This window comes from Lichenicola sp. GTC18331 (assembly GCF_055386855.1).
Genome location: NZ_AP045015.1, coordinates 167644 through 281508, shown reverse-complemented (window position 1 = coordinate 281508; position 113865 = coordinate 167644). Strand labels below are relative to the sequence as shown.

Genomic DNA, 113865 nt, shown 5'->3' with positions numbered 1-113865 from the left:
TCCCTCTGGAACGCGAAGGCGGCGCCAAGGCTCTACGCGACCTGCTGCGCGATACCGCCGCGGCCGTGACGGACCGGCGCCAGATCGTGATCTTCCCGGAGGGTACGAGGGTGCGGGCTGGGGAACAGGTGCCGTTGCAGCCCGGAATTGCTGCCCTTGCGACCCATTCCGGCCTGTCCGTCCTGCCGGTGGCGACGGATTCCGGCCGCTGCTGGTCGCGCAACGCCTTCATCAAACGCAGCGGCGTGCTGCACATCGATATCGGTCCACCGATCCCGCCCGGCCTGAAGCGGCAGGCTCTGCTCGCGGCGATCCGCGAGGGCTGGGAGACGCTGGAACGACAACGACTTGCGTGAACACCCCCCAACAGACCTGTGGATAAGTTTGTGGGCTTTGTTCTCGAACGGATGGAAAAGCGCGTAGACAGTCTGTGCCGATCGGGGAGGCCTGGATGCCGCTACGAGGCTCCCTGTCAAGCCCACAGGACACATGGCAAGCGTGTTAACAAGACGTTGAAGGTATAATCAGGATTATTTCGAACTACCCACGATGGTTCCCTTGTCGTGGAAAGCTGACCGATCGAACAGAAAGCCGAGGAAGTTTGGGTTCTAACCGCTCCGTCGTGCCTGTGGATAAGATTTCGGAGGGTTGGGTGTCGCCGCTGCATCAACGACTTCGCCACCCCGCCGCCAGTGATCTATGAAGGGAGCGATGCAACATCTCCCCCTACCGCGCCGACCCTGGTTGCGCAGGCTTCTGTCGGTGGTCCTGGTTCTGGCAAGCGTCGCGGCGGTGGCGGACACCGTTGTCTGGTTCAGGCTCGAACACCTGCTCGACGAACGGCTGGGTCGGTTCACGGCCAGTGCAGAACGGGCGGGATGGAGCCTACAGGCTCATCGCGGCCGGCGTGGCGGCTGGCCGTTCGCCGCCACGCTACGGATCACCGGCCTGCGCCTGGCCGCCAACCGGGGGGCCATGCCCGGCCGCCTGGAGTGGTCCGGCGATACGGTCATACTGAGCCTGTCGCCGTTCCATCCCAGCCTGCTGCATGTGGCTCTGCCAGGAACGCAGAAGCTGCAACTCGGCACCTTGTCGCTGCGGGGCTGGGGTTCGGAACTCGCGTTCGACAGCGACGGTAGCCGTATCCGGGTGAGTGCCGAGGCGCTGCATCTGGTTCGGGCCGGCGCCGGACCGGATGATGTCTTGCAGAGCGCGGCGATGGAGGCCGAATTGCACTGGCGGCCGGACCGTGGCGACGGCACCGACCTTTCCGTGACGCTGCATCAGGTCGCGATGCCGCTCTTGGGCGCCAGCGAAGGGCGCATCGCCCAGCGCGCGCGTCTGGTGGCCAGGCTCGATGCTCCGCTGCGTGACGCCCTTCCCGGCGACGGCAAGACGGCACCCAGCTTCGCCGACATGCTGCGCCGTTGGGGGACGGCCGGCGGTGCGATCCGTCTGGATGAGGCCAGCCTGGACTGGCCGGATGCCGGCCTGTTCCTGCGGGGCAGATTGGTGCCGATGAGCGAGGGACTGTTTGACGGCACGCTGTCGCTTGATCTGCTGCATCCCGAAAAACCGCTTTCGGTCCTGCGCCACGCCGGGTTGATCGGCGCAGGAGAGGAAACGTCGATTGCGGCGGTGATCGGCTTGATCGGCGACGGCAGTGGCAAGGTGAACGATCGGATCAGCCTGCCGCTGACGCTGCGCGCCAATATCTTGTCTCTGGGAACCATTCCGCTGGCAACTCTACCGCCATTGTGAACGCTACCGCGGGGCGCATAGCCGGAGCCCACGTTGACAAACCTTACATCCGGTTTATCTGAACTTTCAGGAATTCCTGAAAGTTTGGAACGGTGAATCTTCCTCCCTTGATCCAGGATTTTGTGCTGCATTTCGGCGAGATGGGCGGGCGCTGGGGCGTCAACCGCACCGTCGGACAGATGTATGCGCTGTTGTTCCTGTCCGATCGGCCGCTGAACGCGGACGAGATCAGCGACAGTCTTGGTTTGTCACGCTCCAATGTCAGCATGGGCCTGAAGGAGCTGGAAGGCTGGCGGCTGATCCGCAAGCGCCACCTTCCCGGAGACCGTCGCGACTACATCGAAGCACCGGACGATATCTGGCAGATCGTGCGCACGTTGGCGGAAGAACGGCGCAAGCGCGAAGTCGATCCGACCCTGTCGTTGCTGCGCGATATTCTGATGGAAACCCCGGCGACGACCGAAGAGCGCCACGCGCAAGACAAGATGCGCGAAATGCACGACCTGATCGAGCTGATGACCGGCTGGGCCGACGACGTGCAGAAGCTCGACAACTCTTCCCTCGCACGACTGCTGGCGCTCGGCGCCGGCGTGTCGCGCATTCTCGAACTTCGCAACAAAGTCACCGTGTTCCGGCGCGGCCGGACTTCCGCAGACCATGAAGGGATCGCATCATGAACGCGCTGGACCTCGCGCGCGCGCAATTCGGCTTTACCGTCGCCTTCCATATCATGTTTCCGGCCTTCTCGATCGGCCTCGCCGCCTATCTGGCGGTGCTCGAAGGTCTGTGGCTGAAGACCGGACGGCAGGTTTATCTCGACCTGTTCAAATACTGGCTCAAGATCTTTTCGATTGGTTTCGCCATGGGCGTCGTGTCCGGCGTCGTCATGTCTTACGAGTTCGGAACCAACTGGTCGCGCTTCGCCCAGAAAGCGGGGCCGGTGCTAGGACCGATGCTGGCCTATGAAGTGCTCACCGCCTTCTTCCTGGAGGCTGGATTCCTGGGGGTGATGCTGTTCGGCATGGGCCGGGTCGGCAAGAAGCTGCATTTCGCCGCCACCTGCCTCGTCTCGATCGGCACGCTGATCTCGATGACCTGGATTCTCGCGTCCAATAGCTGGATGCAGACGCCGCAGGGTTATTCGATCGAGCCTGGCACGGGTCGCTTCCTGCCGGCCGATTGGTGGCAGATCATCTTCAACCCGTCCTTCCCGTATCGCCTCGTGCATATGGGTCTGGCCGCATTCCTGTGCGTCGCCTTCGCCGTCGGCGCCGTGGGCGCGTTCCATCTGCTGCGCGATCGGCGCCGGAACCGCGCGCCGTCCGAGGCGGTGCGGGTCATGTTCTCTATGGCAATGTGGATGGCCGCGATCGTGGCCCCGATCCAGATCCTGGCCGGCGACACGCAAGGCCTGAACACGCTCCAATACCAGCCGGCCAAGATCGCGGCGATGGAAGGCGATTGGACCAGCGAAGGCCGCGCGCCTGAAATCCTGTTCGGTATCCCGGACATGAAGGCCGAGACCACACGTTACAAGATCGAGATCCCGTTCGCGGGCTCGCTGATCCTCACACACAGCCTCAACGGCAAGGTGCCCGGTCTGAAGGACTACAAACCGGAAGACCGTCCATATTCGCCGCTGATCTTCTTCACCTTCCGCATCATGGTCGGCCTCGGCTTCCTGATGTTCGCGCTCGGCCTGTTCGGCCTGTATCAGCGGTGGCGCGGCCGTTTCTATGACAGCGTCTGGCTGCACCGTTTCGCGCTGGTCATGGCGCCGTCCGGCTTCATCGCCTTGCTCTGCGGCTGGATCACCACCGAGGTCGGCCGTCAGCCCTACACGGTCTACGGCCTGCTCCGGACCACGGACAGCGTTTCTCCGATCGCCCTGCCGGGCATCGCCACCTCCATGGTCGCTTTCGTGGTGGTGTATTTCGTGGTGTTCGGTGCCGGTCTCGCCTTCATCCTGCGTTTGATGAACGCTTCGCCGCAGCCGAATGAAAGCGATCTCGACCCGCACACGCCGACGCGCACCGCCGGCATCCATCCCGGCCCGGCTCAGGGCCGCCCCAAGAGCGGCGGTCACGCCCCCTACCCGAGCGCTGCGGAGTGAGCGTCATGGATCAGGCACATTGGCTGCCCATCGTCTGGGCCTGCATCGCCAGCTTCACCATTCTGGCCTACATCACCCTGGACGGGTTCGATCTCGGCGTCGGCATGTTGTTCGCCGTCGAGAGCGAGAAGCACGACCGCGACGTCATGGTGAACACGGTCGCCCCGGTCTGGGACGGCAACGAAACCTGGCTCATTTTGGGCGGAGCGGCGCTCTACGGCGTGTTTCCGCTCGCCTACTCGACTATCCTGCCGGCCCTGTACCCGCCGATCATCGCCATGCTCCTGGCGCTGATCTTCCGCGGCGTCGCTTTCGAGTTCCGCTTCCGTGCCGAAACCAAGCGGGGACAGGCGATCTGGGACTTCGCCTTCTTCGCCGGTTCGCTGCTCGCAGGCTTCACTCAGGGGCTGATCCTGGGCGGGCTGATCCAGGGCATCAAGGTCGTGAACGGCGAGTATGCTGGCGGCTGGTGGGACTGGCTGACGGGCTTCTCGATCTTCTGCGGTATCGCCACCGTGATCGGCTATGCGCTGCTCGGCGCCTGCTGGGTGGTGTGGCGCACCAACGGCGAACTGCAGCAACGCGTGCGCCGTCAGGCCAAGCTCCTGGCCGCCATCACGCTCGCTTTGATCGTCGTGGTAAGCCTCTGGACCCCCACTCTCAACCTGAGCTATCTGCGTCACTGGAACGTTTGGCCGCGCATGCTCTACGTGGCGCCGGTTCCGATCCTGGTCGCGCTGCTGGCTCTCATATTCTGGCGCACCATCGACGACGAGGGGCACCATGTCGCGCCGCTTCTGTGCGCGCTCGGCTGGTTCTTTTTGTGCTTCACTGGACTGGGCATCAGCGTGTGGCCGTTCATCGTGCCGCCGGGCATCAATATCTGGCAGGCCTCCTCGCCCCCCTCGAGCCAGAAATTCCTTCTGGTCGGCGCCAGCGTGTTGATTCCCGTTGTGCTCGCCTACAGCGCGTACGCCTACTGGGTCTTCCGTGGCAAGGTGGATACGGAGACACATTATCACTGACGATCGCGCACCGGACGGCTCGCCGCGCCGTCTGGTGACCAGAATCGGCTGGTTCGTCGGCCTCTGGGCCGCCAGCATCGCCGTGTTCGCGGCGGTCGCTTACGGATTGCGGCTGATCATCCTCGGCTGATTTTCGTTGCGCGTCCGACTATGATGCCGGGCGCGCAGGGAGAACAACGTGGCGGCCGATCTGATCGACATCTCGCAGCCGCTCCGTGCGGGTGTGCCACACTGGCCCGGCGATACTCCGTTTGAAACGGCGCCGGTCTGGCAGATCGGTCCTGGTTGTCCCGTCTCGGTCGCCCGGTTCGGCTGCTCGACCCATGCGGGGACTCATGCTGACGCCCCGTCGCATTACGACAGGACAGGTCTCGCGATCGACGCACTCGATCTCGATCCGTTTCTCGGCCCCGCCTTCGTCATCGACGCGCGCGATTTCGGTCCGGTCATCACCTCCGAGCGGCTCGCGACGGCACTCCCGTCTGAAGCCATGCGCATCCTTCTCCGCACCTGGGACCGCTTTCCGCACGATGGGTGGCAGGACAATTTCACCACACTGCATCCCGACGCGATCGCGCTTCTCGCCGAACGTGGAGCCCGCCTCGTCGGCGTCGACACGCCGTCGATCGACCCGCGCGAAGCGAAGCTGTTGCGTGCGCACGATGCTGCACGCGTCGCCGGGCTACGCATCCTCGAAGGTCTGGTGCTCGATCATGTCGCGCCGGGCGAATACGAACTGATCGCCCTGCCTCTGCGTCTCGTCGGCCTCGATGCTTCGCCTGTGCGCGCCGTTCTGCGGCCGCTTGCCGCATGAGCCGTTTCGAACGCACGGATGCGCTGTCCCTCGACCGCGACGATCCGCTGGCCAGGTTCCGCGAACGCTTTATCCTGCCCGAAGATCGCATCTATCTCGACGGAAACTCGCTCGGCGCCCTGCCGCGCGCCACGCCGGACGCGGTGCAAACGGTCGTTGCCACGCAATGGGGCCAGGACCTGATCGCGGGCTGGAACACGCATGACTGGATCGGCCTGCCGCAACGCGTCGGCGCGGCGATCGCGCCGCTGATCGGCGCAAAGCCGAACGAGGTGATCGTGTGCGACAGCACCTCGGTCAATCTGTTCAAACTGATCGCAGGCGCCCTGATGCTTCGTCCGGATCGCACGGACATCCTGTCGGAACCAGGCAACTTCCCGACCGATCTCTATGTCGCCGAAGGGGTCGCCGCGCTGCGGCCGGGCGTGCGCGTCGTGCTGCGTCCGGTTGACGAGATCCTCGACGCCATCGACGAGAACACCGCTGTCGTCGTCCTGACCCATGTGCACTATGCCACCGGTCGCATGCTCGACATGGCGGCGTTCACACGCGCCGCGCACGCCAAAGGTGCTTTGGTGCTCTGGGACCTCAGCCACAGCACCGGCGCGGTGCCGGTCGCGCTCGATGCCTGCGGCGCGGATCTCGCCGTCGGCTGCGGCTACAAATATCTGAACGGTGGTCCTGGCGCACCGGCCTTTCTATTCGCGGCCGAAGCGCTGCAGCCGCAGATGCGACAGCCATTGAGCGGTTGGATGGGACATGCCGCCCCGTTCGCGTTCGAGGATGGCTATCGTCCGTCCGAAGGACTGGATCGTTTCCTGTGCGGCACACCGTCGGTGATCGGCATGGTCGCACTGGCCTCGGGCGTCGAGCAGTTTCGCGACGTCGATCTCTCAGCACTGTTCGCGAAAGGCCGCGCGCTGTCCTCGCTTCTGATCGATCTGATGCGCGAACGCTGCGCCGGTTTCGAACTCGCTTCGCCCGAGACCGCGACCGAACGCGGCTGTCATGTCTCGTTCCGGCATCCGGACGCCTACCCGATCTGTCAGGCACTGATCGCACGTGGTGTGGTGGGTGACTTCCGGGCGCCGGACCGCCTGCGCTTCGGCCTGGCGCCGCTCTATACGCGTTTCGCGGACGTGTTCGACGCCGTTACCCATCTGCAGAAGGTGATGGAGGACGCGCTTTGGACCGAGCCGCGCTTTCACCAGAAGGGGCGCGTCACATGAGCGGCCTGCAACGCACCCTGTCCAGCGGCCAGTTGTCGATGATCGCCATCGGCGGCGCGATCGGCACCGGCCTGTTCCTGGGCAGCGGTTTCGCCATCAGCCTTGCAGGCCCTTCCGTTCTGCTTTCCTACGCCGTCGGAGCGCTGATCGCATTTCTGCTGATGCGCGCCCTGGCGGACATGACCGTGACCGATCCCGGCACGGGCTCGTTCGGCACTCTGGCGGCACGCTATCTCGGCGACACCGCCGGCTACCTGGTGCGCTATGCCTATTGGTCCGCCAACGTTCTCGCGGTCGGCACGGAGGTTACGGCCGTCGCGCTCTACATGCGCTTCTGGCTGCCCGATCTGCCCGGGTGGTGGTGGATCGCCGGATTCTCCGCTGCGCTGATCGGCATCAATGCGATCAGCGTGCGTTTGTTCGGCTCGGTCGAGTATCTGTTCTCGTCGGTCAAGATCGCCGCGATCCTGGCCTTTCTTCTGCTCGGCCTGTTCACCATCCTGCACCCGCCGCATGGCGCGGATATCGGCCCGCATCTCTATATCAGCGCGGGCGGGTTCTTTCCGCACGGGTTCGACGGCATGTGGGTCGCGGTGGTGGTCTCGATCTTTTCCTATCTCGGCATCGAAACCATCGCGGTCGCGGCGGGCGAAGCGCAGGACCCCGAGCGCGCCATCACGCGCGCTTTGCGCTCCACCATCGCCCGTCTGGTGTTCTTCTATCTCGCCACCCTGGCGGTGATGCTCGCCGTGATGCCCTGGACGCGCGCCAATTCCGGCACCAGCCCGTTCGTGATGGTGATGGGCGAGAGCGGTGTGCCCTGGGCGGCCTCGCTGATGAACGCCGTGATCCTGATCGCAGCCCTGTCGGCGATGAACAGTCAGATCTTCGCCGCCAGCCGCATGCTCTACAGCCTGTCCGAAGCCGGTCAGGCGCCGAAACTCCTGTCCCGAGTCACCCGGCTCGGCGTACCGCTGCCGGCGCTGCTGGCCTCGAGCGTCGGCATCGCTTTCGCCGCTCTGGTGTTCGTCTGCGCGCCCGCTCAGGCCTTCGGCGCGATGATCGCCGTGTCGATCTTCGGCGCCCTGTTCACATGGGCTACCATCTTCGCCACCCATCTCCGCTTCCGCGTCTTGCGTGGAGCCGGGCGCGCCTGGGGCAGCCTGCTGGGCCTCGTTCTGATGCTGGCGATCCTGCTGACCACCCCGTTCACCGGGGCCTTCCGCCTGACGCTGGCCTACGGTGTGCCGTTTCTGCTGATCATGATCGGATTGCGTGCGGCAGGAAGCCAGCGCCGGCGAGCGGCGACGTGATCGGCAACACGTGAGCGAGCGTCGTAACCGCTTCAGCGGCGACCTGAGCGAACTGTGGCAAATGCCGTGCGATCAGCCGCGTGCCTTTAGAAGCTGGGTCAGGCGATCCACTTCCGCTTGAAGGCGAGCGATCTCGGCTTCCGGCCGGACGGTCTGGGTCGGCTTGCTCCGATCCGCCGTCTTCGCCGATCGCGCGGCGAAATGCGCCATCATCTCTTCCAGAAACGCCGGCACCTCGCCCTGGGCCGAATCGCCATAGAGCCCGATCAACTGCCGCAGGAACCGTGTGGGCAGCATGTTGCGGCCCTTGGTCTCCTCTTCGACGATGATCTGCGTCAGCACGCTGCGGGTGATGTCGTCACCGGTCTTGGCATCGAACACCACGAACTCGCGCCCCTGGCGCACCATGGCCGCCAGGCTGTCGAGCGTGATGTAGATCGAGCCCTCGGTGTCGTACAGCCGACGGTTGGCGTACTTCTTGATGACGACCGGCGTGGCCGGACGATCGAGATCAGCCAATGCGCCCCCTCCCGGTGTCAATGTCGCGACGATAGCATGGGGACCATATGGCAAGGCAAATCGGCCCGGCCCTCCCTTACGGCAGCGCTCTTGTCTGAGGAAGGGGGAAGCGCCATCTGCGCAGCATCCCCAAGACACCGGAGACTCCATGCTCGCCTGTACTGGCTACGCGGCGCAGAGCGCCGACGCGAAACTGGCCCCCCTTTCCTTCGAGCGCCGCGATCCGGGACCGACCGACGTTCAGATCGACATACGCTATTGCGGCGTGTGCCATTCCGACATCCATACCGCCCGTAGCGAATGGGGACCGGCACACTACCCGGTCATTCCCGGACACGAGATCGTCGGCACGGTGGTCTCGGTCGGCAAGGACGTCTCCGGGTTTGCCGTCGGCGACGTCGTCGGCGTCGGCTGCATGGTCGATTCGTGCCAGTCCTGCGACAGCTGCGCCAAGGGGCTGGAGCAGTATTGCGAGAACGGCTTCACCGGCACCTACGACGCGCCGGACAAGAAGCTGCCCGGCAAGTTCACCTTCGGCGGCTATTCCAAGGCCATCGTTGTGGACCAGAAATTCGTGCTCCGGGTGCCCAAGAACCTCGAGCTCGCCGCCGTCGCGCCGCTGCTCTGCGCCGGCATCACCACCTATTCCCCGCTGCGTCACTGGAATGTCGGTCCCGGCAAGACGGTAGGCATCGTCGGCCTGGGTGGCCTCGGCCATATGGCGCTGAAGCTCGCCCACGCCATGGGTGCGGACGTGACGCTCTTTACCACCAGCCCGGGCAAGGCCGAGGACGCCAAGCGGCTCGGTGCCAATCACGTGGTGATCTCCAAGGACGCAGCGGCGATGAAGGCGCAGGCCAGGCGCTTCGACTTCATTCTCGACTGCGTGTCGGCCAAGCACGACATGAACGCCTATCTCGCCCTGCTGAAGCTCGACGGAACCATGGTGCAGGTCGGCCTGCCGTCAGAGCCGCTCTCCGTGCAGGCATTCTCGCTCACCTTGCCGCGCCGCCAGCTCGCCGGCTCGCTGATCGGCGGCATCGCCGAGACCCAGGAGATGCTCGATTTCTGTGCCGAGCACGACATCGTCTCCGATATCGAGATGATCGACATCGCGCAGATCAACGAGGCCTATGAGCGGGTCATTTCGGCCGACGTGAAATATCGCTTCGTGATCGACATGGACACGCTCGCCGAAGCGGCCTGATCGCGTCACCCCGCCCGTTGTCCCGGGCGGGGTCTTCGAGCCGAAGGCGACCGGCTGCCTCTTCCGCCGAGGCAGGCCTGTCGGCGATACCGATATTAGAACCGGTCTTTCCCTGCCCGGCGCTGGGCGAACTCCGCCACATTGCGCGCCAGCATGAACGGGTTTGCCATCCGTTCGTCGCCCAGACGCGAGGGCACGGTCGGTTCGCCTGCGGCAAGCTGACGTTCCACCTCGGCCGCACGCCGCTGCAAGGCCGCATTCTGCGGATCGATCGACAGCGCGAACCGTGCATTGCCGAGCGTGTATTCGTGCCCGCAACAGACCAGAGTGTCGTCAGGCAGATGTTTCAGGGCCGCGAAGCTTGCGAACATCTCCTCCGGCGTTCCTTCCAGGAGCCGCCCGCAGCCCAGGCTGAACAGGGTATCGCCGCAGAACAAAGCCGGCCCGGACGGCAGGAAGAACGAGACATGACCGCGGGTGTGCCCGTCGGTATCGATGACCTCGACGGTCTGATCGCCGAAGGCGAAGCGGTCGCCGCCACCCACCGCCAGATCGAGCGGCGGCAGGCGCGCAGCGTCTCTGGCGGCACCGACGATCCGGGCGCCGAACCGCTCCGCCACCTGTCTCGCCTCGGCGATATGGTCGTCATGGTGATGGGTCAGGAGCACGAGATCCAGCCGGCCGCCTTCGGCCTCCAGAACGTCGACCACTGGCACGGCCACGGCGGGATCGACCACGGCGACGGCCCCGCTCGCCGTGTCGCGCAGACGCCAGACATAGTTGTCGGACAGGATCGGGATCGAGCGGATATTGAGTGTCGTCATGGCGCGCTCCTTCACAATCGCCGTGGGGACTGAGCATCGCCCGGCATCATGCTATATCGAGAGCATGCTCGACGACGTCCAGGCCGTGATGGCGTTCAACGCGACCCGTCTGGGCCAGACCGCGCATCGCGCATTGCGACGCTCTGCCCGCAGGATCTGGCCCAACCTGTCCGGACAGACCGTTCTGGGCCTCGGATATGCCGCACCGCTTCTGCCGTTATGGCGCAAACAGGCTCGTCTCTGCGTCGATGCCGTGGCTGCGGCATCCGCTGCCGGCGATCCTGCCGCCACATCCACCCGTCTTCTGGTGCAGGACGACGCGTTGCCGTTTCCGGATGCCGCGTTCGATCGCGTGGTGATGATGCACGCGATCGAGACCGCAGATGCCACCCGGCTGCTACGCGGCGTCTCGCGTTGTCTGCGCGACGACGGGCGGCTGCTGATAGTGGTACCGAATCGCACCGGACTCTGGGCGATCCATGACGGCACCCCCTTCGCCGACGGCGCGCCTTGCTCGATCGGCCGAATCGAACGGCTGCTCAGACGGTCCCTGTTCCGTATCGAAACGCTCCGGGGCGGTCTGTTCATGCCGCCGGTCGACGCCTTGCGCCGTGCAGCGCCGTTGGTCGAAACGGCCGGCCGGTATCTTTCACCCCGCCTGTCGGGCGTGCTGATCGTGGAAGCGGTCAAGGACGTGCATGCCGCCCTGCCGGTGGCCAGCACGTCGCGACGCTTCGGCGGCATCTTCGCCCGGCGCGTTCTGTTGCCCATGGGCCGGATCGGCCCAGTGGATCAGGCTTCCATCGCCACCCCGTATTCCTCGAGCACATCGAGATAAGGCGCCAGCGCAAGGGAAAACCGGGTCGCGGGCACCAGCAATTCGCCCACCACCGCCGGCAACGTCAGGCCGTATTCCGCCACCAATCTCAGCCCGTGATCGGCCAGCAGAAACAACGCCCAGCCTTCCGGCAACATGTCGGGCAAGGCGCGCAACAGGGCGAAAGCCTCGGGCCGGCGCTCTGCGGACAGTGCCGTGGACGGAATACGGCCGATCCGGACAGTCAGGCGCAACCGGCACTCGGTCCGCACCGCCGGCTCTGCGTGTACCCCCTTAGCATCGGGAACGATCTCGAGCATCATCGGCCGGCCGCGCCAGCGAAAGGCGAAGCCGCCGACCTTATCGCGCTCCAGGGCGAGACGCCCCAGCTCGTCCACCAGAAACGCCCCCATGGGCAGCGGTTGTCGTGCTTCGGCTGGCAGCATGTCCACCGCGCCCCTCTTTCATCCGGAAGGCCAGCTTGACCGCAAAAGGTGAAGCCTTCACTAACCGGGCACGATGTCCCTCATCCATTCCTTCAAGCTCGTGCTGGCGCCGCCGCATCCCGCAGGCAAGCCGTTCCTCATCGCAGGCGCGGTGGTGGCAGTGGTCGGTCTGGCGCTGCCCTACACGGCGGCCCGTGTGATCGGCGTGCTCGCCTTCCTGTTCGTGCTGTTCTGCTTCTACTTCTTCCGCGATCCGGAGCGGGTGCAGCCCGCTGACGACACGGCCGTCATCGCGCCTGCGGACGGGCATATCGTTTCGGTCATGCAGGTCGCCCCGCCGCCCGAACTCGAGCTGGGCGCCGAGCCGCGCTGGCGCGTCGCCATCTTCCTCAGCGTGCTCGACGTGCATGTGAACCGCATGCCGGTGGCGGCAGAGGTGACGAAGATCGCCTACCACAAGGGACAGTTCGTCAATGCCAGCCTGGACAAGGCCAGCGACAAGAACGAGCGCAACGCCCTGGCGCTGCGCCTCCCGGACGGCCGCACCATGGCCGTGGTGCAGATCGCAGGGCTGATCGCCCGACGTATCCTGTGCCATGCGCGCGAAGGCCAGAGCTTCGCCGCCGGCGAGCGCTTCGGCATCATCCGCTTCGGCAGCCGCACCGATCTCTATCTGCCGCCGGGAATCGTGCCGATCGTCCGTGTTGGCCAGACCATGGTCGGCGGCGAGACCGTGCTTGCCCACCTCTGAAATCCCGTCCCAGCCGGGTTTCTCCCCTGCGGCCCGTCTGCGACGGCGCAGGCTGCGACAGCTCGGACGGCGTACGCGCCGGCCGCGCTTCCGGGGGCAGAGCTTCAACCGGCTGATCCCCAACATCCTCACCCTGATCGGGCTCTGTTCCGGACTGATCGGCATGCGCGCGGCGCTGGAAGGCCATTTCGGTCAGGCGGGCGTGGCGCTAGTGATCGCGGGCTTCATCGACGGGCTGGACGGCCGCATCGCCCGTCTGTTGCGCGCCACCAGCCGCTTCGGCGCGGAGTTCGACAGCCTGTCCGACTTCCTGTGCTTCGGCGTGGCCCCGGCCTTCATCCTCTATCTCTGGTCGCTACACGAGGGCGGTCGCTACGGCTTCCTGCCCTGCATCATGTTCGCCGTCTGCATGGCGCTGCGTCTGGCGCGATTCAACGCCAGTCTCGGCGACGACAGCCCGAAACCGGCACAGCCCTCCTATCGCAACAATTTCTTCACCGGCGTTCCGGCCCCGGCCGGTGCGGGGCTGGCCCTGTTTCCGTTGTTCCTGGGGCTGGAGGCCAACAAGCTCGGTCTGCCCTGGCTGCAATCCCTGTCTCATCAGCCGCTTCTGGTGGCGCCGATCCTGATCGGCGTGGCCTTTCTCAGCGTCTCGACCTTGCCGCTCTGGAGCTTCAAGAACTTCAAGGTGCCGGCCCAGGTCGTTCTACCGCTGCTGCTCGGGATCGGCGTGTTTGTCGCGGTTCTGGTGGCCGATCCCTGGGCGGCTCTGGCCGCTGCAGGCCTGATCTACATGGCGATGATCCCGCTCAGCTACCGGAGCTTCCATCGTCTCCGAGCCGATGCCGAGGCGCTGCAGGAAGAGGTGCCGGACGAGCCGGTTCCGGTTCAGACGACGCCGGCGTCTGCACCGTAGGCTCCGGTTCGCCGACGATCGGGGCAGTCGTCAAGGACCGCAGCGCCGCCAGGATATCCGCCGGATGCGGCGGACTACCCGGAACCGCCAGAACCGCCGGCAAACGCCCGCCGAACCCGTCGATCCCGGCATAGCCGCCCTTGAACGGGCCGCCATCGATCGCACAGTCGCCCACCAGAACTAGGTGCTTCGGCGCCGCCATCGCGGCCCAGGCCGCCTCCACCGCCCGCTGCATCTCCGGCCCGGCCGCTCCGCTCACCAGCAGCACGTCGGCATGGCGCGGATAATCGGTCGGCGACAAACCCGCCTCCCGCAGCGACACCGCCTCGACCTCCAGCGCGCAGCCGCCGCACCCCCCGGCTCTCACATGCATCACCGACAGCATGGCGCGCGCTCCGATCCGGCTCGGTTCATTGATCCGCCCCCGCGACGGACAAGCCGCGCCGCCGTATCTCGCCGAACATCGCGTCCAGCGTCATTCCAGAAGCTGTCTGCTCCAACGCGTACAACTGCGACAGCGCCGGATCGACCGCGTGCCACCCGGTCAATCGACCGCCTTCGAACCGCACCCAGACCCAAAGAGGCCCGGCCAGCGTGTCCGCCGTCCCGAGCCCCTCGCGCACACCGTCCGGAACCGCCGGAATGGCCTCGCGACCAGGCAGCAAAGCACTCGCTCCACGACGAACGATTGCCAGATCGCGGCGTAGTTCGGCGCCCAGCCCGCCGCGCGACAAACGCCGTTCGATCAGCGTCAGCGCTTCCGGCACATGCTCCAGCGCCCGTTCCTGCGGCCGGTTCGCCCAGCCGCCCGGCACCACCGCCCCCCGCATCAGCCTGTTGCCGAACGCCGCCGCGCACGCATCCAGCAGGATTTCCCGGCTGGCCGCGTGCCCGCCCGCACGCAACCTGTTCGCGATCCGCTCCAGCGCGATCGTCGCGCTTCGCAGCCCCCGCGTGATGCCGTCGATCGACCACCCGAACGCTGCTTCGGCCGCCTGCGCGAAAGCGACCTCGTAGGCGACGCAGCGCGTGGCATCGATCCGTCCCACCAAACGCGCGGCCTCCGCCGGATCGGTGCCGCGCAGCCGCAGCGCCACGCCGCGATGACCCGCGCCGAGCAGACTCTCCAGCCGCCTGACATGCTCGCCCCAAACGGCCACGCGCATCTGCCCCGGACCCCGCAGAAGCGACTGTACCGGACCGATCGGCAAGGACATTGCCCCTGCGCGCTCGTCCTCCTCGGTCCAGACGAACTCGGGCGGCTCCGGCGGCCACGCCACAGGTCCCGGACGGTTCGACAGGGGCGCCGTTTGCGCCCAGACGCCATGATCAAGCCAGGGACGCAGATCGCGCGCGCCCATCGCCTCGATCCCCCACAGATCGCGCACCATCCGTTCCGGTACCGCGAGATGCGGCCGCATCGGCGACAAGGCCAGAAACCGCTTCGACTCCACCGGGCCCGAGGCGATCAACGGCGCATCCGGGCCTTCCAGCAGCAGAACATGAACCTGCTCGCCATCCGACCATAGCCCGGACGCCGCCAGCGGGTCGGTCACGAGCCGCTCGGCCAGATCGGCCCAGCCCGCTTCCGACAACTCGAACCGCGTCGACGGCAAGGCCGCGGACGGCCGGCCGCCGCGCACCAGGGTCGCGGCCGGAACGCGCAACCGGCCACTCATCGGTTTCCCCCCGCGATCGACAGCAAACAGTCCGAAAGCCCGGTCGGCATCGCCAGGCCGAGCCAAAGCAGCACAGCCAGCACCGAAGCCGCCGCTACCGGCCAGATCCCGAAACGGCCGCCGGGCAGCGTCGGACTTGGATCACGCCCCCTGGCCTGCAGCACGGACAAAGCCGACACCGCCGCCCCGAGCAGCAGCAATGCAGCCCCGATCGGCCCATCGCCCATCAAACGCAGCATCAGAACCATGAACGCGGCGAAAGGCCCGAACGGCGGCAAGCCGATCAGCACCAGGGTCGCTCCGGAACGCAAGCCGGCGCCGCTCCGATCCAACGGCACGGACAGAACCAGCGGCAGCAGCAGCGCGAGGAATCCCGTCAGCATCAGCGCCGCGGCAACACCGCCCGGACCGCCGGATGCCACGGCCGCCAGCGCCATCCCGGCCTGCAACGCGGCCGTCAGCGACACGCGTCCGGCCAGCGACCGGTGCGCCGGGATCAGCAGCAGTGCCAGGACGCCCAGCGCCAACCCCGCCGCGAACACCACCGGCGCCAGAAACGGCTCCACCCGCAAACAGCGCAGCGAGACCGACACGGCGACGCCGAGCAACAGCACACGCAACAACCCGCGCGACACGCTAGAGCGTCCGAACAGGACGGGTCGCAAAAACCCCCACGCGCAAACCAGTAGCACCGGCAAAAGCAACAGCAACAACCCGGCTGACGGCACGTGTCCGCTACCGCCGAGCGACGACCAGCGCGGCGCTCCGCCCGTCGCCGACAGCACCGCCGTCCCGGCCGCCATCACCGGCACGGCACCCAGGACCAGCGGGACTTCGCGCCCGTTCGCCTCGTCCCTGCGTCCCAGCAGCAGCATCGCGCCCAACAGAAGCGGCAAGACCGCCAACGAATCGGCCCGACAGAACGCGAGGGCGCAGGCCACCACGCTTTGCGCGCTCACCGGCCAGCGACGCCAGCGCGCGCTCGACGGGCGCGCCGTTTCACCCGGCTGCAAACCGCGCAGAGACACAAGCAGCCAGCTCACAGCTGGCAGCAGGGTCGCCGTGCGGGCCAGCGGATCGTTTCGCCAGAAGATCCCGGCACCGCAAAGAACGGCGTTCGGCGTCAACGACGCCCAGCCCGCCAGTATCGTCGTCAGGACCGCACTCAGCACGGCAGCTTCCGCGAGACGACGCGCGGAAACGCCCTCCGGCAACGCCATCGGCAGCAACGCGAACACGAAGGGCAACCACACGACCGGCGGACAGAACGCGCTCATACCGGATCGCTCCAGACAGGACGCGCGCAGAATCGCTGCAAGAACAGGAGTTGCGGCACGACCACCATCGGCCACGCCAGCCAGCCGCCGCCCGGCGACACACAGATCATCAGCAGCGCACCGTGACCCGCCGTCAGCAGCGCCGCCCAGCGCGATCGTTCCGAGCGCGCGAACACCAGCCCGACCGCCCCGGACAGGACGATTCCCAACCCGGCGGACAAGACCGGCGAGGCGGCGGAGCCAGAACCGGACGGCAGCAGCCGGAACCCGATCCAGGCCGCGGCCAAAGCCGCGCCGATCGGCCAGATCCCGCCTGATTCCGGCTTCTCCCATCCCCGGGCGGCGCGCAGCCATAGCCACACGCACTCCCCGCAGAGAAACGCGACGCCTACCATGGAGCCCGGTATCGTCGCCGCGGACAGCAAGGCGATCGCGAGCATCACGCCCTGAAACAACAACCAACGACGCATCGTGCCGTCTGCAGCCGGCCGGGCGCAGAATACTGCCGACACCAGTAGTGCCGTCGCCGGGAGCACAGCCAGTGCGTTCATTCCGCGCCCTGCGTGGCCAGAAACAGGATCGGTCCGAGCAGGGCGGCGAACAGGGACAAGGCGGCCAGGCCTCTCCGGCTGGCCGTATCGTCCGCACGCCGCGCCACGATTTCGAAGATAGCCAGCGCCAGCCCGAGCCGCAGCAACCAACAGATCAGCGCCAGCATCCACTGCAGCGGGCCGGATTGGGCCGATGCCACGCTTCCCGGCCACGCCAAGGCCCCCAGAAGATCGACCCACACCAAACGTCGCAATCCGCCCTCGAGCCGGAACAGTACCAGGTCCGGCCCGGACAAGGTTTGCGACAGTGCCGCGTCACGCCCGCCGGACGCCAGCGCCGCCAGCGCCATTGCGGCGACGCACGCCAGCGCACCCGGCCCGGCCAGGCCATGCTGGCCGCTCAGCATCGCGTCCAGCCCTGCGCCGCCGGACGACGAGACGAGAACAGCCGCCGACAGAACCAGTCCCGGCAGCGCCAGCAGAGCGTCCACCATGCCGCCCACCGCCGCCAGACCCGACGCAGCCGATCCGCCATCGGCGGCCGACGCCAGCCAGGCGCCACGCGACACAGTCAGAAGTCCAAGCACCAGAACAAGATCCGACAGCGGCCAGTCCAGCATCCCACGCAAGAAGGACGGCACCAGCAGCGCGGCGCAACCGGTGAACGATAGCGACAGAACGGGCACCCAACGCGGCACCACAGACCCGCCTTCGAACCGGACAGGTTCGCGGCCGGCCTGGACACCGAGCAGCACGAAAGGCCGCGCCACCCAGCCACGCCACCCGGCCAGTGTCCACCAACCCGCAATCGGCCCCAATCGCACGGCCAGCAAAGGGGCCGTCAGCAGAACGAGGATCATGTGCGACAGGAGCGCGGCGGAGCCGAGAGCCAGAACGGCGAGCTGGTTCATCGTGACCCGCTCGCGCCGAACGCCCCGGATGCTGCCAGAACCAAGCCGACCCCGAGCACGATCAGGCCGAGAAGCGGCGCATGACGTTCCAGCGCCGACCGGAACCGTTCGCCCCCTGAGCGCGACCGGACGATCCAGCGTCGCAACCGGATCGCGCCGAGCCGGTTCGACCCCCAACCGCGCGGACGTGGTTCCGGCAAGACCAGCGCTTGTCTCAATGCCAGCCCCAGCGTCGACGGCGCGATCTGCGTGGCCGGATCCCCGAACGGTAGCCAGGGCGGCGGCGGAGGCGCCCCGTCCTCCCAGGCGCGGGCGGGCCGTTCGGCATGCAGACTCAGGTTGCGCGCTAAAAGCACGGCCAGAACCCCGCCCAGCATCAGAATCAGCGCGATCGGCAACGGCGCCAGCATCCCGCCTCCTGCCGGGGACAGCAGAACCAACAGCTTATGGCGCGGGCCTTCTCCGCCCAGAATGGCATTGCTGTCCGCCCGCCCCGCCGCCAGAAACAGCCACGCCCCCGGCACCAGCCCCGCGAAAACAGGCACCGCCAGAAGTGGCCCATAGCGACGCGCAGCCGCGCGGCCGAGATCCGTCGCGGCAGCGCCACGCGGCGTGCGCGGCCGCCCCAGCACCGCGATCGAGCCCAAACGAAGCAGGCTCGCCGCCGCAAGCGCCGCCGCACCGAAGATCATCAAAAGACCGCAGAACGTGAAGACGGCGATGCCGCCCGGTGTCGGCAAGGGCGATGCCAGAATCACATGCATCAGCAGCCAGAGGGCGGAAAACCCGGTGCCGGGCGGAGCGGCCATCAGCAACATCGACGGCACAGATACCAGCGCGCAGGCGAACGGCATCGACCGGATCAGACCGCCCAGGCGCGACAGGAGTCCGGATCCGGCTTCGCATTCCATCGCCTGCACCAATCCCAGACTCGCCAAACCGCCGAGCAACACGGTCGGCGACACCAGCATGGCCGCATCGAATGCCGTTCCAGCCAGAACGGGCAGATCGTTCGCACGAGCCAACAAACAGAAACCGACGGCAACCACGAACAGGTTGTTCCAGACCGAAAGAACCCGACCCACCACGCCGGCAGCACGCTGGTCGGCCAGTGCCGACAGTCCGGCGCGAACCGCGCCGAACGCGCCGAGTGCCGACAGGGCGCCTCCCCACCACGCGGTCGGCGCCGGGCCGGCCAGATCGAGCAGCAAACGCAGCAGAAGAAACTGGCCCAGCAACGCGCCGCACAGAGCAACCCATGGGCGTGAGAAAGCGCAGCGATGCCGGAATCCGCCTTGCGCCGGCCATAGTCCCAGCAGAGGCGCCACGGCCGTAACCACCAGTAAAGGCAGCGCTGGCCCGGTTCGGCCGCCGGCAGCGCGCAGCAGAACAAAGCCCGGGTCCGCCAACAGACCGCCGGTAGAGGCCGCAGGAACGCAAAGGAGCACGCACGCACCGGCAATCGCGAAGGCAGACAGCACGCCGTTGCGTCCGGCACCCCGCCCTGCCAGACGCGTCGGCAGAAGAACCGCCAAACACGCACCGCAACCGAGCAGAAAAGCGTCGCCGGCGATCAGCGCCAGCAGAATGGCCGCGACGCGCAGATCACGCCAGGGCGCATCCGCGTCAGCTGGAGCGTCCGCATCCGACCACGCGGCGATCGCGAACAGAACAAGGGCGAACACGCCGCCGATCGGTCCAAGGGCAAGCCCACCCTCTCCGCCGGCATAACCAACTGGCACGGGCAATCCCGCCGACCAGCCGGCGATCAGCCCGAGGACGGACAGGGCGACGCCACACAAGGGCAGGACAGCCCTGCGACCGGTCGGGACGGTACGTCGCGGCAGGGTCAATGCCAGAACCCCTCGCCCCGCGTGGACGATCCCGATCACCACAAGCCCGATCAGGATCACCAGGGTCAAGCGATTCCTTTCAAGCGAGCCGTATGCCGGAACCGTGTTACGATAGGATGCCGCCCCGTCGGGACGCCAGCCCCGCTAGCCAGTTCCAGGCCCCTACAACATGGCGAGAGACTGCTTTCGGCGCGGCGGCGGAAACGCCCGATCGAGTTCTGCCAGATCCTCCTGCGTCAACGCGATCGCGGTAGCCGCGGCGTTCTCCCGAACGTGCGCCACCGTCCCGGCCTTGGGAACCGCCAGAACATTCGGCAAACGCAGCGTCCATGCCAGCGCCACCTGCGCCGGCGTGCAATCCTGACGTTCGGCGACCGCGCGGAGAGCCGCGGAACGCAGCAATGCGCCGCCCTGCCCGACCGGCGAATACGCCATCACGGGCATGAAGGCGCTGCCCGCGTCCGGCAGAAGATCGAACTCGATGCCGCGATACTCCAGGTTGTAGAGAACCTGATTGGTCACGCAGCGTCCCGGTGGCGCGATCTCGCCCAGTTCCGCCATGTCGTCCACATCGAAATTCGATACGCCCCAGGCGCCGATCAGCCCTTCCGAACGCAGCGTTTCGAATGCCTCCACCGTTTCGGCGAGTGCCGTCGCACCGCGCCAGTGCAGCAACAGGACGTCGATCCGCTCGACGCCAAGCCGACGCAGGCTGTTCCGGCACGAGGACGCCACCTCGCGCCGCCCGGCATGTGACGGCAACACCTTGGTCACCAGCGTCACCTGGTCGCGCACGCCCGCAATCGCTTCCCCAACCAGTTCCTCGGATGCGCCGTCGCCATACATCTCCGCCGTGTCGATCAGTGTCATGCCGCATTCGATTCCGGCGCGCAGACTGGCAATCTCGCTTTTGCGGCGTGACGGATCTTCGCCCATTCTCCAGGTGCCCTGCCCCAGACACGGAACCTGCACGCCGTCACCGAGACGGATCAGACGGATCGGCGGCTCACGCATCGCGATGGACCGCCTTCTCGGTGTCCTCCCGGTCAGAATGCGGCAAGCCCTTCGCTTCGCCCTTCTGCGCATCGTCCGGCACGCCCTTGTCGGCACCCGGACCCTGCCGCTCGTCCCGCTCGCCGGGATTCTTTTTCGTGTCGTTCATTGCCGCCACTCCTTGTTCGAACAAGGATCAAACCCGGACGGCCACCGGCGGTTGCGTCATGCAGCCCTGGTCCAGCCCCGGGGCTCCTGCCGCCAGTAGGCGAGTGTCGCTCCGTCGGCCTTGGCAGCACTCCAGCGCAAACGCGCTTCGGCCACCGCCTCTGGATCGTTGCCATCGAACAGGTCGAACACACGCTCGAACAGCGCTCCTGCCGGCTGCGCGACGCCATCGAGCAGGAACAGGAAGCTGGCGCCGTTCGGCACGTCCTCGTCCGCCGTGATCCACACCGGCTGGATGTCTGCATCGCCGGTCGCGGACGTGCCATGCGGCAGCCAGACCGGCTCCGGCGCACGCCAGAGCGCTGCATCCAGTGCCGCGACCCGTGCGTCATCCCGGCAACGCACGACAGCCCGTTTGCTGGCCTGCAAGGTGCGGCCAAGCAGCGCCGGGAGAGCATCCTCCGCCGTGGTCCGGGTCAGATGGTAGAAGCCGATCTCACTCATCCGGCACAGACTCCGCGTGCAACCGTATCCATTATGCAGAACCGAAGCCCCTCGTAGTCGTTACCGAAACGGCCGACTGATTTCGAGCCCGTCAGGCTCGCCGTCGCCAAGGAGTTTCACGATGCCGACCCTGTCCACCTCGCGGTTGCTGCCCTGTGCCGCCGCTTCGCTCTTCCTGGCTGCGGTGCTTCCCGTGACGGCCCATGCGCAGCCGAACGACAGGACAGGCGTCGCCTCCACCTCGCACAAGACCCGGCACAAGGGCAACGCGAACCAGCCCGCTCCGACCGAGCATCAGACGATACCTCCGTCGGAGCGGCTCAAGGACGAGCCCAATCAGGTGAAGGAACAGGTAGCCCCCGTACCGACCGCGCCGATCAAGCCTGGCACTAACACGAACGCCCCCCCCGACGCGTCCAGACCGCATGGCGCCTGACCGTCTACTCGAACTTCGGTAACCGTTCCTTGAGAAAGGCGGGTTAAGCTCCGCCGTTCTCGAAGGAACGTCGAAGGCGATGCCGTCCAGTCCAGGTTTCATCCGGTGATCGTCTGGAACCGAATTCTCCGTGTGTTTCTTCTGATCGGGTTGCTGTGCGACGTGGGTGTCGCGCAGGCACAGCAATCCGTTTTCCGAGTCTACGGAGCGGATCAAGGACTGGTCAGCCTGGGCACGTCATGCGTTGCGCAGGACAGGCTGGGTTTCATTCTTGTCTGCACGGATAACGGTGTCTACCGTTTCGACGGGCACACTTTCGAACGCTATGCCAGGGCGAACCATCTTCCCGAGCGAGGCGTCAGCCAAGATGTGCGGCTCACGCCCGACGGGCATATTTTCTTGATTCAGGCCGGTCAGGTCTTCGTGGCAAAAGACCAGCTCGACCCGGTCTTCACAGCGGTACCGGGCGTCGAACCGGCAGACAGCGACTCCGGCGTGCGCACCGCGATCTTCGGCAACGATTTCCTCGTTGTTTCGAACCACGCTTTGTGGATCGCCCGCGCGTCCGGCAGCCCCGCTTCGGGCCTTCTTCTATCGAGCGCCCTGCTCGCTCGGTATCCTGCGCTGCGAACGATCACGGGCGTCGCGACTGCCGGAGAAACGGTGTGGCTCGGCTGCGCCAACGGCACGATCTGCCGTTTGCATTGCAAGACAGGGCCGATAGCAGCCGGCACGGATCGATGCGGTGACGTTTCGGTTTTCGGTCCCCATGAGGGGCTGGAGCCTCATGCCTGGCTGGCCCTTCTGGTCGATCATGCAGGAACGCTCTGGGCGCGTTCGCCCGAGCGCCTGCTCGAGCATCGCGCCGGCCAGACCGACTTCAGCGAGACCGCGATCCCGGGCGGCATCGGACGCTTCATCGGACGCACGTATCGCCTCGACATTGCCGAGGATCCACGCGGCCGTATCGTCACGCAAGGTCCGTCCGGCCTGCTGATCTTCGATCACGGACATTGGCAGAAGATCGATCGCAGTCACGGTCTTGCCGACGGCGAGATCGCCGCCATCACCTACGACCGGGACGGATCGCTTTGGCTGGCCATTCGCGGCCAGGGGCTGTTTCGGGCGATCGGATCGGGCGACTGGGAAAACTGGTCCGCGAATGACGGCATGTCGAACGACGTCTGCTGGCAGATGGATCGGCGGGAAGGCGAACCGCTCTGGGTCGCCACCGAAGCGGGCATCGACGGGATCGCGGCGTCGGGAATGGAACGCGTTCTTCGTCCGCCGCTCGCCGGCGCGAGCTACGCCGTCGCCGTTACGGACAAAGGCTGGGTTTGGGCAGCCAACCTTGCCGGGCTGCTGCGCCGCTACGATCCGGGAACCGGGCGGATCGACGCCTCGTTCGCTGTTCCCGTCGTCGACACGATGGCGATCGGCAAGGACGGATCGCTTCTCATGGCGACGCGAGACGGCATGTTCCGCATCCCGGATGCCGATGCCGCTTCGCCGGAACCTCCCGCGCCTGTACCGGGAACGCACGGCCATGTTCGCGCTTTCGCCGTCGATCCTGACGGAATGATCCTCGCCGGCATCGACAGCGCCCTGCTTCGGATCGATCCTGCGGGGCGTCTTGCCCCTGAAGTGGTCCAGAAACCGATCGCGCGGGCACCCCGGGTCGTGCTGTCCGTGTCGCGGGACGAGATCTGGATCGGCAGTGACAAGGACGGGTTGCAGCGCCTCTTCCTGTCAGGAGGCAAGGCCTCGAGGATGGTTCCGGTCGGTCACCCGGCAAACTCCAGCCAGGTGTTCGCTGCGGTCCGGGACACGCGGGGCTGGATCTGGATCGGCAGCGACCATGGCGTCGATGTCTGGAACGGTCGGGACTGGCGTCAGATCGGCGCGCAGGACGGTCTCGTATCCGACGATCTGAATGAGGGATCGATGCTGGCCGATCCCGACGGAACGCTCTGGTTCGGTACCGGCCATGGCTTGTCCCATCTGCTCGACCCGATGGCGATCTTCCGAGAGATCGATCTTCATCCGGTCATCACCGCCATCCATCTGGACGGACTCCCGCTTCGGAGCACGTCGATCCCGTGGTCGCACGCACGGCTGACGGTGTATTTCAGCGCACTGAACTACGCGCTCGGCGATACGATCCGCTTTCGATATAAGCTACAGGGCGTCGACAAGGATTGGGTCGAGACGGCCGATACGACCGTGCGCTATCCATTTCTTCCCGCCGGCCATCTGACGTTCAGCGTCCAGGCATTCGAACCGTCGCACCATCTCTCGTCGGCCCCCGTATCGTTCTCGCTTTTCGTGCGTCCGCCCTGGTGGGCGACCTGGTGGTTCCGCAGCCTGATCGCACTCGCGGTAATCGTCATCGCCACCATCGTCTGGCGTCTGCGCATCCGATACCTGATGGCACGCCAGCGTCAGCTCGAAGAGCTCGTGCGCCTCCGCACGGCGGAAATCGCCGAAGCTCATATCGCCCTCAAGGCGAAAGCCGCACGCGACGATCTCACCGGGCTGCTGAACCGGGAAACCATCACCATCATGCTGAAGGATATTCTCAACGATCCGACCCGCAGACAGGGGCTGGCGGTGGCGATGGCCGACCTCGACCACTTCAAATCCATCAACGACCGCTATGGCCATTTCGGCGGCGATACCGCCTTGCGACAGGTTTCCGCGCGCATGTCAAAGGCCGTGCAAGGCGAAGAATGCGCCGGCCGCTACGGCGGAGAAGAATTCCTGTTCCTCCTGGTCGGGCCAGACGACAAGACCGATCGCTTGTCCAGAATACGCGACGCCATCGTCGCCGCGCCGATCGCGATCGAAGACAAGGAAATCACGGTGACGTGTTCGTTCGGACTGACGATGCTGCTGCCGGAGGACGACCTCGACAGTCTGCTGCTGCGTGCCGATCGGTTGCTCTATCGCGCCAAGGCAGACGGCCGGAACAGGATCGTCACCGATTAGACAAGGCGTGCCGCAGCCTGGTCCAGGCCGTCTCGTCCGGCGGCAGACCGAAGCGCAGCCAGTCGGCGTGGTCCTCGAACCGGCGCGCCAGGAGTCCCGCTCCAGCCAGTAGCCTCCAGCGTTTCTGCGCATCCGGCACCGATGCCAGCCTGAACAGCGCGGTACCCCCGACCGCCGTCATACCGGTGTCGACAAGAAGCGCCTCCAGCCGACGCGACTCCCGGCAGGCTCGTTCGGCCGCCGCCTCGCGCCAGCGTCCGTCGGCGAGCGCCTGCGTCGACAGAATCAGCGCCGCACCGGAAACCGGCCAGGGCCCGAGCAACGCCGCCATCTGAGCCACCACAGACGGCTGGGCCAGCAGGGCACCGAACCTCACCCCAGCCAGACCATAGCTCTTGCCGAGCGACCGCAACACCACCACCCGCTCGAAACGGGCAAGCATCGAAGCCGCAGGCGGAACGCCGTTCTCCAGATCGGCATAGGCCTCGTCCACCACGAGCCAGCCTCCGATCCGCTGGCAGCGTTCCGCCAGCGCCTCCAGGCCACCTCTGTCGACCCGCCGCCCATCGGGATTGTTGGGGTTGCACAGCACCAGAACCGTATCCGCGGCGGCGGCATCGTGCAGCGCCTCGGCCGTTCCAGCCCGGCGCATGTCCGCCCCGGCCTGACGCCAACTGTGCTCATGCTCGGCATAGCCCGGATGCAGCACGCAAGCCTGCCGGCAGCGCAGCAGACGCGGCAGCAGCGAGATCAGCATCTGTGAGCCCGGCGCCAGACACACATGATCCGCATCGGGCGCGCCATAGGCACGAGCCGCGACCGCACGCAGCGCCGCCTCCTGCTCCGGTTCGGGCAGACGGTGGAACGCCGTATCCGGAATCGCGCCGATTGGATAGGCGAACGGGCTGATTCCCGTGGAGAGGTCGATCCAAGGCAGGGGCGCATCCGGAAAGGCGCGTTGTGCTGCGATCAACCGCCCGCCATGCACCGCCGCGGCTGCCGTGCTAGGGAGCGCGCTCACCATGCCCGCACGGTTCCGCACGGTTTCGAACGCTCCATGATCCAACCTCCCCTGGTGGCGACGATCGCAGCCCTCGTGGAAGCGGCAACCGGCTACCCGCCCACCCTATACCGCCTCATCGGCCACCCTGTCGGCTGGATCGGTGCATGGATCGGCCGGCTGGACCGTGGCCTGAACGACGACGCAGCCGCTCCGGCACGTCGTCGTATCGCGGGCGTCGTATCGGCGGGGCTGATCGTCGTTCTTCCCACCGGCGCCGCTCTGCTGGTGACGAAGGCTGCCGCCGCGTTTCTTCCGCATGCTGCATCGATCGTCGTGCTCGGCGTACTGGCTGCCACCCTGCCCGCGCAGCGCTCGCTGTTCACCCATGTACGCGCTGTGGCGGACGGGCTCGACCTCGGCATCGCCGCCGGCCGGCACGCGGTTTCCATGATCGTCGGCCGGGACGCGCAGGCTTTGGACGCGCCCGCCGTGTCGCGCGCCGCAATCGAAAGCCTGGCCGAGAACTTCTCTGACGGCGTGGTAGCGCCGCTGTTCTGGTGTGCGCTGTTCGGCCTGCCCGGGATCGTGTTCTACAAGGCCGTCAACACGGCGGACAGTATGATCGGCCACCGCACGGCACGACACGAGGCCTTCGGCTGGGCCGCCGCCCGGTTGGACGATCTGGTGAACCTCCCCGCCTCACGGCTCTCCGCATTGCTGCTCGCTCTCACGGCGCCGAAACGCACCGGCAACGCGATCCGCGCGGTACTCCGCGATGCGCGCCGGCACCGGTCGCCCAACGCCGGCTGGCCGGAAGCCGCCATGGCCGGCGCGCTCGGTCTGCGCCTCGCTGGCCCTCGTGCCTATCACGGCGTGATCGTAACGGATCACTGGATGGGCGACGGACGCGCCGACTGCACGGCTGCCGACATCCGTCGCGCCCTGGTCGTTTATCGCCGCGCCTGCGTGCTGCTCGTCGCCATGCTGCTCACCCTCGATCTCGCCTTTTGTTTCCACCGGTGGAGCCTCGCATGACCCCGCCCGCGTTCGACGATCGCTTCCGGGCACAGTTGCACGACCTGTTCGTGTGGCGACGCGACGTGCGCCATTTCCGGACCGATCCGCTGCCGGATGCCCTGATCGAGACCCTGCTCGACACCGCCCGTCTGGCTCCGTCCGTCGGCCTCAGCGAGCCCTGGCGCGTCGTGCGTGTTGGCAGCCGGCCGGCGCGCGAGGCCGTCCGCGCTGAATTCGCGCGCTGCAACGCCGACGCCCTCGCCGCCCGGACCGGCGACGATGCCGCACGCTATGCCCGGCTTAAACTCGCCGGGTTGGACCGCGCCCCGTTGCATCTCGCCGTGTTCGCGGAACCGGAGCCTGCGCAAGGCCGCGGCCTCGGCCGGCACACGATGCCGGAAACCACCAGCTTCTCCGCGGTTCTGGCGATCCACACGCTGTGGCTGGCGGCACGGGCGGAAGGTGTCGGCCTGGGCTGGGTGTCGATCCTGGCGCCGGACCGCATGAACGCGATCCTGGACGTGCCGGAATCCTGGCGTTTCATCGCCTATCTCTGCCTCGGCTACCCCGACGCGGATCACGCCACGCCGGAACTCGCCCGGGAAGGCTGGGCGCAGCGTCGCCCCGCCATGCCCGTGCTGGAGCGTTAGCTCTTCTTGCCGTCCTTGCCGCGCTTCAGCTCGTCCAGCACCGGCGCATGGTTCAGCAGCGCCACCAGTGCCGTTCCGGCGATCACGTTGCCCAGCATGGTCGGCGCGAAGAAACGCCACAAATAGTCATACACGCTCGCCTGGCCGATCCACACCCCGAACGCGCCCTCCACCGATCCGGCGATCGCATGCGGGAACTCGCACAGCGCCACCACATAGGTCAGCACGATGATGATGATCGGCCGTGACGGGCCGGCACCGGGCAGAAGCCAGACCATCAAGCCGATCAGCCAGCCAGCCGCGCCGGCCAGCATCGCCGTCTGCCCGAACGAATGCGACATGAGCTTGGCCGAGATGCTCTTCATCGCCTCGAAGGCCTCGGGTGAGACCACGCCGTGCCGCGACAGGATCCATGAGAAGATGAATGTGCCGATCAGGTTCGCCGCCAGGACGATCCCCCAGACACGCAGCGTCGCTCCGGCATCGCGCAGCGTCCGGCTCACCAGGGTCGGAATCAGCGCCGTCAGCGTGGTTTCGGTGAAAAGCTGCTGCTGGCCCAGGATGACGATCAGGAAGCCCAGGCTGTAGCCGAACCCATCCACCAGCCGCGCCCAGGGCGCTTCCGGCAGGCCGGCCTTGATGTAGGCCTGCGCCACGAAGGAGAAGCCGATCGAAAGTCCTGCGGCGAGACCAGACCAGGCCAAACCGTTGAAGGAGCGCCCCAGCTCCTTCTCGCCCTGCTCGCGCACCACCTCATGGATGACGAGCGAGCCGACCACGGCGGTCTTGCGCGCCTGTTCCTTCTCCTGCTCGTCCAGATGCGGCGAGTCCTCGCCTGCTTCTTCCGCCATCCGACCAGCTCCACGCTTGATCGTTGCAGAATGTCAGACCAGATCGCCGCGGTCCATGGCATCGAGAAAATCAGCGGCCCGTTCACGCAAGGCCGTCTGCTTGGCCGGCGCCATGCGTGCCCAACTCCGCACCGGCATGAACATACGCGGATTGGCCGACAGACGGTCCGAATGGCGGGCGATGAAATCCCAGTACAGGGCGTTGAACGGACACGCGCGCGGCCCGGTGGACTCTTTCACCGCATACTGGCAGTCGGCGCAGTAATCGCTCATCCGGTCGATATAGGCGCCGGACGCCGCATACGGCTTCGATCCCATGATGCCGCCATCGGCGAACAACGCCATGCCGCGCACGTTGGGCATCTCCACCCATTCGTAGGCGTCGGCGTAGACGATCAGAAACCATTCATCGACCGCATCCGGGTCGAGCCCGGCCAGCAGCGCGAAATTGCCGATCACCATCAAGCGTTGAATATGGTGCGCGTAGGCATTCTCCCTGGTGTCGCGAACCACGTTGCCGATGCAGTTCATCCGCGTCTCGCCGGACCAGAAGAACCAAGGCAGCCGGCGCACCGCGCCCAGCGCGTTGCGCCGTGCGTAATCCGGCATATGCAGCCAATAAAGCCCGCGCACGTATTCGCGCCATCCGAGCACCTGGCGGACGAACCCTTCCACCGCGTTCAACGGCGCCACCCCGTCGCGATACGCATTTTCCGCAGCGCGGCAAACGGAAAGCGGTGTCAGCAGCCCGCAATTCAGCGAGGTTGAGACGAGCGCATGGAACAGCACCGGATCTCCGGTACGCATGAAATCCTGCCAGTCGCCGAAATCCGCCAGCCGCTCGCTGACGAAATGATCCAGCGCCAGCGCCGCCAGCTCTGCCGTCACCGGCAGATCGAACCCGTCCGGCTCGCCGAAATGGTCGCCGAACCGCGCCGCCACCAGCGCCATCACCGCCCGCGTGATCTCGTCCGGCGGAAAGCGCGGCGGCTCCGGCGGCACGATCCCGCCCGGCATACGCTTTCGGTTGTCGTGATCGAAGTTCCAGCGCCCGCCCACCGGTGCGTCGTCGTCCATCAGAATGCCGTAGCGGCGTCGCATGTCGCGATAGAAGAACTCCATGCGGAGCTGCTTGCGGCTTCCCGCCCAGTGCCTGAATTCCCGCAACCCGCACAGGAAACGCGTATCGTCCAGGACCTCCACCGGCAGGCCGAGCCGTTCGTGCCAGCCGCTCATGATCTGCATCAGACGCCATTCGCCCGGCGCCGTCGCGATCACGCGTTCCGGTTTCAGCGCCGCGATCGCGCGCCGCATCTCGCTCTCGATCGCATGCGTGTTGTCCGGGTCGTCGAGCGCCGTGTAGCGCACCGTCACACCGCGATCGCGAAGCCGCGCCGCGAAATGCCGCATCGCCGACAGCACCAGAACGATCTTCTTGGCGTGGTGCCGCACATAGGTGCACTCGTCGTCCACCTCCGCCATCACGACCACGTCGCGACGGGGGTCGAGCCCGTCCAGAGCCGACAGATCGTCGGAAAGCTGATCGCCCAGCACCAGACGGAGTGTGCCGACCGCCCTCTTCACGGCGCACGGCGCCGCAACAATAGCCGCACCGAACCGACATTGCGGGCATGAGGATGCACCGCCGCCAGAATCAGCGGACGCAGATCGGCCCGTGCCAGCCAGTGCGGCAGTTCGCGTCGCAGGATGCCGCCTTCCGGCCCGCTCCCGGCGCCGGTGATGATCTCGACGCAGCGCAGACGATCCGCATGCGCGCGCAACAGAAAGCCGTGCAGCAGCCCGAACGCCGTTTCCGCGTGGCGCCCGTGCAGATCGAGCCGTCGCTGCGGCCGCATCTTGCCGTTGCCCAGCATACGCCAGCTCGTGTCGTCCAGCCCGCCCTGACGCTCGCCGATCACCAGGAAAGGGTCGGCTGGCCGGACTCTCGGCGCCGGCACGCGCATCGCGACCCGTGCGGGCTCCGGAGCATCGGGCTTGGGAGATACAGCAGCCGGCGTTTCCGCCGCTTTCGGCATCGCCCCGGGACGCAGCGGCCGCACGCCGCGCATCGTCTCGAACCAAAGTGACAGCTCGCCATCGCGAAGCCGGCGCGCCGCCATGCTCGATTCCCTTCCGCCGATACACCCATGTACGCGCCGTCGCGTATCATCTCACGCCGTTCCGCCCGGTTCCAGCACCGTCGGATCCCGGCGCCGCTTCTGGACCACCACGCCGGGACACGCCTAAATGAACGCCGTGCGCATGCGGTTCCCGATCCTGGCCCTGCTTCTGGTGGTCGTCGTTCTCGCCCTGTGCTGGCGCGGCGACCGCGTGCAGCCGCTCGACCGTTACGACCAGCGCTTCTATCTCGGCATCGCCTTCGATTTGCGCCACCATCACCGCTTCACCGACGGTTTCTTCTTCGCCGGTGGCAACGACCGGACCGAACGCCCGTCCGGCATGCGCTTCACCCCGCTTTATCCGGCCCTCCTGGCCGCCGCCGCCTCGGTGTCGCCTTCGTTCGCCGCCAGCACCGACTGCCTCGTCGCGCAGGGCGGCGACGCCGCGGGCTGCACGCGCGACACCGGCCCGATGCGCCCGGTGCAGTTCGCCATGCTGGCGGCGACGTTCTGGATGGTCTGGTGGCTCGGCAGCCGGATCGGCCGGCCGCGCACAGGCTGGATCGCCTTGCTTCTTCTGCTGCCCACCGCCCCGCTGCTGCTGCTGTCCGTCGACTACATGATGACGGAAACGATCAGCCTGTTCCTGGTCGTGCTCGCGCAGAGCTGCGCGGTCGCCGCGACCCTGCCCGGATGGCGTGCAGGCCGCTGGGCCCTCGGCGCCGGACTGGCGCTCGGTTTCGCCACGCTGGCACGACCCGCCTTCGAACTTCTGGCGGGCGTGTCGATCCTCGCCGCCATGGGCGCCGCCTTCCGTCACGAATCCGCCCGGAAGCCCGCCCTGGTGTTCACCATCGGCGCCGTTCTCCCGGTCGCCGCCTGGGTCGGCCGCAACGCCGCCGTCATGCACCGAGCGTCGCTCACCTTCGGCTACGCCTCGCACACCTTCGTGCAGCGGCTTTCGTTCAACAGCATGGACTGGCGCGAATACGGCCGGTCCTTCGTCTGCTGGATGCCGGACGGCAACGGCCTCGGTAGCCTCCTGTTCGGCCGACACGCCTGCGATCGCTTCGGCTGGGACGATCATCCGAACAGCTTCTATGCCATCGGCATCGGCCCGATGCTGCAGGACACGCTGCATCGGGCCGGGGGCTGGGCGCATCACGGCGCCTATCTGGTGCGGCACTTCCTGCTGGCCGATCCGCTGCACCAGATCGGCTGGCATCTGGCCGTCACCCTGCCCTTGTTTCTGCGCGGGCTGTTCGTGGACCACTGGTGGGGCTTCGTTCTCTCCATCCCCCTGGTCGCGGTGACGATCCGTGCCTTACGCCGCAGCGTCGGAACCGTCCCGTCACTGCCGGCACGCCGTTTCCTGCTGGTTGCCCTGCCGGCATGGTTCATGTTGCTCGTCAACGCTGCCGTAGCCGTGAACCAGACCCGATACAACCTGATGCTGGTCGCGCCCCTGGCAATCGCCGGCGCCCTGGCGATCGATGCCCCGCGCAGAAAGCCGATCCGGGTTGCGCGCCAGGATGCCCGGTACAGTTGCGGATCGAACTGAACTACGGGAAGAAAACGAAACAAATCATCCGGAAACGCATGCAGGATCGCATTGATCGTCGGACCCGGATCGCTCTCGGATGGGCGGTTCGTTTGGGCAGCCTGTTCGCGGCGCTGCTGGGGGCGCTCACGCTGCTCGGATGGCTTGTCCTGGCGCTCGGCCGGCACGCAGCCCTGCCGCATCCTTTGATGGCGCCGACCACGGCGATCGGTTTGCTGCTGTGCGGCTCGTCTCTGGCGCTGCTGCGGGCCGGCCGCCGCCGCGCCTCCGCAGCCTTCGCCCTGGGGCTGCTCATCCTGGCCACCGCGCTCGGCTTTCTGCGCCTGCTCGGGTTCGACGATCCGCTCTCCGCCTATCTGCTGGGCGGGTTGCGGCCGGTTTCGAACGGGCATCCGGTCCGTATCGCCGGCAGCAGCGCCGCCTGCCTGATCCTGTTCTCGTCCGGCATGCTCGCCATGACCAGCAACTGGCGCCGCCGGCGTCAGGTTCTCACGGCGATGTCGCTGGTCGGCCTCACGCTGACCGGCCTCACACTGATCTTCTACGCTTACGACGTCGATCCGGTCTCCATCCTCGGTATCGCCCAACATATGTCGCCGCATACGGCGCTCGGCCTGTTCGTCCTGTTTCTGGTCAGCTTCGCCATCGAGCCGGAACACGGCTGGCTGCCGATGCTGATGTCGGGCAGACCCAGCGCGCGCGCATCCCGGGCGCAGATCATGCTGGTGGTGACGATCCCGCTGGCCGCCGGCTTCCTGCTGCTGCGCGGCGAACGCGCCGGGGTGATCACGCTCAATGCAGGAATGGCCGCCATGGTGATCTGCACGATCGTGCCGCTGGTGATCCAGATCCTTCTCGACGGACGCAGGCTGGACCGGCTGGAAACCCGACGGCAGGCCGCGGTGGCGGCTGAAGCGCTTCTGAGCAGCGAGCTGGAACGGCGCGTTTCCGACCGCACCGCAAGCCTCGCCCAGAGCGAAGCATGGCTGCGCGGTTTCGTGCATCAATCGGTGGACGGGCTGGCCCTGTTCCGGCTCGACCGCGACGGCGGCCTGCATATCGAGACGCTCAGCCCGTCTCTGGTCGGCCTCTACGACGTCGCCACGGACGATACCCTGCCGCAAGCAGCAAGAAGCGTCCTGCCGCCCGACATCCTGACCGAGTTGCAGGCCCATATCGCCACCTGCATCGCCACGCGCGCCCCGCATCGCTACCGCGCCCATCGCGCGACCACGCAGGGGCTGCGGATGCTGGACGTGATCCTGGCGCCGATCGCGCTGGAAGGGCTGGTGTCCGACCAGCTCTTCGCCGCCTCCGTGCGCGACATCACCGAAGCCGAACAGCGGGAAGAACAGCTTCGGCAAAGCCAGAAGATGGAGGCGGTGGGCCAGCTGACCGGCGGCCTTGCCCATGATTTCAACAATCTTCTCACCGGCATCTCCGGCAATCTGGAGATGATCCAGGCCCGCCTGTCGCAGGGGCGCACGGACGACGTCGAGCGCTATCTCACCACGGCGCAGGAGGCCGGACGGCGTGCGGCCGCCCTCACCCACCGGCTGCTCGCCTTCTCGCGGCGCCAGACGCTCGACCCGCGCCCGGTGGAGATCGACCGGATCATCGCCAGCATGGAAGACCTGATCCGCCGCACCATGGGCCCGGCGGTCACGGTGATCGTCCGCCCGTCGCCCCTGCCCTGGACCAGCCTGATCGACGCCAACCAGTTCGAGAACGCCCTGCTGAATCTCTGCCTGAACGCACGCGATGCCATGCCGAACGGCGGCAGGCTTACCATCACCACCTTCAACGACGTGGTGACGGGCGACGGCACCCTGCCCGACCTGCCGGCCGGCGACTACGTGCGCGTGCGGGTCGCCGATACAGGCGTCGGCATGAGCCCGGATCTGGTCGCGCGTGCCTTCGATCCGTTCTTCACCACCAAGCCGATCGGTCAGGGCACAGGGCTCGGTCTCAGCATGATCTACGGTTTTGCGCGACAATCCGGCGGACGCGTCGAGCTGTTGAGCGAACTCGGACGCGGCACCTTCGTCGATCTGCAACTGCCACGGCAATCCGGGATCGTCCCATCGCAGACGGGGCCCTCCGAAGCCCTTTCGGAGCCGGTCGCGGGCGGCGGACGCACCGTCCTGGTGGTGGACGACGAACCGGCGATCCGCATGCTGGTGCGCGACATCCTGTTCGAGCGCGGATACCGGGTGCTCGAAGCCGAGGACGGGATCGGCGGCCTCAAGATCCTGCGTTCGCGCGAAACCATCGACCTGCTCGTCACCGATGTGGGACTGCCGAACGGCATGAACGGACGGCAACTGGCCGACGCCGCACGCGGCCTGCGCGAAGGCCTCAAGGTCCTGTTCATCACCGGCTATGCGGAAACCACCGTGCTCGGCGACGGCGCGCTGGACCAGGGCATGGAGGTGTTGACCAAGCCCTTCACCATCGCCCGGCTGATGGATCGCGTCGGCGCGCTGGCTCAACCCGCCGAACAGCGGGCCGAACCGGGTTGACGCGCCGACCCCGGCAACCGAGCCGCGAGCCGCCGCCGGCCACGATCAGTGCGGCAGAACCGCATCCCATTCATGTCCCGGCGCGGGGCGTTTCTGCGCGCGATCAGAGGCGAGCAACAGATACACCGCCGGCAGCACGAACAAGGTGAACACCGTGCCGATGGACAAACCGGCCGCGATCACCAGCCCCATCACGAAACGCGACGCGGCGCCGGCTCCGGTCGCCAGCACCAGCGGCAGAACGCCCAGCACCATCGCCGCCGTGGTCATCAGGATCGGACGCAGACGCACCGCGCAGGCACGCTCGATCGCCGCCCGACGGCTGGCGCCGGCCAACTGCTCCTCCTTGGCCACCTCCACGATCAGGATGCCGTGCTTGGAGATCAGCCCCATCAGCGTCACCAGCCCCACCTCCGTGAACAGGTTGATGGTCGCGCCGCCCACACCCAGCCAGACGAACAACAGAGCGCCCGCGATCGACATCGGCACGGACACCAGAATGATCAGCGGATCTCGGAAGCTTTCGAACAGCGCCGCCAGCGCCAGATAGGTGATGATCACCGCCAGAGCGAAGGTCGCCGCGAAGCCGCCGGTCTCGGTGACGAACTGGCGCAAACCGCCGGTGGTATCGGTGGCATAACCCGCCGGCAGCAGCTCCGCCGATAGTTTCTGCAGATAGTCGTAGGCCTGTCCCTGGGTCACGCCGGGCGCAGGCAGCGCTTCGATGGTGGTCGAGGCGAGCTGCTGAAAATGGGCGATGGATTCCGGCACCACGCTGTTGTGCAGGCTGGCGACCGAACCCAGCGGAATGGCGATGCCGTTCACGGACTTGATCGGGTAGTTCAGCAATTGCTCAGGATCGAGGCGGAAGCGGCGCATCACCAGAGGCTCCACCTTGTAGGACCGCTGATCGGCGGAGAAGAACCCGGTATAGCCGCCGCCCAGCAGGGTGTTCAGCGAACTGCCCAGATCGGCCAGAGTGAGATTCAACGCCGACAGCTTGGCCCGGTCCACCACCACCGTGGTCTGCGGCTGGTCGATCTTCAGATCCTTGTCGACATAGGCGAACAAGCCGCTGGCGCGCGCCCGGGCGACGAAGGTGTCCGAGATCGCGCCGAGCTGGTTGAAATCACCCGTACCCTGCAGGACGTATTCGACCGGCAGACCGTGCGAGCCCGGCAGATAGCCCGGCACGTAGATCGCCATCTGCGCACCCGGAATCTGCGTCAGCTGCTGCTGCACCTGATCGGCGATGGTGAACACGGAGCGGGTGCGCTTGTCCCACGGCACCAACTCCATGCCGCCCTGCACGCTCGGAGCGGAATCCACATGCCACCAGTTCCGCATCTCCGGAATGTGGTAGATCTTCGAGATCGCAGGTTCGTATTTCGCCAGCTCGTCGCTGGTGGAATCCGGGGCGCCGCTGCCCGACATCTGCAACTCGCCGGTATCCTCGCGCGGAGACAGCTCGTGCTGCGCGTGGCTGTAGAAGAACCACGCGCCCACCAGCACCAGCGCACCGACCGTCAGCACCACGGGTTGCAGACGCAACGACACACGCAGCGCAGAAAGATAGACGCGCTGCACGCCGTCCAGGGCACGCTCGCTGATATGCTCCATACGTTCGCTCAACGGCACCTTCTGACCCGGTGCGGCGCGCGCACGCAGCAGGCGCGAGCTCATCATCGGCGACAAGGTCACCGCCAGCAGCGCCGACATCGTCACCGACCCCGCCAGGGTGAACGCGAATTCGATGAACAACGCCCCGGTCAAACCGCCCTGCAGGCCGAGCGGCACATAGGCCGCGATCAGCACCACCGTCATCGCCAGAATCGGTTGCAGCAGCTCGCGCGCGGCGGCGGAAGCGGCGGCGATCGGCCCCTGCCCCGCCGCCAGATGCCGGTTCACGTTCTCCACCACGATGATGGCGTCATCCACCACCAGGCCGATCGCCAGAACCAGCGCCAGCAAGGTCAAAAGATTGATCGAGAACCCCATCAGCGACATCAGCGCGAAGGTTCCGATTAGGGACAGGGGAATGGTGACCAGCGGCACCAGCACCGAACGCGGCGATCCCAGAAAGGCGAACACGACCAGCGCCACGATCACCAGGGATTCCGCCAGCGTGATCACCACCTCGCGGATGGACTCGCGAATGAACACGCCGGTATCGTCGATCACCGAAAGCGTGATCGCCGGCGGCAATTGCTGGCGCAGCTGCACCACCTGCGCTTCCAGGTCGCGTGCCACGGACAGGGTGTTCGCTGTCGGCGTCGGGCGGATGGACACGTAGACGCCGCTGTGACCGTCGGCGATCACGTGGAACGTGTCCGGATCGCCGCCGAGTTCCACCTTCGCCAGATCGCCGAGACGGATGATGTGCAGCTTGTCCTGCCGGATCACCAGGTCGCGAAACTGTTCGACGGTATGCAGACCGGACGTCACGTTCAGGTTGATCGTCACCGCGCTGCCGAGCGTGCTGCCGATGCCCGAAACGAAATTGTTGTTGGCCAGGGCGTTGTAGACGTCGGACGGCGACATGCCGAAGGCGGCGATCTTGGCCGGATCGAGCCAGACGCGCATCACCACGTCCGGCGCGCCCTGAACGTTCACGCTCTGCACGCCGGGCACCGCCTGGAAGCGCGGCGCCACGACACGGCGCACGTAATCCGCAACCTGCGTCGGCGTCAGTTCCGAGCTTTGCAGCGCCATATCCAGAACTTCCTGTCCGGACGAATACATCTGGATGGAGGGCTGCTGCACGCCGGCCGGAAAGTGCGACGTCGCCGCCGTCACGTAGGACTGGATCTCCGCCAGAGCGCGCGCCGGATCGTAGCCGAGCTTCAGCTTCACCACGATGTCGGAATTGCCGATCGCCGAGGTCGACGACATGTAGTCGATCCCCTGCGCCTGGCTGATGCTGGCTTCCAGAGGCGTGGTGACGAAGCCGGCGATCGTGTCGGGATCGGCGCCGTAATAGTAAGTCTGGACCTCGATAGTCCCGTAGACCGTGTGTGGAAACTTCTCGACCGGCATGGATTGCTCGGCACGCAGGCCCAGCACCAGAACGAGGATCGACACGACGCAGGACAGCACCACGCGCCGGATGAACAGGTCTGTCACGACCATGACGGATGCTCCCTATTCTTCTTCAGGCGACGGAGTGAGGCTCTCGGCGGGCTTCACGTCGTTGTTGATCGTGACGGCGCTGCCGTTGCGAAGCTTGAACAGACCGACGGTGACGATGTGCTCGCCCGGATGAAGCCCCGTCTCCACCAGCACCAGATCGCCGCGCCGCGCGCCCAGCGTCACCACGCGCGAGGTCGCGACGAACACCCCGGCCTTCTTCGGATCTGGCGTCAGCACGTAGACGAAATTGCCGTAGGGGTTGAACGAGATCGCCCCCTGAGGCACCGCGATCCGCGGCGTGACGCTGCCGACATTCAGATGCGACACGGCGAACATGCCGGGCAGCAGCGCACGATCCCCATTCTCCAGATCGGCCCGCACCGACACCATGCGGCTCGCCTGATCGATCCGGCTGTCCAGCGCCGCGACCTTCGCATGGAATATGCGGTTCGGCCAGGAATCGACCGTGACGTCGACGGTCTGTCCGTCCGAGATACGCGCGAAATCCTGCTGCACGACGTTGAAATCGACATAAAGATGATCAAGCGCTTCCAGATTGGCGATCGTCGTTCCTGCCGGCAGATACTGCCCCAGATCCACCTGCCGGATGCCGAGCTTGCCGCTGAACGGCGCGCGCACGATCTTCTCTTCGATCTGCTGCTGCTGCGCTGCGACCTGGGCTTCGTATTGTCGCAGATTGGCGTTGTCGAGATCGAGAGTCGCCTGGCTGATCGCCTGCACCGCGAACTGCTTCTTGTCGCGCGCCACGTTGGCCTGCCACAGGCTCACCAGCGCCTGGAGCTGCTGCAGCTTCGCCGTGTCGTCATACAGGCGCAGGCGCATCAGCACGGCGCCGGCCTTCACCTCGTCGCCGGACCGGAAATCGATCTCGTCGACGATCCCGGGCACCTGCGCGGACAGATCGGCCCCCTGCACGGCACGGATCTGGCCGAAAGCCTGCAGGCTGTCCTGCCAGGGGCGGTTCGCCACCACCGCATCCGACACCACCACCGGCGGCTCCGCCGGCTGCGCGGCGTTCGACGCGGTCTCGTGGCGATGCGTGTAGCGCCAGGACGGATAGCCCAGCACCACCACGACGATCAGAAACAGGGTCAAGGCGCGCATCGGCGTCATGCGAGAGGTTCCAGGGGCCCGTTCGGGCATTGCGGGACGCTCGCTCATGGCAGAGGCGAGCTCAGGAGGCCGGGCGGTGCCGGCGGAAGGTCGTCGCGGTTCCACCAGCCGCCACCCAGCGCCTGGAACAGCGCGACGGTGTCGGCGTAGCGTGCCGCGCGGGCGCGTACGAGCGTGATCACGGCGGTCTGGTAGACCTGCTGCGCATTCAGGACGCTCAGATACGAGACGCCGCCCAGCTTGTACTGCATCCCGGCCAGAGACAGCGCCCGGCCGGCCGCCGTTTCCGCATCCAGCGCATAGCGCAGCGTGACGGCATCGTTCTGCAACGCCGCCAGCGTATCAGCGACGCTCTGGAACGCCGCAACCACGGTCTGGCGCCATTGCGCCGCCGCCTGCAGCATCGCCGCCTTCTGCGCCCGCTGGGCATGCAGGAGCTGACCCGCATCGAAGATCGGCTGCGTCGCCTGGTTCACCACCGACCACAATCCGTTGGTCGGCGAGAACATCTGATGCACGTCGGCGGCGTTGGTGCCGACGCCCGCCGTCAGCGTCACGTTCGGCAGCCGCGCGGCGATCGCCACGCCCAAAGCCGCCGTCTGCTGGTGCAGCAGCGCTTCGGCGGTGCGGATATCCGGCCGCTGCTCCAGCAAGACGGAGGGCAAACTCACCGGCAGCGTCTCCGGCAGGGTGAACCGGTCCAGATCCAGATGCGGAATGTTCACCTCGGACGGCGCCCGCCCGAGATAGGCCGCGATCTGGTCGCGCACCTGCACCGCCTGGGTCTGCAACGGCACCAGGACGGTCTGGGCCTGGGCCACCTGCGCCTGCTGGGTGGCGAGATCCGTGCCGGTGGCGCCGCCCAGCTCGAATTGCTGCCTGACGGTCTCGAGTTGCTTCTGCTCGAACCCGATCAGCGCCTGCTGCGCCCGGATCTGTCCGTCGAGCGATGCCGCCTGGATCACCGCGTTGGCGACGCCTGCGCTCAAAGCCAGCCAGGCCTGCTCCAGCGCGAAGCGCTGCACCTCGGCCGCCGCACCCTGCTGCTCGATCGCGCGTCTCAGCCCACCCCAGACGTCGAGCGTATAGGAGAGATTAAGTTGCGCCGTGTATGATGAAAACGGTTCCACGCGCTGCTGTGCGCGCAGGTAGGACAGCGGAGACAGGCCGCGCGTCCGGCTCACCAGCCCGGAAACGCTGGGAAACAACGTGCCTTCCTGCTGCAGGGTCCGCTCCTGGGCCTGACGCAGAGCCTCGTTCGCCGCCTCGATGTTCGGACTGTCGCGCAACGCCTCCTGCACCAGCGCGTCGAGCGCCGGGACGCGGAACAGTTTCCACCATGCCCCGGGCACGTCGGCGCCGTTGGCAAGCGTTTGCGACGCGCCGCCCGCCACGTCGGACGCCACTGTCCGCGATGCGGGTTCGGATTCGTTGTACCGTTGCGGATTGTGCATCGACGGGCGCCGGAAATCCGGCCCGACCGCGCAGCCGGCCATGCAGAGGAGCAGCGGAAGCACGCCACCATGCAACCATGATCGGTGGTGGAATGTCCGCATCGGTCCTCGTCGCTCGGTATCGGGCTCCGGGTTGGAGCTACCGAGACAGCATCAGCAGCTTTTGTGCCAGTGTTGCAGAGCGAAACGAAGTCGATAAACCGTTGGAATGACTTAAAACTTTGTTATGCGCCTTTGGCCGGATCCCGGCCGCGTGGCGCAGAACGCCAATTCTCGGCGCAGTTTGCCAAACTAGCCGACGATCTGGGCGCGGTTGATCTCGATCAGGCGCTGCCGGGCGATCTTCACATAGGCCGGATCGACGTCGATGCCGATGCCGCGTCCACCCTCCTGCGCCGCGGCGACCAGCGTGGTGCCCGTGCCCATGAACGGGTCCAGAACAACCGGATGCGCCTTGCCGTGCAGACGCATGCACATGCGCGGCAGCATCACCGGGAATGTGCCCGGATGGTCGAATTTCTGCGTGCGCGACCGTACCGTCTCGTAGGGGATGAACCAGCTGTCCCCCCGACAGCGCAGATCCTGAACATGGCCTCTGCGGGCGATGTTGCTCTTGTCCTTGAACGGCACCCCCACGGCCAGACGCTTCAGCGGCACCGCCCCGTCTCGGGTCAGATGGAAGATGTGTTCGTGGTTTCGGTGCAGAAAGCGGGCGCTGTTGATCGGCTTGAAATGACCGATCGTGTCGTCGCCGATCGAGATCGACTTCACCCAGGTGATGTGATTCTGCAGCTTGAACAGGCTGCGCAACCGGACGATCAGCTCGAACGGCAGCCAGGGCATGGCGCTGGAACCGGTGATGTTCAGGAAGAACGACGCGTCCGGCCGCATCACCCGGCGTATGCCGGTCGCCACCGTCACCATCCAGTGCAGATAATCCTCTTCCGCACGCCGATCGGCATAGGAACGGTAGTTGAGACCGATATTATAGGGCGGCGACGTCACGACCACATCGACCGTTTCGGGCGCGATCCGCTCCAGCACAGGCACGCAGTCACCCCGGTAGAGCACGTGCCGCCCGACGGATTGTCGGCGGCTCACGGGCTCGATCCGCCGTTGTTCGGCCGGAGCGGTCGGCATCGGCATGACCGAATCGGGTGTCATGGTGTCGGGCGTGATCATGCGCCTGAGTATCGCCAACGGGACGGGGATGCGACCAGAGCCGTTCCGCCCGCATCGCACCGGCCGAACCGGAAATCGGGCCGGCAAAGCCTCCCGATCCCCTTTCGGCCCGGCGGACGTCTCAGCCGATCAAGGCCGTGCCGGCTGCCGGGGCAGCAGAATCACCATGCGGCCGCCCGCATGCAGCGCACCGGCAATTCGTCCGGCCGTGTCTCCCCAGCCGACGAACAGGTCGGCCCGCGCGGGCCCGGTGATGTCGGTTCCGGTATCCTGCGCCAGGAACAAACGCTGGATCGGCTGCCCGTCCGGCAGGGTCGTGGACACGAAGACCGGCGCGCCGAGCGGGAGGAAGGCGCGGTCCACCGCCATCGAACGCGCGGCCGACAGCGGAACGCCAAGCGATCCGGGCGGTCCCTGATTCGGCGCCACGTCGTCCAGGGCGCGGAAGAACACGTAGTTGGGGTTGCGCTCCATCTCTGTCCGCGCCTGCTGCGGATGCGCCGCCAGCCAGGCCCGGATCGATTGCATGCTCACCGCGTCCGGCGCCAGTTGCCCCTCGGACACGAGCGCGCGGCCGATCGGCACGTAAGGCTGCCCGTTATTGCCGGCATAGCCGAGGCGCACGATCTGCCCGCTCGGCAGACGCACGCGACCCGAACCCTGGATCTGCATGAAGAACAGATCCACCGGCGAACGCAGCCACAGGATCTCCAGATTGCGGCGGGCGAGCCTGCCGGCGTCGATCTGGGCGCGGGTCCAGTATGGCTCCACCTTGCCACCACGGACCTGTCCGGTCACCGGCGGCTCGCCCGCGGTCGGCGACGGCACCGTCACCAGCTCCTTCGGGCGGGCATAGACCGGCACCGGGAAGGCAGCGCTTTCGCCCAGGCTGCCGGCGAATTCGGGCTCGAAATAGCCGGTGAAGCGCGCGTCCGCATTGCCGTTATCCGACACCGCGTAAGGCAGGAACCAAGTCTCGAAATACCGGTGCAATGTCTGCGGATCGTCGGAGCGGAGCGCTGCCGCCGCCTGACAGGCGCCGCGATACTGGCCGGCGAGACCGCCCTGCTGCTGCGCTTCCGCGGCACCGCCCAGCTTCGTATCCGCCGGCAAACGCGCCAGCCGTCTGCATTCGAGCAACAGCGGCGACAGGACGTCGCGCATCGGGTCGGCGTTCCAACCCGGCACGTCGTCGAACGAAACCCGGGTCAAGGACAAGGACGGCGCACCGGATTGTTCGGCGCAGCCCTGCATCAGCAGGGTGGAGAGAAGCGCCGCCGCAAACGCGGCGGGTCGGCGAGAAAACAGCATGCAGTCCCGATCCGGTGGTTTGGTGGGGCCGAAACGCCGGCCGGACGAACCCGGACGGCGCCGCGTGGTCAGGTCAGGCGTTGCGCGCCACCGCAAGACGCCACGGGGCGGCACCGGGCTGCGGCGCCACGTCGAGCAGACGCTCGAAAATCCAAACATCGACCAGCTCGGTGACCGCATCGGCGCCGCTGACCGGCAGGCCGTCACGCCCCATCAGCACGCTGATCTGGTCGGAGGTGAAACGCACTTCGAGCGCCGCGTGCCAGCTCCCGCTCTGCTCCGTGAGCTGGACGTCGTCCAGGCGCACCTGGGTGATGGCCCGGATTTCCGAGCGCTGGGTCTCGCCGGCCTGCTCGCGCGCCGTGATTGCCTGATCGAACGCCGCGAAGACGTCGGCGGTCAGCGCGGCGCGCAGCGTCGAGCGGTCGCCCTCGGCGAACGCGCGCACGATCCGCCGGAACGAGTCTTCCGCCTGACGCAGAAACGCGTCCGGGTCGAAACCGCGATCCCGTTCCCGCAGCCGGGCCAGGGCGATGCCGGCTCCGGTGCTCGGGTCGGGCAGACGACGATCCGTCACCGGCTCGATCGGCTGTGCCGTGGTGTCCACCGACGGGGCGCGGCGCTGCATGGCGGGCGGCATCTGCTGCGGCGCGATCGGCCGCTCCAGTCCGGTGCGCTTGCCCAGGATGCTGCGGAGACGCAGCACGAGAAAGGCGGCCACGAGGCCCAGCACCACGAGATAGACCGGAACGTTGCCGGCGAGGTTCTGCATCGAGGGGTCGCGTCCTTCTGGAAAACCCGGTGTATGGCCCACGCGGCGAACCGCCCGGACCGAAGCAAGCTCCCCCACAGATAGGGGCCATGGCGCGGCGAGACAATTGCCGCGCTCCCCGGCCGGGCGTATGCCCGAAGCGATGATCCTCCTGCGGCACTGCCAAAGCCAGTTCAATCTCCACTACAGCCGGACCGGGCGCGATCCCGGCATCGTCGATCCGTCGCTGACGGAGGAAGGGCTGAAACAGGCCGATCGCGCCGCTGCGCTGCTCTGCGACGATGGCGCCACGCCCATCCGCCGTCTGCTGGTGAGCCCCTTCCGCCGCACGCTGCAGACCGCGGCGCCGATCGCCGCGCGGCTGGGCCTGAAAGCCGAGATCGTGCCGATGGCGCGGGAGCGCTTCGCGTTCAGCTGCGATATCGGCTCGCCACCCGGAACCCTGGCGAAAGACTGGCCCGCGCTCGATTTCAGCGCCCTGCCCGATCGCTGGTGGGATGCGGAAGGGCATGGCGACGGGGCCGGCCGGGCCATGGAAAGCGACGACTCGGTGTCTGAACGCGCCCAGAGCCTCGTGGACTGGATGCTGGACCAGGGCGGGCACGAGCACACGCTGCTGGTGTCGCACTGGGGTTTTCTGCTCGCCCTCTGCGGACGGGCCCTGGAAAACGGCGAGGCCGTATCGTTCGATCCGGCAGCCGACAGACGCGGATTCTAGGTGGCGACGGCGCGCTTCGGCCCGAAACGCCGGATTGCCGCATTGGCCGGCTCCGCGACGAAGCGGGCGATCGCGGCGGCCAGCAGCGCGCCCAGTACGAGATAGGTGACCAGCAGGAGCATCACCGCCGACCCGGCCGTCTGTGACGGTGGCCAGCCGGTCCGCAGCAGCGCCAGCACGACGAGGTGGAACAGGTAAAGCTCGTAGCTGTGCCGCCCGAACCAGCGCAGTCCACGCCCGGCCCGACCGCCACGCGCCGCGACGGCGCCACGCGGCAACAGCAGAAGCGCGGTGCCGAGCGCCATCGCCGTCACGCCCCAGATATTGGTCTCGCCGATCGACGCAGAGAGATAGAGCACCGCCATGCCGCTCCCGGCGAGCCACCGCACCCATCCGGGAATGCGACGCCCGGCCCCCATTCGTGCGGCCGACAAGGCGGCGAGACAGCCGATGGCGATGCCGTCGGCAGCGGCGGGAAACGCGAACAGGTAGCTCTCGCCGTCGTGCTGATGGGCCGCACGCCAGAACGGCGCCACCAGAATGACGACGCACCAGACCGTCGCGATGATCGCAGGCCGGCGCAGCAAACACAGCAACGGGAAGGTCAGATAGAACATCTCCTCGACCGAGAGCGACCACAGAACGCCGAGCACGTAGTTCACCCAGCCATGGCGGTCGATCAGCACGTTCATCCAGAATCCGAGCGCCGCAGCATAGACCAGCCACGCCGAGACAGGCTCGCCGTTCTCCCCATGCCCCGTCTGGAACATCCGTAAACCGGATGCGCCGAGAATGGCGACGATCGTGAGCAGGAGCAGCAGACACGGCGCGATCCTGGCGACGCGCAAGCGATAGAAAGCCGACGCCCGGACCGCACCGAGCGCGCCCCATCGACGCAGCGCGTTGGACGTGATCAGGAAACCGGAGATCACGAAGAACATCGTGACGCCGTAATTGCCGTTGCGAACGACCGCGCGCACCGCCTCCGGCGTGAGCAGCGTGCCCAGAGGCGAATGCGGCAGGTGATAGGCGATGGAAAAGTGATGCAGCAGCACCAGAAGAATGGAAACGCCACGCAGCGTGTCGATCCACGGGTCTCTCGAACCGACGCTCATGCGGCGTTTCCCCTGCGTCTCAGGGCATGTACTGGAAGGTGATACCGGAAACGCGGTTCCGGTCATCGAGCTGTACCGGCACGCGGAACGACGCGGTGTCGCACGTCACGCGGAACACGTCCCATCCGCCATGCCCGATGCCGAGAAAGGCGATCGCCCTGGTGGCGCCTGCATCGTTCAGCATGGCGCGCACCATCGCAAGCCGCGGCTGCAAGGCCGCCACCATGTCGGGCGACGCATCGCTCGCCGACAGATCGCCGTTACGGATCGCTGCCAGAACCGAACGCAACGCCTGTTCGCTGCCCGGCCGCGGCTGGTTGCGACGGATGCGTTCGGCCAGACGCGCCTCCAAGGCGGCGGCTTCGGTTTCCGACAAACGCGGCGCCGGATACAGCAGGCCGTTCTGGTGCAGCACCAGCGCATCCGCAGGCCCGCTGCCGCCCCCTTGCGCCGTGAGCTGCGCCGACAACGCGGCGAAGAAGAGTTCGCCGTCTCGATCGGGATAGACGGGCAGTTTCTGCTGTCCGCTGATCTGAGCATATAGCCCGTCTCCAGCAGCGGACACGGTCAGCGCCGAGGTCGCGGTCAAGCGGAACGTGCCCAGGAACCGGTCCCGGATCGCCGGTGTCACGGGGATCGCAGTGCGCGGACGCGCCTGCTCGTAGCGTTGCCGCGCCACGGTGTCGGCACTGAGCGCGGTGCCCGTCGCCGCCTGACCGGCCAGGGCGATGATGGCGCCCGCGGACAACACGGCAGCGCCGAGCGACAGCCGCTTCGTCCGACCTGCGCGTCCAGGCGGCATCCAGCCCTCCATCCGGCGCAACCTCGGCCCGATCCGGCTGGGCGAGGCCATCGGCATCAGCGCGGCACGGCGGTTCGGCGTACCGATCGCAGACAGGATGGCGGCGTAGGCGCGGACCCCGCCCGCCACCGGGATCGCCGCATCGTCGCTGCGCATTTCGGCCAGAAGCGCCAGACGGCGTTGCAGCCACCACGCGGCGGGATCGAACCAGAACAGGGCGCGATGCAGCTCGGCGAGACACAGGACCGGAAAATCGCCGTGGCGGAGGTGGGCGCACTCATGCGCGAGAACGGTGTCGCGACAGGACGCCGTCCAGTTCTCGGCAGCGCGGGGCAGCAGAATGGTGCGTCCGAACACGGCCGGCCCGGCAACGGCATCGCTGATGCGAACGCCCGTCCCTTCCGTCGGCCGCGCCCTGCGGCAGAGCGTCGCGCCCCGCAGCAGACCAAGCGCCATGCGGAACAACAAGATGGACAGGCCACAGAGATAGACCGGCCCGGCGAGATCGCCGATGCGCCAGGCCGGGCCATCGATCGCGGCGGCGTCGGACCCGTGCGGGAGCAGATGGAAAACCGGGATGAGATCGAGCGGCGGTACGGCGACGAACGGCGGTGCGGCCACGTGCCGGCCGAACAGCAGAAGCGCCGGCATCAGCAGGCAGCAGAACAGGATGCCGCGCCAGACCAGGGTTTGCAGCCCCGGATGATGCAGGCGCGTCGTGGCGACGGCGCCCAGGCCGATCAGGATCGCCCCCTTGGCGGCAGCCTCCAGGAACCAGCTCATGGCTTGGGCTCGCGTTCGGCCGCATCCAGCCGGGCGATCAGCGTCTCGAGCTCGGCGCGATCGAGCATGCGCGCATCGGCCATGCCCACCAGCATCTCGCTCACGGAGCCGACCCGGAACCAATCCATCACCCGGCCGACGGCGCGTGCAGCCACGGCGCGGCGCGGCGCGGTGGCGCGATAAAGAAAGGTGCGGCCGTCGAGCGTATGCGTCACCAGCCCCTTGGTCTCGAGACGGCGCAGGACGGTGCGGACGGTGGTGTCCTTGGGCGCGCGCGGCAATGCGCCGCGCAGCCGGTCGGCCGTGACGGGGGCGAGGCGCCAGACGAGATCCATGATCTCGCGTTCGAGTTCGCCCAGTTCGGTGGAGGCGGGATCGGCATCGGAACGCGGCATGGCGAGCCTCATATGCTACAATCCGTAGCACTACGCTTCGTCGCTCTGGCAGGGCAAGCGAAATCGCCGTTCGGACGCGGGCCCGGCTTCTGGCGCGCGGTTCGGCGGCATGGTAGCGGGCAACAGGATCTGAACCAGGAGCCTCCTTCCATGTCCGACACTATTCCGCCGAACGTCGCAGGTCAGAACGCGGCCCCGCCGGCGCTGCCGCTGACCATGAACCTCCAGTACACCAAGGACCTGTCCTTCGAGGTTCCGTCCGGCGCCGAGATCTTCGCGACGCTCCGCGCCAACCCGCAAATCGCGGTGAACATCGACGTCCAGGCGAACCGTCTGCAGCAGGAGCAGAACGTGTTCGAGGTGGTTCTGGCGATCAAGGCGGAAGCCTCCGAGCCCGCGGGCGAAGCCGGCAGCGCCGCCGTCGCCACCGCCGGCCGTGCGGTGTTCGTGGTCGAGCTCGCCTATGCCGCCGTCGTCACGCTGGGCGACACGCCGGAGACCATGTATGAGCCGCTGCTTCTGGTGGAAGTGCCGCGTCTGATCTTCCCGTATGCCCGCAACATCGTCAGCGAAGTGACCCGCGACGGCGGTTTCCCGCCCGTGGTGCTGCAGCCGATCGATTTCGTGGCGCTGTGGCAGGCCAAGCGCGCCCAGGCCGCCGGCGGCCTCGACCAGACGGCCGGCAACGCCTGATCTGGACCGGACCGGCGGTCCAGCCGCCGGTCCGCTTCGAAATCAGCGCGGAGACGCGAGACGGGCGGCCAGATCGTCCATCGACGCCAGCCAGTTTTCCGCGTCCGGCGTTTCCATCCAGCACTCGACCATTTCGCTCGGGTCTTTTCAAACCCTCACGATCGCCTCCAGCGCTTTCAGGCGCAGCGCGTTCGGCACGTTGAAGCCGTTTTCAGCCACCCAAAGCACGAGACGCTGCGTGTCCGGCGAGCGAGCGCCCGGCCGCCCCAGAAGCGAAGCGACGGTTTCCGCCGCGATCACCGCCTCGCAGCCGAGATCTTTCTCGATATAGGCGTCACCGTTGGCGATCACGGCGTCGAACGCCGCTTCGATGAAGGACAGGTCCGTCTGCTCGGGCAGCATCGCCAGCCAGTCTCCGGCGAAATCGTTCTCCGCCGGCTCCACCCCCCAGGCACCCATCGCCGTTTCTTCCGTCCATCACGCGTCGGAGATCGTTCTCCAAAGCATGTAAATCGCAACCACGAAAAGCATCGCGGCGAAGAGTTTGCCGAGCAGGGCCTTCGATTCCCCCAGACGGCAGGACAGCTTCATGCCGATCCAGCCTCCCACGAGACCGCCGCAGATGAACAAGCCGGCGACGGGCCAATCCACATAGCCGGACAGAGCGTAGACCGCCGCCGTAGTCAGACCGAAGGCTCCGATCGGCAGCAGGGATGAGCCGACCGCGTCGATCATCGGCATGTCGGTCGCGAACAACAGCCCTGGAACGATCAGGAACCCGCCGCCGATCCCGAAGAACCCGGACAGCACCCCGACGGCGAACGCCACTGCTGCGACCTTGGCGGCGACCGCGCCTCGTGGCGGGAGGCCATCCGCACATGGCCGGCGCTCGCGACGCAGCATGTTGACCGCCACGACGACCATCAGCAGGGCGAACAGCACCAGCAGATGTCGTCCATCCACATGCTTGCCGATCACAGATCCGGCCGCGGCGCCGGCGATCCCGACCAAAGCGAACAGCGTGGCTGGACGCCAGCGCACATGGCCGGCGCGGGCGTGGAAGGACAGATTGGCGAAGGCGCTCGCCGCCACGGCCAGCGCGCCGGTGCCGATCGCCCGGTGCGAGGTCAGCCCTACGGCGTAGAGCAGTAAGGGCGTGGCCAGGATGGATCCCCCTCCGCCCACGAGCCCGAGCACGAAGCCGACCAGACTGCCGGACAGCAGCGCCGCGACGATCACGACAGCACCCGGGCGAAGCGCGCGACGCCATAAGGGCGCTCGGCGGCGGGAACCGGCCCGCTCGACGTGTGCGGCACCGGAGCCGAACCCGGCAACGTGGCCCCGAAGCTCGACAACACGGCCGAGACCAGACGCAACGCGTCCGCATCGGCGATGCGATAGAACACCGAGCGCGCTTCGCGTCGCGCGGACACCAGCCCCGCCTCGCGCAGTTCGCCCAGATGCTGCGACAGGCCCGGCTGGCGGATGCCGAGCCCGCTTTCCAGCTCCGCCACGCCGGCCTCTCCGTCGAGAAGACGGCGCAGAACGGCCAGGCGCGGCGCGTTGGCGAGCACGCGCAACACGATCACCGCGCGGGCGGAATCGAATTCGGTCATGTCGGCATCGGCCGGTAGCGATAGTACCAGGCAGAGCCTTCCGCTTCGCCCGTCTCGTCCTCGCCCGCGTCCAGCGTCGCCGGCAGCAGCACGTCGCCGCCCGGCATCCAGCCTTCGGGCGTCTGCACCCCTTCGCGATCCGAAAGCTGTAGCGCCATCAACAGGCGTTTCAGCTCGGCCACATTGCGTCCGATCACCGATGGATACCACGTGATCGAACGGATGATGCCGGCGGGGTCGATCACGAAGGCGGCGCGCACCATGCTCGCATCCGGCGCACCGGGCGGCAGCATGCCGTAGGCGGTCGCGATCGCCATCGACGGGTCCTCAATGATCGGGAAACCGATCGCCACGCCGAAACGCCGACGAATGTCGCGCACCCAGGCCAAATGCGAGAACAGGCTGTCCACCGACAGCGCCAGAAGCTCGCAGTTCAGCGCGGAAAACGCCTTCTGCTCGCGGGAGAACGCCAGGAACTCACTGGTGCAGACCGGGGTGAAATCGGCGGGGTGCGAGAACAAAATCAGCCAGTGGCCGCGATAATCGGCCAGCCGGCGCTCCCCCATGGTGGTGCGGGCGACGAAATCCGGCGCCGGATCGTAAAGCAGCGGGGGGGATGCCACGTGGTCGCCGATCACCGGCTCTGCTCCCGCGCGAAGGCGGCCAGGGCCGCCCCGATATCGACCCGCTGCTCCTCGGCCCGACGACGCGCCTGCTCCGTTGTGAGCTCGCCGGAGGCAAGACGGGACAGCACCCAGAGATTGGTGGAGCGTGCTCCGGAGCGGCAATGCGCCACCACCGGACCGTCCGAGCTGGCCACCAGGGACGCGAATGCCGCCGCATCGGCGACGGTCAGACCCGCCAGTGACACGGGCAGATGGTGATAGGCGAGGCCGAGTTCGGAGGCGATGCGCGACGCCTCCCGGGCCGGCATCTGGGCGGGCTCTTCGCCATCCGGCCGGTTGTTGATGATCGTCCTCACCCCGAGATCGGCGAGTTGAGGCAGATCGGCGGCAGTCAGCTGCGCCGTCACGCTGAGAGTGCGGTCGATGTTTCGCAGATTGGCCATGCCCGTTGTCCCGTTGAGCGCGAGGATGACGCGCCTGGAGCGCGCATCATCTCGACAGTTTCCCTTCTTTCGCAAGCCAGAAACTCCAACTTGCATAAATGGGTAAAGAGTCGATATCGCCTGGTCGGGCATCCAGTGGATCGACGCGAGGACACCATGCTTTCTGCCACAATGCTTCCCGTTCGCGGGCTGGTCGGCGGCCTGATGATCGGCTCCGCGTCCGCCATCCTGTTGCTGGGGACCGGACGGATCGCCGGGATCAGCGGTCTCGCCGCACGCACGTTCGGGCTGGGTGCCAGCACGCCATGGCCGGTCGCGGCGGCGTTCATCCTCGGCCTGCCCCTCGGTGCCGCAACGCTGGCGGCGGCCGGGCACGCACCTGTTCTCCATTTTCCTGTTTCGCTTCCCCTTCTTCTGATCTCCGGCCTTCTGGTCGGCTACGGCACGCGATTGGGCAGCGGCTGCACCAGCGGCCACGGCGTCTGCGGGTTGTCGCGTTTCTCGATACGCTCGATCGCGGCGACCGCGACCTTCATGGGCGCCGGCTTCCTCACCGTGGCGCTCGACCGCCTGTCGGGTTTGTCGTGGTGAAGCGCATCGCCGTCGCCCTGTTCGCCGGGACGCTGTTCGGCGCCGGGCTCGTCTTGTCCGGCATGGCCGATCCCTTGCGCGTTCAAGGCTTTCTCGATCTCAGCGGTGCCTGGGACCCGACCCTGGCTTTCGTGATGGCCGGCGCGCTGCTGCCGATGACACTCGCCTGGCGTTGGCGACGCCGTCGCGAGAAACCCTTCGCCGCCGACGCGTTCCACGAGCCCCCGACCCACCCGATCACGCTTTCCCTGCTGACCGGCGCGGCATTGTTCGGGATCGGCTGGGGCTTATCCGGACTCTGCCCCGGGCCCGCTCTGGCCGATCTGGCTCTGGCGCCGCTGTCCGTCTGGCCGTTCGTTCTGGCGATGCTGCTTGGCTTTAGACTGTCGCAGGTCAGGACGGCAGCAAAGCCAGAAGCGCGGTAGCATCAGGAGTTTCGGCGAAGGCAACGCTGCGCCAACGCCGTTCGGACAGGCGCGACGCAGCCTTGGCGCTGATCGCCAGCGCGCGCACGCCGTTCAGTGGCAGATCGACAGGAATGGCGCGTTCGAATGCGGCCGCGGTCTCGCCCGAGAAAAACAACACGGCGTCGACTGCGCCGGAACGAAGAGCGGCCAGCCTCTCCTCGGCGAGAACACGGACCGGGACCGCGCGATAGACGCAGCGTTTCAGCACGCCGAAGCCACGGCGACGCAGCGCGCCGGCCAGATCGCCGCCCTGCCCTCGCCCACAGGCCAGCAGGAGCGGTCCTCTTTCCGGATCGAGTGTCCGAACCGCCAGCGCCGCCAGCGCCTCCGCATCCCGTCCGGCACTCGAAACCGTCGCGAACCCCGCTTGCCGCGCTCGCTCCGCCGTCGCGTCGCCCACCGCCAGCACCGTCGCCTTCAGCAGCCACGGCGCCGCGTCCGCCAGTGGCCCGACCGCCTGACCGCTGGTGAACAGAACCGCCTGCACCCGCTCCGGAATGGATGGCGAAAGCGGCTCGATCCGCAGCATCGGCGCCGCCACGGGCACGAATCCCATCGCGGCCACGGCGCGCATGGTCTCGCCCAGTCCCGGCTCGGGCCGCGTGACGAGAACCGCCCGCGTCACGCGGCGTCCCGCTCAGAGGGCGGCGAAAATATCGGCCGGGCTGTCCGCCCGCAGGGACCGGCCGAGCTCGCGACCCAGACGCTCCGCATCGGCCGGCGCCCCGGAGATCGCCCGCTTGAGCAGGAACGACCCGTCCTCCCGCGCCACCAGACCGGTGAGCTGCAATTGCGGCGCGCCGCCGGCCACGATCGGGATCAGTCGCGCATAGCCGCCGATCGGCGTGCGGCAGGAGCCGTCCAGCTCGGCCAGGAGCGCACGCTCGGCGGTGGACACGGCGCGCGCCTCGTAATCCTCGATCGCGTGGAGAAGCTCGCGCAGTTCGACGTCGCTTTCGCGCACCGTCACGCCGACGATGCCCTGGCCGGCCGACGGCACCATCACCTCCGGCTCCAGAACCAGATCGGCCCGATCCGCCATGCCCAGCCGCTTCAAGCCGGCATAGGCGAGCAGGCTGGCGTCGCAGACCCGGCTCGACAGCTTGTCCAGGCGGGTCTGCACATTGCCGCGCAGCATGGTGATGCGCAGATCGGGTCTGGCGTGCATGAGCTGCGCCTGACGACGCACGGAAGACGAGCCGATCACGGCACCCTGCGGCAGCGAGGTGAGCGGGTCCTCCGGGTCGATCACGGCCAGATCCGGCCCCAGCACCAGGACGTCGCGCGCGTCCTCGCGCTTCAAGGTGCACGCCAGCACCAGTCCCGGCGGCAGCGTGGTTTCCAGATCCTTCAGGCTGTGCACGGCGAAATCGATCCGCCCGTCGATCAGCGCCTCGTGGATCTCCTTGGCGAACAGTCCCTTGCCGCCGATCTCGGACAGAAGCCGGTTCTGCACCATGTCGCCGGTGGTGTTGATCTGATGCTCCTGGAACGCACCCATGTCGCGCAGAAGCGGGCAGAACCGGGTCAGCATGGTCAGGAACGCGCGCGTCTGCACCAGCGCCAGCGGCGAGGCCCGGGTTCCGACCCGGAGCGGCAGAGTGCGGCGATGCGGCGGGGCCGCACGGCTCGTCTGTCGCGCCGCGGCCGCCTGCGCCGCGCGTTGCAGCGCGTCCGACGGGGTGGCGAGCGGCGCCTTCGCGTGGCCCGTGTCGGTGCTGCGGGCGGGATCGGTGTCGGGTTGTGCGGGCGGCATGGACCTGTCCTATTACCGGGTCCGTGGCTTGGAAAGATGGGACAAACGGAATGACGGAGGATCGGATGGAGAAAGTCGACGATCCCGAGCCCGGCGCCGGCCCGATCCTGGCGATCGAATCCTCCTGCGACGAGACCGCCTGCGCGGTTCTGGACCAAAACGGAGCCATCCTGGCCGAGCGCGTGCTCAGCCAGCAGGAGCATCTGCCGTTCGGGGGGGTGGTGCCCGAGATCGCCGCGCGGGCGCATCTGGCGCATCTGCCGAGTCTTGCCGCCGCGACCCTGGACGATGCCGGCATCGCCGCCGCCGATCTCGGCGCGGTCGCCGCCAGCACCGGACCCGGACTGATCGGCGGCCTGATCGTCGGCAGCCATTTCGGCAAGGGCCTCGCTTTGTCGCTCGGCGTGCCGTTCGTGCCGATCAACCATCTCGAAGCCCATGCCCTCACCGCACGCCTGCCCGGCCTGGTGCCGGAAGGCGCGCCGTTCCCCTATCTGCTGCTGCTCGTCTCCGGCGGGCATTGCCAGTGCGTGGCGGTGGATGGGCTCGGCCGCTATCGGCGCCTGGGCAGCACCATCGACGACGCGGCAGGCGAGGCGTTCGACAAGGTGGCGAAGATGCTCGGGCTCGGCTGGCCGGGCGGTCCGGCGCTGGAAAGACTGGCCCGCGAGGGCGATCCCGCCGCACATCCTCTGCCGCGGCCGCTGCTCGGCCGCCCCGGCTGCGATTTCTCGTTTAGCGGACTCAAGACCGCCGTGGCGCAGCGCATCGCCGCCCTGCCTCGCGACGCGGAGGGCGGCATCGCACGGCAGGACGCCGCCGATCTCGCCGCGGCGTTCCAGCGCGCGGTCAGCGCCGTTCTGGTCGACCGCGTCGGCAACGCGCTCGCGATGATGCCGGAAGCGACCCTGCTGGTGGTGGCCGGGGGCGTGGCCGCCAACAGCGAGATCCGGGAAAGGCTGCAAACCCTGGCCGGCGAACGCGGCGTCGGTTTCGCAGCGCCGCCGCTGCGCCTTTGCACCGACAACGCGGTGATGGTGGGCTGGGCGGCGCTGGAACGCCTCCGCTCCGGAATCGTTGGGCCGGACGGCCTCGAGACGGCGCCCAGACCGCGCTGGCCTCTGGACGAGCTGGCCGCATGAACTACCGCCATGCCTTCCATGCCGGCAATTTCGCCGACTGCATGAAGCACGCGCTGCTGGTCTGGCTGTTGGAGGCCCTACAGCGCAAGGACACGCCGGTCGCGGTGCTCGACACCCATGCCGGGATAGGCCGCTACGACCTGTCCGCCGACGAGGCCGAGCGCACCGGCGAATGGCGCAGCGGGATCGGCCAGTTGCTGAGCCAGCCCGCGGGAGACGCGCTCGACCGCTATCTGTCCCTGGTGCGCGAGGGCGGCGCCCCCGCCTTCTATCCCGGCTCCCCGCGTCTGGTGCAGTTGATGCTGCGGCCGCAGGACCGGCTGACCCTGTGTGAACTACACCCGGACGACCACGCCACACTGCGCAGGACTCTCCGTCAGGACGAGCGCGTCTCGGTGCACAGGCGCGACGGCTATGCCGCCATCAACGCGCTGCTACCGCCCGCCGACGGGATCAAGCGCGGCCTGTGCCTGATCGACCCCCCTTTCGAGCAGGACGGCGAGTGGCAGCGCATGGACACGGCGCTGCAGACGGCACGCCGACGCTTCAGCAACGGCGTGCTGGCGCTTTGGTATCCGATCAAGCATCGCGCCCCGTCGCGGGCGTTCCTGGACCGTCTGGTGGATGCCGGCGTGCCCGACCTGGTGACGGCCGAGCTGCTGCTGCGGCCGCCGATCGATCCGCAGCGTTTGAACGGGTGCGGCCTGATGGTCGCGAACCCGCCGTTCGGTTTCGAGGACGCGGCGCGATCGATCCTGTCGGCGATCGACAGCACGCTCGGCATCGGCCACGCCACCAGCGAGGTGCGGCGACTGACGCCGGAGCGGATCGTCCGATGAAGCGTGTCGGCACCGCACCGAACGATCCGAGGGCGATCACCGTGACGAGCGGAACCGCACGATGAGCCGGGTTCTGGTGATCGGCGCCGGTTCCTGGGGTACGGCGCTGGCGATCCAGGCGGCGCGCGCGGGACACGACGTCACCCTCTGGGCACGCGACCCCGCCGCGATGCTGCCGGATCGCACCATGAAGCGTCTGCCCGGCCATGCGTTGCCGGAAAGCGTGACCGTCACGGGCTCGCTGGCGGTCCCGGCCGATCTGGTGTTGCTGGTGGTGCCGATGCAGCATCTGCGTGGGATCCTGTCGCGCAGACTGGCCGAAAGGCCGGGATGCGACGCGCCCCTGGTCGCGTGCTGCAAAGGGGTGGAACGCGGCACGTTCCTGCTGCCCGGCGAGATCCTGGCCGAGCTGGCGCCGGACCTGCCGCATGCGAGCCTGTCCGGCCCCAATTTCGCCGGCGAGATCGCGGCGGGACTTCCGGCGGCCTCGGTTCTGGCCTGTCGTACGCTGGACATCGCGCGCGACCTGGCATCGGCGCTGTCTGCAGGCGCGTTCCGGATCTACGCGGGCGCCGATCCGCTCGGCGTCGAGGTGGGCGCCGCGGCGAAGAACGTGATCGCCATCGCGGCTGGCGCCGCCATCGGCGCGGGGTTCGGCGAGAATGCCCGCGCCGCCCTGGTGACGCGCGGCATCGCCGAGCTGTCGCGCCTGATCGTGGCGCTGGGCGGTCAGGCGGAAACCGCGAGCGGCCTGTCCGGCGTCGGCGATCTGGTGCTGACCTGCACAGGTCCGTCCTCGCGCAATTTCAGCCTCGGCGTCGCCCTGGGACAAGGGCAGTCGCTGTCCACGATCCTGGGCGCACGCTCGACGGTGGCGGAGGGGGTGGAAACGGCACCGGCTCTTTCGGCACGGGCGCGGTCGGCGGCGGTCTCGGTGCCGATCATCGACACCGTGGCGGCGCTGCTCACAGGCCGGATCGACCTCGATGCCGCCCGCGATGCGCTGCTGAACCGCCCGCTCGCCACCGAATGACGTTGCCGCGCGTTGGGCGCTCAACGAGGGAGTGCGCGTCGATGCGAGCGGTGTTCTGGGTGGCGATGCTGGGTCTGGCCGGCTGCGTGGGACCGACGGGTCCGGTGGTCGGCGACTGGCGCGGGGCCGAGCAATCCATCGAAGGCTATCGCGAGCGCGTCACCGAGCTGATCCTCGACGGCACGCCGAACGACAACGGCGGGATCTATCATCTGGTCAGTTCGGTGCCCGCGTCCGGCATCGCCAGCGACTCGCGCGACATCCGCTGGAGCGATCGCTGGCAGAAACACATCTTCCGCGACCCGAGCGGCGCCCCCTACACCGTATATCATCTCGACCATGCGCCGCCGTCTCACTTGGCCGACTATGCGCTGCTGTCGACCGGCGCCTTGCTGCCGGTGGTCGATCCGGCCCATCCGGACCTGCGACCGCAATCGCTGCAGATCGCGCTGCAGCCGCTGCCACGCGGCACGTATGGGTATGGGCGCCCGTAACGCTACCCGCGCAGCCGGAACCAGATACCGCAACGTGCCGGGACGACGGAGGATGGTTCGAGCGTGCGGTGAATCGCCGTCGCAGGGATCGAAACTTGGCGACTATTCTCCTCCGGCCCAGCGCATGGAGAACCACGTGCGGTATTCCCGCCGGGTCGTCGTGCGTACCCGGTGGACCGACGGGAAAGACGGTCAGGGCAGCACCTCGCGAAGAACGTCGATGAAGGCGCGCAGCGACGCCGGCAGCCGACGATGCCCGGCATAATAGAGGACGAAGCCGGGACTGGGCGGACACCAATCCTCCAGCACCGTGACCAGCGCGCCGTTTTCCAGGTGATCACGAACCGCACGATCCGGCACGTAGGCCAGGCCCTGGTCGCGCAACGCAGCATTCACCATCAACGGAATGGAGTTGAGGGTGAGTCTTCCGGATACGGGGATCTCGACGTTCCGGCCTTGCCGTTCGAATTCCCAGCGATAGAGCTTTCCACTCGGCATTCGGTGACCGATGCAGGTATGTTCCAGCAGATCGTCCGGTGTGGCGGGCCTGGTTCTGGTTCGGAGATAGTCGACGCTTCCCACAACCAGGAAACGTACGTCACCGCCGAACCGAACTGCGATCATGTCCTGCGGCACGGTCTCGTCCAGACGCACCCCGGCATCGAAGCCGCCATCCACCACATCCACCAGACGCCCTTCGACCGAAAGATCCACGGATATTCCGGGATAGCGGGCAAGCACGACCGGAACGACGTCCGACAGAAGGATCTGTGCGGCAACCTCGGGAACGTTGATGCGAACGGTGCCAGACGGACTGTCGCGCGAGCCGTTCAGAACGTCGAAGGCGCCGTCGAAGGCGATCAGGGCGGGCTTGAGAGACGCACTTAACTGCCGGCCGGCCTCCGTCAACGTCACGCTTCGTGTCGTGCGATGGAAAAGCCGCAGGCCGAGCGTCCGCTCCAGAGCCGCGACCACATGGCTGAGCGTCGAAGGCGACATGCCGAGTTCGTCGGCGGCGAGCCGAAAGTTGCGATGCCGCGCGACGGCGAGAAACGCGCGCGCATCGGACAGAGTAGGGTCACGCATTGCTGCGACTATCACACGATCTCATGCGGCACGTCGCCCATAATCACGACGCGGCCTTGTCGCCATATCGGTCTTGTTCCTTGAGATGGAGTGAGACGATCATGCTGACCTGGTTCATTACGGGAGCGTCTTCGGGTTTCGGCCGGATCCTGACCGAACGGCTGCTCGAACGCGGCGACACCGTCGCGGCGACCGTGCGCCGCCCCGGAATTCTGCAGACCCTCGAAACGCAATATGGCGACCGGCTACGGGTCGCCACGCTCGACATGACAGATGCGGACGGCGTGATCGAAACGGTCGATCGCGCATTCGCGGCTCTCGGGCGCATCGACGTGCTGGTTTCGAACGCCGGCTATGGCGTGCTCGGCGCGGCGGAAGAAACGAACCGCGCCACGATGCGCCACGTAGTCGACACCAATCTGATCGGTTCGATCGAACTGATCAGGGCGGCCGTTCCGCATCTGCGTGCGCAAGGCGGAGGGCGAATTCTACAGGTCTCGTCGGAAGGAGGGCAGATCTCCTATCCCGGCTTCAGCCTCTACCACGCGACGAAGTGGGGAATCGAAGGTTTCATCGAGTCCGTCGCGCAGGAAACGAAGATGTTCGGGATCGACTTCACCCTCGTTGAACCCGGTCCGACCGCCACCGGCTTTCGTGCGTCCGTTGCCCGCCCAACGCCACTTCCCGTCTATGACGGCACGCCGGTCGACGTGATTCGAAAAAACATCGATTCCGGCGCGTTCGTCTTGAAAGGCGATGCCGCCCGAAGCGTCGATGCCATCATGGCGATGGTCGATCGAGGCGAAACGCCGCTTCGGCTCGTGCTGGGCAGCACCGCATACGAGAGCATCCACAGAGCTCTCTCCAGCCGTCTTCGCGATCTAGAAGCGCAGAAATCCATCGCCTGCTCGTGCGACGTGGATTCCTGACGACGCCCGCTCCGCTCAACCGAAATCGAACGTCAGCGCCCCACCTTTCTTCGTTGCTGTCGCCCAGGCCGGACGCGCTTCCAGGCGGCGTAGCCAATCGGCCAGCTGCGGATATTGGGTGAGCCCCGCACGTTTGTTCAGAGCCTGAACCGGAAAGCTCATCATCGCGTCCGCGCCAGTGAAGTCCTGACCGGCGAACCAGGGTCGGCCGGACAGTTCGCCGTCGAGGAAGCGCAGATGGTTGCCGATATTCGGGCCGATGAACTGCTTCTCCACCCCTTTGGCCAGCAGCTTCGCCACCGGCCGGATCGGAAACGGCACCTGCGACGGCAGGCGCGCGAACACGAGCGACAACAGGCCCATCGGCATCAGCGAGCCTTCGGCATAATGCAGGTAGTAATCGTAGCGCAGCCGTTCCGGCGTGCCGGCGGCGGGACGCAGCGTGGTTCCGGCGCCATGACGGTCGATCAGCGTATCGACGATCAGCCCGGTTTCCGCGAGCACGTCGCCATCATCCTCGACCACGGGCGATTTGCCGAGCGGATGGATCTGCTTCAGCGCCGGCGGCGCCAGCATGGTCTTCGGATCGCGCTGATAGAAGCGGATCTCATAGGGCTGGCCGAGCTCTTCCAGCAGAAACAGCACGCGCTGCGACCGGCTCTGGTTCAGATGATGGACGATGGTCGCCATGGACGAACTCCCTGCTCGACCGTGCGGGACGGAAACACGCTCGCCGATCGGTTGACCAGACCATCCGCTACAAGGGAGACGGACACCAGCCGCCCAAGAGCCCCGCCGGCTCGGAAACGCCTTCGGGCGGTTCACAAAGCCGGCAGGTCTCGTAAGCGCCGTCAGTCCGGTAGGCGTCGCACGGCGCCGAAGGCAGCGCTGGTGGCCATGGAAGCATACGCGCGCAGGGCGGTGCTGATCTTCCGCGGGCGCTCGGCCAACGGCTTCCACGCCGCCTGCCCCTTGGCCTGCATGGCCGAACGGCGCTCGGCCAGAACCGCGTCGGAGACCATCAGCTCGATCCGGCGCGCCGGGATGTCGATCTCCACACGATCGCCTTCCTCGGCCAGAGCGATCAGCCCGCCTTCCGCCGCTTCCGGCGAGACATGGCCGATCGAGAGGCCCGAGGTGCCGCCGGAGAAGCGCCCGTCCGTGACCAGGGCGCAGGCTTTGCCGAGCCCTTTCGCCTTCAGATACGAGGTCGGATACAGCATCTCCTGCATGCCCGGCCCACCGCGCGGTCCCTCGTAGCGGATCAGCACCACGTCGCCAGCGCCCACCGTGTTGCCCAGGATCGCCTTCACCGCATCGTCCTGGCTTTCGAAGATCTGCGCAGGGCCGGCGAAGCGGAGGATGCTCTCGTCCACCCCGGCCGTCTTCACGATGCAGCCATCCTCGGCGAGGTTGCCGTAGAGCACGGCCAGACCGCCATCCTTGGAGAAGGCGTGCTCGGCGTTGCGGATGACGCCCGTCTCGCGGTCCAGGTCGACCGCGTCGAAGCGGCGCTCCTGGCTGAACGCGGTCTGGGTCGGCACCCCGCCGGGAGCCGCGCAGTAGAACTGGTGCACGGCCGGGCTGGTGGTGCGGCACACGTCCCAACGATCCAGGGCGGTGGCCAGGGTATCGCTGTGCACGGTGGGGGTGTCGGTATGGATCAGTCCGGCGCGGTCGAGCTCGCCCAGGATGCCGTAGATGCCGCCGGCATGGTGGACGTCCTCCATATGGACGTTGGCGACGGCCGGCGCGACCTTGCAGAGAACCGGCACGCGACGCGACAAACGATCAATATCATTCATCGTGAAACTTATTTCCCCCTCCTGCGCCGCGGCGAGCAGGTGGAGCACCGTATTGGTCGAGCCGCCCATGGCGATGTCGAGCGTCATGGCGTTCTCGAACGCCCGCCGGTTGGCGACGGAGCGCGGCAGCACACTGGCATCGTCCTGCTCGTACCAACGCCGGGCCAGATCCACGATCAGGTGGCCGGCTTCCAGAAACAGCCGCTTGCGGTCGGCATGGGTGGCGAGCGTGGAACCGTTGCCGGGAAGCGCCAGACCGAGGGCTTCGGTAAGGCAATTCATCGAGTTGGCGGTGAACATGCCGGAGCAGGAGCCGCAGGTTGGGCAGGCGGAACGCTCGATCACCGCGACGTCCTCGTCGGAGATGCGGTCGTCGGCGGCGGACACCATGGCGTCGACCAGATCGAGCTTCTTCTCGGTCTTGTCCGGCCAGACCACCTTGCCGGCCTCCATCGGGCCGCCGGAGACGAACACGGCGGGGATGTTAAGGCGGAGCGCCGCCATCAGCATGCCGGGCGTGATCTTGTCGCAGTTGGAGATGCAGACGAGTGCGTCGGCGCAATGGGCATTGGCCATGTATTCGACCGAGTCCGCGATGATCTCGCGCGACGGCAGCGAATACAGCATGCCGTCATGACCCATGGCGATGCCGTCATCGACCGCGATGGTGTTGAATTCCTTGGCGACGCCGCCTGCCTGTTCGATCTCGCGCGCGACCATCTGGCCGAGATCCTTGAGATGGACGTGGCCCGGCACGAACTGGGTGAAGGAGTTGACGACGGCGATGATCGGCTTGCCGAAATCGCCGTCCTTCATGCCCGTCGCGCGCCACAGGCCGCGTGCGCCGGCCATGTTGCGGCCATGTGTGGTGGTGCGGGAACGATAGGCTGGCACGGGCGGTGCTCCAGGAACGGGCCGGATCGGGCGTTACGGGATGGAAGCCCGACCTAGCAGGGCCGCTCCCGTCGCGATAGCACGTTCCGCTGGGCTCCGGGTTGCGTGATCGCGCGACCGGCCGGGGCCCCCGGGATCAGAGATGGACCGTCAACGTGCCGTCTTCCTCCACCACGGCGAGCTTGATCCGGTCGATCCGGTCGACCCCCTTCCGTCCGAGCTCCTCCCGCAGATCGTCCATGGTGAGCATTTCGCGCCGCATGCCGCGTTCGAGCACGCGGCCGTTCCGGACCACCACCTCCTGTCCCGAGCGCAGGAAGCGGCGCGTCCACGGCAGCCGGTAGGGGATCCAGTTCAACAGCCAGGCCCAGAACGCGATGGTCAGAGCCAGGGCGATACCGTCCGTGACGGAACTGTAAGGGCCCGCCATGGCGCTCTGTACGGCATCGGCGACCAGGACGATCAGCAGCAGATCGGACAGGCCCTTCTGCCCCGAGGCGCGATTGCGAAAGACACGGAAGAGAAAAAACAGCACGAGATAGGTGACGGTGCCGCGGACGACCATCTCCAACAAGGACACGTCGGGAACGAAGAGGGACCGCCAATCGGGCATCGTGTTGGGCCTTGTCGCGAACGGCGGATGGTCTCCGTCGGGCGAGAGGCTCCGTCAATGCCCGGCGGGCAGCGTCAACGCGTGTCGGATCGCGCCAACCGCCGGTCCGTCGCCAGGACGGCGCGGAGGAGGACCTGGGTGCCGGCGGCGACGTGGTCTTTTTCGGCGCTCTCGGCTTCGTTGTGGCTGAGGCCGCCGGCGCAAGGAACGAAGATCATGCTGGTGGGGGCGACGCGGGCGACATAGGCGGAATCATGGCCCGCGCCGGAGACCAATTCCCGGGCCGGCAGAGCGAGGGCTTCGGCGGCGTTTCGGACGGCCTCGATGCAGTCGGGGTCGAAGCGGACGGCGGGATTGTTCCAGACGCGCTCGACATTCCATCGCAGCGAGCCGCAGCATTCGGCGAAGGCGGCGTGCAGGTCGGTTTCCATGCGTTCCAGCACGGCGTCGTCGGGGTGCCGCATGTCGATGGTGAAGAAGACCTCGCCAGGAACGACGTTGCGGCTGTTGGGATGGTTCTCGATCAGGCCGACCGTGCCGACGGCGTCGGGAGCATAGGAGGCGGCAATACGCTCGATGGCGACCACCATGCGTGCGGCGGCGAGCAGGGCGTCCTGACGAAGACGCATCGGCGTGGCGCCTGCGTGGCCTTCCTGGCCTGTGATGGTGGCTTCGAACCAGCGCATGCCCTGCACGCCGGTGACGATGCCGATGGTGCGGGATTCGGCTTCGAGGATCGGGCCCTGCTCGATATGGAGCTCGAAATGGGCGGAAAGCGGATGGGCGCCGCATGGCTGTTCGCCGCGCTCGCCGATCCCCACCAGAGCATCGCCGAAGCGCATGCCGGAGCGGTCGGCGCGGTCCCAGGCCCAGTCACGCTCGAACGCGCCCGCGAACACGCCGGAGGAGAGCATGGCGGGGGCGAAACGCGAACCTTCCTCGTTGGTCCAGTTGATGATCTCGATCGGGGCCTCCGTTTCCGTGCCGCTCTCGTGCAGCGCGCGGAGAACTTCGAGACCGCCGAGAACGCCGATGATGCCGTCGAACTTTCCGCCGGTAGGCTGCGTATCGAGATGGCTACCGATGGCGATCGGCGGCAGGGATGGATCGCGGCCTTCGCGGCGTGCGAACATGTTGCCCATGTCGTCACGCGTGACGGTACAGCCGATGGCTTCGCATTGTGCGGCGAACCAGCGCCGGACTTCGCCGTCGAGCTCGGTAAGGGCGAGACGGCAGATGCCGCCTTTCGACGTCGCGCCGATGGCGGCCGTTTCGAGGATCGTGTTCCAGAGACGATCGGGATCGATGGAAAGATTGCCGCTCACGACACTGTCTCCGGCTCGAGACGATGCGGATTGTTGGGGTGAACCGCCCATGTGCGTTTCGGTCCGATGGCCGGCTGCGGCTGCATGGTGATGCAGTCGTCCACCGGGCAGACATGGGCGCACAGGTTACAGCCGACGCATTCAGCGTCGATGACCTCGTAGACGCGGCCGGGAAGTTTCGCGATCGCCTGATGCGACGTGTCCTCGCAGGCGATATAGCATTTGCCGCAGGAGATGCAGGCGTTCTGGTCGATCCGGGCGATGGCACGGAAGTCGATGTTGAGGTCGCCCCATTGCACGTAGTTGCGATTGGCGGCTCCGCGGAAGCTGTCGAGATCGGCGTAGCCCTTGGCGTCCATCCAGTTGCCGAGGCCGTCGATCATGTCGGAGACGATGCGGAAGCCATGATGCATGGCTGCGGTGCAGACCTGCACGCCGGATGCGCCCATGGCGATGAATTCCGCCGCCTCGCGCCAGGAGGATACGCCGCCCATGCCCGAGATCGGCATGCCGCGCATCGCCGGATCACGTGCGATGTCGCCCAGCATGCGCAGGGCGATCGGCTTGACCGCCGGACCGCAATAGCCGCCATGGGTCCCCTGCCCGTCCACCGCCGGCAGCGGCGTCATCGCGTCCAGATCGACGCCGACCACGGACTGCACCGTGTTGATCAACGAGACCGCATCGGCACCGCCGGCTTTCGCGGCGCGTGCGGGAATGAGGATATTGGTGATGTTGGGCGTGAGTTTGACGATCACCGGCATGCGGGTGTTCTGCTTGCACCAGCGCGTGACCATCTCGACGTAGTCCGGCACCTGCCCGACCGCGGCGCCCATGTTGCGCTCGCTCATGCCGTGCGGACAGCCAAAATTGAGTTCGATGCCGTCGCAGCCGGTTTCTTCCACGACCGGCAGGATGGCGCGCCAGCTTTCCTCCACGCAGGGCACCATCAGGCTGACCACGATGGCGCGATCGGGGAAGTCGCGTTTGACCCGCTTGATCTCGGCGATATTGGTGGCGAGCGGACGGTCGGTGATCAGCTCGATGTTGTTGAGCCCGGCCATGCGTCGTCCGCCATGAGTGACGGCACCGTAGCGGCTGCTGACGTTCACGACCGGCGGGTCCTCGCCGAGGGTCTTCCAGACCACGCCCCCCCAGCCTGCCTCGAGCGCGCGACGGACGTTGTACTCCTTGTCCGTAGGTGGGGCGGAGGCGAGCCAGAACGGGTTCGGGGACCGTATGCCGGCGACGGTGCAGCGCAGATCGGCCATCTCAGTTCTCCCCACTCAGCATCTCGTGGATCGCGATTGCCGCGATCTTGCCGTCCTGTACCGCCGCCACGGTGAGGTCCGCGCCCGCCGTGCAGTCGCCGCCGGCCCAGACACGGGCCAGGCTTGTGAGGCCCGTTTCGTCGACGGCGATGCGGCCGTTTTCGATGCGCGGCGCTTCGGTTTCGGCGAGCGGCGTCGCGTCGAAAAGCTGACCGACCGCCAGCAGCACCATATCGGCGGGTTCGTGGACCGGTCCGTCGCCGGTGTCCTCGAACTGCACGCCCGTGACGATGCCGCCCTCGCCCAGGATCGCCCTGGGCGTGTGCCACGGGAGAATGCGGATGCCGGAGGTGCGGGCCCAATCGCGCTCATGACCGGTGGCGGACATGTGTTCGAGCCCGCGACGATAGGCAATGGTGACCTCGCGTGCACCGAGGCGCCTGGCTTGCATCGCGGCGTCGATCGCCGTGTTGCCGCCGCCGATCACCACGACCCTGTCGCCGACGGCGATGTCGTTCTTGCTGCTCTGGCGCAGGGTTTCAATGAAGCGCGCGGCATCGAAGACGCCATGCAGCGTTTCCGGCGAGAGCGTGAGCGCGCGCACGGCCTGATGGCCGAGGCCGAGGAACACGGCGTCGTGTGTCTCACGCAAGGCGCGCAGGGTGACGTCGCGGCCGAGGGCGCGGTCGTGCAGGATCTCGATCCCGCCGATGCCGAGAATGAAGTCGAGTTCGCGCTGCGCGTAGTCACCGGAGAGTTTGTAGGCCGCCACGCCGTATTCGTTCAGGCCGCCGCCTTTGGGGCGCGCCTCGAACACCGTGACGCGATGTCCCATCATGGCAAGGCGATGCGCGCAGGCGATTCCGGCGGGCCCGGCGCCGACCACAGCGATGTGACGACCGGTTTCAGGCGCGCGAACGAAGGGATGCTCGCCGCTTCGCATCAGATGATCGGTGGCATGACGCTGCAGGAGCCCGATCTGTACCGGCTTGTTCTCGCCTTTGGTGCGGACGCAGGCCTGTTCGCACAGAATCTCGGTCGGACAGACTCGCGCGCAGGAACCGCCGAAGATATTGGCGCCGAGGATCGCTTCGGCGGAGCCGCGCAGATTGTCGTCGGCGATGCGGGCGATGAAGGAGGGGATGTCGATCCCTGTCGGACAGGCTTCGATGCAGGGGGCGTCGAAACAATAGAAGCAGCGATCGGCTTCGATGCGTGCCTGCGTGTCGGTCAGCGCCGGATGGGCATCGGCGAAGTTCGCGGCCAGCGTGGCGTCGTCGAGACGTCCGGACTTGATCCGCGCGCCAATCACGTCCGTGAGTCGATCCATCGTGCCCTCCGTCTTGACAGATCGTGAAGCGGCCGGAGGTACGCCGTCAATAAGAAACCTGTCTTTATGGTCAGGTTATGGGCGAAAAAATCGGTTCTGGGCGATTTTGGTAAAATTTCTGCGCAACCAATATGCCTATGCACAATATTTCCGCAGCCCAGCGAAGCGTTCTTCGACGCTTGGAACAATTCATGTGGCTTGAACCTGACAGCGGGCGATCCCTACTGTTCACCCCGAGCCGATGCCGATGGGAGGAAATCCGGTGCCTCACGTTAACCAGGACGCACGATGCGACGGGCGATGCAGCCCGGCGACGGGGAAGATACCGCACCATTCTCCGACCGGAATGGAGATGAAAGATCATCACATCGTGCCCTACAGCCGCCTGCGCGATACCTGGAACACCCTTGTGGAGAACAACGAGGCCAGGGTTCTCGAGAGCTATATCGACGTCTTCTCGCCGGACGCCGATTTTGCTCGTGCGTGCAAACGTTTCGTCACCGGACGCGACGGGCGGGACCATACCATCAGCACGACGTCGGGCGCCCTCGGCCGCCACGTCAACAGCGCAATGAACGCCGAAGTGATCGCGAGCGAACTCTTCTGGGCGCCTTGGAATCTCGTCGAAGGTCCCGGCCGCCGCACCGACGATCCCGGTGACGGTACAGATATGTTCAGCTTCACCGGCATCGACAATGCCTATTGGCGCAACCACTACGCGGAGCGCCAGCGCATTCTCGAACACCTGAGCGGCTGCATGAAACGCTATCTCGATGGTGCTGCGGGCAGGAACGGCGCCAGCACGGCGGTGTTGCGCAGCCTGAAGGACGCTTTCGATGAGACGGCGCATATCAGCACGCGCGACCGGATCGATTTCGATCGGACTCGGTCAATCTGGCAAACTCGATCCGCCGACGGGCTTCCGCCGGACTTCCGCAACGTAGACCGCACCCGTCGCAACAGCCGTGCCGGGTTGGAGGCCGATCCGAGATTGCGCGCAGGTGATGCGCCCTGGACTACGCTGAGCTGATCGGGTTCGGAGTGGCAGGACCGGTTCCCGGCCTTGCCACTTTTGTTTCGGCCGCCCCCATGAGACATGGTCCCGGCAATGGTAGGGAGTTTGTCCATGAATGTGACGGCGATCCGCGCGGTTCTGTTCGACATGGACGGCCTGCTGCTCGACAGCGAGCGCTTGTCCATGCGCGCGCTGATCCAGGCGGCCGCGGAACTGGGCGCGGTGCTGACGGAGGCGTTCTGTCGCAGCACGATCGGCAGCCCGATGGATCGGTGCGCCGCCGCCGTAAGGGAGCAGGAAGGCGCGGATTTTCCCACCGGACGCCTGATCGCGCTGCATACGGAGATCCTGGATCGGATGGTGGCGGCGGGTGCGCTGGAGATGCGGCCGGGCGTGAATGCGTTGCTGGATACGCTCGATGACTTGAAGCTGCCGCGTGCGGTGGTGACGTCGTCGAACCGCCACCGGGCGACGACGCATCTCGAGCATGTGGGTATTCTCGATCGGTTCGACCTGCTGGTGACACGCGACGACGTGTCGCGCGGCAAGCCCGATCCCGAGCCGTTTCTGCGCGGTGCCGCTGCCTTCGGTCTGCCGCCTGCCGCGTGTCTGGCGCTGGAAGATTCGCACAACGGCGTCCGCTCCGCGCATGCGGCCGGCGTGCCGGTGATCATGGTGCCGGATATGCTGGAGCCGACGGAAGAGATCCGCGGGCGCGCCGTGCTGGTGGCGGGAAGCCTGCACGACGTGGCGGCGCTGCTGCGGGCGCGTGCGTAGACGCTGTCGTGCGGGTCCTGCTTTGCCGCCTCGGGGATAGACGGAGGCGGCGCTCCTTTCTGGGGAAAGGAGCCAAAGCACGTCCGTCCATCGGAGCGCGGACCAGCCGATCCTCCGCGGCTTGATCTTGCCATCGTTCAGGAAATGAACATTCCCGCGATGGTGGCGGACATGAGGTTGGAGAGCGTTCCGGCGAGCACGGCGCGGACGCCCATGCGGGCGACCTCTGCGCGGCGTTCTGGAGCGACGGCGCCGTAGCCTGCGAGCAGGATGCCGATCGACGAGAAATTGGCGAAGCCGCACAGGGCGAACGAACAGATCGCGATGGCATGCGCGGAGATCGTCTGCGCGTGGATCATCGGCGAGAGCGAGACATAGGCGACGAACTCGTTGAAGACGAGTTTCTGGCCGATGATGCCGCCGATCGTCTGTGACTCGGTCCACGGCACGCCGATAAGCCATGCGACGGGGGCGAAGACGCGGCCCATGATGGTTTCGAGCGAAAGGTGATGCAGACCGGCGAGGCCGCCGAGCAGCCCGATCAGGCCGTCAAGGCAGGCGATCAGGCCGATGAAGGAGACCAGCATCGCGCCGACCGCGACGGCGACGTGCACGCCGTTGCCGGTGCCGATCGAGATCGCCTCGAACAGGTTGGCGGCGCGCTTGCCGTCGAACGGCACGTCGAGCGTGGCGATGCGGGAGGGTTCGGTGGCGGGCATGAGGATGCGCGCGAACAGAAGACCGCCCGGTATGGCCATGACGGAGGCCGCGAGCAGGTAGGGCATGGGCACGCCGAGGCCGGCATAACCGGCCAGCACGGAGCCGGCGATGGAGGCCGTGCCGCTGGACATGACGGTGAAGAGTTCGGCGCGCGTCAGGCTGGCGACATAAGGGCGGAGCGCCACCGGCATCTCGCTCTGGCCGAGAAAGATGGTGGTGACGGCGGAGAAGCTTTCGATGCGGCTGGTGCCGAGCACGAGGCGGACCAGACCGCCCAGCGCGCGCGCGAGGCGTTGCATGATGCCGAAATGGTAGAGCAGCGCGATCAAGGCGGAGATATAGATGATCTGCGGCAACACGCGGAGCGCGAACACGAAGCCGCCGCTGTCCGGAAAGAGCGTGGCCATATGCGGTCCGACCAGAGCGCCGAACAGGAAGGCCGTGCCCTGCTGGCCATAGCCGAGCACGGCGTTGACCGCGTCGGAAGCGATCCCCAGCGCCCAGCGGCCGGGCGGAACGAACAAGACGAGCGCACCGAGGGCGACCTGGAGGGCGAGTGCCGAGAGCACCGTGCGCGGCGAGATGCGGCGGCGATCGGTGGAGAAGGCGAAGGCGATCAGCAGAAGCAGGAGAAGCCCGGGCAGGCCACGCAGAATGGAATGGATCATGCTTGCCCCGCGGTGATTCCGCCCAGCACCAGGGCGAGAATGGTTTCGCATCCCAGCGCGTAGTCCTCGGCGCCGAGCCCGTGCGGGCGATCGATCACCGCCTCCATCTGCGGCGCGAAATCGGCGTAGCTCTGCGTCATCGCCCAGATGCAGAACAGCAGATGTTCGGCCGAAACCGGGCGCATGGATCCCTTGGCGATCCAGATGGCGAAGACGGCATCAATGCGGGACACGTAGTCGCGCAGTTCGCCTTCCAGGAAATGACGGATGCGCGCGCCGCCAGCCAGCATCTCGCCCGCGAAGATGCGCGACGCATCGGCGCGTGAGCGTGTCCACTGCATCTTGGCGCGGATATAACCTTCGAGCCCTTCCCGCGCCGTCCGCTCGGCGGTGATCCAGATGTCGGAGTCGGCGAGCCATGTGGAGAGGATGTCTTCCAGCACGGCGCGGTAGAGCGCCTCCTTGCTGCCGAAGTAATAATGCAGGTTGGCCTTGGGCAGATCGGCGGCCTCGGCGATCGCCGCCATGGAGGTGCCGCCGAAGCCGTTGCTGGCGAAGATCGATTCGGCGGCGCGCAGGATCTGCGTCGTGCTGAGGCGCCGCGGCGCACCGGGGCCGCCGGTGTCCCGGGCGGAGGCCGCACCGTTGCGGTCGATCGACGTTCCCATCTTGGTCCAGGACGCTCCCTCTTTCTTATCATTGCTTGTCCGGCACATAAGCAGGGCGCGCAAGAGCCGGGCTCCGTGCCGGCAGCCGGGGCGGTCACGCCGGAAAAGCCGTGGACGCGGGTGCCCGTGGCTCGTTAGCGTTCGGACCATGCAGATCAAGGCGTTGCGCTGTTTCCTGGAAGTTGCCCGATCCACCTCCCTGCGTCAGGCGGCGCAGAAACTGGAGATCGCGCCGACGGCGTTGAACCGGCATCTGGCCGGGTTGGAGTATTATTTCCGGGCGGAACTGCTGGACCGCGGGGTCTCCGGGATCAGGCTGACCGAAGCCGGACGGCTGCTGGCGGAGCGGGCACGGCTGATCGACGCGGATATCGAGACGACGCGATCGCTGATCGACGATCTGCGCGGGCTGGACCGAGGCCATGTGACGATCCTGGCGGCGGGCGCCGTGGCGGGCGGGGTTCTGGCGCCGGTCCTGGCGGATCTGCACGTGCGGCATCCGGCGCTGCGGTTTTCCGTGCGGGTCACGAGTGCCGCCGAACTCGCGGCCGGCGTGGCCGACGGCTCGGCCGATCTCGGGATCACCATTTTCGCGCCGGAAACGGCGGCGGCGCTGGTGCAGAGCCGCCATCCAATCGAGCACGCGGTGATCGTGTCGCCCGGACATGCTCTGGCCGGAGCCGGGTGCGTATCGCTGGCGAATTTGTCGCGCCATGCGCTTGCCCTGCCCGATACCGGGTTCGGGGCGCGACAGGATCTCGACCGGATGGCCCGAGCGGCCAGCCTGCGTCTGGACCCCGTGTTCGTGAGCGGATCGCTGGGCGTGCAGAAGGCGCTGGCGCTGCGGGGCGCCGCGGCGCTCGTGCTGCCGCCGCTCTGTTGCCAGGACGAGATCGAGGCCGGACGTCTGGTGGCCGTGGCGATGAGCCCAGGGAGCACGATCGACACCACCCTCGATATCTGCCGCGCGCCCGGCAGAACCCTGCCGCATGCGGCCAGCGCGGTGATGCGCGCACTGGACGCCGCATTGGGAGCCAAGACCGGGCGATAACGACCTCGCCGCTTTCATGGGCAATCGCCGCACGTGCAGGCAGTGTCTCAAAAACGTGGACGGCGGCGACACAAGAAGATGCTAGTCCCGGCTGCAACCGGCACCGTAACGTTTGCGCATTCCGGGTGGCAATGGCCGCACGGGCCGGACTTTCCACCCAACCGCGCAGAAGCGAGAATGCCGAACATGGCGGCTCACAAAGGATATTTCGGCAGACCATCCGATCTCGCGATGCTGCTCGCGAGCACCGCCGCGCTCGCCATCGTGTTCGATGGTGCCGCGCGGGCGCAGACCGTGTCCCAACCGGCCGCGACGAACGCCGTTCCGCAGGATGGCGGTCTGGAACAGGTCACGGTGACGTCCGAGCGACGCTCGCAGAACGCGCAGAATGTCGGCAGTTCGATCAGCGTGATCACCGGCAAGACTTTGGCGACGCGCAACGTCAACAACGCGTTCGACCTGCAATACCTGACGCCGTCCTTGCAGGTGACGCCGCAATTCGGCAGCGGCCAGCCTTCCTATGCGATCCGCGGCATGGGCTTCAACGATTATGCCAGCAACAACGCGCCGACCGTCGGCATCTATGTGGACGAGGTGGCCTATCCGGTTCCGTTCGGCACGAACGGCACCATGTTCGACATCTCCCGTGTCGAGGTGTTGCGCGGACCGCAGGGAACGCTCTACGGCCGCAACACGACCGCCGGCGCGATCAACTACATTCTGAACAAGCCGACGCATACGCTGATGGGCGGCCTGTCGGCCCAGTATGGACGGTTCGATTCCTCCAAGGTGGACGGCTACGTTTCAGGTCCGCTTTCGGACAGGGTGCAGTTCCGCATCGCAGGCGAGACGCAGCATGGCGGAGCGTGGCAGCACGATCGCGACAGCGCGGCGGTTCTGGGCGACGTGAACCGGAGCGGGTTACGGGCGATGCTGGACTACGAAGCCACGAACACGCTGAAATTCGAGCTGGATCTCCACGGCAGCCACGACCGGTCCGACGCGGTCGGTCTGCATCTGTATGCGCCCCTCACCTCCCTGCGCACCTATCTCGGGCCGGGACAACCGATCTTCCCGATCGACACCGACCGCGCGGCGACCGGATGGGGCACCTCGCCGCAATTCGCCAAGCTGATCGGCGTTCCGGCGAACCAGAAGCCGTTCAGCCATATCGACACGGCGGGGGCCAATCTGCGCGCGGACCAGACCCTGAGCTTCGCCACGCTGACCGATCTCGTCAGCTACGATTACATGCAGCGGCGGGAATACGACAATTTCGACGGATCGAGCCTGGCGATCGCGGACGTGTTCTTCAATTCGCGCGCCAACGTGTTCGCCAACGAGCTGCGTTTGACGTCGCGCAACGAAGGACGGCTGAAATGGGTCGGAGGCATCTACTACGCCAACCAGTATCTGGCCGATATCTACGATTCCGGTTTCCAGAGCGTCTATAAGTTCGACCGTACCGTGCAGTATTCCCAGACGGTGAACACGATCAGCGGGTTCGGTCAGGCGACCTACGCGCTCAGCAAGGCCTTGAGCCTGACCGGCGGGCTGAGGGTCGAGCACGAGGCGCGCGATCTGAACAATTTCCGCGCTGCCTACGTGGACAGCGCCGTGCAGACCGGCGTGACGTCGCTCGCGCATCGCAGCACGGATTTCACCCAGCCGACCGGAAAGATCGAGCTGCAATACACCCCGTTCGCGCATGACATGATGTATGCGTCCGTCAGTCGCGGCGTGAAGTCGGGCGGTTTCACCACATACAATTCGGTGTCCGCGCAGGTGTCCACCGCGCCGTTCTCTCCCGAGAAGGTCTGGGCCTACGAGATCGGCAACAAGGCGGAGTTTCCGAAACAGCATCTGCGTTTGAACGTGTCGGCGTTCTACTACGATTATCACGACGAGCAGATCCAGTCGGCGGTGGTGAACCCGCTCACCGGCCTGGTCGGTGCGATCATCAACGCGCCGCGTTCGCATCTGTATGGCGGCGAGATGGAAGCCGACTGGACGCCGATCCGGCATTTGACGCTGACGCAATCGGCCGGATGGGCGACGGGACAGTTCGACCAGTTCGAATCCGTCGTGTCGGCGACGCGCGTGAACGGGTTGTTCGTCGGCACCTACGCCAACCGCAAAGGCGACAGCCTGCCGTCGCCGAAGATCACGCTGAATGGGTCTGCATCCTATACCTTCGATCTCGGCCATTACGATCTCCTGACCGGGATCGATTACAGCCTGCGTTCGACCTACCGTTCGCTGTTCGGCAAACTCTACGACGTGGCCGGCTATACGCTGGTGAACGCCAACGTCACCTTCCAGCCGAAGGGCGGCCGCTGGAGCGTGGAGGCGTTCGGTCAGAACGTCCTGAACAAGGGATACGACGTGACCAGGAATTATTTCGTGTCCGGCGACAACATCGCGCAGGCCGGCTTGCCGGCGACCTGGGGCGTACGTGCAGCGGTGAATTTCTGAGATGGCGTCGCTGATGGATCTCGATGCCGGGGCGCTCGTCGAGGGCTATCGTGCGCGCCGCTTCGACCCGGTCGACGTGGTGGAGGCGCTCGACGCGCGCATCGCAGACTGGGAGCCGCATCTCCATGCGCTCTACGCCCATGATCCCGTCTCGGCGCGCAGGGAGGCGGAAGCCTCCGCCGCGCGCTGGGCGAACGATGCGCCGTTGAGCGCGCTGGACGGCGTGCCCGTGAGCCTGAAGGAGTTGATCGCCACGCGCGGCGTGCCGACGCCGGTCGGAACCGCCGCGACCGTTCTGGTGCCTGAGGACCACGACGCGCCGCCGGCCGCACGCCTGCGCGAAGCGGGTGCGATCCTGTTCGCCAAGACGACGGTGCCGGATTACGGCATGTTGTCCTCGGGGCTGTCCTCGTTCCATCCCCTCACGCGCAATCCCTGGAACCTCGCCACCAATCCGGGCGGATCGAGCGCCGGGGCCGCCGCGGCGGCCGCCGCCGGTTACGGGCCGCTGCATGTGGGCACCGATATCGGCGGGTCGGTGCGCCTGCCTGCCGCCTGGTGCGGGCTGGTCGGGTTCAAGCCGACGCTGGGCCGAATACCGATCGATCCCTACTATACCGGGCGCTGCGCCGGACCGATGACGCGCACCGTGGACGATGCCGCGCGCATGATGGCCGTGCTGTCGCTGCCGGATGCGCGCGACGCCACCAGCCTGCCGCCGGAGCGGATCGACTGGATGTCGTCCATCGACGGCGTGCGCGGCCTGCGGGTCGGGGTGATGATGGATCCGGGCTGCGGCATGGCGCTCGATGCAGAGATCGACGACGCCGTGCGGCACGCGGCGGCGCGGTTCGCGCAGGCTGGCGCGGTCGTGGTGCCGGTGTCGCCCGTGCTCGATCGCGCGATCCTGGACGGGATCGACCGGTATTGGCGCGCCCGTGCCTGGGCCGAGATCGGTGCGTTGCCGGAGGAGCGTCGGGCGCTGATCCTGCCCTACATCCTGCGCTGGGCCGAAGCAGGCGCGGAGGTGAGCGGCACGGAAGCGGTGAGCGGGTTCGGCGGGACGTTCGCCTTGCGTCGACGCTGCGCCGCAGCCTTCGCGGAGCTGGACGTGATCCTGTCGCCGACCACACCCAATCTCGATTTTCCGGCCGAGTTCGCATCGCCCCTGGACGATCCGGCGCTGCCGTTCGAGCATATCGCATTCACCCTGCCCTGGAACATGGGCGAACAGCCGGCCATCTCGATCCATTGCGGCTTCTCGTCGGGCGGGACGCCGATCGGCCTGCAGATCGTCACGCCGCGCTTCGCCGACCGGCAGGCGATCGAACTGGCCCGCTGGTTCGAGGCCGGGCGCGGCCCCATCACGACCTGGCCCACGCCGCCCGCGAAAGGTGTTTGAATGGATCGTCGCCAGCTTCTGACCGGGATCGCCGGCAGTGTCGCGTTGTTCGCCGCCGAGGGCGCGCGGGCGGCGACGTCTCCTGACCCGCGCGCGCCCCTCGCCCCCGGCGCGCCGGGGCCACGCAACCTGATCACGGACGTGGAGGGGCTGTCGGTCGGGCAGGCGCAGGAGAGCGGCGTCCGCAGCGGGGTGACGGTGATCCTGCCGGACGATCGCGCGGTCTGCGCGGTGGATGTGCGCGGCGGCGGCCCCGGCACGCGCGAAACCGATGCCCTCGCCGGCTGGAACCTGGTGCGCTCCGTCGATGCGGTGGTCCTCTCCGGCGGGTCGGTCTACGGCCTCGCCGCGGCGGACGGCGTCGCGACCTGGCTCGGCGCGAAGGGACGCGGCTTCGAAGCGGTGCCGAACCCCGGCGTGCCGCGCTCGCCGATCGTGCCGGCGGCCATCCTGTTCGATCTCGCCAATGGCGGCGACAAGAAATGGGGCATGAACCCGCCTTATCGCGCGTTGGGCATCGCGGCGGTGGAGGCGGCGAAACGCGATTTCGCCCTCGGCACGGCGGGGGCCGGCTACGGCGCCGGGGCCGGTGCGCTGAAAGGCGGTCTCGGCTCGGCCTCCTTGCGGACCGCGGATGGGATCACGGTGGGCGCGATCGTCGCCGTGAACAGTCTGGGCTCGGTGCTGGTGCCGGGCGGACGGCATTTCTGGGCTGGACCGTTCGAGATGAACAAGGAGTTCGGCGGGCTGGGTCCGAGCACGGCGACCGTTTCCGGCGAGGATTGGGGCGCGGCGAAACGCAACCCGGCCGCGCGCAGCAACACCACCATCGCCTGCATCGCCACGGACGTGATCCTGGATCCGGACGAGTGCAAGCGCGTGGCGATGATGGCGCAGGACGGGCTGGCGCGGGCGATCCGGCCGATCCATTCGCCGTTCGATGGCGACGTGGTGTTCGCGCTGTCCACCGGAAAACGCACCATCGACGGGCCGAGCCGGCCTTTCACGGTGGCACGGATCGGATCGATCGCCGCCGACGTGTTGACCCGGGCGGTGGCGCGGGGCGTCTACGAGGCGACCCTGCCGCCGGGGATGAGCGGACAGACCTGGCGGAAAGGCGCGACCGGATGACGGCGGGCTGGCGCTTTCTGGTCGGGCTCGGGATTCCGTTCGGAGCGGTGGTGCCGACGATCCCGCTGCTGTCGCGGTCGGGCTTGGTGGTGGCCGGCCTGCCGGTCGCGGTGGCATGGCTGTTTCTGTGCATCCCGCTGACCGCCGCCTGCCTCGGCTGCTGCTGGTGGCTGCACGACCGCCACGTGTTCGACGACGAGGATGACGGGGCGGCGGAGCCGTGATCGCCGCGTTCGCGCTGATCCTGCTTCTGGCGCTCGGTCTGGCCTGTTCCGCGGCGCGTGGAACGGCGCATCAAAAGCCCGAGGATTTCTTTGTCGCCTCGGGCCGGTTTGGCGCGGTGCTGTTCTTCTTCCTGTCTGTCGGCGAGACCTACAGCATCGGCACGATCCTCGGCGTTCCCGCCGGCGTGTATGCGCATGGCACCGGCTTTCTGGCCTGGTTCCTGGGCTACATCCTGCTGGCGTTTCCGGTCGGGTATTTCCTGAGTCCCTGCATCTGGCGGGCCGGCCGGCGGACCGGGGCGGTGACGCTGCCGGACATGTTCCGCCAGCATTTCGACAGCCGGACGCTGGAGCTGGTGGTCGCCCTGTCCTCGATCGCGTTTCTGCTGCCGCTCGGGGTGATGCAGTTCGTGGGGCTGGAAACCGTGCTGGCGGCGCTGGGGCTGGGCTCCGTTCCGCCCCTGCTGAGCCTGGGCGTCGCGGGGGCGCTGGTTCTGGTGATGGTGGCGATCGCCGGGATCAGGGGGCCGGCGCGTGTGGCGGTGCTGAAGGATGCGCTGATGCTGCTGGCCGTGCTGGCGGCGGGGTTAGCCGCTCTGGCGGTGCTGTCGCGTGCGCCGGATGCGGCCGCGCCGATACCTCTGGCGCCGCCGCCCGTACCGCGCGCGCGCTGGTCGACCGATCTGTTCGCGATGAGCACCATCGTTCTGCAGAGCGTCGGCTTCTGTCTGGTGCCGCAGACGGTGGCCAGCGTGTTCACCGCGCGCTCGCCGCGCACCGTGCGCCGTGCGCAAAGCCTGATGCCGCTCTACATGGCGATGTTTCCGCTGCTGGTGGTGACGGCCTATGCGGCGCGGCGTCTCGGCGGCGGACCCGGTGCGGGCGATCCCAACGCGGTGTTCGTGCGCATTGCCTGCAATCTGCTGCCGGGTTGGGCGGCCGGGATCGTTCTCGCGGCGGCCTGCCTGTCTGCGCTGGTGGTGCTGAGCGGCATTTGTCTGGCGCTGGGGCCGCTGGTGTCGCGCAATCTGGTGCCGGGCCTGGACGGCGAACGGCAGAAGGGGGCCGCGCGACTGGTGATGGCGGCTTACGTGGTGCTGTCGGTGGCCGGCGCGACCGGTTTCCACGGGCTGATGACGGCGATCAACACCGTGTTCTATTTCGGGATCACGCAGATCCTGCCGGGCCTGGTGTCGATGCTGTTCCTGCGCCGGGTGAGGCCGGGAGCGATCGCGCTGTCGCTGCTGCTCGGCGATGCGGTGTCGATCGAGCTGCATGCGGGCGGCGTGCAACTGGGTGGCATCAACCCGGGCCTGCTGGGGCTGGCGGCGAATGCCGCGCTGCTGCTGGCGTTGACGCTGCGGTTTCCGGGCGTGTCGCGTGAGCCGACGGAAAGCCGGCGATTGCGCTCGGTCCCCAAACGGGTCTCTCCTGGGGCGCAGAAGGAGATCCGGCGCGATGTCATTGCCTGAACGATCCGAGATGCTGCTCATTCGTGGCGGCACCATCCAGACCGCCGACAGCGCGTTCCGCGCCGACATCCTGGTGCGCGACGGCATCATCGCGGCGATCGGCGACGGGCTGGACGCGGAGGGTGCGCGCGGTCTCGATGCGAGCGGGCTGCTGGTGATTCCCGGCGGGATCGATCCGCATACGCATATGGAAATGCCGTTCATGGGGGAGGTGTCGTCGGACGATTTCCGCACCGGTACGGAAGCGGCGGTTGCGGGCGGCACCACCACCATCATCGATTTCGCCATACCGGAACCGGGCGGATCGCTGATCGAGGCGTGGAAACTGTGGAGCGCGCGTGCGGAAAAGGCCGTGTGCGACTACGCGTTCCATGTCTGCGTGACGCATTGGTCGCCGTCGGTCGCGGCCGAGATGGAAACGCTGGTACGCGACCACGGCGTCAATAGCTTCAAGCATTTCATGGCCTACAAGGGCGCGCTGATGGTAGATGACGGCGTTCTGCTGTCCAGCGTCGGCCATGCCCTGTCGCTCGGCGCGCTGTGCAACGTGCATGCGGAGAACGGCGATGCCGTGGCGCATCTGCAGAAGAAGCTGCTCGAGCGCGGCATCACCGGGCCGAAGGGACATCCCTTGTCGCGACCGCCTTCGGTGGAGGGCGAAGCCGCGCAGCGCATCATCGCCATCGCCGACGTGCTCGGCGCGCCGATCTACATCGTGCATGTCTCGACCGCGGACGCGACGGAGGCGATCGGGCGTGCGCGTGCGAACGGGCAGCGCGTGTTCGGCGAGGTTCTGGCGCAGCATCTGGTGATCGACGACAGCGTCTACGATACCGAGGATTTCGCGTCCGCCGCCGCGCATGTGATGAGCCCTCCGTTTCGGCCGAGATCGCATCAGGCGAAGCTCTGGGCCGGACTCGCCAACGGCACGTTGCAGACCACGGCGACCGACCATTGCTGTTTCTGCGCACCGCAGAAGGCCAACGGTCGCGACGATTTCACCAAGATTCCGAACGGCACGCCGGGGATCGAGGACAGGATGAGCGTTCTCTGGCATCACGGCGTCAGGACGGGAAAACTGACCCCGGCGGAGTTCGTGGCCGTCACATCGACGAACACGGCGAAGATCTTCAACATGCATCCGCGCAAAGGCAGCGTGTCCGTCGGCGCCGATGCCGATCTGGTTCTGTGGGACCCGAACGGGACGCGCACCATCTCGGCGGCGACGCATCACCAGCGCGTCGATTACAACGTGTTCGAGGGCATGGCGGTGACGGGTCTGGCCCGCACCACCATCGCCGGCGGCCGCGTGGTCTGGCACGAGAACCGGCTGCATACCGTTCCGGGCCATGGACGCTACGTGTCGCGTCCGCCCTTCGCGCCGATCTGTTTCCCCCACGCCGACACAGGAGCAGCGGGTTGAATCACATGCCACGCAACGATCTCGACGCGGCCTGGATGCCGTTCACCGCGAACCGGAGTTTCAAGGCGGCGCCACGCCTGTTGGCACGCGCCGACGGCATGCTGTACTGGACCCCGGACGGCCGCGAAGTGCTCGACGCCACTGCCGGGCTCTGGTGCGTCAACGCGGGGCATAACCGCCGGCAGATCACCGAAGCGATCACGCGCACGGCGTCTTCGCTGGATTTCGCGCCCACCTTCCAGATGGGCCACCCGCTGATGTTCGAAGCCGCATCGCGCATCGCCGGCGTCACGCCTGCGGGGCTCGACCGCATCTTCTTCACCAATTCCGGCAGCGAAAGCGCCGATACCGCGCTGAAGATCGCCCTCGCCTATCATCGCGCCAATGGTCAGCCGCAGCGCACCATGCTGATCGGTCGAGAGCGCGGCTATCATGGCATCAATTTCGGCGGCTTGAGCGTGGGCGGGATCGGCGCCAATCGCAAACAATTCGCGCCCCTGCTCGGCAATGTCGATCATCTGCCGCATACGCATCTGCCGCAGAACCGCTTCGCGCAATTCCAGCCCGAGCACGGCGCGGAGAAGGCGGATGCGCTGATCGATCTGGTGCAGTTGCACGGCGCGGACAGCATCGCCGCGGTGATCGTCGAGCCGGTGGCCGGCTCGACCGGCGTTCTGGTGCCGCCGGTGGGCTATCTCGAGAAGCTTCGCGCCCTGTGCGACCAGTACGGCATTCTTCTGATCTTCGACGAGGTGATCACGGGTTTCGGCCGCATGGGTGCGCCGTTCGCGGCCGAACGCTTCGGGGTCACGCCCGATATCCTGACCATGGCGAAAGGCTTGACCAATGCCGCCGTGCCGATGGGCGCCGTTGCGGCCAGCGACAAAATCTATCGCACCGTGGTCGAGAATGCGGCGCCGGGGATCGAGCTGTTCCACGGCTACACCTATTCCGGTCATCCCCTCGCCTGCGCCGCGGCGATCGCCACGCTCGACATCCATCGCGACGAGGAGTTGCCGACACGTGCGCGCGCGATCGAGCCGGAATGGCGCGAGGCCGTGCACAGCTTGCGCGACCGCCCCGGCGTGGTGGACATCCGCGATGCGGGGTTGATCGCCGGGATCGAGCTGGAGCCGTTCGCGGGCCGCCCCGCGGAGCGCGCCGGGCGGATCATGCAGGACTGTTTCGAGAAGGGTCTGCTGATCCGCACCACCGCCGACACGATCGCCCTGTCGCCGCCGCTGATCCTGGAGCGGAGCCATATCGACCGGATCGTCACCACGCTCGGCGAGGCGATCTCGGCGGCCGTGGACTGATCGCTCCATCCGGGCGCCTGCGGCGACGCGAGCGCCCGGCAAGGCGGAACCGATCGCGTCCCCATTCGATTGTTGCGTACCATGTCTGTACGGGACGACCCGGCGGCGACAGGGTCAACCCCGTCCGGCACGCGCCGGACGCGATCGAGGCAGGACGATTCGGATGGCGCAGGACAATCGGCGCGGCGTGATGGTGTCGGCGCTGTCCGCCCTGGGCATCGTCTACGGCGATCTGGGCACGAGCCCGCTCTATACCTTCCAGACCGTGGTCGGCGATGCCGGCGGCACCATCACGCCGGAGATCGCGCTGGGCAGCCTGTCGCTGATCGTCTGGGCGCTGATCATCGTCATCACCCTCAAGTATTGCGCGGTGGTGATGCGTGCCGACAACCAGGGCGAAGGCGGCATCCTGGCGCTGATGTCGCTGTTGAAGCCGCCTTCCCGTCCTGGGCTGATGCACGGCAGCGGGCTGCTGATCGCGGCGGCTCTGTTCGGCGCAGCGCTGATCTACGGCGACGGCATCATCACGCCTGCGATTTCCGTTCTGGGCGCGCTGGAAGGGCTGGATGTCGCGACCAGCGCGTTCAAGCCCTACGTGTTGCCGATCGCGGTGGCGATCCTGGTCGGTTTGTTCGCGGCGCAGCCTCTGGGCACGGCGAAGCTCGGCAAGGCGTTCGGCCCGATCATGCTGGTCTGGTTCGGGGTGATCGCCGCCATGGGCGCGGTCGCGATCGCGCGCAGCCCGGGCGTGTTGGCGGCGCTCGACCCGCTGCTGGGGGTGCGGTTCCTGCTGCACCATGGCTGGGGCAGCTTCACCGTCCTGGGCGGCGTGTTCCTGGCCCTGACCGGCGGCGAGGCGCTCTATGCCGATATGGGGCATCTGGGGCGTCGGCCGGTACGCCTGTCCTGGGGGGCGGTCGTGCTGCCGGCGCTGCTGCTGAACTATGCCGGACAGGCGGCGCAGATCGTGCGCGATCCGTCCCTGGCGAAGAACTCGTTCTTCTCGGAAGTGCCGCATTGGGGCGTGTATCCGCTGGTGATCCTGGCGACGATCGCCACCATCATCGCCAGCCAGGCGATCATCACCGGCGCGTTCTCCCTGACGCGTCAGGCGATGCAGCTCGGCTGGATGCCTGGGCTGATCATCCACCAGACCTCCGACGAGGAGTACGGCCAGATCTACGTGCCTCTGGTGAACTGGACCATGATGATCGCGACCATCGCGATCACGATCGGGTTCGGTTCGTCGGCGCGTCTGGCTGGCGCGTTCGGCACCGCCGTGTCCACGACCATGCTGCTGACGACGATCCTGCTGGCCGATGTGATGCGGAACCGCTGGAAATGGAACTGGCCTGCGATCCTGGGGGTGGTGGGCATCCTCCTGGTGATCGACGTCGCATTCTTCGCCGCCAATCTGCTGAAGATTCTGGATGGCGGTTTCGTGCCGCTCCTGTTCGGACTGGCCCTGTTCGTGATCATGATCACCTGGCATGCGGGCGTGGCGCGCGTGCGGGCCTCGTTGAAAGCGGCGGCGCCGGATGCGGACGCGGTGCTGGCGGCCGTGCGCGAGGGGCGGATTCCGCGCACCGAAGGCCATGCCGTCTTCCTGACACGCGGCCCGACGGCGGTGCCGCTGCTGATCGCCCGCCATCTGACCCTGTTCGGCGCTCTGCCCGAACGCGTGGTGAGCCTGTTCGTGCGGTTCGAGACCACGGCGCGCGTTCCGGCCAGCGAGCGGGTGACGGTGCAGGAGGTGGGTGACGGGTTCTGGTACGTAGAGGTCAGGTTCGGCTTCGTGGAGGTTCCGAATCTGGTTCTGGCGCTGGAGGAGGCGCGCCGGCAGGATTGCCGCATCGACCCGGATCGCGCCACCTTCTTCGCGGCGCATGACGACATCGTGCCGAGCCCGCACCGGCCACGCATGTTCGGGCCGCAGCGTTTGTTGTTCGCGCTGCAGTATCGCAATGCCGTGCGGATGCCGGACCGGTTCGCGCTGCCGCGCGACCGGTTCCTGGAGTTGGGCCGTCAGATTGAACTCTGACGGCCGGCCGGCTCAGCGCTTGCGGACGAACTCCGTCCGCAGCACCAGGCCCTTGATGGTGTCGTGGCGGCAGTCGATCTCTTCCGGGTTGTCGGTGAGACGGATCGACCGGATCACGGTACCCTGTTTCAGGGTCTGGTTGGCGCCTTTGACCTTCAGATCCTTGATCAGGCTGACGGAATCGCCATCGGCCAGGGCGTTGCCTGCGGCGTCGCGCACGTCGACCGCGGCCGGGGCAGCGGCGGCCGCCACTTCGCTGGCGGGGCGCCATTCGCCGGTCGCCTCGTCGTACACATAGTCGTCGTCCGCCGCCATGATCGTCTCCAGAGCCCGAAACCGGGCGTTGTTCCAAGCGCAACGGGCCCGCGCGATCATCCGCGCGGGCACCGATCCGAGAGCGCCATTGGACCACATCCGCCAGGGCGGCGTCGAATGGCGCCACGACAGCGATCCGGCGCCGGGGATACGGCTGGCGCCGCCCCCTGCCCTGCGCCCGCTGCTCGTATGCACCGACCGGCGCTCTGGCTAGGATGAGCGGACGTGTCACAACAGGGGCCGATATGACGCATTGGACCGTCGACGACATGCCGGACCTGTCGGGGTGCATCGCCATCGTCACCGGGGCCACCAGCGGGATCGGCGCGGAAGCGGCGACGGCGCTGGCTGGACATGGCGCCGCCGTGATCCTGGCGGTGCGGGACACCGGCAAGGGCACGCGCACACGGGCCGCGATCCTGGCACGGCATCCTCCCGCGCAGGTGGAGATCGAGCCGTTGGACATGGCCGATCTGGCGAGCGTTCGCGCTTTCGCCGCGCGGATCGTGGAGTCCGATCGCGCGGTCGACCTTCTGTTGAACAATGCCGGGCTCGGGCTGCTGTCGCGCCGGGAGGAAACGCGGGACGGGTTCGAGACCCAGTTCGGCACCAACCATCTCGGCCATTTCGCCCTGACCGGGCTGCTGCTGCCTGCGCTGCTGAGGGCAAAGGCGCCGCGCGTGGTGACGATCAGCAGCGTCGCGCACCGGCGCGGGCGGATCGACTTCGACGATCTCCAGGGCGAACGGCATTACGGGCGGACGAGCAATTACGCGCAGTCCAAGCTGGCCAATCTGATGTTCGCGCTGACGCTGGACCGGCGCGCACGCGAGGCGGGGTCGGCGCTGATCAGCGTGGCGGCGCATCCGGGGATCTCGCTCACCAATTTCTTCGACGGCACAGGCCGGATCGGTCTGCGCGTCAGCCCGACGAACCCCGTGTCGCGCTGGTTGGGCTTCGACCCGGCGCGCGGCGCCCTGCCCGGCCTGTACGCCGCGACGATGCCGGATGTTCGTGGCGGCGATTATGTCGGGCCGAACGGTCTGGGGGAGATCCGCGGCTGGCCGGCGCCGGCACGGATCTCGAAGCATGCGCGCGATCGTGCCGTGCAGGACCGTCTGTGGCAGGTCTCCGAAGCGCTGACCGGGGTGGACTTCGCGTCGCTTCGCCGCTGATGAACACGTCCATGCGCATCGCCGATCCGGAAAGCGCGCCGCATGACGGGCTGCACGGTGCGGCTCGCAATCTCGCCATGCTGGCGGTGGCGCTGTCGGTTCTACTGTCGGTGCTGGACTACGCCATCGCCAACGTGGCGCTGCCGACCATCGCCCACGACATTCATGCCAGCGCCTCAGAGTCCATCTGGGTGATCAACGCCTATCAGATGGCATCCGTGGTGTCCCTGCTGCCGCTGGCGACCCTGGGCGACCGGATCGGACCGGCGCGCATGTGCCGGATCGGCATGATCCTGTTCGTGGTGGCGTCCCTGCTCTGCGCCGGTTCGACCACGCTGATGCAGCTCTCGCTGTCCCGGGCGCTGCAAGGATTCGGCGGCGCCTGCATCATGAGCGTGAACGCCAATCTGGTGCGGCATATCTACCCGCGCGCGATCATCGGGCGCGGCATCGCGCTGAACGGTCTGGTGATCGCGGCAGGCGTGGCGCTGGGGCCGACCATCGCCTCCGCCGTGCTGTCGATGGCGCACTGGCCCTGGCTGTTCCTGATCAACCTTCCTTTGGGCGGAGTGGCGCTGCTGGTGTCGCTGCTGGCGCTGCCGCGCATTCCGGCGAAACCGACCTCGTTCGACGCCTGGTCGGCGGTTTTGACCGCAGGGTCGTTCGGGTCGCTGATCGTCGGATTCGACCGGCTGTCGCATGCCGACGGTCTCGGCACATCCGTGTTGCTGATCGCGATCGGCTGTTTTTGCTTGTATGCGCTGGTGCGTCGGCAGCGCGGCCAGTCCGATCCGATGCTGCCGCTGGACCTGTTCGCGCTGCGCGGCTTCCGTGCCGCCGTGCTGACCGGGTTTCTGGGCTTCGTGGCCTCGAACTTCTTCATCATCTCGATGCCGTTCACCCTGATGGGAACGTTGCATCGCAGCGCCGTCGCCACCGGGCTGCTGATCACGCCATGGCCGCTGGCGATCGTCGCCGTATCGCCGTTCGTGGGACGGCTCGCGGATCGTCATCCGGCGGCGGTTCTGTCCGGGATCGGGCTGTGCCTGACCGCGACGGGGTTTCTGCTGCTGTTTCTGCTTCCCGTCGCGCCCGGGGACGCCAACATCGCCTGGCGGATCGCCCTGGCGGGGGCCGGCTTCGGGATCTTCCAGCCACCCAACAACCGCGCCATGCTTCTGGGCGCACCGGCCTCGCGCGCCGGCAGCGCCAGCGGCATGATCTCGGTGGCGCGGCTCCTGGGACAAACCGTCGGCGCGATGCTGGTGGCATCCGTGTTCGCGCTGATGGGGGTGCGGGCGAACCGGCTTTGCCTGCTGTTCGCATCGGCGACCGCGCTCACGGCGGCGATGGTCAGCTTCAACCGCCTGCGCCATCGCGAGCCCACGGGCGTCTGAACAGGCGGGCCTAATGCTGACGAAGCACCAGTTGCCGCGTGCTCAGGCAGGAGCCGACAGGAGATCGCCTCAAAGGCTGCCGGACGGCCGGTAGGCGGGGTCGGTCACGCCGGTTTCGCTTCTGGCGCGCCGATCCGGCAGACGTTCCTCCGCCACGGCGGGGGTCATGTCCGTCTGGACCGGGCTCTTGAACAGATCGGACACGGCCAGTGCCACGGCGCGCTGCATCGGCACCGCGATTCCGGTCGGCACCGCGAGATGCGCGACCGTGCTGGCGGGACGCGACAGGGCGACGGGCGTACGGTCCTGGTGCACAGGCGCCGTTCCCAGCGAAACCAATGTCAGCAACAGCGTGGTGGCGACCATCGCGAAAACCCCAAACCCGCACCGGCTTCTAGCCGATACCGTAACCGAACCAGAATGAACTTCAGGTGAGTGTCCTCGCCCGCGATCCAGGCCGGCCGTCGAGGCCGGACGGGCCGCACCCGAATCGGTGGCGGTTCCGGAGGCAGCCGTATCGCACCAAAACACGGACAAGAGCGACTGGTCCAGCGGAAACGGCGCCTTGCGTCATTCCCGTCCGGCCTCCCGGCCGCGAGGATCCGGGCAGGTATCGTTTGCGTCAGCATGCCGTGCCCGCCGCGCTCGGACGATTCTCGATGGTTGGGGCCGTAGCGGCGGGAGAACGCAGCACCGGCACGCCGGCCGCGTCGTGTGGAAAGCACGTGCCCCAGCGAGCCGTCCATGCGGCGGAAAAGGCGCGCCGTTCGAGCCGCTCGCAATGGTCGATGTAGCGCAGCATGGCCCGCTCGGCCCGCGCCTCCGTGCCGTAGGTGCGGCGGAAGCGGCGCCACAGGGCCAAGGTGTTGACCGCCCAGGCGTCATAGGCATGTTCCGTGATTCGCTGCCGGATTCCGGGTGGCAGGGAGTCGAACGCATCCCAGTCGTCGCCGGCATGACGTTGCCACATCTGCCGGCGGATGGTCGCATCGTTGCCGTTCGGGAGAATGAGCGTCAGCATGACGCCATTATGGAACGTTATAGTGTACTGTCCAGACGGTGTGCTCGATACCGTCGTCCCTTCACCCGCTCATGTTGCGCTCCCCGGCCAGTCGAGCAGGCGTTCGGAGCGTCGCACGGCGACTTTTCCCGAACTTCCAGTCTGAACCGCGCTCGCGCCGCCCGCGCGGCGAGATGAATTCCACGACGATCTGTTGTAACGCTTCACGTCTCTCGGCGAGGTAGACCCGAACGAATGACCACGGCGTCGGCTTTCTTTCGGTTCATTCTGGCTGTAGCAACGTCTTTCGGGCTTTCTGCCTGTACCGATCCAGAGAGACCTGTCGCGGCCGTTCGGATGCCGACCGCCTGCGTTCCGGCCAGAACGACCATCTCCCTGCTCGGGCGATCGGGTGACAGTCCGATTCTGCCGATCACAGTGGCGGGCGACGACGCGGCGATCTTCTTCTCGCCGGGATTCGGCCCGACCGTGTTGCGCGATAACGGTTATGTGCAATTCCCGCGCTACCGACGCACCGGGCTCGCGGCGCAGGACGGGGAGATCGTCGACGTCGATCGATCGTTCCTCAGAGGGGTGAGGATCGGCGATCTTCCGATCGCCGACCGACGGGCCTTTCGCCAGCTCGATCCGACCGATGCGAAGGTCGATGGACGTCCGCTCGTGGGCATCGTCGGGCGAGGCGCCTTGCCCGCCAATGCCGTCATCTCCCTCGATCTGCCCGGGCGGCGTTTGAGCGTCGCCACGCCTTGTCCGGACGCGCGACCCGACCCGAATGCGCCGGGCGTCCCGATGGGAAGCGAGGTGCTGGCCGTACCGGTCGAGATCGAGGGCATACCGGTGAGCGCCGTGCTGGATCCCGATCTGCCGATCAGCGTCATGCCTCTTTCCGTGGCGCGCCAGATCGGGATCAGCGACGCGATGCTCGCGAACAATCCCTCCGTCGTCACGGTCTTCGGCGATGCCGCGCTGGGGCGGCGTCACATCGTGAAGCGCTTCGACATCGGCGACATCGAAGTACGGAACATGCCGTTCGACGTCGAACGGAAGGCGAAAGTCACGATGATCGGCCTGAACTTCTTCGCCTTCGGTGTGTCGGTTTTCGACTTCCAGAATGGCCGCTTTTCGTTCCGCCCCACGGTCGACAAGGCAACGACGCCCACCGCGCTGCATTTCGACCGGACGCGTGTGGCGCATGTGTCGGTCGGGGAATGAACCTGACCCAGGCTGAACGGACGACGCGTGCGTCGACGGCCTCTCCAGCATTCAGAGCTCAACGGACAGAAGTCTTTTGCTTCTTTTTCTTCAGAAAAAGAAGATTCTTCCCGCTTTCACCCTCCTCGAATGTACCCTCCTCAAGATGCCGCGCGACGTCGCAAGAGGCCGAGCAGCCCATCGAGCATGATGTCCGCATCTTCCGGCACCGTGCGATGATTGACGATGGCAGCGCGTATGGCGCGCTTGCCGTCGATGGTGGTGGTGGACGGCACGGCGATGCCGCTTTCGTGCAGATCCTTCACCAATTCGCTGTTCAGCCGGTCGAGATCGATGCCGGGGGCGCCGGCCTCGGAAACGCGGAAGCAGACGATGTTGAGCGTGACGGGAGCCAGCAATTCCAGCGCCTTCTCCTGTTCCACGCGCCGGGCCAGATGGGCGGCCACGTCGCAGCAGGACTCGACCATCTCGCCCATGCGGTCGGCGCCGAACATGCCCAGCGTCATCCACACCTTCAGCGCCCGGAAACCGCGCGACAGGTCCGGGCCGAGATCGCATGGCCAGGGCGCGTTTCCGGCGGCGCCGCGATCCTCGCGGGACAGATAGGCCAGGGTTTGCGCGAAGCTCGACGCTTGCAGCGCCGGATCGCGCACCAGCACGCAGCCGGCGTCGTACGGCACCTGCGCCCATTTATGGAAATCGAAGGCCAGGCTGTCGGCGCGCTCGATCCCGCGCAGACGCGGTGCGATACGCGGCGACAGAGCGGCCAGCGCGCCGAACGCGCCATCGACATGAAACCAGAGCTTCTCGGCGGTGCAGAACGCGGCCACGGCATCGAGATCGTCGATCGCGCCGGTATCGACGGCTCCCGCCGTCGCCGCCACCAGGAAGGGGGTCAGGCCCGCGTCGCGGTCGCGTCGCACCGCGTCCGCCAGGGCGGCGACGTCCATGCGATGCGCGCGATCGACGGGAACGATTCGCAGCGCCTCCGTGCCGAGTCCGGCCATATCGAAAGCGCGCGGCAGGCAGCCATGCGCGCTGGTGCCGGCGTAGCCGACGAGACCGCGACCGGCGACGCCGGCGGACCGTACCGACGGGCCGGCGGCGGCGGTGCGCGCGCAGAGAACGGCGATCATGTTGGCCATGGACGAGCCCGTGACCAGCAGGCCCGAACTGTCGGACGGCATGCCGACCATCTCGGCGGCCCAGCGGATCACGGTGCGTTCCAGCTCCACCGGCGCGTGGTCGCGGCCGCCGAGATTGGCGTTCAGCCCTGCCGCCAGCATCTCCGCCAGCACGCCGATACCGGTGCCACCGCCATGCACCCAGCCCATGAAGCGCGGATGGGTATTGCCGAGCGCAAACGGCACGATCCGTTCGAGATAGCGACGATACAACTCCTCGGGCTCGGTGGCGCCGCGCGGCAGCGGTTCGCGCAAGGCGTCTCGATCGGCCGCCTGCATTGGTTGCCAGACCGGACGGTCGGTGCCGCCTTCCAGCGTGGCGAGTCGGTCGATCGTGTCGTCCAGCATGCGATGGCCCAGTGCGCGCAGCGCCGTCCAGTCCGCCGGGTCCAGGCCTGACATCTGCTTCTCCGGGGTTTGAGCGCGCCGAACCGGCTGGGTCGGAGCCGCTTTGCCATTCGCTCCCCATTGCGGCAAGCATTCGGCTCGGGCATTCGGGCCCGGAACGCTGGAGCAACCGAACCACCCCATGCAGGTCGGCACTTTCTTTCCCGGCTTCTCCTACGAAGAGATCACCCTCTCCGGCACGCGCTATCGGCTGCGCACGGGCGGTCTGGCCGGCTGGCAGGCCGAGCCTTTGCTGCTGCTGCACGGTCAGCCGCAGACCCATGCGATGTGGCATCAGGTGGCGCCGGCTTTGTCCGACCGCTTCGCCGTGGTGTGCGCCGATCTGCCGGCGCATCTGACCATCGCCGAACTCTCGCACGACATGCTGGCGCTGATGAGCCGGCTGGGCCATCGCCGCTTCTCGGTCGCCGGACATGATTTCGGCGCGCATGTGGCGGCGCGCATCGCCCGGGACGCGCCGGACCGGGTGGACCGTCTGGCGATCGTGGAAGCCGTGCCCCTGCTCGACCATGCCGGGCGGCGCGACCTGTCGTTCGAACTCGGCACCTATCCGGGCTGCTGGTTCGGCCAGCACCATCCCAAGCCGGAATCGCTGACCGTGACCGCGCCGAACGAATGGTTCCGACTGGTGGCGCCGGACGAGAACCCGGAGATCTTCCACCCGGAAGCAGTGGTGGACTATCTGCTCGAAGGTCCGTGGAACGAGGCGTTGCGCGGCTTCGGCGCTGCCGCCGACGGGCCCGCTCCCACGCTGGACCTGTCGCAGCGCCTCGATCCCGCTTCGGTCTCCTGCCCGACATTGCTGGTCTGGGGCACGCGCGGCCGTATCGGCGGGTGGTACGATCCGCGTGTTCTGTGGCGCCGGGATATTTCCGGCCCCATCGAGGGCGACAGCATCGAAAGCGGCCATTTCGTCCCGGAGGAGGCGGCCTGGGAGCTGGCGGAACGGTTTCGCACCTTCTTCACTCCCGAACCGACGGACCCGGCCTAGTCTCGGTTTCCACCATCCATACGAAAGCGATCGCCGTGCAGAAGATGGCCCTTGCCGCCGTGTTGAGCAGTCTCGTGCTGTGCCCCTCCCTGGCCAGCGCGCAACAAAGCGGCGCGCCCGTCGTGCCGGCCGATCCGAGCATCGCGGCGGCCGGCACCACCGCGCCCCTGCCCTCGCCCGTCACCGGGCACAAACATGCCGAGCGCCTGCCGCCGGGCACCTACCTGAACGGCGCTTCTCTTCCCGACACCGTGTCCATCCTGCCGCCGCCGCCCTTGTCCGGCTCGCCGGAACAGGCGGTGGACACCGACACGTTCGAACGGACCCGTGCGCTGGAAGGCACGCCGCGCTGGGCGCTGGCCACGCGCGATGCCGACCTGTCCGGCAAGCATATCCTGGCCGATTTCTCCTGCGCCCTGGGTATGGACGTCGATGCCACGAAGGCTCCGGCGCTGACGCGCCTGCTGGCCCATGCCGGGGCCGACATGGCGCCCGAGATCGACCGGACCAAGCAGCATTGGGCGCGCAAGCGGCCCTTCATCGGCAACGACAAGCCGATCTGCGTGGCGCGTTCCGCCGGCCTGTCGGAAAGCCCGTCCTATCCGTCGGGCCACACCACCCTGCTCTACGGCACCGCACTGATCCTGACCGAGCTGGCGCCGGACCGTGCGGCGGCGATCCTGCAACGCGGCCGCACGCTGGCGGAAAGCCGGATCATCTGCGGCGTGCATTGGCTGAGCGACGTGCAGGCCGGGTTCATCGAGGCGAGTTCGCTGGTGGCGGCGCTGAACGGCAGCGCTGCGTTCCGGGCCGATCTCGACAAGGCGCGCACCGAACTGGCCGCGCTTCGCGCAGCGGGCGGCACGGCGCCGGATGCGGGCGAATGCAAGGTGGAGGCGGAAGCGGCGTCGCACTCGCCGTTGTTCCAGCTCCAGCCGGCATCGAACTGAGGATCGACGGCGCGGCGGCGTCCAACCGAAGCCGCCTTACGGACGATCACGGTCATGCGGGGATGGAACGACAAGACCGGCAAGACGGGCCGGATCATTCGCCGTTCATGCGTAGTGTTTCCGGCATCCGCGCCGCCCCGGACGGGAAACGCAGATGCCGCGCCGCTTCGGGCCGGACGGCGACGCGCCCGGCCTGGCCGGATCAGAACTTCGCCGACAGCGCCAGCGAGCCGAAATTGAACAGCCCGGCCTTGGCGTGCTTGAACTCCTGCGTCTGCCACGTCTGGGTGTAGGACACGCGGATGCCGTGGTACATGAACGCGGCGCCCGCCTCCATCTCGCCCACGTCCCAGACCTTGGAGACATGCGGCGTGCCGGAGCGGAAGGTGGACCCTTCCAGGGTCGCGTCGTAGCCGACCGCCTGCCCGTCCGCGCCGGCGAAGGCATACCAGGCGAAGCGACGAGTCTGCTTGTAGGCGTCGGTGCCGTCCAGGCCAGGCGAGATCCGCGGCGTGCCGAAATCGCTGTCCAGGCCCTGGCCGATGCGGAAGGTCGCGCCGACCTGGCCGTAGGTGCGGTAGTCGCCGGCGGCGCCATTCACTTCCGGCAGAACGTCGGTGGAGATGCCGTATCGGCTGATCAGCGGCAGGCGCCAGATCCGGCCGGCCTGGATCTGCAGGATCGGCTGGTTCGGCAGCTGATGGCGCCATCCCAGGTTCGGCGTGTCGCCGATGATGCTGTGGAAGCCGTTCTGCACCTGGTAGCCGCCGGCATAGGAGCCCATCACGCCGGCCTGGATGCCGGCGACGGAGCGGGACAGGTCGGTGTCGCTGAGCAGGTTGACGGTCGCGAGCAGCACGCCGGCATAGGGACGGTCGTTCGGCAGGATCGCCCGGCTCTGCGTGTCGCGCGGGGTGAAGATGCTCTGCTGCAGGCCGAGCGCGATGCGCTGCGTGCCGTCGCCCCAGATCAGCCGGTTCAGGTTGGAGATCGCCGGCGGCTGGTTGTTGGTGCCGGACGTCCAGCCAAGGCGGAGGCCGCTGGTGTAGTACTGGTCGGACGTGCCCTTCAGCGTGGAGACGGCGTCGTTCTCCACCTGAGCGGTGAAGGTGCCGTACGGGTCTTCAAGGGGAGCGGCATGGGCGCGGGTGGCGGGATAGATCGCCGCGACCGCCAGGGACATGCCCAACGCGTGCGAGACCCTGGTGGCGCGACTGGTCGGGATCGGCATCGTGATGCTCGCTTGCGTCGTTGTTCCGTCGCCCCTTGTATGGGCTTCGCGTTCCCCGGCAAACCCCCGCGTTTCGCGCCGGCGGCAAGGAGGCTCACGGCATGATCCAGCCCTACCCGCGCGACCTCGTCGGCTACGGCTCGAACCCGCCCGATCCGCGCTGGCCGAACGGCGCCCGGATCGCGGTGCAGTTCGTGCTCAACTACGAGGAAGGGGCTGAGAACAACGTGCTGCACGGCGACGCGGCGTCCGAGGCGTTCCTGTCCGAGATCACCAACGCCCAGCCGATCGCCGGCATGCGGCACATCAACATGGAAAGCATCTACGAATACGGCAGCCGGGTCGGCATATGGCGCCTGCTGCGGCTGTTCGCGGACCGGGGCTTGCCGCTGACCGCCTTCGCCGTGGGCATGGCGATCGAACGCTATCCCGAGGTCGCGCTGGCGCTGACCGAAGCCGGGCACGAGATCGCGACTCATGGCTATCGGTGGATCGACTACCAGCGCGTCGATCCGGCGCTGGAACGCGAGGACATGCTGCGTGCGATCGCGGTGCAAACGGAGATCACCGGTGAACGGCCGCTCGGATGGTACTTGGGTCGGTGTTCCCCGCACACGCGCCGTTTGGTCGCGGAAGAAGGCGGATTCGTCTACGACGCGGACAGCTATGCCGACGAATTGCCCTACTGGGACCGGCAGTTCGCCGATCTGCGCGGCGGCCGGCCGCAGCTGATCGTGCCCTACACGCTCGATGCCAACGACATGCGCTTCGCCATCCAGGCCGGGTTCAGCCATGGCGACTCGTTCTTCCAGTATCTGCGCGACAGTTTCGACGTGCTCTATGCCGAGGGCGAGACCGCGCCGAAGATGCTGTCGATCGGACTGCATTGCCGTTTGGCGGGCAGGCCCGGCCGCGTGGCGGCGCTGGCGCGCTTCCTGGATCATATCCAGAAGCATGACCGCGTCTGGGTCTGCCGCCGGATCGAGATCGCCCGGCATTGGAAAGCCGCTTTTCCTGCCGAAATCTCCGCCGTCAGATGACGATGGCATGAAAACTACACGATCGGGTGATAAAGCCCTGTGTTCAGTGCAGCCGCGAACGTGCTATGCAATGCTCTGCCCTGCCAGACCAGGACTCCGGAACCCTTCCGGGAGCCCCTGACAACGGCACGCATACGACGATACCCCCATAAGGGGTGCCTGTGATCGCAGGCGCCGCCTCCCAGACCCCGGGATTACGACCCTTGAGAAGTAACCGTACCGACCGCAGCCCCCGTTCCCCGCGCCGCGGCGGCTTCGACGACGATTTCACCCCGGCTCCCTCGCCCTACGGCGAGCGCAGCTCCTTCGGCGGCCCGCCGCGTCGTCCGATGGGCGGTGGCGGCGGCTCGCAGGTCATTGCTTCCGGGCCGGAAATCAGCGCCAGCGTGAAGTGGTTCAACAGCGAGAAGGGCTTCGGCTTCGTCGAGCTGTCCGACGGCTCGGGCGACGTGTTCCTGCACGCCAATGCCCTGTCGCAGTCCGGCCATGACAGCGTCAGCCCGGGCGCCACGCTCGGCGTTCGCATCGGCCAGGGCCCCAAGGGCCGTCAGGTCGCGGAAGTGATCTCGGTCGACGAGAGCACCGCGCAGCCGGAGCGTCCGCGCTCCGCGCCGGGCGGTTTCGGCGGTGCGCGCGCTCCGGGCGGCTTCCGTTCGGGCCGTGCGGCTCCGGACCTGTCGCAGGCCGAAGAGGTGCGCGGCATCGTGAAGTGGTACAACGCGACCAAGGGCTTCGGCTTCATCACCCCGGATACCGGCGGCAAGGACATCTTCGTCCACGCTTCCGCTCTGGAGCGCTCGGGCCTCAGCAGCCTGAACGAGGGTCAGGCGACCCGCGTGTCGGTGGTGCAGGGCCAGAAGGGTCCGGAAGCCGCCGCGATCAGCCTCGCCTGATCCCAGCCGGTTCGGGCTCACGTCCGTTCTGATCGACGCCTCCCCGGTTCCGCCGGGGAGGCGTTTTTCGTTCTACCCTCCCCCGTTGAGCGCGCGCGTGTTCCGTCATCTCCGCTACAGGCCGGCCACGGCGATCGGCTTTCTCGTTTTCCTGATCGTCTCGGTCGGCACGATCGACCACATGCGCGTCGTCACGGCCCTTCTGGTGGGCTGGGACAGCGGCGTGCTGGCTTACGGGGCGGTGCTGCTGCTGCTCATGAAATCGCGCACGGTGGAGCGCCTACAGGCCAATGCGGCGGCGTTGGACGAAGGCCGCTGGGCGATGCTGCTCATCACCCTGGGCGCCTCGCTCGCGTCGCTCGGCGCGATCGTGGTGGAACTGGCGCAGGCGCACGGCAAGGCAGATGCCGGACCGTTGGGCGCGCTCTCCGGCTGCACGGTGCTGCTGAGCTGGTTCTTCGTGCACACCATCTTCGCCAACCACTACGCACACGAGTTCTGGCGTCGCGGCGGCCTGAGCTTTCCCGGCAACGACCGGCCCGGTTATGGCGAGTTCATGTATTTCTCGTTCTGCATGGCCGTGGCCTCGCAGGTGAGCGACGTCTCCACCCAGTCGGCGGGCATGCGCCGTCTCGTGCTGGTGCATTCCCTGGTGTCGTACCTGTTCAACACCGCGATCATCGCGCTCGGCGTGAACATCGCCGCCTCGCTCGCCGGCTGAAAGCGCCGGCGGCGAGAACGGCGTCGGCGCTCAGAAATTCGCCGTCAGGCGACCGAAATAATAACCGCCGCTGAACGGGATCTGGCCCGAGAACTGATCGAACATGCTGCCGCCAGCCGGGGTCAGGATGCCGGGCAACTGGCGCGGACGGATGTCGAAGATGTTGTTGGCGCCGACCGAGGCGTGCAGGTTCTTGGTGATCTGGTAGCCGATATCGAGATCGGTGACCCAGCGCGGCGTGTTCTTGAACTGCGCGAAGCAGCTGTTGGAATAGCGCAGCGCGCCGCCGCGCGCACAGGTGGCGGAAGCCGGCGTCCAGTCCTCGTAGGACATCATCGCCGTGGTCTCGCCGTAGCGGCTCTGGCGCAGGGTCACGTCCCAGCGATCCACCAGCCAGGTGGCGCTCAGGATCAGCTTGCTGCGCGGCGTGGCCGTGGTCAGCCAGGCGATGGTGCGGTCGTTCAGCAGCGGCGCACCGAGCGTCGAGGTGCCGTTATGGTGCAGCCTGGTACGGTTCAGGTTCAGTGCCGCGCCGAGATTGACCGTGCCGTAGCGGTGCAGGGACACCGGATAGGTCGCGCGTGCATCGAGACCCTGGGTTCGGGTGCTGGCGCCGTTCGACAGGTAATAGGCCGACGAGTTGGCGATGTTGTTGGCGGTCGGCGAGACGTCGAAGCCGAAGGACTGGATCGCCGACAAGGCGCGTTGGCCTTTGACGGTGCCGCCCTGGACGATGCGGTCGCGCAGATTGATCTGATACACGTCGACTTCGACGTTCAGCTTCGGTAGCGGCTGCGCGACGAAACCGGCACTGACATTGGTGGAGCGTTCGGGCTGGAGCGGGCTCGCACCCAGGGACCGCGCTCCGGCGGAATCCACCGGCAACTGTCCGCCGACGCTGCCTGGATACACGTTCAGGCGGCTGAAATGCGATTCCTGAAGTGTCGGCGCGCGGAAACCGTTGCTGATCGTGCCCCGCAGCGCGAAGTTCGGGGTGAAGTCGTAGCGTGCGGAAACCTTACCGTTCGCGGTGCTCTCGGAGTCCGTGTAGTACTCGTAGCGGCCGGCGATATCGATCTGCAGCTTGCGCACCGGACGCAGATTCACGTCGGCATAGCCGGCCCAGACATTGCGATACCAGGTGCCGGCCGATTGCGGCGGAATGCCGACATGCTCGACCGGGCCGCCGTAGAGATAGGATTGCGGATTGCCCGACACGATCTCGTAGGAGTCCATGCGGTGTTCGGCGCCCAGCGCCAGACCGAGCGGCATGGCGCCGATGGCGATCTTTCTCCGCAGATCCAGGTTGTTCGTGAGCTGGCTGTTCTTCTGGGTGTAGTCCCAGAATTTCGTCGGCGAAAATCCGGTGGCGTTCAGCATGCCGATATTCACGACATCGCGGATGCTGATGCGGGAAGAGTCGCCACCATAGGTCGTGGACACGTCCCAATCGAAGCCAAGCAGTTCTTGCATCTTCACGCCGAGCGTGACGCCGTAATCAAGCTCGTCATTGCCGGTGATCGGACGCAGCCCGTCCGGAAAGTAGCCCGGTACCACGTAGGGACTCTTATACGCGCGCATTTCCGCGTGGCGGTATCCGAACGTGCTCTGGCCGTAGAGCTCGACGTGGCTGTTTACCGACTTGGCGGCGTCGATGCCCAGCGTCTCGCGCATCTCCTTCGGTGTGCTGAGGTAATCCGTTTCACGCCCGGCCCAGCCTTGCGAATTGGGCTTCACGCCGACGAAGTAGTTCTTCGTATCGGCGCCGGCAGGCCATCTGCCCAGCAGCGCGTGGTCCGGCCCCCAGGTGATGCTATGGTCGCTGTGAAACACCTGCGCGGCGATATGCACGTAGCCGTCATCGCCGAGTTTGAAGCCACCATCGGCATCGAACTCGAACTGAACGCCGTCGCCGCGATAGGCGTTGGCACCGGTCTGGCCGCTGAGGGTCAGTCCGTGATCCTTCTTCTTGGTGATGATGTTGACCACACCGGCGATCGCATCGGAGCCGTACATCGCCGCGGCGCCGTCTTCCAGCACCTCGATATGATCGATCATGTCGGCGGGGATCATGTTCAGATCGACACCGGAGGACGCGAATTGCGGGCCGGGCTTCTGCACGATGTTAGCAGTGGCGTGGCGCCTCTTTCCGTCCACCAGAACCAGCGTTTCGTTCGGCCCGAGGCCCCGCATCTGGATCGACGACACCAGCGAATTGGTGTTGGAACCGCGCGCGCTCATGGTGATCGACGGATAGATCCGGACCAGCGCGTTGGACAGGTTCAGCTCGCCGGATCGCGCGATGTCCTTCGACGACAGCACCACCACCGGGCTGATGCTCTGCCGTGCGCGGACGTTCGGCGAACGCGTGCCGGTGACGACAAGCTGCTCCTGATCGTCCTTGACGCTGCCGGCACGGGCGGAGGTGCCGGACGGATCGGACCCGGCCTTCTTCGCGTCCGCGAAAGCGATGTCGGGAAGAGCCGCCAGGACGAGGGCCGTGCTGGTGCTGAGCAGAAAACGAAACCGGATCACATCGAACTCCACCGCCGCTTGTTGCGGACGGCGAGCGAATTAGAGGGTGGAATGCATCTTCGAAAATGAAGGTTTTATTGACTGTGACAGAGTATCTAAGCGGTGTTTGCCTGTATTTTCGATCAAGACGTTTTATGTCCGGAACGGTGCTACGCGCTTGTTTTATCTGAGTGCCGAACGGATCGTTTGTGTCGTCGCGCGACGTTCCTGCAATGATTGGTCAAAACGACAGACCGGGCTCGGCCGTCTCAGGGCGGTATCGTCTGTCCGTCCCAGGCTAGAACCGTTCCGTTCGACCGGGCGTCCAGTGAATCGATCATCTCCAGCAAGCGCTCGGCCGCGAATTCGGGCGTGAACAAGCGCCCATCCGCCGCGCCGCGCTGGAACGGCAGGCTGAGGCCGGTATCGACCGTGCCCGGATGCAGCCCGACGCAGAGCCTTTCGGGATTGCGCTGCGACAGTTCGATCGACAGCGTCCGCACCAGCATCGCCAGGGCCGCCTTGGAAGCACGATAGGAATGCCAGCCGCCGCTGCGATTATCAGCGATGCTGCCGACGCGCGCACCGAGCACCGCGAACACCGATCGACCGTCGCGCGGCAGAAGCGGCAGAGCGTGCTTGGCGACCAAGGCCGGACCGATCGTGTTGATCCGAAACGCGCGGGCCATGGCATCGCCATCGAGGGCCCGGAATCTCTTCTCCGGTTGCAGGGCGCCGTCGTGCAGCAGTCCCGTGGCGACGATCACCAGCCGAGGCGGCGCAAGCAGGCTGGCGAACGCGTCGCGGATCGAATTCTCGTCTTCGAGATCGAGGAACAGTTCGCCCTGCTCGATCGCAGGATGGCGGGTGGTGGCGGTGACGCGGCCGATCCGCTCGTCGGCGCGCAATGCCTTTATCAGGGCTGCACCGATGCCCCCGCTCGCTCCGACCACGACGGCATGGCTTCCGGCTTCCAGACTCCGCATGTGGGCCTCAGCCTCCGATCGAGCCGCCGCCCGTGCTGCCCACATAGGGACCCGAAACGCCGCCGCTCCACGCATGACAGCCGGACACGGCGCTCGCCAGCCCGAGCGACACGAACAGAATCAGCATGAGTTTGGGCAGGCGCATGATCGATCCTCGCTCTCGGTTGCAGCTGGAACGATGGGCCCGCCAGGATGGTTCGTTCAGCCGAACCGGGCACTGACCGCATCGTGGTCGGACGCTCCGCCCGAATCCAGGACGGTCGCGGCACCCAGCGGGCGCAGCCCGACCGAGAGAAAGGAGTCATGACGGCGCCCCGGCGAGGGATGGTCGAGCCCCCGCGCGTCGAGCATCGCCAGATCCCTTGCCGGCTCCCAGTCTGCTGCCAGTTCCACGGCCATCAGCGACGGCCGGCCACCAGCGCAGGCGCGTCGCAATTCGGGCGCGAAATCCTGCCAATCAGACATGCCGATCCCGGCAGGCGCGGCATGGACAGCGATCATGGCTGGACCATCCACGATGTCGCAGCCCACGCCGAACACACCTGGCCGTCCGTGATCCACGACCGCGCCGCCTTCAAGCGGAAACGCGGAACCGATCCGCGACAGGATCGCCACGGAACAGAACGGATCGACGCTGATCGGCTGATGGAAGCCGCGCGCGTCGCAGCGCAGACGGTCGATGGACACGGAGCGAAACGCGGCGAAACTCGACCCGACCAATGCACCGCAAGATTGCAGAACGACGATGTCGTGCTCTGCGACGAGAAATTGCAGGAACGCAGCGCCGAGGCTGTCCTCGAGCGGATTTCCCTGCGCATTCCAACTGGCGATGGAGATCATGATCGGACGGTTCATACGCCATGCCGGACTGCACGACCAGGAATGCCGACAGCTGGGCGGCTGAAGCAAGAAACCGGAAATATCGCGGCGCCACCGAAGCGGCAGCCCGAAACACTTCCCTGCCCTCTGCGCGACAACAGAGGGCACCGTGCACGGAATGGTGCGTGCACGGCGTTTTTCCATTTCGATCGGGGCGACAGCGACGCGATACGACCGCTACCGCCCCAAGTCGATCAGTGACTGGCGATGTATTGCTGCACCGCCTGCTGCTGCTGCGGGGTCAGCGTGTTGTAGACGGACAACAGACCCTGATACTGCGCGGCCGTCGGCAGAGGCGTCTTGCCGTCACGCAGCGACTTCATCAACAGCGCCGTGTAGTACGGCCAGTCGCTGGCACCGAACCGGCCGACGAGATCGTACTTCGCCATCTCGGGCCAGTCGGGATCGGTGATGAAGCTGTCGTAATCGACGTCGTAGCGGTTCGCCGGGATGTTGCCGTAGTAGCCGACGCCGTTGTCGCCGTAGGTCAGATCGATCGCCGAATTCGCGCCCTTGAAATTGATCTTGACCGTCGGAGCGAGCGATCCGCCGCGCGTGCCGTTGATCGTGTCGATGAACGACTCGACCAGACCACCCTTCATCACATAGTGCGAGTAGCTCTGGAAGGTGCGCGTATCCTGACCGGGATACGGAGAGTAGTCCGTGCCGGCCGGGATGTTCAGGTTGGTCGGATTGCCGAGCACGAGACCGCTGCCGTAGTTCATCGGCTGGAAATCGCTGCGGATGGCGTTGCCGACGAAGCCGTAGACGCCGTCGGGACCATCCATGCCGGCCGCATAGGTCGTGCGATGGCTGATGGTGAACACGTAGTACTTGCCGTCCTTGATATACATCTGCGGACGCTCGGTCTGGTCGTTCACGCAGTTGGACGAGATCAGCGGCGGCAGGAAGTGCCACTTGGTCATGTCGGCGTTGTCGGCCACGGCGAGACCGATATTCGCACGCTGGTAGATGGCGCCCGAGCTGTTCACCTGATCGACGCTCTCCGCATACGGGTCGCCGCTGCGATAGCCGAGATCGGCCGCATTACACGGCGTCTCCCCGCGCACGCCTGAGGAGTTGCCCTCGAACACCATGTAGTTCACGCCGGGCTGCTTCGGATCTTCGAAGGTGAACGGGTCGCGGAAGGAGTAGAACTCGTTCTGCGCGCCGCTCTGATAGTACTTGCCGTCCGGACGCAGCAGCGCCTTGTGGTCGTCGAGGCCGCTGAACCAGACATGGGTCAGGTCGGCATGGATCTGGCCGATCACCGTGGTGATCACCGCATCCGGCGGCGTGATGTTGCCGCCGCCGGACGTGCGGTTGAAGAACAGGTCGGTGTAGAAGAACTGGACCTTGTTCGTGCCGGGCTCGAGCATCCGGGTAGAACCCGACCACTGCGCGTTCTCGGTGAAGGTCTCGCCGGCGCCGATCTTGGCGCTCGCCCCTTCCGGGAACACGTTGCCGCCATAGGTCCAGCCGCCATTGACGGGGCGCTTCGATGCCGGAACGCCGGCGCGACGGAAGAAATAGCCGAGACGGGCATGGACGTGGCGATCGTCGAAGCCGTAGCCGGCATGACGGTCGGCCGTCAGACAGAAGATGACTTCCCAGCCGTTGAAGGCGATCTGGTTCGCGTTCTTGTCGATCAGGGTCCAGGTGTCCCACACCCAGACCTGATCGTTCGTGGCAGGGTAGTCGGCCGGAATGTCGGGCATCGTCACGCGCGACGGCAGCGAGCTGGTGCCCGACGCCGCGTTGGGGTTCGAGTTCGCGACGATCTGCCGCGCATCGGCGCGGGTCCAGCGCGATGTGTAGTCTTCCGTCGGGCTGTGCGCCTTCTGAGTGTGCACGGTCGGCGCGGCGAAGCCTGGGATCGTCCGCGGCGACCGGAACGGGGCGGCGTGCGGCATCATGCCGGGCGCCGACGGGACGCGAAGAGCTTCGCGCATGTTGGGAACGGTCTGACTATAGGCGGTCGCGCTGAGAGCGACGGTCCCCATCAACGCGGCAAGCGCGGAGACGCGAAACCCGGAAAACGAGCAAGACATGAGTTTTCTCCGGTAATGACTTCGCTGAGCCATTAACGATCGTTAACTTACCGTTCTCGCAAAGTAAATAGCAGCCGTAAAATAAATAGATATCGGGATGTCTGACAAAAAGAAACTTAAACTGCAACAAGATACCCAATCTGATGTTATGACAGCCCGCATTGATCTGGATCAAATCGTTAGTTTTATTAACGAGTAGAAATCCAGGAATTTGGGGCGCTGTCCGTAAACTGAGACAACGCCCTCGGCGGAGTTTAGCGCCCGTGTCGGGTAGAAGCGCTATCGACGCGACACGCATGGCGCCAGGCCGGCGACCGCAATCCGGTCGGCCTGGCAATCTGACATCCGCATTGTTTTATGAAGCAGGGCGGCGTGAAGGCCTGTCGAGGCCGGACACCGGCGTGGGGGTGGGCGCCTGGTGCGCCCTTATGCTGGCGTAGCGATGTTGGGGGCACGTCCAGCCGCGCCCGCCTGACCATGTCCGCCCGCCGCCACGGGGCGGGTCGTCATCGACGGAAGGGAGGGTCGTACTTTACGCCTCTGCCGGAAGGCACCCGTTCGTCCGAAGCGTCATCAGGCTTCCGATCTCTGAAGGCACTTCCGTGGCGGCCATCGCGCGCCCGAGGATCGCGCGATGGCCCCTGGTTTACTCGCCCAGATCCTTGATCGAGCTGATCACCCTGGTCACCAGACCATAGGCGATCGCCTCCTCGGCACTCATCCAGTAGTTACGATCGGTATCCTTGGCCACCTTCTCGTAATCCTGGCCGGTCTCGCGGGCGAACAGGCGATTCAGGCGCTCGCGCATCTTGATGATCTCGCGCGCCTCGATGTCGATATCCGTCGCAGGCCCGCGCACGCCACCCATCGGCTGATGCAACAGGAAGCGCGTCGCCGGGAGACAGAAGCGGCGGTCCTTGGCGCCCGCGGCGAAAATCAGCGCGCCCGCACTGGCCACCCAGCCGGTGCCGATCATGCGCACCGGCGCCACCGCATCCACGAACCGGATCATGTCGTGGATGGTGTCGCCGCTCTCCACATGGCCGCCGGGGGAATTGACGTAGACGTCGATCGGCTTGTCCGACGCTCCGGCCAGCGCCAGCAGCCGGCCGGTCACATCGCGCGCAACCTTGTCGTTGATGGCGCCGAAGATCAGCACCTTGCGCTGATCGAACAGGCGCTTCTCGAGCTCGTTGATCGGGGAGGACAGGGTCTTGTTGTCGCCGGGCTCGGATGGTTCCGGGCCCTGCGGCTCGGGAACCTCGGGCTCGTCCTCGTCATCCATGCGGACGCGATACTGGTCGTTCGGCAGCTTGCCGCTCATGAAGATACTCCTCGATCCGTGTTCGGCGGGATCAATGCGCTCATCCTGCAACCGGCCCCGGACAAAGCCAAGCCGCCCGCCCGGTGGTCGATACCAGTCAGGAGGTGGGGCCGACGACACGCCGCGAAAAGGGGAATAGTCGCCGGATCGCGGCGGGGCGCGACCTGCATGTCATCGAAACGGTGACGCAAGAAATCACTTAACGATCGCACGCTTTCCGTGTATCCAATTTCTGAGACACCCGTCCTTGCGGCGTTGCGTAAGGCGGATATCAGACAGATAGCCCTCGTCATGGTTCTTGCCGTTAAAATAACGTAAGTCGAGCAGATCGTCCGTCCTTTCGCATCCGATGCGAGGGCTTTCCGAGGCATTCTCAGGCCATGACATTCCTTTTGAACGCGCATCTGTCTGACCTGAGGACCGTCGATCTGGACTGCACTCAGTCTACGGATTCACGAATCATTACCACTCTGGCGCTCCTCAATGCTGGGGAAAGGCCGCCGAGGCGGGAAGATGTTTCGGACAGCACCGGAAGACCTGTCGTTTATCGGTTTCCGGTGACCGTTTGCGGATCGCGGCCGCGCCCGATCAGCGACCATGCAGTCACCTCCCGGTCCCACGACGGCATCCCCGACAGCCGCTTCGAACCGATGCCGTCATTCTCCATCTCGGGCCGCTCTTCACACGCGCCCGTGGAGGCAGTGTCGTGAACCCGATGCGGAGCGTCGGCACGCTCGTGATCGGCGGTGGACCGGCGGGTCTGGCCCCCTTGCTGGCCGCCTCCCGCGATGGCGCGCTCGATGCGCTGCTGCAGCGCGGTGTCGCCATCGTCGAAAGCGGTCCCAGCATCGGTGCCGGACGGCTCGGGCGTTACGCGATCGACTCGGACAGTTCCGCCAACACCTTCCTGACGGCGGTGCTCGGCCACCCGGACCCGGCCTTCGCCGCTTTGGCCGATCATCCCATCGCTCGTCGAATCGCGGAACGGGACCAGCAGGCGATCCCGTTGCCGCTGGCCGCGTCGTTTCTCGATCTGGTGGGGGACGTCATGACCCGCCGGATCGAAGCGCACCCCAACGGTACGATTCTGACCGGACACACCGCGACGTCGCTGCGCCGAGGGAGCGATGGTCGCTGGATCGCGCAGCTTCTCGCGGCGGACGGCCGGACGGTGGAAATTGCCGCTTCCGCGGTTCTGCTGGCGCTCGGTGGAACCACGAAGGGCCACGGAGCGACCCAGGTGGCGGGGCGGGAACTCTCCACCCTCGAGGATCGGCTGGTGGACTCCGAGCATGTGCTCGATGCCACGCGCCTGTCCGAGCTGGAGGCGAAGCTCTCCTCTGTGCGTCATCCGCGCATCGTCGTCATCGGCGGGTCCACCAGCGCCGTGTCCTGTCTGCGCGTGCTGCTGCAGACGTTCGGCGACGCTCTCCGACCCGGCGCCCTCGTGCTGATGCACCGCCATCGTCTGCTTCCCTGGTATCGCAGCGAGGCCGACGCCCATGCCGACGGATATGCCGCTTTCGACGCGGAGGATGTCTGCCCGATCAGCGGCATGGTCCATCGCTTCGGCGGTCTCCGTTATGCGTCGCGAGACATCGTGCGTGGCGCGCTCGGGCTCGGCGGTCTTTCGCTCGATCCACGCCTGACCCTGCATCAACTCGGCACACCGGATGATGCCGCACATCTGCAGGACTCCCACCGCCTTCTGGACGATGCCGGTCTGGTCGTGTCCGCCCTGGGCTACCGCCCGTTGCGCATGCCGATCCTGGACGAACGTTCGTCGGCGATCCGGCTCATGGCGGACGAGCCGGGCGGTCCGCTGATTGGGCCGGGGGCCGGCATCCTGCGTGCGGACGGACGTGAGTTGGGTGGATTGTTCGGGATCGGGCTCGCGGCCGGTTTCCGGCCGGACGGCGCGTTCGGCGGGGAAGCATCGTTCGGGGGGCAGGTGAACGGCCTGTGGCTCTGGCAGAACGATGTCGGCCGCATGATCGCCAACCAGCTCCAGGGCGCTGCGACCGCCGGAGCCTTGCGCCGCGAGAGGCTCGCCTCGGATCTGGTCCAGGGCGCCGGCGCCAGACGCATCGTCAGAAAAAGGACGAACGGCGCGGGTGCGTCCGGGCGTGCCGGATCACCATCGGTTTCGGCCGGGGATCAGGGCCCGGCAGGGCGCCCGGCGATGCCACCTCGGGCCGATCGGCGACACGCCACCTCGTAGGGTCGCCTCCCAACTCCCGTTGAAAGACGCGACGCCTGATCGGCGTTTTGATCTGCGCGCTGGACTGCGGTCCGGCAGCGAAAACCGACGTGCCGCCTCCTGACCGCCGAGGACCCATGCAGCGACCTGTCAGCCTGGGCTCTCGGTGGTGCCGCTAGCCGGCCATGGCAGGCCGTCCGAACGGTTTCGACTTCGACGGCAAACGTTCCGGGCGCGCCTCTTCTCGCGAGAGCTGCGCGAGGCTAACACTGGCCTCATGCAGGGCGACGTGAAGCGGAACACCATGACCTCGAACCGTTGCGCGACGTCCGGCTCGATCGCACCCGCCATGATGGCGGCGTTGCTGCTTCTCTCCGGCTGCGGCGGGCGCGACCCCGTCGATGCGCCGGTGAACTGGTGGCATCAGCTCGAAGGCGGCGAGATCGCCAAGCAGAGACCGCCGCCGCCGGGAGTGGACGCGCCCTATCCGTTGATCGGCACCACGCCGTCGAGCCCGCCGCCGATGCTCTCGCCGGATCTGCGCACAGCGTTGACGCGCCATCTGGAGGAACAGCGCAACCTCAGCGCACGTCTGAACGCCGACGACCCGATCGCCGCCCTGCCGCCGACGCAGCCTCCCGCCGCCGCGAAGCCGGCACAGGGGGGTGCCGCTCCGGCCGCGTCCGCCACCCCCGCACCCGGCCCGACGAACCCCGCGCCGGCAGCCGCCCCCGCCGCGCCGGCCGTTTCCTCCGCGACGCTGGACGCCGCCGAGGCGCCACCTGCGCCGCCGGTCGCGACACAACCCGTGCTGGCGATGCCGGACGTGGTCCCCGAGCGAGCCGGCATGATCGCGGAAAGCGGCCCTACCCCGCAGATCCCGGCCGCGCCGCCGGGCTCGCCTGCCCTGCCCGGCTTTCCGGTCGTCGCGGCTCCGACCTACGCCGCGCAGAGCCATCCGGACTATGCGCTCGCCGATCCGCCCGGCGAACGCCTGCTGTTCCCGGACGGGTCCGACGCCCTGTCTCCGGGTCAGGACGGCATCCTGCGCGAGCTTGTCTCGCATCGCGGCAAGGCCGGCACGATCTTCGTGCACGGCTACGGCGATGCCGCCTCCGACGCGCCGGCCGACCAGGCGCAGGCGCTCACGCTCGGCGCGCTTCGGGCGCGCGCCGTGGCGGGCTGGATGCAGGCCCACGGCGTTCCCGCCGACGCCATTCGCATCCGCGCCGACGCATTCGGTCGCGGCGCCACGGCCGGTCTGGTAGACTGAGCCGCGGCGCCCTCCGGCGCCGTCCCGAAGCGTTTCCGTTCCGCCCGTTCACTCGCGAAGAAACCGATGACCGAAGAATTCCACCGCATCCGCCGCCTGCCGCCCTACGTGTTCGCGGAGGTCAACAAGGCCAAGGCTGCGGCCCGTCATCGCGGCGAGGACATCATCGATCTCGGCATGGGCAACCCGGACAGTGCCCCGCCGGCGCATGTGGTACAGAAGCTGGTGGAAACCGTCGCCGATCCGCGCGCGCACGGCTATTCCGTGTCCAGGGGCATTCCCGGCCTACGCAAGGCGCTGGCGGGCTACTACGGGCGCCGTTTCGGCGTGAAGCTCGATCCCGAGACCGAGGTTGTGGCGACGATCGGCTCCAAGGAGGGTCTCGCCAACCTGTCCGCAGCCATCACCAGCCCCGGCGACACCATTCTGGTGCCGAACCCGTCCTACCCGATCCACCAGTTCGGATTCATCATCGCCGGCGCCTCCGTGCGCTCGATCCCGGCGCATCCGGGCGAGGACATGCTGCGCGCCCTGGATCGCGCCGTGCGCCATTCGGTGCCCAAGCCAACCGCGCTGATCGTCAACTTCCCGTCCAACCCGACCGCCTTCCTGGCCGATCTCGACTTCTACAAGGAGCTGGTCGCGTTCGCCCGGCGCGAGGAGATCTGGATCCTCAGCGATCTCGCCTATGCGGAAATCTATTTCGGCAACAACCCGCCGCCCTCGATGCTGCAGGTGGAGGGCGCCAAGGACGTGGTGGTCGAGTTCACCTCCATGTCCAAGACCTATTCCATGGCCGGCTGGCGCATGGGTTTCGCGGCCGGCAATCCGCGCCTCATCAACGCGCTCACCCGGATCAAATCCTATCTCGACTACGGCGCCTTCACGCCGATCCAGGTCGCGGCGGTGGCGGCGTTGAACGGGCCGCAGGATTGCGTGGAGCAGGTGCGCAACCTTTATCGCGAACGGCGTGACGTGCTGATCCGCGGCCTGTCCGCGGCCGGCTGGGAGGTTCCGTCGCCGGAAGGCTCCATGTTCGCCTGGGCGCCGATCCCGGAGCGCTTCGCGCATCTGGGCAGCGTCGAGTTCTCCAAGCTGCTGCTGGCCAAGGCCGGCGTCGCCGTGGCGCCGGGCCTCGGCTTCGGCGAATACGGCGAAGGCTTCGTGCGCATCGGTCTGGTGGAGAACACGCAGCGCCTCCGTCAGGCGACCCGCAACATCAAGGCGTTCCTGAACAACAGCAACGCCGGTCCGGCCATGGCAGACACCGTTCATCTGGAAAAAGCGTGATGGCTTCCCCTGCGGCTCTTCGCGTCGGCATCGCCGGCCTCGGCACGGTCGGCGCCGGCACCGTTTCTCTTCTGCGCGCCAATGCGGCGCTGATCGAGGCGCGTGCCGGACGCCCGATCGTCGTCACCGCCGTATCCGCGCGCGACCGCTCGCGCGATCGCGGCATCGCCCTCGACGGGCTGCGCTGGCATGACGACCCGCTGGCGCTCGCCACCGACCGCGACGTCGATGTGGTGGTCGAGCTGATCGGCGGCGCGGAAGGCTCCGCGCGCCGTCTGGTCGAGCATGCGCTCGGCAATGGCCGCCCGGTGGTGACCGCCAACAAGGCGCTGATCGCCGTGCATGGCGCGACGCTGGCCGCCAGCGCCGAGCGCGCCGGGGTGGCACTGGCGTTCGAGGCCGCGGTCGCCGGCGGGATTCCGGTGATCAAGGCGCTGCGGGAGGGGCTGGCGGCGGACCGCCTGCTGCGCATCGGCGGCATCCTGAACGGCACCTGCAACTACATCCTCACCGCCATGCGCGAGAGCGGACGCGGCTTCGACGATGTTCTCGCCGAGGCGCAGGCTCTGGGCTACGCCGAGGCCGACCCGTCCACCGACGTCGACGGCATCGACGCCGCGCACAAGCTGGCGATCCTGGCCGCCCTCGCCTTCGGTCGTCCGGTCGATTTCTCGTCCGTGCACGTGGAAGGCATCCGCGCGATCGGCGCGCTGGATATCGGCTTTGCCACCGAACTCGGCTACCGGATCAAGCTGCTCGGCATCGCCCGACACACGGAACGCGGCGTCGAGACGCGCGTGCACCCTTGCCTGGTGCCGAACGCGGCGCCGATCGCGCAGGTGGAAGGCGTGTTCAACGCCGTGGTCGCAGAAGGCGAGTTCGTCGGGCGGCTGATGCTGGAAGGCAGGGGCGCCGGCGCCGGTCCCACCGCCACCGCCGTGGTCGCCGATCTGATCGACATCGCGCGCGGCTCGCTGGTGCCGGCCTGGGGTGCATCCTCCGGTGCGCTGTCGTCGCTGGTCTCCGTGCCGATGAGCGAGCGCGTCGGCGATTTCTATCTGCGTCTCTCCGTGCTCGACCGGCCCGGCGTGATCGCCGAGATCGCCGGGGTGCTGCGCGATTGCGGCGTTTCCCTGCGCTCCATGCTGCAACATGGCCGCGAAGCGGCGGAGGGCACGGTGCCGATCGTGCTGGTGACGCACGAGACCTCCGAGGCTGCCATGCAGGCGGCGCTGGAAAAGATCGCGGCGCTCGACGTTGTGCTGTCTCGTCCCACCATGCTGCGGATCGAGCCGGGCTGATCCGGCCTGTTCGTCCGACCCGAAGGCTGAGGAGTTCCCATGACCGTTTCCCCCGACAAGAGCTACCAGACCGACCGTAACCTGGCCCTCGAACTCGTGCGGGTGACGGAAGCGGCGGCGATCGGCGCTTCGCACTGGACCGGCCGCGGCCTGAAGAACGAGGCCGACGGCGCCGCGGTGGAAGCCATGCGCCATGCCTTCGACACGGTGGCGATCGACGGCACCGTGGTGATCGGCGAAGGCGAGATGGACGAAGCGCCGATGCTCTATATCGGCGAGAAGGTCGGTGCGGGCGGCCCGGCGATGGATATCGCCGTGGACCCGCTGGAAGGCACGGTGCTCTGCGCCAAGAGCCTGCCCAACGCGCTCACCGTGGTCGCTCTGGCCGAGCGCGGCAAGTTCCTGCATGCGCCCGACATCTATATGGACAAGATCGCCGTGGCCGGCGGCCTGCCGGAAGACGTGGTGGATCTGGACGCGCCCGTGGGTCAGAACCTGCGCAATCTGTCCCGCGCGCGCGGCATCGACATCAGCGAACTCACCCTCTGCACCCTGGACCGCGAGCGTCACGAGCCGCTGATCGCCCATGCACGCGAGGCCGGCGCGCGGGTGACGCTGATCTCCGACGGCGACGTGGCCGGCGTGATCGCGGCCTGCATGGAAGGCAGCGGCGTGGACATCTTCGTGGGCTCCGGCGGCGCGCCCGAAGGCGTTCTGGCAGCGGCGGCCTTGCGCTGCATCGGCGGACACATGCAGGCGCGTCTGCTGTTCGAGGACGAAGCCCAGGTGCAGCGTGCCCGCGAGATGGCAGAGGGTGATCCGCGCCGCCGCCTGTCGCTCACCGATCTCGCCAGCGGCGACGTTCTGTTCTCCGCCACCGGCGTCACCACCGGCGCGCTGCTGCGCGGCGTGAGCCGTCCCGGCGGCACCAGCGCGGTGACGCATTCCATCGTCATGCGCTCCAAATCCGGCACCGTCCGCTTCATCGAAGGACGGCACAACTTCGCGACCAAGACCTGGGGCCAGAGCTGATCCACGATCATGGCTGACGGGAACGGTCCGATGGGCGGGCCCTTCCCGGCGACGGGTGCGGAAACCGCCGAAGTGGTTCTGGGCGTCGCCGGCAGTTTGAGCGGGCGGCGCTGGGTGTGGCGAAACACGGGCGGCGTCGCGACCGCGGCGTCCGACCGCGCCGGGCTGTTGTTGTCGCAACGCCTGGACGTTCCGGAAATCGTCGGGCGTCTGCTCGCGGGCCGGGGCATCGTCGCCGCCGATGCCGAGCACTTCCTGCAGCCGACCCTGCGCGCCCTGATGCCGGATCCGTCCTGCTTCGCGGACATGGATCGCGCCGCCGAACGGCTGGCACAGGCCGTGCGCGCGGGCGAAACGGTCGGAGTGTTCGGCGATTACGATGTCGATGGCGCGTGCGCCACCGCACTCCTGGCCGGGCTGCTGCGCGCCCTCGGCTGCACGGTGCACACCCATATTCCCGACCGGATCGCGGAGGGCTACGGCCCGAACGCCCCTGCCCTGCTCCGGCTCGCGGACAAGGGCGCGCGCCTCGTCGTGTGCGTCGATTGCGGCACGGCGGCGCCGGAACCGCTGCAGGCCCTCGCCGGCCGCGCCGACGTGATCATCCTCGATCACCATAAATCCGATGGCGGCGTCCCGCCGATCCTCGCGACGGTGAACCCGAACCGGCTCGATTGCGCCTCCGGACAAGGCGCCCTCTGCGCCACCGCCATCGTCTTCCTGTGCGGCGTGGCGCTGTTGCGCGTGCTGCGCCGCGAGGGCGTCGTGGAGACGCCGCCCGATCTGCTGGCAACGCTCGATCTGGTGGCGCTGGCCACCATCTGCGACGTGATGCCGCTGACCGGCTTGAATCGCGCCCTGGTGACGCAGGGGCTCAAGGTGATGGCCCGCCGCACACGGCCCGGCATCGCCGCCCTGCTCGATGTCGCCGCCGTGCGCGACGCCCCGTCCGCCTTCACCTGCGGTTACGCGCTCGGTCCCAGGATCAATGCCGGCGGCCGGATCAGCCAGGCCGATCTCGGCGTGCAGCTCCTGCTCAGCGACGATCCGATGCGCGCGACCGCGCTCGCCGAGCGTCTGGACGGCGTCAATCGCGAACGTCGCAGCGTCGAGACGGCGATTCTCGATCGTGCCATGGCGTTGGGCGAGGAACAGCTCCGTGCCGGACACGCGGTCCTGCTTCTGGCCGGTCCGGATTGGCATCCCGGCGTGGTCGGAATCGTCGCAGGCCGGCTCAAGGAGCGCTTCAACCGCCCGGTTCTGGTCGGAGCGACACTGGAAGACGGTTCGGTGAAGGGATCGGGACGTTCTGTGGACGGTCTCGATCTCGGCACGGCGGTCATTGCCGCAAGACAGTCCGGCCTGCTGTCCACGGGCGGCGGTCATGCCATGGCGGCCGGCTTTTCCCTGCCTGCGGAACGCCTGCCCGCCTTCCACGCCTTCCTGGACCACAGGCTCGCCGCGGCGCTGCTCTTGCCCCGCGCTCAGGATCTGCCGATCGAAGGCGTCGTGAGCGTTCAGGCCGCCACGGTGGAACTCGCGGCGCAGATCGGCCGTCTGGCGCCGTTCGGAGCCGGCAACACGGAGCCGCTTCTCGTGCTGAACCGCGCGCGCGTGGTGCGTGCCGACCGAATCGGCGGCACACGCAACACGCTGCGTCTTCTGCTGGAAGGCGAAGGCGGTGGTTCCCGCCTGAAGGCGTTGCTGTTCCGCGCCGACGAGTCGCCGATCGCAGCACTGTTGGAACAACCCGGTCAGGCCTTGCATCTGGCAGGCTGGCTACGCGCGGAAAGCTGGAACGGCAGCACGACTCCGAGCTTTTTCATCCAGGACGCCGCGCTCGCTTGACCGCACGCCCAGCCTCGACTATCCACTCGCCACCGGCAGCCGCGTGCTGACGGAAACGGCCTGTCCTGTTCGTCTAGGGGCCTAGGACACCGCCCTTTCACGGCGGTAACACGGGTTCGAATCCCGTACGGGACGCCATTTTCTCCAAGCACGATCCGATCTGCGACAAACGCGACACCGCTCGGTTTGGCAGCTGGCCGGTCGCCCCGTATCCGGAACCACCGATCCCTCGCCATGACGCCGGGTCCGGCCGTTTTCGTGAATCGACCGGGTGACAAGAAAAGTCCGAGCCGTTCGACGCAATGCGCAAAGCCCGACAGCATGGCGTCGCCCGATCGCCATGCCACCGGAACACGGCGCCGCCCGAGCGACGCCGTTCCTGACGCATCAATGGATGCTGCGCACGCTCCAGGCCTGGATCGCATGCAGCACGGCGGTGCCGCCATCCGCGAAGGCGTCGACGCCGAGGCTTTGTTCGGACGGGAAGATCTGCGCCGTCAGAACGGCGCTCCCCTCGCCCCCGAACACTTCGACCGATGACGTATCCAACAGGATGCGCAGCCGCACATGCCCATCCCGTCCCGGCAGCAGCGACGCCTCGTAGCGTCCGGCGAAACCGGGCTGGAACGCCACGTCGCCCGATTGCTGACGATCGACGAACACGGTGTGCGTGGCGGGCGAATAACCGATCGTCGTCTTCTCGCCATTGGCACCCGTGCGGACGTGCAGACCGAACGTGTCGGCCGCCCCCGGAACGAAATCCGCCACGATATCCAGTTGCTTGCCATGGACGCGGTCGAGCGAAACCGACCGATGATCGCGATCGAGAGCGATGTTGCTCGCAGACGCGTCCAGCAGATGGTCATACAGCAACGGGAACGTGCCGACCGGGTTCTGGAACAGGGCGAGATGACCGTTCAGCTCGCGCAGCGACAAGGTACGCGGGATCGCCATCTGGCTCCGCCACGGGCTGGTCGGAATCACCTGGGCGTAGTTCCAGTTGTTCATCCAGCCGATCGCCGTGCGGGCATTCTCCGGCAGATCGTTGAAGGTCACGGTGGCGTAAAAGTCCGGGCCGTGATCGAGCCAGTTCGCTTCGAGCTGCGGCTGGTCGGTGAACAGGATGTCGCCCACGAAGATATGGCCGAAACCCTGAGAACCGTCATTGGCGTCGATCACCTCGATCTGCGCCTTGTGCCCGATCAGTCCGCTCACATCCCAGGAACGCCAGGCCATGGCACCGAGGCCGTTGCCGGTGGTGCTGTGAACCACACGCCCATCCACCAGAAGGTTGATCGTGGTCTCCGTGTCGGCCGGCGTGCCGGCAGTGGCCGGGTTGCGCGGATAGGAACCGCCGCCGATCTGGAAATCGATGAACGGTTTGTGGATCGTGAAGCTCGGCGACGTCACCGTGCCTTTCGCGGAATCGCCGGAGAGATAGGTGTCCAGGATGTGGTTGGTGACGCTGCCTTCGATGGTTTCCGTGAACGGAGACGCGCCGACGAAGGCACCGGTCGTGCTCCAACCCAACGCCGCGTAGCTCTGACCGGACGAGAAATCCTGGAACGTTTCCGCGCCGGCCTGGGGCGTCGGGGAATGCACGCTGTCGGCATCGGCCGTGAAGCTGGTGCCATCGAACGTGCCGGTGAAGTATTGCGTGCCGGAACCCGCATATTCGG

The 113865-nt window shown here is 67.0% G+C and carries 104 protein-coding genes, 1 tRNA gene and 2 pseudogenes (2 of these 107 cut by a window edge); 54 read left to right on the top strand and 53 right to left on the bottom strand.

Annotation, left to right across the window (positions count from 1 at the left end):
- The 9 genes from ACZ5BM_RS01330 to ACZ5BM_RS01290 form a co-directional block, all read left to right on the top strand.
- On the top strand, window positions 1–356 hold the 3' portion of the coding sequence (locus tag ACZ5BM_RS01330; RefSeq protein ID WP_498911437.1) for a lysophospholipid acyltransferase family protein. It extends 295 nt beyond the left edge of the window; only the last 356 of its 651 coding nucleotides appear in the window; its start codon lies beyond the left edge, outside the window; the stop codon is at window positions 354–356.
- Between the two features lie 355 nt (window positions 357–711).
- Complete coding sequence (locus ACZ5BM_RS01325; protein ID WP_498909534.1) at window positions 712–1761, top strand: DUF2125 domain-containing protein; 1050 nt, start codon at window positions 712–714, stop codon at window positions 1759–1761.
- Window positions 1762–1868: 107 nt separating this feature from the next.
- The gene (locus ACZ5BM_RS01320; protein WP_498909533.1) at window positions 1869–2438 is read left to right on the top strand and encodes a GbsR/MarR family transcriptional regulator; all 570 of its coding nucleotides are present in this window, start codon (window positions 1869–1871) and stop codon (window positions 2436–2438) included.
- The gene (locus ACZ5BM_RS01315) at window positions 2435–3874 is read left to right on the top strand and encodes a cytochrome ubiquinol oxidase subunit I (RefSeq protein WP_498909532.1); all 1440 of its coding nucleotides are present in this window, start codon (window positions 2435–2437) and stop codon (window positions 3872–3874) included. Before ACZ5BM_RS01320 ends, ACZ5BM_RS01315 begins: the two co-directional genes overlap by 4 nt.
- A gap of 5 nt (window positions 3875–3879) precedes the next feature.
- Window positions 3880–4899, top strand: coding sequence for a cytochrome d ubiquinol oxidase subunit II (gene cydB, locus ACZ5BM_RS01310; protein WP_498909531.1), 1020 nt, complete (start codon window positions 3880–3882; stop codon window positions 4897–4899).
- Window positions 4900–4933: 34 nt separating this feature from the next.
- The gene (locus ACZ5BM_RS01305; RefSeq protein WP_422864211.1) at window positions 4934–5029 is read left to right on the top strand and encodes a DUF2474 family protein; all 96 of its coding nucleotides are present in this window, start codon (window positions 4934–4936) and stop codon (window positions 5027–5029) included.
- Between the two features lie 48 nt (window positions 5030–5077).
- Window positions 5078–5713 (top strand): cyclase family protein, encoded by a 636-nt coding sequence (gene kynB, locus ACZ5BM_RS01300; protein ID WP_498909530.1) that lies wholly within the window; start codon window positions 5078–5080, stop codon window positions 5711–5713.
- Window positions 5710–6942 carry a kynureninase gene (gene kynU / locus ACZ5BM_RS01295; protein ID WP_498909528.1) on the top strand — a complete coding sequence of 411 codons (1233 nt, stop codon included), beginning with the start codon at window positions 5710–5712 and terminating at the stop codon, window positions 6940–6942. Before kynB ends, kynU begins: the two co-directional genes overlap by 4 nt.
- Window positions 6939–8255 carry an amino acid permease gene (locus tag ACZ5BM_RS01290; protein WP_498909527.1) on the top strand — a complete coding sequence of 439 codons (1317 nt, stop codon included), beginning with the start codon at window positions 6939–6941 and terminating at the stop codon, window positions 8253–8255. Before kynU ends, ACZ5BM_RS01290 begins: the two co-directional genes overlap by 4 nt.
- A gap of 195 nt (window positions 8256–8450) precedes the next feature.
- Here ACZ5BM_RS01290 and phaR read toward each other — a convergent pair.
- Window positions 8451–8774, bottom strand: a pseudogene (gene phaR / locus ACZ5BM_RS01285) (polyhydroxyalkanoate synthesis repressor PhaR); the annotation flags it as partial.
- A gap of 148 nt (window positions 8775–8922) precedes the next feature.
- Between phaR and ACZ5BM_RS01280 the strand changes: the two are divergent.
- Window positions 8923–9981, top strand: a complete 1059-nt coding sequence (locus ACZ5BM_RS01280; protein WP_498909526.1) for an NAD(P)-dependent alcohol dehydrogenase — start codon at window positions 8923–8925, stop codon at window positions 9979–9981.
- Between the two features lie 95 nt (window positions 9982–10076).
- On the opposite strand, the gene gloB is transcribed toward ACZ5BM_RS01280, so the two are convergent.
- On the bottom strand, window positions 10077–10805 hold the full coding sequence (gloB, locus tag ACZ5BM_RS01275) for a hydroxyacylglutathione hydrolase (RefSeq protein WP_498909525.1): 729 nt from the start codon (window positions 10803–10805) through the stop codon (window positions 10077–10079).
- A 64-nt stretch (window positions 10806–10869) separates the two neighbouring features.
- Between gloB and ACZ5BM_RS01270 the strand changes: the two genes are divergently transcribed.
- Window positions 10870–11643 (top strand): class I SAM-dependent methyltransferase, encoded by a 774-nt coding sequence (locus ACZ5BM_RS01270; protein ID WP_498909524.1) that lies wholly within the window; start codon window positions 10870–10872, stop codon window positions 11641–11643.
- Here the strand turns inward: ACZ5BM_RS01270 and ACZ5BM_RS01265 are convergent.
- Complete coding sequence (locus tag ACZ5BM_RS01265; RefSeq protein ID WP_498909523.1) at window positions 11598–12074, bottom strand: hypothetical protein; 477 nt, start codon at window positions 12072–12074, stop codon at window positions 11598–11600. The genes ACZ5BM_RS01270 and ACZ5BM_RS01265 overlap by 46 nt on opposite strands.
- Window positions 12075–12141: 67 nt before the next feature.
- Between ACZ5BM_RS01265 and ACZ5BM_RS01260 the strand changes: the two genes are divergently transcribed.
- On the top strand, window positions 12142–12819 hold the full coding sequence (locus ACZ5BM_RS01260) for a phosphatidylserine decarboxylase (protein WP_498909522.1): 678 nt from the start codon (window positions 12142–12144) through the stop codon (window positions 12817–12819).
- Complete coding sequence (locus ACZ5BM_RS01255; protein WP_498909521.1) at window positions 12806–13735, top strand: CDP-alcohol phosphatidyltransferase family protein; 930 nt, start codon at window positions 12806–12808, stop codon at window positions 13733–13735. Before ACZ5BM_RS01260 ends, ACZ5BM_RS01255 begins: the two co-directional genes overlap by 14 nt.
- Here the strand turns inward: ACZ5BM_RS01255 and ACZ5BM_RS01250 are convergent.
- From ACZ5BM_RS01250 to ACZ5BM_RS01210, 9 genes are all read right to left on the bottom strand, one after another.
- Window positions 13629–14120: an NADH-quinone oxidoreductase subunit B family protein gene (locus ACZ5BM_RS01250; protein ID WP_498909520.1), complete on the bottom strand. Its 492-nt coding sequence runs from the start codon at window positions 14118–14120 to the stop codon at window positions 13629–13631. The genes ACZ5BM_RS01255 and ACZ5BM_RS01250 overlap by 107 nt on opposite strands.
- A 25-nt stretch (window positions 14121–14145) precedes the next feature.
- Window positions 14146–15414 carry a hypothetical protein gene (locus ACZ5BM_RS01245; RefSeq protein WP_498909519.1) on the bottom strand — a complete coding sequence of 423 codons (1269 nt, stop codon included), beginning with the start codon at window positions 15412–15414 and terminating at the stop codon, window positions 14146–14148.
- Window positions 15411–16691: a hypothetical protein gene (locus ACZ5BM_RS01240; protein WP_498909518.1), complete on the bottom strand. Its 1281-nt coding sequence runs from the start codon at window positions 16689–16691 to the stop codon at window positions 15411–15413. The genes ACZ5BM_RS01245 and ACZ5BM_RS01240 overlap by 4 nt, the downstream gene beginning before the upstream one ends.
- Window positions 16688–17242: a hypothetical protein gene (locus ACZ5BM_RS01235; RefSeq protein ID WP_498909517.1), complete on the bottom strand. Its 555-nt coding sequence runs from the start codon at window positions 17240–17242 to the stop codon at window positions 16688–16690. Before ACZ5BM_RS01235 ends, ACZ5BM_RS01240 begins: the two co-directional genes overlap by 4 nt.
- Entirely contained in the window at window positions 17239–18153 is a 915-nt protein-coding gene (locus ACZ5BM_RS01230; RefSeq protein WP_498909516.1) for a hypothetical protein, read from the bottom strand. Before ACZ5BM_RS01230 ends, ACZ5BM_RS01235 begins: the two co-directional genes overlap by 4 nt.
- Window positions 18150–20075 carry a hypothetical protein gene (locus ACZ5BM_RS01225; RefSeq protein ID WP_498909515.1) on the bottom strand — a complete coding sequence of 642 codons (1926 nt, stop codon included), beginning with the start codon at window positions 20073–20075 and terminating at the stop codon, window positions 18150–18152. The genes ACZ5BM_RS01230 and ACZ5BM_RS01225 overlap by 4 nt, the downstream gene beginning before the upstream one ends.
- 93 nt (window positions 20076–20168) lie before the next feature.
- Window positions 20169–21005, bottom strand: a complete 837-nt coding sequence (locus tag ACZ5BM_RS01220) for an aldo/keto reductase (protein ID WP_498911435.1) — start codon at window positions 21003–21005, stop codon at window positions 20169–20171.
- A 7-nt stretch (window positions 21006–21012) separates the two neighbouring features.
- Window positions 21013–21168, bottom strand: coding sequence for a hypothetical protein (locus ACZ5BM_RS01215; protein WP_498909514.1), 156 nt, complete (start codon window positions 21166–21168; stop codon window positions 21013–21015).
- Window positions 21169–21224: 56 nt separating this feature from the next.
- Entirely contained in the window at window positions 21225–21671 is a 447-nt protein-coding gene (locus tag ACZ5BM_RS01210; protein WP_498909512.1) for a DNA polymerase III subunit chi, read from the bottom strand.
- A 121-nt stretch (window positions 21672–21792) separates the two neighbouring features.
- Between ACZ5BM_RS01210 and ACZ5BM_RS01205 the strand changes: the two genes are divergently transcribed.
- Together ACZ5BM_RS01205 and ACZ5BM_RS01200 are read left to right on the top strand one after the other, a co-directional pair.
- On the top strand, window positions 21793–22107 hold the full coding sequence (locus ACZ5BM_RS01205) for a hypothetical protein (protein ID WP_498909511.1): 315 nt from the start codon (window positions 21793–21795) through the stop codon (window positions 22105–22107).
- Window positions 22108–22530: 423 nt separating this feature from the next.
- On the top strand, window positions 22531–25095 hold the full coding sequence (locus ACZ5BM_RS01200; protein ID WP_498909510.1) for a ligand-binding sensor domain-containing diguanylate cyclase: 2565 nt from the start codon (window positions 22531–22533) through the stop codon (window positions 25093–25095).
- On the opposite strand, the gene cobD is transcribed toward ACZ5BM_RS01200, so the two are convergent.
- Window positions 25085–26119: a threonine-phosphate decarboxylase gene (cobD, locus tag ACZ5BM_RS01195; protein WP_498909509.1), complete on the bottom strand. Its 1035-nt coding sequence runs from the start codon at window positions 26117–26119 to the stop codon at window positions 25085–25087. The genes ACZ5BM_RS01200 and cobD overlap by 11 nt on opposite strands.
- 33 nt (window positions 26120–26152) lie before the next feature.
- Between cobD and cbiB the strand changes: the two genes are divergently transcribed.
- Together cbiB and bluB are read left to right on the top strand one after the other, a co-directional pair.
- Window positions 26153–27133: a cobalamin biosynthesis protein CobD/CbiB gene (gene cbiB / locus ACZ5BM_RS01190; protein WP_498909508.1), complete on the top strand. Its 981-nt coding sequence runs from the start codon at window positions 26153–26155 to the stop codon at window positions 27131–27133.
- Window positions 27130–27765 carry a nitroreductase family protein gene (bluB, locus tag ACZ5BM_RS01185; RefSeq protein WP_498909507.1) on the top strand — a complete coding sequence of 212 codons (636 nt, stop codon included), beginning with the start codon at window positions 27130–27132 and terminating at the stop codon, window positions 27763–27765. Before cbiB ends, bluB begins: the two co-directional genes overlap by 4 nt.
- On the opposite strand, the gene ACZ5BM_RS01180 is transcribed toward bluB, so the two are convergent.
- From ACZ5BM_RS01180 to ACZ5BM_RS01170, 3 genes are read right to left on the bottom strand one after another with little or no spacing between them, the layout of a single operon-like run.
- A complete protein-coding gene (locus tag ACZ5BM_RS01180; protein WP_498909506.1) occupies window positions 27762–28616 on the bottom strand; it encodes a formate/nitrite transporter family protein in 855 nt (284 codons plus the stop codon). The two genes, bluB and ACZ5BM_RS01180, sit on opposite strands and share 4 nt — an antisense overlap.
- 33 nt (window positions 28617–28649) lie before the next feature.
- Window positions 28650–30200 carry a cryptochrome/photolyase family protein gene (locus tag ACZ5BM_RS01175; protein ID WP_498909505.1) on the bottom strand — a complete coding sequence of 517 codons (1551 nt, stop codon included), beginning with the start codon at window positions 30198–30200 and terminating at the stop codon, window positions 28650–28652.
- Entirely contained in the window at window positions 30197–30736 is a 540-nt protein-coding gene (locus tag ACZ5BM_RS01170; protein ID WP_498909504.1) for a Smr/MutS family protein, read from the bottom strand. Before ACZ5BM_RS01170 ends, ACZ5BM_RS01175 begins: the two co-directional genes overlap by 4 nt.
- Window positions 30737–30863: 127 nt before the next feature.
- Between ACZ5BM_RS01170 and ACZ5BM_RS01165 the strand changes: the two genes are divergently transcribed.
- Window positions 30864–32297: a glycosyltransferase family protein gene (locus ACZ5BM_RS01165; protein WP_498909503.1), complete on the top strand. Its 1434-nt coding sequence runs from the start codon at window positions 30864–30866 to the stop codon at window positions 32295–32297.
- A gap of 38 nt (window positions 32298–32335) precedes the next feature.
- A complete protein-coding gene (locus tag ACZ5BM_RS01160) occupies window positions 32336–34819 on the top strand; it encodes a PAS domain-containing hybrid sensor histidine kinase/response regulator family protein (protein ID WP_498909502.1) in 2484 nt (827 codons plus the stop codon).
- Between the two features lie 45 nt (window positions 34820–34864).
- On the opposite strand, the gene ACZ5BM_RS01155 is transcribed toward ACZ5BM_RS01160, so the two are convergent.
- From ACZ5BM_RS01155 to ACZ5BM_RS01130, 6 genes are all read right to left on the bottom strand, one after another.
- Window positions 34865–37948 carry an efflux RND transporter permease subunit gene (locus ACZ5BM_RS01155; RefSeq protein ID WP_498909501.1) on the bottom strand — a complete coding sequence of 1028 codons (3084 nt, stop codon included), beginning with the start codon at window positions 37946–37948 and terminating at the stop codon, window positions 34865–34867.
- Between the two features lie 12 nt (window positions 37949–37960).
- Window positions 37961–39082 carry an efflux RND transporter periplasmic adaptor subunit gene (locus ACZ5BM_RS01150; protein ID WP_498909500.1) on the bottom strand — a complete coding sequence of 374 codons (1122 nt, stop codon included), beginning with the start codon at window positions 39080–39082 and terminating at the stop codon, window positions 37961–37963.
- A 44-nt stretch (window positions 39083–39126) separates the two neighbouring features.
- Window positions 39127–40599, bottom strand: a complete 1473-nt coding sequence (locus tag ACZ5BM_RS01145) for an efflux transporter outer membrane subunit (RefSeq protein WP_498909498.1) — start codon at window positions 40597–40599, stop codon at window positions 39127–39129.
- 228 nt (window positions 40600–40827) lie between these two features.
- Window positions 40828–41676, bottom strand: a complete 849-nt coding sequence (locus ACZ5BM_RS01140) for a DNA-methyltransferase (protein ID WP_498911433.1) — start codon at window positions 41674–41676, stop codon at window positions 40828–40830.
- Between the two features lie 171 nt (window positions 41677–41847).
- A complete protein-coding gene (mltA, locus tag ACZ5BM_RS01135) occupies window positions 41848–43029 on the bottom strand; it encodes a murein transglycosylase A (protein ID WP_498909497.1) in 1182 nt (393 codons plus the stop codon).
- A gap of 73 nt (window positions 43030–43102) precedes the next feature.
- A complete protein-coding gene (locus ACZ5BM_RS01130) occupies window positions 43103–43801 on the bottom strand; it encodes a Tim44/TimA family putative adaptor protein (RefSeq protein ID WP_498909496.1) in 699 nt (232 codons plus the stop codon).
- Window positions 43802–43931: 130 nt separating this feature from the next.
- Between ACZ5BM_RS01130 and ACZ5BM_RS01125 the strand changes: the two genes are divergently transcribed.
- Window positions 43932–44519, top strand: coding sequence for a histidine phosphatase family protein (locus ACZ5BM_RS01125; RefSeq protein ID WP_498909495.1), 588 nt, complete (start codon window positions 43932–43934; stop codon window positions 44517–44519).
- Here the strand turns inward: ACZ5BM_RS01125 and ACZ5BM_RS01120 are convergent.
- Genes ACZ5BM_RS01120 through ACZ5BM_RS01110 form a run of 3 tightly spaced genes read right to left on the bottom strand, consistent with a single transcriptional unit; the run spans window position 44516 to window position 47614 of the window.
- Entirely contained in the window at window positions 44516–45634 is a 1119-nt protein-coding gene (locus ACZ5BM_RS01120; protein ID WP_498909494.1) for an acyltransferase family protein, read from the bottom strand. The genes ACZ5BM_RS01125 and ACZ5BM_RS01120 overlap by 4 nt on opposite strands.
- A 19-nt stretch (window positions 45635–45653) precedes the next feature.
- On the bottom strand, window positions 45654–47219 hold the full coding sequence (locus tag ACZ5BM_RS01115) for a M56 family metallopeptidase (RefSeq protein WP_498909493.1): 1566 nt from the start codon (window positions 47217–47219) through the stop codon (window positions 45654–45656).
- Window positions 47216–47614 (bottom strand): BlaI/MecI/CopY family transcriptional regulator, encoded by a 399-nt coding sequence (locus tag ACZ5BM_RS01110; RefSeq protein ID WP_498909492.1) that lies wholly within the window; start codon window positions 47612–47614, stop codon window positions 47216–47218. The genes ACZ5BM_RS01115 and ACZ5BM_RS01110 overlap by 4 nt, the downstream gene beginning before the upstream one ends.
- A gap of 150 nt (window positions 47615–47764) precedes the next feature.
- Here ACZ5BM_RS01110 and secB point away from each other — a divergent pair, with 150 nt between their 5' ends.
- A complete protein-coding gene (gene secB / locus ACZ5BM_RS01105; RefSeq protein WP_498909491.1) occupies window positions 47765–48307 on the top strand; it encodes a protein-export chaperone SecB in 543 nt (180 codons plus the stop codon).
- 147 nt (window positions 48308–48454) lie between these two features.
- Here secB and ACZ5BM_RS01100 read toward each other — a convergent pair whose 3' ends face one another.
- Genes ACZ5BM_RS01100 through ACZ5BM_RS01080 form a run of 5 tightly spaced genes read right to left on the bottom strand, consistent with a single transcriptional unit; the run spans window position 48455 to window position 50992 of the window.
- Window positions 48455–48766, bottom strand: coding sequence for a DUF4259 domain-containing protein (locus ACZ5BM_RS01100; RefSeq protein ID WP_498909490.1), 312 nt, complete (start codon window positions 48764–48766; stop codon window positions 48455–48457).
- Between the two features lie 18 nt (window positions 48767–48784).
- Entirely contained in the window at window positions 48785–49546 is a 762-nt protein-coding gene (locus ACZ5BM_RS01095; RefSeq protein ID WP_498909489.1) for a sulfite exporter TauE/SafE family protein, read from the bottom strand.
- On the bottom strand, window positions 49543–49923 hold the full coding sequence (locus tag ACZ5BM_RS01090; RefSeq protein ID WP_498909488.1) for an ArsR/SmtB family transcription factor: 381 nt from the start codon (window positions 49921–49923) through the stop codon (window positions 49543–49545). Before ACZ5BM_RS01090 ends, ACZ5BM_RS01095 begins: the two co-directional genes overlap by 4 nt.
- Window positions 49920–50561 (bottom strand): thioredoxin domain-containing protein, encoded by a 642-nt coding sequence (locus ACZ5BM_RS01085; protein WP_498909487.1) that lies wholly within the window; start codon window positions 50559–50561, stop codon window positions 49920–49922. Before ACZ5BM_RS01085 ends, ACZ5BM_RS01090 begins: the two co-directional genes overlap by 4 nt.
- A complete protein-coding gene (locus ACZ5BM_RS01080) occupies window positions 50558–50992 on the bottom strand; it encodes a protein tyrosine phosphatase family protein (protein ID WP_498909485.1) in 435 nt (144 codons plus the stop codon). Before ACZ5BM_RS01080 ends, ACZ5BM_RS01085 begins: the two co-directional genes overlap by 4 nt.
- Before the next feature lie 156 nt (window positions 50993–51148).
- On the opposite strand from ACZ5BM_RS01080, the gene ACZ5BM_RS01075 reads away from it, so the two are divergent.
- Window positions 51149–51583, top strand: a complete 435-nt coding sequence (locus ACZ5BM_RS01075) for a YeeE/YedE family protein (protein ID WP_498909484.1) — start codon at window positions 51149–51151, stop codon at window positions 51581–51583.
- Window positions 51580–52008 carry a DUF6691 family protein gene (locus ACZ5BM_RS01070; RefSeq protein ID WP_498909483.1) on the top strand — a complete coding sequence of 143 codons (429 nt, stop codon included), beginning with the start codon at window positions 51580–51582 and terminating at the stop codon, window positions 52006–52008. The genes ACZ5BM_RS01075 and ACZ5BM_RS01070 overlap by 4 nt, the downstream gene beginning before the upstream one ends.
- Here ACZ5BM_RS01070 and ACZ5BM_RS01065 read toward each other — a convergent pair.
- Both ACZ5BM_RS01065 and hemC read right to left on the bottom strand, forming a co-directional pair.
- Window positions 51977–52675: a uroporphyrinogen-III synthase gene (locus ACZ5BM_RS01065; RefSeq protein ID WP_498909482.1), complete on the bottom strand. Its 699-nt coding sequence runs from the start codon at window positions 52673–52675 to the stop codon at window positions 51977–51979. The two genes, ACZ5BM_RS01070 and ACZ5BM_RS01065, sit on opposite strands and share 32 nt — an antisense overlap.
- A gap of 12 nt (window positions 52676–52687) precedes the next feature.
- On the bottom strand, window positions 52688–53806 hold the full coding sequence (gene hemC, locus ACZ5BM_RS01060) for a hydroxymethylbilane synthase (RefSeq protein ID WP_498909481.1): 1119 nt from the start codon (window positions 53804–53806) through the stop codon (window positions 52688–52690).
- Window positions 53807–53871: 65 nt separating this feature from the next.
- Here hemC and tsaD point away from each other — a divergent pair, with 65 nt between their 5' ends.
- The 4 genes from tsaD (at window position 53872) to ACZ5BM_RS01040 (ending at window position 57314) form a co-directional block, all read left to right on the top strand.
- Window positions 53872–54948, top strand: a complete 1077-nt coding sequence (tsaD, locus tag ACZ5BM_RS01055; protein WP_498909479.1) for a tRNA (adenosine(37)-N6)-threonylcarbamoyltransferase complex transferase subunit TsaD — start codon at window positions 53872–53874, stop codon at window positions 54946–54948.
- Window positions 54945–55787 carry a 23S rRNA (adenine(2030)-N(6))-methyltransferase RlmJ gene (locus ACZ5BM_RS01050; protein ID WP_498909478.1) on the top strand — a complete coding sequence of 281 codons (843 nt, stop codon included), beginning with the start codon at window positions 54945–54947 and terminating at the stop codon, window positions 55785–55787. The genes tsaD and ACZ5BM_RS01050 overlap by 4 nt, the downstream gene beginning before the upstream one ends.
- A gap of 61 nt (window positions 55788–55848) precedes the next feature.
- Window positions 55849–56820, top strand: a complete 972-nt coding sequence (locus tag ACZ5BM_RS01045; protein ID WP_498909477.1) for an NAD(P)H-dependent glycerol-3-phosphate dehydrogenase — start codon at window positions 55849–55851, stop codon at window positions 56818–56820.
- Window positions 56821–56861: 41 nt separating this feature from the next.
- Window positions 56862–57314, top strand: coding sequence for a hypothetical protein (locus ACZ5BM_RS01040; RefSeq protein ID WP_498909475.1), 453 nt, complete (start codon window positions 56862–56864; stop codon window positions 57312–57314).
- A 192-nt stretch (window positions 57315–57506) separates the two neighbouring features.
- Here ACZ5BM_RS01040 and ACZ5BM_RS01035 read toward each other — a convergent pair whose 3' ends face one another.
- Entirely contained in the window at window positions 57507–58400 is an 894-nt protein-coding gene (locus tag ACZ5BM_RS01035; RefSeq protein WP_498909474.1) for a LysR family transcriptional regulator, read from the bottom strand.
- A gap of 101 nt (window positions 58401–58501) precedes the next feature.
- Here ACZ5BM_RS01035 and ACZ5BM_RS01030 point away from each other — a divergent pair, with 101 nt between their 5' ends.
- The gene (locus ACZ5BM_RS01030) at window positions 58502–59329 is read left to right on the top strand and encodes a Rossmann-fold NAD(P)-binding domain-containing protein (RefSeq protein ID WP_498909473.1); all 828 of its coding nucleotides are present in this window, start codon (window positions 58502–58504) and stop codon (window positions 59327–59329) included.
- 15 nt (window positions 59330–59344) lie between these two features.
- Here ACZ5BM_RS01030 and ACZ5BM_RS01025 read toward each other — a convergent pair whose 3' ends face one another.
- From ACZ5BM_RS01025 to ACZ5BM_RS01000, 6 genes are all read right to left on the bottom strand, one after another.
- Window positions 59345–60019 (bottom strand): glutathione S-transferase, encoded by a 675-nt coding sequence (locus ACZ5BM_RS01025; RefSeq protein WP_498909472.1) that lies wholly within the window; start codon window positions 60017–60019, stop codon window positions 59345–59347.
- Between the two features lie 161 nt (window positions 60020–60180).
- A complete protein-coding gene (gene ilvD, locus ACZ5BM_RS01020) occupies window positions 60181–62028 on the bottom strand; it encodes a dihydroxy-acid dehydratase (protein WP_498909471.1) in 1848 nt (615 codons plus the stop codon).
- A 136-nt stretch (window positions 62029–62164) separates the two neighbouring features.
- The gene (locus ACZ5BM_RS01015) at window positions 62165–62641 is read right to left on the bottom strand and encodes a DUF421 domain-containing protein (RefSeq protein WP_498909470.1); all 477 of its coding nucleotides are present in this window, start codon (window positions 62639–62641) and stop codon (window positions 62165–62167) included.
- Between the two features lie 74 nt (window positions 62642–62715).
- Window positions 62716–64017, bottom strand: coding sequence for a M20 family metallo-hydrolase (locus ACZ5BM_RS01010; RefSeq protein ID WP_498909469.1), 1302 nt, complete (start codon window positions 64015–64017; stop codon window positions 62716–62718).
- A complete protein-coding gene (gene preA, locus ACZ5BM_RS01005; protein WP_498909468.1) occupies window positions 63963–65237 on the bottom strand; it encodes an NAD-dependent dihydropyrimidine dehydrogenase subunit PreA in 1275 nt (424 codons plus the stop codon). Before preA ends, ACZ5BM_RS01010 begins: the two co-directional genes overlap by 55 nt.
- 1 nt (window position 65238) lies before the next feature.
- Window positions 65239–66567 (bottom strand): NAD(P)-dependent oxidoreductase, encoded by a 1329-nt coding sequence (locus ACZ5BM_RS01000; RefSeq protein ID WP_498909467.1) that lies wholly within the window; start codon window positions 66565–66567, stop codon window positions 65239–65241.
- A gap of 352 nt (window positions 66568–66919) precedes the next feature.
- Here ACZ5BM_RS01000 and ACZ5BM_RS00995 point away from each other — a divergent pair, with 352 nt between their 5' ends.
- Both ACZ5BM_RS00995 and ACZ5BM_RS00990 read left to right on the top strand, forming a co-directional pair.
- Window positions 66920–67597 (top strand): hypothetical protein, encoded by a 678-nt coding sequence (locus ACZ5BM_RS00995; protein ID WP_498909466.1) that lies wholly within the window; start codon window positions 66920–66922, stop codon window positions 67595–67597.
- A gap of 96 nt (window positions 67598–67693) precedes the next feature.
- On the top strand, window positions 67694–68359 hold the full coding sequence (locus ACZ5BM_RS00990) for an HAD family hydrolase (RefSeq protein WP_498909465.1): 666 nt from the start codon (window positions 67694–67696) through the stop codon (window positions 68357–68359).
- A gap of 137 nt (window positions 68360–68496) precedes the next feature.
- Here the strand turns inward: ACZ5BM_RS00990 and ACZ5BM_RS00985 are convergent, their stop codons facing one another.
- Together ACZ5BM_RS00985 and ACZ5BM_RS00980 are read right to left on the bottom strand one after the other, a co-directional pair.
- Window positions 68497–69747 carry a NupC/NupG family nucleoside CNT transporter gene (locus ACZ5BM_RS00985; RefSeq protein WP_498909463.1) on the bottom strand — a complete coding sequence of 417 codons (1251 nt, stop codon included), beginning with the start codon at window positions 69745–69747 and terminating at the stop codon, window positions 68497–68499.
- A complete protein-coding gene (locus tag ACZ5BM_RS00980) occupies window positions 69744–70415 on the bottom strand; it encodes a TetR family transcriptional regulator C-terminal domain-containing protein (protein ID WP_498909462.1) in 672 nt (223 codons plus the stop codon). Before ACZ5BM_RS00980 ends, ACZ5BM_RS00985 begins: the two co-directional genes overlap by 4 nt.
- A 148-nt stretch (window positions 70416–70563) precedes the next feature.
- Between ACZ5BM_RS00980 and ACZ5BM_RS00975 the strand changes: the two genes are divergently transcribed.
- The 9 genes from ACZ5BM_RS00975 (at window position 70564) to ACZ5BM_RS00935 (ending at window position 82950) form a co-directional block, all read left to right on the top strand.
- A complete protein-coding gene (locus tag ACZ5BM_RS00975) occupies window positions 70564–71466 on the top strand; it encodes a LysR family transcriptional regulator (RefSeq protein WP_498909461.1) in 903 nt (300 codons plus the stop codon).
- A 231-nt stretch (window positions 71467–71697) separates the two neighbouring features.
- Window positions 71698–73941 (top strand): TonB-dependent receptor, encoded by a 2244-nt coding sequence (locus ACZ5BM_RS00970; protein WP_498909460.1) that lies wholly within the window; start codon window positions 71698–71700, stop codon window positions 73939–73941.
- Window position 73942: 1 nt separating this feature from the next.
- Window positions 73943–75343: an amidase gene (locus ACZ5BM_RS00965; protein WP_498909458.1), complete on the top strand. Its 1401-nt coding sequence runs from the start codon at window positions 73943–73945 to the stop codon at window positions 75341–75343.
- Window positions 75344–76474 carry a P1 family peptidase gene (locus ACZ5BM_RS00960; RefSeq protein WP_498909456.1) on the top strand — a complete coding sequence of 377 codons (1131 nt, stop codon included), beginning with the start codon at window positions 75344–75346 and terminating at the stop codon, window positions 76472–76474.
- The gene (locus ACZ5BM_RS00955; protein WP_498909455.1) at window positions 76471–76698 is read left to right on the top strand and encodes a DUF3311 domain-containing protein; all 228 of its coding nucleotides are present in this window, start codon (window positions 76471–76473) and stop codon (window positions 76696–76698) included. Before ACZ5BM_RS00960 ends, ACZ5BM_RS00955 begins: the two co-directional genes overlap by 4 nt.
- Window positions 76695–78170, top strand: a complete 1476-nt coding sequence (locus ACZ5BM_RS00950; RefSeq protein WP_498909454.1) for a sodium:solute symporter family protein — start codon at window positions 76695–76697, stop codon at window positions 78168–78170. The genes ACZ5BM_RS00955 and ACZ5BM_RS00950 overlap by 4 nt, the downstream gene beginning before the upstream one ends.
- Window positions 78171–78180: 10 nt before the next feature.
- Window positions 78181–79593: a dihydropyrimidinase gene (gene hydA, locus ACZ5BM_RS00945; RefSeq protein WP_498909453.1), complete on the top strand. Its 1413-nt coding sequence runs from the start codon at window positions 78181–78183 to the stop codon at window positions 79591–79593.
- 5 nt (window positions 79594–79598) lie between these two features.
- Entirely contained in the window at window positions 79599–80909 is a 1311-nt protein-coding gene (gene aptA, locus ACZ5BM_RS00940; RefSeq protein ID WP_498911431.1) for an omega-aminotransferase AptA, read from the top strand.
- 163 nt (window positions 80910–81072) lie between these two features.
- A complete protein-coding gene (locus tag ACZ5BM_RS00935; protein WP_498909451.1) occupies window positions 81073–82950 on the top strand; it encodes a potassium transporter Kup in 1878 nt (625 codons plus the stop codon).
- A gap of 12 nt (window positions 82951–82962) precedes the next feature.
- Here the strand turns inward: ACZ5BM_RS00935 and ACZ5BM_RS00930 are convergent, their stop codons facing one another.
- Window positions 82963–83265, bottom strand: coding sequence for an alkylphosphonate utilization protein (locus ACZ5BM_RS00930; RefSeq protein ID WP_498909450.1), 303 nt, complete (start codon window positions 83263–83265; stop codon window positions 82963–82965).
- Window positions 83266–83510: 245 nt separating this feature from the next.
- Between ACZ5BM_RS00930 and ACZ5BM_RS00925 the strand changes: the two genes are divergently transcribed.
- Together ACZ5BM_RS00925 and ACZ5BM_RS00920 are read left to right on the top strand one after the other, a co-directional pair.
- Complete coding sequence (locus tag ACZ5BM_RS00925) at window positions 83511–84440, top strand: SDR family NAD(P)-dependent oxidoreductase (RefSeq protein WP_498909448.1); 930 nt, start codon at window positions 83511–83513, stop codon at window positions 84438–84440.
- On the top strand, window positions 84440–85837 hold the full coding sequence (locus ACZ5BM_RS00920) for an MFS transporter (protein WP_498909446.1): 1398 nt from the start codon (window positions 84440–84442) through the stop codon (window positions 85835–85837). Before ACZ5BM_RS00925 ends, ACZ5BM_RS00920 begins: the two co-directional genes overlap by 1 nt.
- Before the next feature lie 69 nt (window positions 85838–85906).
- Here ACZ5BM_RS00920 and ACZ5BM_RS00915 read toward each other — a convergent pair whose 3' ends face one another.
- Complete coding sequence (locus ACZ5BM_RS00915) at window positions 85907–86203, bottom strand: hypothetical protein (protein WP_498909444.1); 297 nt, start codon at window positions 86201–86203, stop codon at window positions 85907–85909.
- A 256-nt stretch (window positions 86204–86459) separates the two neighbouring features.
- The gene (locus tag ACZ5BM_RS00910; protein WP_498909443.1) at window positions 86460–86858 is read right to left on the bottom strand and encodes a DUF6525 family protein; all 399 of its coding nucleotides are present in this window, start codon (window positions 86856–86858) and stop codon (window positions 86460–86462) included.
- Window positions 86859–87194: 336 nt separating this feature from the next.
- Here ACZ5BM_RS00910 and ACZ5BM_RS00905 point away from each other — a divergent pair, with 336 nt between their 5' ends.
- Window positions 87195–88070 (top strand): retropepsin-like aspartic protease, encoded by an 876-nt coding sequence (locus ACZ5BM_RS00905; RefSeq protein WP_498909442.1) that lies wholly within the window; start codon window positions 87195–87197, stop codon window positions 88068–88070.
- Between the two features lie 140 nt (window positions 88071–88210).
- On the opposite strand, the gene ACZ5BM_RS00900 is transcribed toward ACZ5BM_RS00905, so the two are convergent.
- Window positions 88211–89656 carry a pyridoxal phosphate-dependent decarboxylase family protein gene (locus ACZ5BM_RS00900; protein WP_498909440.1) on the bottom strand — a complete coding sequence of 482 codons (1446 nt, stop codon included), beginning with the start codon at window positions 89654–89656 and terminating at the stop codon, window positions 88211–88213.
- A 127-nt stretch (window positions 89657–89783) separates the two neighbouring features.
- Between ACZ5BM_RS00900 and ACZ5BM_RS00895 the strand changes: the two genes are divergently transcribed.
- Together ACZ5BM_RS00895 and ACZ5BM_RS00890 are read left to right on the top strand one after the other, a co-directional pair.
- A complete protein-coding gene (locus ACZ5BM_RS00895; RefSeq protein WP_498909439.1) occupies window positions 89784–90653 on the top strand; it encodes an alpha/beta fold hydrolase in 870 nt (289 codons plus the stop codon).
- 44 nt (window positions 90654–90697) lie between these two features.
- Entirely contained in the window at window positions 90698–91603 is a 906-nt protein-coding gene (locus ACZ5BM_RS00890; protein ID WP_498911429.1) for an acid phosphatase, read from the top strand.
- Window positions 91604–91805: 202 nt separating this feature from the next.
- On the opposite strand, the gene ACZ5BM_RS00885 is transcribed toward ACZ5BM_RS00890, so the two are convergent.
- Window positions 91806–92834: a lipid A deacylase LpxR family protein gene (locus tag ACZ5BM_RS00885; protein ID WP_498909438.1), complete on the bottom strand. Its 1029-nt coding sequence runs from the start codon at window positions 92832–92834 to the stop codon at window positions 91806–91808.
- Window positions 92835–92935: 101 nt separating this feature from the next.
- Between ACZ5BM_RS00885 and puuE the strand changes: the two genes are divergently transcribed.
- From puuE to ACZ5BM_RS00870, 3 genes are all read left to right on the top strand, one after another.
- Window positions 92936–93874 carry a polysaccharide deacetylase family protein gene (gene puuE, locus ACZ5BM_RS00880; protein WP_498909437.1) on the top strand — a complete coding sequence of 313 codons (939 nt, stop codon included), beginning with the start codon at window positions 92936–92938 and terminating at the stop codon, window positions 93872–93874.
- A gap of 203 nt (window positions 93875–94077) precedes the next feature.
- The gene (locus ACZ5BM_RS00875; protein ID WP_498909436.1) at window positions 94078–94767 is read left to right on the top strand and encodes a cold-shock protein; all 690 of its coding nucleotides are present in this window, start codon (window positions 94078–94080) and stop codon (window positions 94765–94767) included.
- Between the two features lie 97 nt (window positions 94768–94864).
- Window positions 94865–95488 (top strand): DUF1345 domain-containing protein, encoded by a 624-nt coding sequence (locus tag ACZ5BM_RS00870; RefSeq protein ID WP_498909435.1) that lies wholly within the window; start codon window positions 94865–94867, stop codon window positions 95486–95488.
- Window positions 95489–95518: 30 nt separating this feature from the next.
- On the opposite strand, the gene ACZ5BM_RS00865 is transcribed toward ACZ5BM_RS00870, so the two are convergent.
- From ACZ5BM_RS00865 to ACZ5BM_RS00840, 6 genes and pseudogenes are all read right to left on the bottom strand, one after another.
- On the bottom strand, window positions 95519–98023 hold the full coding sequence (locus ACZ5BM_RS00865) for a TonB-dependent receptor plug domain-containing protein (RefSeq protein ID WP_498909434.1): 2505 nt from the start codon (window positions 98021–98023) through the stop codon (window positions 95519–95521).
- Between the two features lie 248 nt (window positions 98024–98271).
- A complete protein-coding gene (locus ACZ5BM_RS00860; protein WP_498909433.1) occupies window positions 98272–98988 on the bottom strand; it encodes a Rossmann-fold NAD(P)-binding domain-containing protein in 717 nt (238 codons plus the stop codon).
- A 7-nt stretch (window positions 98989–98995) separates the two neighbouring features.
- Window positions 98996–99133 (bottom strand): hypothetical protein, encoded by a 138-nt coding sequence (locus ACZ5BM_RS00855; RefSeq protein WP_498909431.1) that lies wholly within the window; start codon window positions 99131–99133, stop codon window positions 98996–98998.
- A gap of 56 nt (window positions 99134–99189) precedes the next feature.
- Window positions 99190–99843: a hypothetical protein gene (locus ACZ5BM_RS00850; RefSeq protein WP_498909430.1), complete on the bottom strand. Its 654-nt coding sequence runs from the start codon at window positions 99841–99843 to the stop codon at window positions 99190–99192.
- A 428-nt stretch (window positions 99844–100271) separates the two neighbouring features.
- Window positions 100272–101951 (bottom strand): annotated as a pseudogene (locus ACZ5BM_RS00845) (glycoside hydrolase family 68 protein); the annotation flags it as partial.
- 613 nt (window positions 101952–102564) lie between these two features.
- On the bottom strand, window positions 102565–103242 hold the full coding sequence (locus ACZ5BM_RS00840) for an ATP-dependent Clp protease proteolytic subunit (RefSeq protein ID WP_498909429.1): 678 nt from the start codon (window positions 103240–103242) through the stop codon (window positions 102565–102567).
- Window positions 103243–103948: 706 nt separating this feature from the next.
- Here ACZ5BM_RS00840 and ACZ5BM_RS00835 point away from each other — a divergent pair.
- The 7 genes from ACZ5BM_RS00835 to ACZ5BM_RS00805 all read left to right on the top strand — a co-directional run bounded on the left by ACZ5BM_RS00835 (window position 103949) and on the right by ACZ5BM_RS00805 (window position 112324).
- Window positions 103949–105463, top strand: a complete 1515-nt coding sequence (locus ACZ5BM_RS00835; protein WP_498909428.1) for a BaiN/RdsA family NAD(P)/FAD-dependent oxidoreductase — start codon at window positions 103949–103951, stop codon at window positions 105461–105463.
- Between the two features lie 283 nt (window positions 105464–105746).
- On the top strand, window positions 105747–106715 hold the full coding sequence (locus ACZ5BM_RS00830) for an OmpA family protein (protein WP_498909427.1): 969 nt from the start codon (window positions 105747–105749) through the stop codon (window positions 106713–106715).
- A gap of 66 nt (window positions 106716–106781) precedes the next feature.
- The gene (locus ACZ5BM_RS00825; protein ID WP_498909426.1) at window positions 106782–108005 is read left to right on the top strand and encodes a pyridoxal phosphate-dependent aminotransferase; all 1224 of its coding nucleotides are present in this window, start codon (window positions 106782–106784) and stop codon (window positions 108003–108005) included.
- Entirely contained in the window at window positions 108005–109306 is a 1302-nt protein-coding gene (locus tag ACZ5BM_RS00820) for a homoserine dehydrogenase (RefSeq protein WP_498909425.1), read from the top strand. The genes ACZ5BM_RS00825 and ACZ5BM_RS00820 overlap by 1 nt, the downstream gene beginning before the upstream one ends.
- A gap of 39 nt (window positions 109307–109345) precedes the next feature.
- Window positions 109346–110338 carry a fructose-bisphosphatase class II family protein gene (glpX, locus tag ACZ5BM_RS00815; RefSeq protein WP_498909423.1) on the top strand — a complete coding sequence of 331 codons (993 nt, stop codon included), beginning with the start codon at window positions 109346–109348 and terminating at the stop codon, window positions 110336–110338.
- Between the two features lie 30 nt (window positions 110339–110368).
- Complete coding sequence (gene recJ / locus ACZ5BM_RS00810) at window positions 110369–112186, top strand: single-stranded-DNA-specific exonuclease RecJ (protein ID WP_498909422.1); 1818 nt, start codon at window positions 110369–110371, stop codon at window positions 112184–112186.
- A gap of 62 nt (window positions 112187–112248) precedes the next feature.
- A tRNA-Glu gene (locus ACZ5BM_RS00805) sits at window positions 112249–112324 on the top strand.
- A gap of 249 nt (window positions 112325–112573) precedes the next feature.
- Here the strand turns inward: ACZ5BM_RS00805 and ACZ5BM_RS00800 are convergent.
- A protein-coding gene (locus ACZ5BM_RS00800; RefSeq protein WP_498909421.1) for a glycoside hydrolase family 32 protein crosses the window boundary here: on the bottom strand, window positions 112574–113865 show its 3' portion. 814 nt of this gene lie beyond the right edge of the window; 1292 of the gene's 2106 nt are visible here — the last part of the coding sequence; the start codon falls outside the window, past its right edge; its stop codon occupies window positions 112574–112576.

Bases quoted from the DNA above. Each gene is read 5' to 3' on its own strand.
- ACZ5BM_RS01325 (WP_498909534.1), top strand. From the start codon at position 712: ATGCAACATCTCCCCCTACCGCGCCGACCCTGGTTGCGCAGGCTTCTG.
- ACZ5BM_RS01315 (WP_498909532.1), top strand. From the start codon at position 2,435: ATGAACGCGCTGGACCTCGCGCGCGCGCAATTCGGCTTTACCGTCGCC.
- cydB (WP_498909531.1), top strand. From the start codon at position 3,880: ATGGATCAGGCACATTGGCTGCCCATCGTCTGGGCCTGCATCGCCAGC.
- kynU (WP_498909528.1), top strand. From the start codon at position 5,710: ATGAGCCGTTTCGAACGCACGGATGCGCTGTCCCTCGACCGCGACGAT.
- ACZ5BM_RS01290 (WP_498909527.1), top strand. From the start codon at position 6,939: ATGAGCGGCCTGCAACGCACCCTGTCCAGCGGCCAGTTGTCGATGATC.
- ACZ5BM_RS01280 (WP_498909526.1), top strand. From the start codon at position 8,923: ATGCTCGCCTGTACTGGCTACGCGGCGCAGAGCGCCGACGCGAAACTG.
- gloB (WP_498909525.1), bottom strand. From the start codon at position 10,805: ATGACGACACTCAATATCCGCTCGATCCCGATCCTGTCCGACAACTAT.
- ACZ5BM_RS01270 (WP_498909524.1), top strand. From the start codon at position 10,870: ATGCTCGACGACGTCCAGGCCGTGATGGCGTTCAACGCGACCCGTCTG.
- ACZ5BM_RS01260 (WP_498909522.1), top strand. From the start codon at position 12,142: ATGTCCCTCATCCATTCCTTCAAGCTCGTGCTGGCGCCGCCGCATCCC.
- ACZ5BM_RS01250 (WP_498909520.1), bottom strand. From the start codon at position 14,120: ATGCTGTCGGTGATGCATGTGAGAGCCGGGGGGTGCGGCGGCTGCGCG.
- ACZ5BM_RS01245 (WP_498909519.1), bottom strand. From the start codon at position 15,414: ATGAGTGGCCGGTTGCGCGTTCCGGCCGCGACCCTGGTGCGCGGCGGC.
- ACZ5BM_RS01240 (WP_498909518.1), bottom strand. From the start codon at position 16,691: ATGAGCGCGTTCTGTCCGCCGGTCGTGTGGTTGCCCTTCGTGTTCGCG.
- ACZ5BM_RS01235 (WP_498909517.1), bottom strand. From the start codon at position 17,242: ATGAACGCACTGGCTGTGCTCCCGGCGACGGCACTACTGGTGTCGGCA.
- ACZ5BM_RS01230 (WP_498909516.1), bottom strand. From the start codon at position 18,153: ATGAACCAGCTCGCCGTTCTGGCTCTCGGCTCCGCCGCGCTCCTGTCG.
- ACZ5BM_RS01215 (WP_498909514.1), bottom strand. From the start codon at position 21,168: ATGAACGACACGAAAAAGAATCCCGGCGAGCGGGACGAGCGGCAGGGT.
- ACZ5BM_RS01210 (WP_498909512.1), bottom strand. From the start codon at position 21,671: ATGAGTGAGATCGGCTTCTACCATCTGACCCGGACCACGGCGGAGGAT.
- ACZ5BM_RS01205 (WP_498909511.1), top strand. From the start codon at position 21,793: ATGCCGACCCTGTCCACCTCGCGGTTGCTGCCCTGTGCCGCCGCTTCG.
- cobD (WP_498909509.1), bottom strand. From the start codon at position 26,119: ATGGTGAGCGCGCTCCCTAGCACGGCAGCCGCGGCGGTGCATGGCGGG.
- cbiB (WP_498909508.1), top strand. From the start codon at position 26,153: ATGATCCAACCTCCCCTGGTGGCGACGATCGCAGCCCTCGTGGAAGCG.
- bluB (WP_498909507.1), top strand. From the start codon at position 27,130: ATGACCCCGCCCGCGTTCGACGATCGCTTCCGGGCACAGTTGCACGAC.
- ACZ5BM_RS01180 (WP_498909506.1), bottom strand. From the start codon at position 28,616: ATGGCGGAAGAAGCAGGCGAGGACTCGCCGCATCTGGACGAGCAGGAG.
- ACZ5BM_RS01170 (WP_498909504.1), bottom strand. From the start codon at position 30,736: ATGGCGGCGCGCCGGCTTCGCGATGGCGAGCTGTCACTTTGGTTCGAG.
- ACZ5BM_RS01165 (WP_498909503.1), top strand. From the start codon at position 30,864: ATGAACGCCGTGCGCATGCGGTTCCCGATCCTGGCCCTGCTTCTGGTG.
- ACZ5BM_RS01160 (WP_498909502.1), top strand. From the start codon at position 32,336: ATGCAGGATCGCATTGATCGTCGGACCCGGATCGCTCTCGGATGGGCG.
- ACZ5BM_RS01155 (WP_498909501.1), bottom strand. From the start codon at position 37,948: ATGGTCGTGACAGACCTGTTCATCCGGCGCGTGGTGCTGTCCTGCGTC.
- ACZ5BM_RS01150 (WP_498909500.1), bottom strand. From the start codon at position 39,082: ATGACGCCGATGCGCGCCTTGACCCTGTTTCTGATCGTCGTGGTGGTG.
- ACZ5BM_RS01140 (WP_498911433.1), bottom strand. From the start codon at position 41,676: ATGCCGACCGCTCCGGCCGAACAACGGCGGATCGAGCCCGTGAGCCGC.
- mltA (WP_498909497.1), bottom strand. From the start codon at position 43,029: ATGCTGTTTTCTCGCCGACCCGCCGCGTTTGCGGCGGCGCTTCTCTCC.
- ACZ5BM_RS01130 (WP_498909496.1), bottom strand. From the start codon at position 43,801: ATGCAGAACCTCGCCGGCAACGTTCCGGTCTATCTCGTGGTGCTGGGC.
- ACZ5BM_RS01125 (WP_498909495.1), top strand. From the start codon at position 43,932: ATGCCCGAAGCGATGATCCTCCTGCGGCACTGCCAAAGCCAGTTCAAT.
- ACZ5BM_RS01120 (WP_498909494.1), bottom strand. From the start codon at position 45,634: ATGAGCGTCGGTTCGAGAGACCCGTGGATCGACACGCTGCGTGGCGTT.
- ACZ5BM_RS01115 (WP_498909493.1), bottom strand. From the start codon at position 47,219: ATGAGCTGGTTCCTGGAGGCTGCCGCCAAGGGGGCGATCCTGATCGGC.
- ACZ5BM_RS01110 (WP_498909492.1), bottom strand. From the start codon at position 47,614: ATGCCGCGTTCCGATGCCGATCCCGCCTCCACCGAACTGGGCGAACTC.
- secB (WP_498909491.1), top strand. From the start codon at position 47,765: ATGTCCGACACTATTCCGCCGAACGTCGCAGGTCAGAACGCGGCCCCG.
- ACZ5BM_RS01100 (WP_498909490.1), bottom strand. From the start codon at position 48,766: ATGGGTGCCTGGGGGGTGGAGCCGGCGGAGAACGATTTCGCCGGAGAC.
- ACZ5BM_RS01090 (WP_498909488.1), bottom strand. From the start codon at position 49,923: ATGACCGAATTCGATTCCGCCCGCGCGGTGATCGTGTTGCGCGTGCTC.
- ACZ5BM_RS01080 (WP_498909485.1), bottom strand. From the start codon at position 50,992: ATGGCCAATCTGCGAAACATCGACCGCACTCTCAGCGTGACGGCGCAG.
- ACZ5BM_RS01075 (WP_498909484.1), top strand. From the start codon at position 51,149: ATGCTTTCTGCCACAATGCTTCCCGTTCGCGGGCTGGTCGGCGGCCTG.
- hemC (WP_498909481.1), bottom strand. From the start codon at position 53,806: ATGCCGCCCGCACAACCCGACACCGATCCCGCCCGCAGCACCGACACG.
- tsaD (WP_498909479.1), top strand. From the start codon at position 53,872: ATGGAGAAAGTCGACGATCCCGAGCCCGGCGCCGGCCCGATCCTGGCG.
- ACZ5BM_RS01050 (WP_498909478.1), top strand. From the start codon at position 54,945: ATGAACTACCGCCATGCCTTCCATGCCGGCAATTTCGCCGACTGCATG.
- ACZ5BM_RS01045 (WP_498909477.1), top strand. From the start codon at position 55,849: ATGAGCCGGGTTCTGGTGATCGGCGCCGGTTCCTGGGGTACGGCGCTG.
- ACZ5BM_RS01040 (WP_498909475.1), top strand. From the start codon at position 56,862: ATGCGAGCGGTGTTCTGGGTGGCGATGCTGGGTCTGGCCGGCTGCGTG.
- ACZ5BM_RS01035 (WP_498909474.1), bottom strand. From the start codon at position 58,400: ATGCGTGACCCTACTCTGTCCGATGCGCGCGCGTTTCTCGCCGTCGCG.
- ACZ5BM_RS01030 (WP_498909473.1), top strand. From the start codon at position 58,502: ATGCTGACCTGGTTCATTACGGGAGCGTCTTCGGGTTTCGGCCGGATC.
- ACZ5BM_RS01025 (WP_498909472.1), bottom strand. From the start codon at position 60,019: ATGGCGACCATCGTCCATCATCTGAACCAGAGCCGGTCGCAGCGCGTG.
- ACZ5BM_RS01015 (WP_498909470.1), bottom strand. From the start codon at position 62,641: ATGCCCGATTGGCGGTCCCTCTTCGTTCCCGACGTGTCCTTGTTGGAG.
- ACZ5BM_RS01010 (WP_498909469.1), bottom strand. From the start codon at position 64,017: ATGGGCGGTTCACCCCAACAATCCGCATCGTCTCGAGCCGGAGACAGT.
- preA (WP_498909468.1), bottom strand. From the start codon at position 65,237: ATGGCCGATCTGCGCTGCACCGTCGCCGGCATACGGTCCCCGAACCCG.
- ACZ5BM_RS01000 (WP_498909467.1), bottom strand. From the start codon at position 66,567: ATGGATCGACTCACGGACGTGATTGGCGCGCGGATCAAGTCCGGACGT.
- ACZ5BM_RS00995 (WP_498909466.1), top strand. From the start codon at position 66,920: ATGAAAGATCATCACATCGTGCCCTACAGCCGCCTGCGCGATACCTGG.
- ACZ5BM_RS00990 (WP_498909465.1), top strand. From the start codon at position 67,694: ATGAATGTGACGGCGATCCGCGCGGTTCTGTTCGACATGGACGGCCTG.
- ACZ5BM_RS00985 (WP_498909463.1), bottom strand. From the start codon at position 69,747: ATGATCCATTCCATTCTGCGTGGCCTGCCCGGGCTTCTCCTGCTTCTG.
- ACZ5BM_RS00980 (WP_498909462.1), bottom strand. From the start codon at position 70,415: ATGGGAACGTCGATCGACCGCAACGGTGCGGCCTCCGCCCGGGACACC.
- ACZ5BM_RS00975 (WP_498909461.1), top strand. From the start codon at position 70,564: ATGCAGATCAAGGCGTTGCGCTGTTTCCTGGAAGTTGCCCGATCCACC.
- ACZ5BM_RS00970 (WP_498909460.1), top strand. From the start codon at position 71,698: ATGCTGCTCGCGAGCACCGCCGCGCTCGCCATCGTGTTCGATGGTGCC.
- ACZ5BM_RS00965 (WP_498909458.1), top strand. From the start codon at position 73,943: ATGGCGTCGCTGATGGATCTCGATGCCGGGGCGCTCGTCGAGGGCTAT.
- ACZ5BM_RS00960 (WP_498909456.1), top strand. From the start codon at position 75,344: ATGGATCGTCGCCAGCTTCTGACCGGGATCGCCGGCAGTGTCGCGTTG.
- ACZ5BM_RS00955 (WP_498909455.1), top strand. From the start codon at position 76,471: ATGACGGCGGGCTGGCGCTTTCTGGTCGGGCTCGGGATTCCGTTCGGA.
- hydA (WP_498909453.1), top strand. From the start codon at position 78,181: ATGCTGCTCATTCGTGGCGGCACCATCCAGACCGCCGACAGCGCGTTC.
- aptA (WP_498911431.1), top strand. From the start codon at position 79,599: ATGCCACGCAACGATCTCGACGCGGCCTGGATGCCGTTCACCGCGAAC.
- ACZ5BM_RS00935 (WP_498909451.1), top strand. From the start codon at position 81,073: ATGGCGCAGGACAATCGGCGCGGCGTGATGGTGTCGGCGCTGTCCGCC.
- ACZ5BM_RS00930 (WP_498909450.1), bottom strand. From the start codon at position 83,265: ATGGCGGCGGACGACGACTATGTGTACGACGAGGCGACCGGCGAATGG.
- ACZ5BM_RS00925 (WP_498909448.1), top strand. From the start codon at position 83,511: ATGACGCATTGGACCGTCGACGACATGCCGGACCTGTCGGGGTGCATC.
- ACZ5BM_RS00920 (WP_498909446.1), top strand. From the start codon at position 84,440: ATGAACACGTCCATGCGCATCGCCGATCCGGAAAGCGCGCCGCATGAC.
- ACZ5BM_RS00915 (WP_498909444.1), bottom strand. From the start codon at position 86,203: ATGGTCGCCACCACGCTGTTGCTGACATTGGTTTCGCTGGGAACGGCG.
- ACZ5BM_RS00910 (WP_498909443.1), bottom strand. From the start codon at position 86,858: ATGCTGACGCTCATTCTCCCGAACGGCAACGATGCGACCATCCGCCGG.
- ACZ5BM_RS00905 (WP_498909442.1), top strand. From the start codon at position 87,195: ATGCCGACCGCCTGCGTTCCGGCCAGAACGACCATCTCCCTGCTCGGG.
- ACZ5BM_RS00900 (WP_498909440.1), bottom strand. From the start codon at position 89,656: ATGTCAGGCCTGGACCCGGCGGACTGGACGGCGCTGCGCGCACTGGGC.
- ACZ5BM_RS00895 (WP_498909439.1), top strand. From the start codon at position 89,784: ATGCAGGTCGGCACTTTCTTTCCCGGCTTCTCCTACGAAGAGATCACC.
- ACZ5BM_RS00890 (WP_498911429.1), top strand. From the start codon at position 90,698: ATGGCCCTTGCCGCCGTGTTGAGCAGTCTCGTGCTGTGCCCCTCCCTG.
- ACZ5BM_RS00885 (WP_498909438.1), bottom strand. From the start codon at position 92,834: ATGCCGATCCCGACCAGTCGCGCCACCAGGGTCTCGCACGCGTTGGGC.
- puuE (WP_498909437.1), top strand. From the start codon at position 92,936: ATGATCCAGCCCTACCCGCGCGACCTCGTCGGCTACGGCTCGAACCCG.
- ACZ5BM_RS00860 (WP_498909433.1), bottom strand. From the start codon at position 98,988: ATGCGGAGTCTGGAAGCCGGAAGCCATGCCGTCGTGGTCGGAGCGAGC.
- ACZ5BM_RS00855 (WP_498909431.1), bottom strand. From the start codon at position 99,133: ATGCGCCTGCCCAAACTCATGCTGATTCTGTTCGTGTCGCTCGGGCTG.
- ACZ5BM_RS00850 (WP_498909430.1), bottom strand. From the start codon at position 99,843: ATGAACCGTCCGATCATGATCTCCATCGCCAGTTGGAATGCGCAGGGA.
- ACZ5BM_RS00840 (WP_498909429.1), bottom strand. From the start codon at position 103,242: ATGAGCGGCAAGCTGCCGAACGACCAGTATCGCGTCCGCATGGATGAC.
- ACZ5BM_RS00830 (WP_498909427.1), top strand. From the start codon at position 105,747: ATGACCTCGAACCGTTGCGCGACGTCCGGCTCGATCGCACCCGCCATG.
- ACZ5BM_RS00825 (WP_498909426.1), top strand. From the start codon at position 106,782: ATGACCGAAGAATTCCACCGCATCCGCCGCCTGCCGCCCTACGTGTTC.
- ACZ5BM_RS00820 (WP_498909425.1), top strand. From the start codon at position 108,005: ATGGCTTCCCCTGCGGCTCTTCGCGTCGGCATCGCCGGCCTCGGCACG.
- glpX (WP_498909423.1), top strand. From the start codon at position 109,346: ATGACCGTTTCCCCCGACAAGAGCTACCAGACCGACCGTAACCTGGCC.
- recJ (WP_498909422.1), top strand. From the start codon at position 110,369: ATGGGCGGGCCCTTCCCGGCGACGGGTGCGGAAACCGCCGAAGTGGTT.